This window comes from Streptomyces sp. NPDC058086, from assembly GCF_042885015.1.
Classification (GTDB): Bacteria; Actinomycetota; Actinomycetes; order Streptomycetales; family Streptomycetaceae; genus Streptomyces.
In genome coordinates this window covers 1-114562 of the sequence record NZ_JBHVST010000005.1, presented here as the reverse complement: position 1 = coordinate 114562, position 114562 = coordinate 1, and the positions used below count along the sequence as shown (strand labels likewise).

At 71.8% G+C, this 114562-nt stretch carries 94 protein-coding genes and 1 pseudogene (1 of these 95 cut by a window edge); 49 read left to right on the top strand and 46 right to left on the bottom strand.

Going from position 1 to position 114562, the window contains the following annotated elements:
• The 5 genes from ACFVWD_RS05730 to ACFVWD_RS05710 all read left to right on the top strand — a co-directional run.
• Positions 1-285, top strand: the 3' portion of a protein-coding gene (locus ACFVWD_RS05730) for a carbohydrate ABC transporter permease (RefSeq protein ID WP_389594128.1). It extends 639 nt beyond the left edge of the window; the window shows 285 of its 924 coding nt (coding positions 640-924); the start codon falls outside the window, past its left edge; its stop codon occupies positions 283-285.
• The gene (locus ACFVWD_RS05725; protein ID WP_389594127.1) at positions 282-1187 is read left to right on the top strand and encodes a carbohydrate ABC transporter permease; all 906 of its coding nucleotides are present in this window, start codon (positions 282-284) and stop codon (positions 1185-1187) included. The genes ACFVWD_RS05730 and ACFVWD_RS05725 overlap by 4 nt, the downstream gene beginning before the upstream one ends.
• Positions 1184-2215 carry a LacI family DNA-binding transcriptional regulator gene (locus ACFVWD_RS05720; RefSeq protein ID WP_389594126.1) on the top strand — a complete coding sequence of 344 codons (1032 nt, stop codon included), beginning with the start codon at positions 1184-1186 and terminating at the stop codon, positions 2213-2215. The genes ACFVWD_RS05725 and ACFVWD_RS05720 overlap by 4 nt, the downstream gene beginning before the upstream one ends.
• A 109-nt stretch (positions 2216-2324) precedes the next feature.
• The gene (locus tag ACFVWD_RS05715; RefSeq protein ID WP_168489563.1) at positions 2325-2678 is read left to right on the top strand and encodes a VOC family protein; all 354 of its coding nucleotides are present in this window, start codon (positions 2325-2327) and stop codon (positions 2676-2678) included.
• A 71-nt stretch (positions 2679-2749) separates the two neighbouring features.
• Positions 2750-3145, top strand: coding sequence for a MarR family transcriptional regulator (locus tag ACFVWD_RS05710; protein ID WP_101407467.1), 396 nt, complete (start codon positions 2750-2752; stop codon positions 3143-3145).
• 47 nt (positions 3146-3192) lie between these two features.
• Here the strand turns inward: ACFVWD_RS05710 and pqqB are convergent, their stop codons facing one another.
• From pqqB to ACFVWD_RS05690, 4 genes and pseudogenes are all read right to left on the bottom strand, one after another.
• Positions 3193-4080: a pyrroloquinoline quinone biosynthesis protein PqqB gene (gene pqqB, locus ACFVWD_RS05705; protein ID WP_389594125.1), complete on the bottom strand. Its 888-nt coding sequence runs from the start codon at positions 4078-4080 to the stop codon at positions 3193-3195.
• 63 nt (positions 4081-4143) lie between these two features.
• The gene (locus ACFVWD_RS05700) at positions 4144-5256 is read right to left on the bottom strand and encodes a hypothetical protein (protein ID WP_389594124.1); all 1113 of its coding nucleotides are present in this window, start codon (positions 5254-5256) and stop codon (positions 4144-4146) included.
• Positions 5257-5287: 31 nt separating this feature from the next.
• On the bottom strand, positions 5288-5584 hold the full coding sequence (locus tag ACFVWD_RS05695) for a hypothetical protein (RefSeq protein ID WP_389594240.1): 297 nt from the start codon (positions 5582-5584) through the stop codon (positions 5288-5290).
• 158 nt (positions 5585-5742) lie between these two features.
• Positions 5743-6114: pseudogene (locus tag ACFVWD_RS05690) on the bottom strand (LysR family transcriptional regulator); the annotation flags it as partial.
• Here ACFVWD_RS05690 and ACFVWD_RS05685 point away from each other — a divergent pair.
• Together ACFVWD_RS05685 and ACFVWD_RS05680 are read left to right on the top strand one after the other, a co-directional pair.
• The gene (locus tag ACFVWD_RS05685) at positions 6019-6675 is read left to right on the top strand and encodes an acyl-CoA dehydrogenase family protein (protein WP_389594123.1); all 657 of its coding nucleotides are present in this window, start codon (positions 6019-6021) and stop codon (positions 6673-6675) included. The pseudogene ACFVWD_RS05690 and the gene ACFVWD_RS05685 sit on opposite strands and share 96 nt — an antisense overlap.
• The gene (locus ACFVWD_RS05680; RefSeq protein WP_389594122.1) at positions 6672-7688 is read left to right on the top strand and encodes an FAD-binding oxidoreductase; all 1017 of its coding nucleotides are present in this window, start codon (positions 6672-6674) and stop codon (positions 7686-7688) included. The genes ACFVWD_RS05685 and ACFVWD_RS05680 overlap by 4 nt, the downstream gene beginning before the upstream one ends.
• A 13-nt stretch (positions 7689-7701) precedes the next feature.
• On the opposite strand, the gene ACFVWD_RS05675 is transcribed toward ACFVWD_RS05680, so the two are convergent.
• Positions 7702-8124 (bottom strand): SseB family protein, encoded by a 423-nt coding sequence (locus tag ACFVWD_RS05675; protein ID WP_389594121.1) that lies wholly within the window; start codon positions 8122-8124, stop codon positions 7702-7704.
• 149 nt (positions 8125-8273) lie between these two features.
• Positions 8274-9515: an acyl-CoA dehydrogenase family protein gene (locus ACFVWD_RS05670; RefSeq protein ID WP_389594120.1), complete on the bottom strand. Its 1242-nt coding sequence runs from the start codon at positions 9513-9515 to the stop codon at positions 8274-8276.
• Between the two features lie 266 nt (positions 9516-9781).
• Between ACFVWD_RS05670 and ACFVWD_RS05665 the strand changes: the two genes are divergently transcribed.
• Positions 9782-11044 carry an alpha-L-fucosidase gene (locus ACFVWD_RS05665; protein ID WP_389594119.1) on the top strand — a complete coding sequence of 421 codons (1263 nt, stop codon included), beginning with the start codon at positions 9782-9784 and terminating at the stop codon, positions 11042-11044.
• A 13-nt stretch (positions 11045-11057) separates the two neighbouring features.
• Here ACFVWD_RS05665 and ACFVWD_RS05660 read toward each other — a convergent pair whose 3' ends face one another.
• Positions 11058-13025, bottom strand: coding sequence for an ArnT family glycosyltransferase (locus ACFVWD_RS05660; protein WP_389594118.1), 1968 nt, complete (start codon positions 13023-13025; stop codon positions 11058-11060).
• Between the two features lie 154 nt (positions 13026-13179).
• A complete protein-coding gene (locus tag ACFVWD_RS05655) occupies positions 13180-13431 on the bottom strand; it encodes a DUF2180 family protein (RefSeq protein ID WP_389594117.1) in 252 nt (83 codons plus the stop codon).
• A gap of 119 nt (positions 13432-13550) precedes the next feature.
• Here ACFVWD_RS05655 and ACFVWD_RS05650 point away from each other — a divergent pair, with 119 nt between their 5' ends.
• A complete protein-coding gene (locus ACFVWD_RS05650) occupies positions 13551-14843 on the top strand; it encodes a PP2C family protein-serine/threonine phosphatase (protein WP_389594116.1) in 1293 nt (430 codons plus the stop codon).
• A 27-nt stretch (positions 14844-14870) separates the two neighbouring features.
• On the opposite strand, the gene ACFVWD_RS05645 is transcribed toward ACFVWD_RS05650, so the two are convergent.
• Entirely contained in the window at positions 14871-15344 is a 474-nt protein-coding gene (locus ACFVWD_RS05645) for an NUDIX domain-containing protein (protein WP_389594115.1), read from the bottom strand.
• Positions 15345-15384: 40 nt separating this feature from the next.
• Positions 15385-17013: an apolipoprotein N-acyltransferase gene (gene lnt, locus ACFVWD_RS05640; protein ID WP_389594114.1), complete on the bottom strand. Its 1629-nt coding sequence runs from the start codon at positions 17011-17013 to the stop codon at positions 15385-15387.
• 253 nt (positions 17014-17266) lie between these two features.
• On the opposite strand from lnt, the gene ACFVWD_RS05635 reads away from it, so the two are divergent.
• Positions 17267-18340 (top strand): O-antigen ligase family protein, encoded by a 1074-nt coding sequence (locus ACFVWD_RS05635; RefSeq protein WP_389594113.1) that lies wholly within the window; start codon positions 17267-17269, stop codon positions 18338-18340.
• 12 nt (positions 18341-18352) lie between these two features.
• On the opposite strand, the gene ACFVWD_RS05630 is transcribed toward ACFVWD_RS05635, so the two are convergent.
• Entirely contained in the window at positions 18353-18898 is a 546-nt protein-coding gene (locus ACFVWD_RS05630) for a hypothetical protein (protein WP_168506272.1), read from the bottom strand.
• 139 nt (positions 18899-19037) lie between these two features.
• On the bottom strand, positions 19038-19823 hold the full coding sequence (locus tag ACFVWD_RS05625; RefSeq protein WP_389594112.1) for a glutamate racemase: 786 nt from the start codon (positions 19821-19823) through the stop codon (positions 19038-19040).
• A 58-nt stretch (positions 19824-19881) separates the two neighbouring features.
• Between ACFVWD_RS05625 and ACFVWD_RS05620 the strand changes: the two genes are divergently transcribed.
• Positions 19882-21057 (top strand): glycosyltransferase, encoded by a 1176-nt coding sequence (locus tag ACFVWD_RS05620; RefSeq protein WP_389594111.1) that lies wholly within the window; start codon positions 19882-19884, stop codon positions 21055-21057.
• 46 nt (positions 21058-21103) lie between these two features.
• Here ACFVWD_RS05620 and ACFVWD_RS05615 read toward each other — a convergent pair whose 3' ends face one another.
• On the bottom strand, positions 21104-22513 hold the full coding sequence (locus tag ACFVWD_RS05615) for a TerD family protein (RefSeq protein ID WP_389594110.1): 1410 nt from the start codon (positions 22511-22513) through the stop codon (positions 21104-21106).
• A gap of 315 nt (positions 22514-22828) precedes the next feature.
• Between ACFVWD_RS05615 and ACFVWD_RS05610 the strand changes: the two genes are divergently transcribed.
• The 4 genes from ACFVWD_RS05610 (at position 22829) to ACFVWD_RS05595 (ending at position 27523) form a co-directional block, all read left to right on the top strand.
• Positions 22829-23272: a DUF6643 family protein gene (locus ACFVWD_RS05610; protein WP_389594109.1), complete on the top strand. Its 444-nt coding sequence runs from the start codon at positions 22829-22831 to the stop codon at positions 23270-23272.
• Between the two features lie 68 nt (positions 23273-23340).
• Complete coding sequence (locus tag ACFVWD_RS05605; protein WP_389594108.1) at positions 23341-24165, top strand: MOSC domain-containing protein; 825 nt, start codon at positions 23341-23343, stop codon at positions 24163-24165.
• Between the two features lie 161 nt (positions 24166-24326).
• On the top strand, positions 24327-24932 hold the full coding sequence (locus ACFVWD_RS05600) for a hypothetical protein (protein ID WP_389594107.1): 606 nt from the start codon (positions 24327-24329) through the stop codon (positions 24930-24932).
• A gap of 158 nt (positions 24933-25090) precedes the next feature.
• Complete coding sequence (locus ACFVWD_RS05595; protein ID WP_389594106.1) at positions 25091-27523, top strand: right-handed parallel beta-helix repeat-containing protein; 2433 nt, start codon at positions 25091-25093, stop codon at positions 27521-27523.
• 27 nt (positions 27524-27550) lie between these two features.
• Here ACFVWD_RS05595 and ACFVWD_RS05590 read toward each other — a convergent pair whose 3' ends face one another.
• The gene (locus tag ACFVWD_RS05590; RefSeq protein WP_389594105.1) at positions 27551-29893 is read right to left on the bottom strand and encodes a hypothetical protein; all 2343 of its coding nucleotides are present in this window, start codon (positions 29891-29893) and stop codon (positions 27551-27553) included.
• Between the two features lie 280 nt (positions 29894-30173).
• Here ACFVWD_RS05590 and ACFVWD_RS05585 point away from each other — a divergent pair, with 280 nt between their 5' ends.
• Positions 30174-31004, top strand: a complete 831-nt coding sequence (locus ACFVWD_RS05585) for a DeoR/GlpR family DNA-binding transcription regulator (protein ID WP_101407486.1) — start codon at positions 30174-30176, stop codon at positions 31002-31004.
• Positions 31005-31063: 59 nt separating this feature from the next.
• The gene (locus ACFVWD_RS05580; protein ID WP_389594104.1) at positions 31064-31543 is read left to right on the top strand and encodes an SRPBCC family protein; all 480 of its coding nucleotides are present in this window, start codon (positions 31064-31066) and stop codon (positions 31541-31543) included.
• Between the two features lie 344 nt (positions 31544-31887).
• Here the strand turns inward: ACFVWD_RS05580 and ACFVWD_RS05575 are convergent, their stop codons facing one another.
• A complete protein-coding gene (locus ACFVWD_RS05575) occupies positions 31888-33012 on the bottom strand; it encodes a PLP-dependent cysteine synthase family protein (protein WP_095856234.1) in 1125 nt (374 codons plus the stop codon).
• A gap of 406 nt (positions 33013-33418) precedes the next feature.
• Here ACFVWD_RS05575 and ACFVWD_RS05570 point away from each other — a divergent pair, with 406 nt between their 5' ends.
• Both ACFVWD_RS05570 and ACFVWD_RS05565 read left to right on the top strand, forming a co-directional pair.
• Entirely contained in the window at positions 33419-33742 is a 324-nt protein-coding gene (locus ACFVWD_RS05570; protein ID WP_054228734.1) for a hypothetical protein, read from the top strand.
• Positions 33743-34693: 951 nt separating this feature from the next.
• Positions 34694-35227, top strand: a complete 534-nt coding sequence (locus ACFVWD_RS05565; RefSeq protein ID WP_389594103.1) for an ATP-binding protein — start codon at positions 34694-34696, stop codon at positions 35225-35227.
• A gap of 26 nt (positions 35228-35253) precedes the next feature.
• On the opposite strand, the gene ACFVWD_RS05560 is transcribed toward ACFVWD_RS05565, so the two are convergent.
• The 3 genes from ACFVWD_RS05560 to ACFVWD_RS05550 are packed head-to-tail and all read right to left on the bottom strand — an operon-like array spanning position 35254 to position 38875.
• Positions 35254-37815, bottom strand: a complete 2562-nt coding sequence (locus ACFVWD_RS05560; protein ID WP_389594102.1) for an ABC transporter permease — start codon at positions 37813-37815, stop codon at positions 35254-35256.
• Positions 37812-38570, bottom strand: a complete 759-nt coding sequence (locus ACFVWD_RS05555; RefSeq protein ID WP_389594101.1) for an ABC transporter ATP-binding protein — start codon at positions 38568-38570, stop codon at positions 37812-37814. The genes ACFVWD_RS05560 and ACFVWD_RS05555 overlap by 4 nt, the downstream gene beginning before the upstream one ends.
• On the bottom strand, positions 38567-38875 hold the full coding sequence (locus tag ACFVWD_RS05550) for an SHOCT domain-containing protein (RefSeq protein WP_389594100.1): 309 nt from the start codon (positions 38873-38875) through the stop codon (positions 38567-38569). Before ACFVWD_RS05550 ends, ACFVWD_RS05555 begins: the two co-directional genes overlap by 4 nt.
• Before the next feature lie 187 nt (positions 38876-39062).
• Between ACFVWD_RS05550 and ACFVWD_RS05545 the strand changes: the two genes are divergently transcribed.
• The 3 genes from ACFVWD_RS05545 (at position 39063) to ACFVWD_RS05535 (ending at position 41253) form a co-directional block, all read left to right on the top strand.
• Positions 39063-39650, top strand: a complete 588-nt coding sequence (locus tag ACFVWD_RS05545) for a TetR/AcrR family transcriptional regulator (RefSeq protein ID WP_168489583.1) — start codon at positions 39063-39065, stop codon at positions 39648-39650.
• Between the two features lie 38 nt (positions 39651-39688).
• Positions 39689-40273: a DUF4865 family protein gene (locus ACFVWD_RS05540; RefSeq protein ID WP_389594099.1), complete on the top strand. Its 585-nt coding sequence runs from the start codon at positions 39689-39691 to the stop codon at positions 40271-40273.
• Between the two features lie 62 nt (positions 40274-40335).
• Entirely contained in the window at positions 40336-41253 is a 918-nt protein-coding gene (locus ACFVWD_RS05535) for a phosphotriesterase (RefSeq protein ID WP_389594098.1), read from the top strand.
• Between the two features lie 111 nt (positions 41254-41364).
• Here the strand turns inward: ACFVWD_RS05535 and ACFVWD_RS05530 are convergent, their stop codons facing one another.
• Both ACFVWD_RS05530 and ACFVWD_RS05525 read right to left on the bottom strand, forming a co-directional pair.
• On the bottom strand, positions 41365-42609 hold the full coding sequence (locus tag ACFVWD_RS05530) for an ROK family protein (RefSeq protein ID WP_389594097.1): 1245 nt from the start codon (positions 42607-42609) through the stop codon (positions 41365-41367).
• Positions 42606-43307, bottom strand: coding sequence for an alpha-ketoglutarate-dependent dioxygenase AlkB family protein (locus ACFVWD_RS05525; protein ID WP_389594230.1), 702 nt, complete (start codon positions 43305-43307; stop codon positions 42606-42608). The genes ACFVWD_RS05530 and ACFVWD_RS05525 overlap by 4 nt, the downstream gene beginning before the upstream one ends.
• Positions 43308-43411: 104 nt before the next feature.
• Between ACFVWD_RS05525 and ACFVWD_RS05520 the strand changes: the two genes are divergently transcribed.
• Complete coding sequence (locus tag ACFVWD_RS05520; RefSeq protein WP_389594096.1) at positions 43412-44557, top strand: methyltransferase; 1146 nt, start codon at positions 43412-43414, stop codon at positions 44555-44557.
• Here ACFVWD_RS05520 and ACFVWD_RS05515 read toward each other — a convergent pair.
• A complete protein-coding gene (locus ACFVWD_RS05515) occupies positions 44547-45320 on the bottom strand; it encodes a helix-turn-helix domain-containing protein (RefSeq protein WP_389594095.1) in 774 nt (257 codons plus the stop codon). The genes ACFVWD_RS05520 and ACFVWD_RS05515 overlap by 11 nt on opposite strands.
• Before the next feature lie 71 nt (positions 45321-45391).
• On the opposite strand from ACFVWD_RS05515, the gene ACFVWD_RS05510 reads away from it, so the two are divergent.
• Together ACFVWD_RS05510 and ACFVWD_RS05505 are read left to right on the top strand one after the other, a co-directional pair.
• A complete protein-coding gene (locus tag ACFVWD_RS05510) occupies positions 45392-46225 on the top strand; it encodes a phytanoyl-CoA dioxygenase family protein (RefSeq protein WP_389594094.1) in 834 nt (277 codons plus the stop codon).
• Complete coding sequence (locus tag ACFVWD_RS05505; protein WP_389594093.1) at positions 46222-46503, top strand: hypothetical protein; 282 nt, start codon at positions 46222-46224, stop codon at positions 46501-46503. The genes ACFVWD_RS05510 and ACFVWD_RS05505 overlap by 4 nt, the downstream gene beginning before the upstream one ends.
• A 2-nt stretch (positions 46504-46505) precedes the next feature.
• On the opposite strand, the gene ACFVWD_RS05500 is transcribed toward ACFVWD_RS05505, so the two are convergent.
• Together ACFVWD_RS05500 and ACFVWD_RS05495 are read right to left on the bottom strand one after the other, a co-directional pair.
• A complete protein-coding gene (locus ACFVWD_RS05500; RefSeq protein ID WP_389594092.1) occupies positions 46506-47357 on the bottom strand; it encodes a ketose-bisphosphate aldolase in 852 nt (283 codons plus the stop codon).
• A gap of 32 nt (positions 47358-47389) precedes the next feature.
• Entirely contained in the window at positions 47390-48280 is an 891-nt protein-coding gene (locus tag ACFVWD_RS05495; protein WP_389594091.1) for an SIS domain-containing protein, read from the bottom strand.
• Between the two features lie 155 nt (positions 48281-48435).
• On the opposite strand from ACFVWD_RS05495, the gene ACFVWD_RS05490 reads away from it, so the two are divergent.
• Positions 48436-49215, top strand: a complete 780-nt coding sequence (locus tag ACFVWD_RS05490) for a DeoR/GlpR family DNA-binding transcription regulator (RefSeq protein ID WP_389594090.1) — start codon at positions 48436-48438, stop codon at positions 49213-49215.
• A gap of 32 nt (positions 49216-49247) precedes the next feature.
• Here the strand turns inward: ACFVWD_RS05490 and ACFVWD_RS05485 are convergent, their stop codons facing one another.
• Positions 49248-51338 carry a GH92 family glycosyl hydrolase gene (locus ACFVWD_RS05485; RefSeq protein ID WP_389594089.1) on the bottom strand — a complete coding sequence of 697 codons (2091 nt, stop codon included), beginning with the start codon at positions 51336-51338 and terminating at the stop codon, positions 49248-49250.
• A 300-nt stretch (positions 51339-51638) separates the two neighbouring features.
• On the opposite strand from ACFVWD_RS05485, the gene ACFVWD_RS05480 reads away from it, so the two are divergent.
• The 3 genes from ACFVWD_RS05480 to ACFVWD_RS05470 are packed head-to-tail and all read left to right on the top strand — an operon-like array spanning position 51639 to position 54150.
• Positions 51639-52775: an ABC transporter ATP-binding protein gene (locus tag ACFVWD_RS05480; protein ID WP_389594088.1), complete on the top strand. Its 1137-nt coding sequence runs from the start codon at positions 51639-51641 to the stop codon at positions 52773-52775.
• Positions 52772-53479, top strand: coding sequence for an ABC transporter permease (locus tag ACFVWD_RS05475; protein ID WP_389594087.1), 708 nt, complete (start codon positions 52772-52774; stop codon positions 53477-53479). Before ACFVWD_RS05480 ends, ACFVWD_RS05475 begins: the two co-directional genes overlap by 4 nt.
• Complete coding sequence (locus ACFVWD_RS05470) at positions 53476-54150, top strand: ABC transporter permease (protein WP_075025595.1); 675 nt, start codon at positions 53476-53478, stop codon at positions 54148-54150. The genes ACFVWD_RS05475 and ACFVWD_RS05470 overlap by 4 nt, the downstream gene beginning before the upstream one ends.
• Positions 54151-54229: 79 nt before the next feature.
• Here ACFVWD_RS05470 and ACFVWD_RS05465 read toward each other — a convergent pair whose 3' ends face one another.
• Genes ACFVWD_RS05465 through ACFVWD_RS05450 form a run of 4 tightly spaced genes read right to left on the bottom strand, consistent with a single transcriptional unit; the run spans position 54230 to position 58632 of the window.
• Positions 54230-54841 (bottom strand): ATP/GTP-binding protein, encoded by a 612-nt coding sequence (locus ACFVWD_RS05465; RefSeq protein WP_054228753.1) that lies wholly within the window; start codon positions 54839-54841, stop codon positions 54230-54232.
• Positions 54792-55223 carry a DUF742 domain-containing protein gene (locus tag ACFVWD_RS05460; protein ID WP_060898551.1) on the bottom strand — a complete coding sequence of 144 codons (432 nt, stop codon included), beginning with the start codon at positions 55221-55223 and terminating at the stop codon, positions 54792-54794. Before ACFVWD_RS05460 ends, ACFVWD_RS05465 begins: the two co-directional genes overlap by 50 nt.
• A 59-nt stretch (positions 55224-55282) precedes the next feature.
• Positions 55283-55756, bottom strand: coding sequence for a roadblock/LC7 domain-containing protein (locus ACFVWD_RS05455; protein ID WP_054228754.1), 474 nt, complete (start codon positions 55754-55756; stop codon positions 55283-55285).
• Positions 55757-55758: 2 nt separating this feature from the next.
• The gene (locus ACFVWD_RS05450) at positions 55759-58632 is read right to left on the bottom strand and encodes an ATP-binding protein (protein WP_389594086.1); all 2874 of its coding nucleotides are present in this window, start codon (positions 58630-58632) and stop codon (positions 55759-55761) included.
• Between the two features lie 331 nt (positions 58633-58963).
• Here ACFVWD_RS05450 and ACFVWD_RS05445 point away from each other — a divergent pair, with 331 nt between their 5' ends.
• Positions 58964-59920 carry an ABC transporter substrate-binding protein gene (locus ACFVWD_RS05445; protein ID WP_389594085.1) on the top strand — a complete coding sequence of 319 codons (957 nt, stop codon included), beginning with the start codon at positions 58964-58966 and terminating at the stop codon, positions 59918-59920.
• A 164-nt stretch (positions 59921-60084) separates the two neighbouring features.
• Positions 60085-60729, top strand: a complete 645-nt coding sequence (locus ACFVWD_RS05440; RefSeq protein ID WP_389594084.1) for a TetR/AcrR family transcriptional regulator — start codon at positions 60085-60087, stop codon at positions 60727-60729.
• 37 nt (positions 60730-60766) lie between these two features.
• Here the strand turns inward: ACFVWD_RS05440 and ACFVWD_RS05435 are convergent, their stop codons facing one another.
• The 9 genes from ACFVWD_RS05435 to ACFVWD_RS05395 all read right to left on the bottom strand — a co-directional run bounded on the left by ACFVWD_RS05435 (position 60767) and on the right by ACFVWD_RS05395 (position 85690).
• Positions 60767-61546, bottom strand: coding sequence for an alpha/beta fold hydrolase (locus tag ACFVWD_RS05435; RefSeq protein WP_168506324.1), 780 nt, complete (start codon positions 61544-61546; stop codon positions 60767-60769).
• 64 nt (positions 61547-61610) lie between these two features.
• On the bottom strand, positions 61611-62747 hold the full coding sequence (locus ACFVWD_RS05430; protein ID WP_389594083.1) for an alpha/beta hydrolase: 1137 nt from the start codon (positions 62745-62747) through the stop codon (positions 61611-61613).
• Positions 62744-65224: a thioester reductase domain-containing protein gene (locus ACFVWD_RS05425; RefSeq protein ID WP_389594082.1), complete on the bottom strand. Its 2481-nt coding sequence runs from the start codon at positions 65222-65224 to the stop codon at positions 62744-62746. The genes ACFVWD_RS05430 and ACFVWD_RS05425 overlap by 4 nt, the downstream gene beginning before the upstream one ends.
• 78 nt (positions 65225-65302) lie before the next feature.
• A complete protein-coding gene (locus ACFVWD_RS05420) occupies positions 65303-79273 on the bottom strand; it encodes an SDR family NAD(P)-dependent oxidoreductase (protein ID WP_389594081.1) in 13971 nt (4656 codons plus the stop codon).
• Between the two features lie 193 nt (positions 79274-79466).
• On the bottom strand, positions 79467-81191 hold the full coding sequence (locus tag ACFVWD_RS05415) for a fatty acyl-AMP ligase (protein ID WP_389594080.1): 1725 nt from the start codon (positions 81189-81191) through the stop codon (positions 79467-79469).
• 286 nt (positions 81192-81477) lie between these two features.
• A complete protein-coding gene (locus ACFVWD_RS05410; protein WP_389594079.1) occupies positions 81478-82308 on the bottom strand; it encodes an alpha/beta fold hydrolase in 831 nt (276 codons plus the stop codon).
• Positions 82309-82410: 102 nt separating this feature from the next.
• Positions 82411-83226, bottom strand: coding sequence for an alpha/beta fold hydrolase (locus tag ACFVWD_RS05405; RefSeq protein WP_389594078.1), 816 nt, complete (start codon positions 83224-83226; stop codon positions 82411-82413).
• Between the two features lie 86 nt (positions 83227-83312).
• A complete protein-coding gene (locus ACFVWD_RS05400; protein ID WP_389594077.1) occupies positions 83313-84002 on the bottom strand; it encodes a response regulator in 690 nt (229 codons plus the stop codon).
• Positions 83999-85690, bottom strand: coding sequence for an ATP-binding protein (locus ACFVWD_RS05395; protein ID WP_389594076.1), 1692 nt, complete (start codon positions 85688-85690; stop codon positions 83999-84001). The genes ACFVWD_RS05400 and ACFVWD_RS05395 overlap by 4 nt, the downstream gene beginning before the upstream one ends.
• Before the next feature lie 236 nt (positions 85691-85926).
• Here ACFVWD_RS05395 and ACFVWD_RS05390 point away from each other — a divergent pair, with 236 nt between their 5' ends.
• The 4 genes from ACFVWD_RS05390 (at position 85927) to ACFVWD_RS05375 (ending at position 90000) form a co-directional block, all read left to right on the top strand.
• Entirely contained in the window at positions 85927-86787 is an 861-nt protein-coding gene (locus ACFVWD_RS05390; RefSeq protein ID WP_389594075.1) for an ABC transporter ATP-binding protein, read from the top strand.
• A complete protein-coding gene (locus tag ACFVWD_RS05385) occupies positions 86784-87662 on the top strand; it encodes an ABC transporter permease (protein WP_389594074.1) in 879 nt (292 codons plus the stop codon). Before ACFVWD_RS05390 ends, ACFVWD_RS05385 begins: the two co-directional genes overlap by 4 nt.
• A 59-nt stretch (positions 87663-87721) precedes the next feature.
• Positions 87722-88810, top strand: coding sequence for an ABC transporter substrate-binding protein (locus tag ACFVWD_RS05380; protein ID WP_389594073.1), 1089 nt, complete (start codon positions 87722-87724; stop codon positions 88808-88810).
• Positions 88811-88944: 134 nt separating this feature from the next.
• Positions 88945-90000, top strand: a complete 1056-nt coding sequence (locus ACFVWD_RS05375) for an ABC transporter substrate-binding protein (RefSeq protein ID WP_389594072.1) — start codon at positions 88945-88947, stop codon at positions 89998-90000.
• Positions 90001-90015: 15 nt separating this feature from the next.
• On the opposite strand, the gene ACFVWD_RS05370 is transcribed toward ACFVWD_RS05375, so the two are convergent.
• Together ACFVWD_RS05370 and ACFVWD_RS05365 are read right to left on the bottom strand one after the other, a co-directional pair.
• Complete coding sequence (locus ACFVWD_RS05370) at positions 90016-90807, bottom strand: DUF427 domain-containing protein (protein ID WP_389594071.1); 792 nt, start codon at positions 90805-90807, stop codon at positions 90016-90018.
• A 9-nt stretch (positions 90808-90816) separates the two neighbouring features.
• Positions 90817-91092 (bottom strand): SHOCT domain-containing protein, encoded by a 276-nt coding sequence (locus ACFVWD_RS05365; RefSeq protein ID WP_389594070.1) that lies wholly within the window; start codon positions 91090-91092, stop codon positions 90817-90819.
• 240 nt (positions 91093-91332) lie between these two features.
• Here ACFVWD_RS05365 and ACFVWD_RS05360 point away from each other — a divergent pair, with 240 nt between their 5' ends.
• The 5 genes from ACFVWD_RS05360 to ACFVWD_RS05340 all read left to right on the top strand — a co-directional run bounded on the left by ACFVWD_RS05360 (position 91333) and on the right by ACFVWD_RS05340 (position 95897).
• Positions 91333-91761: a hypothetical protein gene (locus ACFVWD_RS05360; protein ID WP_389594069.1), complete on the top strand. Its 429-nt coding sequence runs from the start codon at positions 91333-91335 to the stop codon at positions 91759-91761.
• A gap of 188 nt (positions 91762-91949) precedes the next feature.
• Positions 91950-92789: an SDR family oxidoreductase gene (locus ACFVWD_RS05355; RefSeq protein WP_389594068.1), complete on the top strand. Its 840-nt coding sequence runs from the start codon at positions 91950-91952 to the stop codon at positions 92787-92789.
• Between the two features lie 110 nt (positions 92790-92899).
• Entirely contained in the window at positions 92900-94288 is a 1389-nt protein-coding gene (locus ACFVWD_RS05350; RefSeq protein WP_389594229.1) for a cytochrome ubiquinol oxidase subunit I, read from the top strand.
• The gene (locus ACFVWD_RS05345) at positions 94285-95334 is read left to right on the top strand and encodes a cytochrome d ubiquinol oxidase subunit II (protein ID WP_389594067.1); all 1050 of its coding nucleotides are present in this window, start codon (positions 94285-94287) and stop codon (positions 95332-95334) included. Before ACFVWD_RS05350 ends, ACFVWD_RS05345 begins: the two co-directional genes overlap by 4 nt.
• Positions 95331-95897, top strand: a complete 567-nt coding sequence (locus ACFVWD_RS05340) for a gluconokinase (protein WP_389594066.1) — start codon at positions 95331-95333, stop codon at positions 95895-95897. The genes ACFVWD_RS05345 and ACFVWD_RS05340 overlap by 4 nt, the downstream gene beginning before the upstream one ends.
• 62 nt (positions 95898-95959) lie before the next feature.
• Here ACFVWD_RS05340 and ACFVWD_RS05335 read toward each other — a convergent pair whose 3' ends face one another.
• Positions 95960-96373, bottom strand: a complete 414-nt coding sequence (locus tag ACFVWD_RS05335; protein WP_389594065.1) for a DUF6325 family protein — start codon at positions 96371-96373, stop codon at positions 95960-95962.
• A 207-nt stretch (positions 96374-96580) separates the two neighbouring features.
• Here ACFVWD_RS05335 and ACFVWD_RS05330 point away from each other — a divergent pair, with 207 nt between their 5' ends.
• Entirely contained in the window at positions 96581-97984 is a 1404-nt protein-coding gene (locus tag ACFVWD_RS05330) for a hypothetical protein (RefSeq protein ID WP_389594064.1), read from the top strand.
• Here the strand turns inward: ACFVWD_RS05330 and ACFVWD_RS05325 are convergent.
• Positions 97968-98930: a DUF389 domain-containing protein gene (locus tag ACFVWD_RS05325; protein ID WP_389594063.1), complete on the bottom strand. Its 963-nt coding sequence runs from the start codon at positions 98928-98930 to the stop codon at positions 97968-97970. The two genes, ACFVWD_RS05330 and ACFVWD_RS05325, sit on opposite strands and share 17 nt — an antisense overlap.
• A 128-nt stretch (positions 98931-99058) precedes the next feature.
• On the opposite strand from ACFVWD_RS05325, the gene ACFVWD_RS05320 reads away from it, so the two are divergent.
• Complete coding sequence (locus ACFVWD_RS05320; protein WP_389594062.1) at positions 99059-99991, top strand: cyclase family protein; 933 nt, start codon at positions 99059-99061, stop codon at positions 99989-99991.
• Positions 99992-100085: 94 nt separating this feature from the next.
• Here ACFVWD_RS05320 and ACFVWD_RS05315 read toward each other — a convergent pair whose 3' ends face one another.
• Positions 100086-100736 (bottom strand): GAP family protein, encoded by a 651-nt coding sequence (locus tag ACFVWD_RS05315; protein WP_389594061.1) that lies wholly within the window; start codon positions 100734-100736, stop codon positions 100086-100088.
• Positions 100737-100974: 238 nt separating this feature from the next.
• Here ACFVWD_RS05315 and ACFVWD_RS05310 point away from each other — a divergent pair, with 238 nt between their 5' ends.
• The 4 genes from ACFVWD_RS05310 (at position 100975) to ACFVWD_RS05295 (ending at position 106814) form a co-directional block, all read left to right on the top strand.
• Complete coding sequence (locus tag ACFVWD_RS05310; protein WP_389594060.1) at positions 100975-101868, top strand: YhjD/YihY/BrkB family envelope integrity protein; 894 nt, start codon at positions 100975-100977, stop codon at positions 101866-101868.
• An 83-nt stretch (positions 101869-101951) separates the two neighbouring features.
• Positions 101952-103544: a GMC oxidoreductase gene (locus tag ACFVWD_RS05305; RefSeq protein WP_389594059.1), complete on the top strand. Its 1593-nt coding sequence runs from the start codon at positions 101952-101954 to the stop codon at positions 103542-103544.
• Positions 103541-104959 carry a DUF2252 domain-containing protein gene (locus ACFVWD_RS05300; RefSeq protein ID WP_389594058.1) on the top strand — a complete coding sequence of 473 codons (1419 nt, stop codon included), beginning with the start codon at positions 103541-103543 and terminating at the stop codon, positions 104957-104959. Before ACFVWD_RS05305 ends, ACFVWD_RS05300 begins: the two co-directional genes overlap by 4 nt.
• 22 nt (positions 104960-104981) lie before the next feature.
• Positions 104982-106814, top strand: coding sequence for a glycoside hydrolase family 15 protein (locus ACFVWD_RS05295; protein ID WP_389594057.1), 1833 nt, complete (start codon positions 104982-104984; stop codon positions 106812-106814).
• On the opposite strand, the gene ACFVWD_RS05290 is transcribed toward ACFVWD_RS05295, so the two are convergent.
• The 3 genes from ACFVWD_RS05290 to ACFVWD_RS05280 form a co-directional block, all read right to left on the bottom strand.
• On the bottom strand, positions 106765-108069 hold the full coding sequence (locus ACFVWD_RS05290) for a chloride channel protein (protein WP_389594228.1): 1305 nt from the start codon (positions 108067-108069) through the stop codon (positions 106765-106767). The genes ACFVWD_RS05295 and ACFVWD_RS05290 overlap by 50 nt on opposite strands.
• Positions 108070-108320: 251 nt before the next feature.
• Positions 108321-109436: a GNAT family N-acetyltransferase gene (locus ACFVWD_RS05285; protein ID WP_389594056.1), complete on the bottom strand. Its 1116-nt coding sequence runs from the start codon at positions 109434-109436 to the stop codon at positions 108321-108323.
• Between the two features lie 261 nt (positions 109437-109697).
• Complete coding sequence (locus ACFVWD_RS05280; RefSeq protein WP_389594055.1) at positions 109698-109913, bottom strand: hypothetical protein; 216 nt, start codon at positions 109911-109913, stop codon at positions 109698-109700.
• A gap of 22 nt (positions 109914-109935) precedes the next feature.
• Between ACFVWD_RS05280 and ACFVWD_RS05275 the strand changes: the two genes are divergently transcribed.
• Both ACFVWD_RS05275 and ACFVWD_RS05270 read left to right on the top strand, forming a co-directional pair.
• Positions 109936-111132, top strand: a complete 1197-nt coding sequence (locus ACFVWD_RS05275) for an MFS transporter (RefSeq protein WP_389594227.1) — start codon at positions 109936-109938, stop codon at positions 111130-111132.
• 370 nt (positions 111133-111502) lie between these two features.
• Positions 111503-112246: a maleylpyruvate isomerase family mycothiol-dependent enzyme gene (locus ACFVWD_RS05270; protein ID WP_389594054.1), complete on the top strand. Its 744-nt coding sequence runs from the start codon at positions 111503-111505 to the stop codon at positions 112244-112246.
• Positions 112247-112366: 120 nt separating this feature from the next.
• On the opposite strand, the gene ACFVWD_RS05265 is transcribed toward ACFVWD_RS05270, so the two are convergent.
• Positions 112367-112777 (bottom strand): MarR family winged helix-turn-helix transcriptional regulator, encoded by a 411-nt coding sequence (locus ACFVWD_RS05265; protein ID WP_389594053.1) that lies wholly within the window; start codon positions 112775-112777, stop codon positions 112367-112369.
• Positions 112778-112862: 85 nt separating this feature from the next.
• On the opposite strand from ACFVWD_RS05265, the gene ACFVWD_RS05260 reads away from it, so the two are divergent.
• Complete coding sequence (locus ACFVWD_RS05260; protein ID WP_389594052.1) at positions 112863-114371, top strand: MFS transporter; 1509 nt, start codon at positions 112863-112865, stop codon at positions 114369-114371.
• The last annotated feature ends 191 nt before the right edge of the window (positions 114372-114562 follow it).

The window sequence follows — 114562 nt, the reverse complement described above, 5'->3', positions numbered from 1 at the left end:
AAGATCAAGATCCCGATGGTGGCGCCCTCACTGGTGCTCACCTTCTTCTTCTCGATCATCGCGACGCTCCAGGTGTTCAGCGAGCCGACCACCCTCAAACCCCTCACCAACTCCGTCTCCACGACCTGGAGTCCGCTCATGAAGGTGTACCAGGACGCCTTCGGCAAGGGCGACATCTACTCGGCCGCCGCGGAGGCGGCGATCATCGCCGTCGTCACCCTCGTCCTGTCCTTCGGCTTCCTGCGGGCCGCGAACTCCCGTAACAAGCAGGAGGAAGCACGATGAGTTCTCTTGCCGTGCGAAAGGCCGCACCGGCCGCGGCTACCACCCCCGGCACCGCCCAGGGCCCGCCGCTGCGCCGCCGTATCGCCTTCGTACCCACCCTGACGCTGCTGCTCGGCGCGCTCTACTGTCTGCTGCCCGTCGCGTGGGTGCTGATCGCGGCGACCAAGTCGGGCCGTGAGCTGTTCTCGACCTTCACGTTCCTGCCGGGCTCCGGCTTCACACAGAACGTCAAGGACCTCAACGCCTACCGCGACGGGATCTACTGGAAGTGGATGGGCAACTCCGCCCTCTACGCGGGTCTCGGCGCCCTCCTGTCGACGGCCGTCTCGGCGCTCAGCGGCTACGCGCTCGCGATCTACCGCTTCCGGGGCCGCGAGACCGTCTTCAGCGTCCTGATGGCGGGCGTGCTCATGCCGCCGGTGATCCTGGCGATCCCGCAGTACCTGCTGCTGGCCAAGGCCGACCTCACGGACTCGTACGCGTCCGTGCTGCTGCCCCTCGTCCTCTCCCCGTACGGCGTCTACCTCGCCCGGATCTACTCCTCCGCGGCCGTGCCCGGTGACGTGGTCGAGGCCGGACGAATGGACGGGGCCAGCGAGTGGCGGATCTTCACCCGGATCGCGCTGCCGATGATGGTGCCCGGACTGGTGACGGTGTTCCTGTTCCAGTTCGTCGCCGTGTGGAACAACTTCCTGCTGCCGTACATCATGCTCAGCGACGACGAGAAGTTCCCGATCACGCTGGGTCTGTTCACGCTGCTCGAACAGGGCGCCAACACCCCGGCGCTGTACACGCTCGTGATCACCGGCGCACTGCTCGCGATCATTCCGCTCATCGCTCTCTTCCTGGTCATCCAGCGATTCTGGAGCCTCGATCTGCTCTCGGGAGCCGTAAAGTCGTGACCATGACCAACGCGGGGGGCAGGCGCAGACCGCCGACGATCCATGACGTCGCGCGCGAGGCCGGCGTGTCCCGGGGCACGGTGTCGCGGGTGCTCAACGGCGGGCACTACGTGAGCCCGGCGGCACAGGAGGCGGTCAACGCCGCCATCCGCAGAACGGGCTATGTCGTGAACCGGCACGCCCGCTCGCTGATCACCGGCCGCTCCGACTCCATCGGCTTCCTGCTCACCGAACCTCAGGAGAGGTTCTTCGAGGACCCGAACTTCAACGTCCTGCTGCGTGGCTGCACCCAGGCGCTGGCCGGGCACGACATTCCCCTCCTGCTGATGCTCGCGGGCACCGAGGACGAGCGGCGGCGCATCACGCGGTACATCACCGCGGGCCACGTCGACGGAGTGCTGCTGGTCTCCAGCCACTCGGGCGACCCGGTCGCCGAGCAGCTGCGTGAGGCGGGCGTGCCGCTGGTCGCCTGCGGCAAGCCCATCGGGCTCGGCTCCAAGGTGAGTTACGTCGCCGCGGACGACCGCGACGGCGCCCGGGACATGGTCAAGCACCTGGTCTCCCTGGGTCGTCGCCGCATCGGCATGGTCACGGGTCCGCTCGACACCCCCGGCGGTGTCGAGCGGCTCGCGGGCTACCGGGAGGTGCTCGCCGAGGCGGGCGTCGAGGCCGACGACCGCCTCGTCGCCTCCGGCGACTACAGCCGGGCCAGCGGTGAGGCGGGCGCCGAGCAGCTCCTCGACCGCGCTCCGGACATGGACGCGGTGTTCGTCGCCTCCGACCTGATGGCCCAGGGTGTGCTGGCCGCGCTGCACAAGGCCGGCCGCCGGGTCCCCGAGGACGTCGCCGTCGGCGGCTTCGACGACTCCCCCGCCGCCACCGCGGTCACCCCCGCCCTCACCACCATCCGCCAGCCCTGGGACCGCATCAGCAACGAGATGGTGCGGGTGCTGCTCGCGCAGATAGGGGGCGACGACCCGGCGGCGGTGATCCTGCCGACGGAACTGGTGCGACGCGACTCGACCTGAGCCGCACCCTCGACTCCGAGGGGGCTGGGACCGGTCAGGATTCGAGAAGCCTCCAGGCACTCCCCCGCCCTACCGTGAAAGCACCGGAACACACCACGGAGGAGTCACCATGACCGCAGGGCTGAAGACCATCATCTATCCCGTCAAGGACCTCGCGCGGGCGAAGGCCCTGTTCGGCGCGTTGCTCGGAACGGAGCCCTATGCGGACACCGCGTACTACGTCGGATTCAAGGACTCCGGGCAGGACGTCGGTCTCGACCCCAACGGTCACGCCAAGGGCATGACCGGACCGGTCCCGTACTGGCACGTCGACGACATCCGGGCGACGCTGGCCGGCCTGCTGGAAGCCGGCGCCGAGACGCTCCAGGACGTCCAGGACGTGGGCGGCGGCAGGCTGATCGCCTCGGTCAAGGACACGGACGGGAACCTCGTCGGGCTCCTCCAGGACGGCTCCGGCGAGTAGCCCCGCCGGGTTGTTGCAACCGCACTAGTTGCACACTCAATAAAACCCCGGACCTCTGTTACCGTGCACATATGGCAGTGAACACGGCGAGCGAGGCCCCGCTCGAGGACCGGTGGCGGGACATCCTGTCGGTGCACGCGCGCACGATGTGCGAGATCGACCGCGCGCTGCACCCGCACGGTCTCGGGGCCAGTGACTTCGAGGTGCTGGACATCCTCGTCTCGAGCGAGCTCGCGCACGAGGGCGAGCACTGCCGGGTGCAGAACATCGCCGATCGCGTCCATCTGAGCCAGAGCGCCCTGTCCCGCCTGATCGGGCGGCTGGAGAAGGACGGCCTGGTGGAACGCACCGTCTGTCTGGAGGACCGGCGCGGCGTGTGGGTCGCGCTCACCCGCAAGGGACGCGACCTGCACACCGAGGTACGCCCCCTGCAACGCGCCGTGCTGACCCGCATGCTGAACGCCTAGGGTCGCCCCTCCACACGACGCCCCGGGTCCTCCAGACCACGAACGCTCTACACCACGAGCTCCGCCCCGTCCGGCAGCACTTCGACCCCCGCCGCGCTCACCCGCGCACGGGCGTCCGAGTCCGGGTCGAGCAGCGGGTTCGTGTTGTTGAGGTGGGTGTAGATCCGCCGGGGGCCGGGATGGTGGGCGAGGGCCGCGAGGCTGCCGCGCGCGCCCGCCACCGGAAGGTGCCCCATCGCGGCCTGCCGCCCGCCCCGCGAGCGCACGGCGGTGCCCATCTCGTCGGCCGCGTAGAACGTGCCGTCGAGCAGTGCGCAGTCCGCCGAGGCGAGCAGGTCGTCCAGCTCCGGGGTCCAGGCGCCCAGACAGGGCGCGTACAGGAGCACTCCGCCGCCCGCCAGGTCCTCGATCCGGTACGCGGTCACCCAGCGGTCGTCCGGGGCGGGGCCGGCGACGTACTTCGGGGCCTTGGGACCGACAGGGTGCGCGGTGACGACCAGACCGCCGGACAGCACGAACCCGCCCTCGGTCAGGCTGTCCGCCCACTGCCAGGGGGCGTAGCGGTCGAGCAGGTCACGCAGTGGGGCCAGGGTGGCGAGGACGGGCGGTGCGGCGTAGACCTTGAGTCCGGCGCCACCGCGCAGCACGGTCAGACCGGCGACGTGGTCGGCCTCCGCGTCGGTCAGGAGCACGCCCCGTACGGGTGTGTCCCGTGGCCCCGGTCCGGGTGCGAGCGCGGGGGTGGTGGTCAGCTGCGTACGGATGTCGGGTGAGGCGTTGAGCAGCCACCAGTCACGGGAGTTGCCGCTCAGGGCGACGGACTCCTGGGTCCGCGCGGGCAGTTTTCCGTCGCGGGCGGCCGCGCAGAGCGCGCACGCGCAGTTCCACTGTGGGAAGCCGCCACCGGCGGCCGTACCCAGCAGGACGACTTTCAAGGGGACCCCCATCCCTCCGCATCGAACCGTACCCGGGGGATCTTCCCCACTTGGCGGCCAGAACTACGCGGCAGCCGGGGGTAGTTCGGGACGATCTTCGCCTGGGCGCCGGTCCGCGGGGCGCGCGGGCGGGATCGGTGTCGAGGCGAAGTCCCGCGGCCCGGTCCACAGCGCCGGGACCGCGTCGCCGCGGCGGCACAACTCGTGGGCGATCGTCTCGTAGTTGACCCGCCAGCCGCGAAAGTGCGGCCACGCCTGTTCGGCCGTCCGCTCGGCGGGGAAACCGGCCGCCTCCACCATCGCGACGGCGGCGTCGAACTCCAGGTAGGTGAGCTGGATCGGGGCGTCGGGCGCGGGGTCGGTGTCGTAAGGGAAACGCAGGGAGCGGGCGATGTCGCGCAGTGCGGTGAATCCCGCGCGCAGCATCAGGCGGGCTTCGGGCGGGGCGCTGCTCGGGGTGAGGGCGAGCTGCATGGCGGCCGCGTCCATGACGGCGACGAGGGCGACGATCCAGCTGCGGTAGGGCCGCGGTGAGCGGAACGCGAGCAGGACGGGGTACGTGGAGTGGCTCTCGCCGATGTCGGAGGCGAGCCGTTCCCAGGAGCGGTACAGCTCGGGCAGCGCGGTCTCGGTGTCGACCAGCCACTGCCGGGCGAGGATCTCCGGTCCCCAGGCGGGTTCGCCCGCGCGCGACTGGAGCAGGGTCACCTCCAGCTCGCGGCGGCTGTAGGCGGCGTACAGGGTGGGCAGGTACGCGATCTGGAGGGCGATCACGACCGGTCCGGTGGCGGCCGCGATGAAGTCCACCACGGACAGGTGCAGTCGGTCGCCGCTGGCGAAACCGAGCGTGAACAGGCTGGAACCCGCCTCCCGGACCGACTGGGTCCAGGTCAGCGAGGAGATGGCGTGCAGCAGCAGTCCGAAGCCGATCAGGACGCCGCCGAGCCAGCTCACGAGCATGCCCATCAGCATGAGCGGGGCGAGCCAGGTCTGCGCGCGGTCGATGGCACGGTAGCCGCCGCCGGGGGCGGCGAGGCGCAGCAGGAAGCGCAAGGAGCGCCACCAGCGGATCACCATCGAGGAGTACAGCCCGCGGGGCACGACGAGGGTGCGCAGGATGCTGGCGAACACCAGCACCAGGAGCAGGCCGCCGGCCACGCCCGAGATCCATTTCATGCGGTCATTCTCACGCCCGGCACGGACGTCTTCAGCGCAACAGATCCCGTACGGCGTCGAAGGCGGCGGTGACGGTCGCCGGATCGGCGCCGGGGCGGGCCAGCGCGCTCATGGGGATGGGGGTGACCGGGGGCAGCCGGTCGTACGGGGCGAGCCCGTCCGGGGTGGGTCCGACGGCGGCGAGCAGGGCCACGCCCTGGCCGGTGCGGGCGATGTCGAGAACGCCCGCCAGATAGCCGGCGTCGCCGACGACGGTGGCCGCGACACCGTGTGCGGCGAGGGTGGCGATGGCCCGGCGGCGGATCGCGCACGGGTCCTCGATGGCCACCAGCGGGACGGGCGCGGGTGCGGCGGGCGGTGCCCAGCCGGGGGCGTCGCGTGCCAGGTGAGCGGTAGCCCGCCGACGGGGGTGCCCTCGGTGGCGGCGGCCTCGGTGACGTACACCGCGACGTCGACGCTGCCGCGCTCCACGGCCTCGACGAGGCGGGCCGATCGGTCGATGCGGAAGCGGACCCGGCAGCCGGGGCGCACCTCCTGGACGGCGGCGGTGAGCCGGGGCAGGAACTGGTCGGCCGCGTGCTCGGTGGAGCCGATGGTGACGGTGTCGCCGTCCACGTCGAGCAGGGCGCGTACGGCCTCGTCGTGGACGGCGAGGATGCGACGGGCCTGTTCCACGAGGAGCCGCCCCTCGGGGGTGAACCGCGTGCCGCGGCCCTCGCGTTCGACGACGGGGCGGCCGAGGGTCTTCTCCAGCCTGCGCACATGCTGGCTGACGGCGGACTGGCTCAGGGCGAGGGAGCGGGCCGCGCGGTGGAAGCCGCCGCAGTCGGCTATCGCGGTCAGGCTGCGCAGGGCCACGAAGAGTCCTTCGAACGGCCGGTGCTCATCAACCACGCGCGCGTGGAGCCCGAGTTGGGCTCCCCCGCGCGGGGCGGCCTCCCGGCGACCCTCGCCCGGCGCACCCCCGGCGGCTGGTCGCTGAGCGGCACCAAGCGCTTCGTGACCGGCGCGGAGGGCCTGGACTGGTTCCTGGTGTGGGCCACCACCGACGAGCCGGAGCCCAGCGTCGGCACCTTCCTCGTCCCGGGCGGCTCCCCCGGCATCGAGATCACAGGCCGGTGGGACCACCTGGGGCTGCGCGCCAGCGGCAGCCACGACGTGACCTTCCGCGAGGTGGCGATCCCATACGAGAACGTCGTGGGACTCGGCCCGCACGGTCCCGCGGCCGAGCAGGACAACCGGGCGGGCGCCTCGCTCCATCTCCCGCTGGCCGCCCTCTACTTGGGCGTGGCACGGGCCGCGCAGGCCTTCTTCCACACCTTCGCCCCGACGCGTGTGCCCGCCAACCTCGGTCATCCGGCGGCCCGCACGGAACGCTTCCGGCGGACGACCAGCTCGCCTTCGTCGAACCCGGCGTGATCACCGCCGAGCTGGACCGGGTCGCGGGCGGGCACGGGCTGCGCTACGCGCCCGACCCGGCCAGCGCGGCCCTGTCCACGATCGGGGGGAACATCGCGACCAACGCGGGCGGGCTGCGCTGCGCGAAGTACGGCGTGACCCGGGACAGCGCGCTGGGCCTGGAGGCGGTGCTCGCGGACGGCACGGTCGTACGCACCGGCCGCCGTACCGTCAAGGGCGTCACCGGCTACGACCTCACGGCCCTGCTCACCGGCTCCGAGGGCACCCTGGCGGTGATCACGTCGGCGACGCTGCGGCTGCGGCCCGTCCCCGTGGCGACGGCCACCCTCGCCGCGTACCTCGCCTCCTTCGAAGCGGCCGCCGAAGCGTCGTACTCCCTCACCAGGGCCGGGGTCGAACCGGCGCTCGCGGAGCTGGTGGACGGGCCGGTGCTGGGCGCCGTCGACCCGGCGCTGCGGGAGCGCGGCGCGGCGCTGCTGCTGGTGCAGTGCGACGGCGCGGGCGTGGCGATCGAGGCGGAGGCCGTCTGTCGGCTGCTCGCCCCGCTGGCCACGACGGTCGAGACGACGGCGGATCCGGCGGAGGCGGAAGCCCTGCTCGCCGCCCGCCGTCTCGCGCTGCCCGCGCTGGAGCACCTCGGCCGTCCGCTGATCGAGGACATCGCGGTGCCCCGCTCCCGGCTGGCGGAGGCGGCGCGGGAGATCCGTGCCGTCTCCGCACGCCATGACGTGCCCGTCTTCACCCTCGCGCACGCGGCGGACGGGAACCTCCACCCCATCATCGTCGTGGACCCGTCGCTGCCCCGCCTCCCCGACGCGGCCTGGGAGGCAGCGGGTGAGATCTTCGCGCTGGCCCTGCGGCTGGGCGGCACGCTGACCGGTGAGCACGGTGTGGGCGTACTCAAGCGGCAGTGGGTGGCGGACGAACTGGGGCCCGCGGCCCACACGTTGCAGCGCCGGCTCAAGGAGGCGTTCGACCCGCGGGGCATCCTCAACCCGGGCAAGTGTCTCTAGGACCGGACGGCGGTCAGGCCCGTGGCCGGACCAACAGGGTGCGCACACCCTCCGAGGTGAGGGTCAGGCCGTTCGGCGAACTCGGGTCGATGGTGAGCGACAGATCACCGGCCGGCCATTGGGAGGCGAGCGCGCCCAGCGGAACCAGGCGGTAGCGGGAGACGAACGGCAGGAGTTCGGCCATCGCCGGCTCCGAGGTGAACACCGGCACCACCTGCTCCCCGCCCGGCTGCTCCAGCACGGGCAGCGCCACGGCGCCGGGGTCGCGCACGTCCTCCTCGCTCGCGTCGTCCGGCACGGGGACCAGTACCTCGCTGCCGGCCAGGGTGTCCAGGGCGAGCGGGTTCTCGGTGTTCTCCGCGAGTGCGTTCAGTGCCTCCTGGGCCGGTGTCGTGGCCGTCGGCAGGTAGTGGTGGTGGTTCGAGGGTGTATCCATTGGCAGATCCCAGGTAGTGACGGACAGGCCGCCCGGGGCGGGACTCGCCCCGGGCGCGGCTCCTGTCGCGCCTACCCACTCGCGGCCGGGGCATTCCCCGCCCCCGCCCGCCGCTGCTCACAAGATCGAGAGACCGAGAGATCAGGCGGTCAGGAGATCAGCGGGATGTCGTCCGACGGCAGGCCGAGGCGGTCTCGGCCGACGCGGCGGGCCAGCGGTTCGGCCATCGTGGGGCCGAGGTGCGACCAGATCGTGGCGGCGTCCCGGAAGTAACGCTGCATCCGCGCGCCGTCGCGGGCGTGCCGGGAGCCCGCCGTGCGGAAGAGGATGCCCTGGAGCGCGTCCCAGGCCAGGCGCCCGGCGGTGACGAAGACGAGCGCGAGCCGGTTGTCGACGGCGGTGGTGAAGGGGGCCCGGCCCGACACGTTGTCGCAGCAGGCCTCCATCCAGTCGTCGGCGGTGGCCCGCAGCGCCGCGTCCGCCGTGCGGATCGCGGCCAGCGCCTCCCCCAGGTGGCGCTGGTAGTCGTGGAGGTCGGCGCGGGTGCGGCCGGGGTCCAGGGCCAGCGGCCGTTCGGCGATGATCCGGGCGTACTCGTCGGCGGCCGCGTACGCGGTACCGATCATGAGGGCGGCCAGCTCGCCGTGGAAGAAGCTCGCCGCGCGCCCCGCGTACATGGGATGGCCGTGCAGCTTCGAGCCGAGGGAGCCGCCCTCGACGGGCAGGTCGAACAGGCTCGCCTCCCGGGTGAAGTGCGCGGGGATGCGCGCCTCGTCGAAACGGATGCTGTGGGAACCGCTGCCGCGCAGGCCGAGGACGCCCTGCCAGTCGTCGAGCAGGGTCCAGGCGGAGCGCGGCGCCACGAACAGTACGAGCGGCCCCGGCGGGTCCTCCGGCTTGTCGGGGGCGCGCAGGGTCTGACCGACGTAGTGGGTGGAGTACGGGGAGCCGGAGGAGTAGGACCAGGTGCCGTCGAGGATCACGTGACCGTCGTCGTCGGGCCGCGCCACCCCGACGGGGGTCGCGGTGGAGGCGGCCCGGAAGTCGCCCTCGTCGCCGAAGAGTTCGTCCTGTGTCTTCTCCTCGAAGACCGAGGCGACCTGGAGGACATGGGCGGCGGTGAGAGACAGGGCCCAGCCGGTGGAGGGGCAGCCGCGCGCGACCTCGGTCACGACGCGGTAGAAGGTCGGCAGGCCGAAGGCGTACCCGCCGTACCTGCGCGGTTGCAGCATCCGGTAGAAACCGGCGCGCAGGAAGTCCTCGTGGCTGTCCTTGGGGTAGATCGTCAGCCGCTCGGTCTCCGGCTGCCGTTCGAGCAGCGCGGGCCGCATCGCCACGGCCCGCTCGATCACTTCGCGTTCGGTGAGTTCCGGTTCGGGAACGGCGATCACGGGGCCTCCTGACGGGTGGGACTGTCCGTACGTGTGGCAATACCATTGATTGAACACGCAGATCCGCCACGGTGTACCACCGGATAACGCCAAGTACGCAGATCCGCCCACCGGTTGAAGCGCTTGCCTGCCCGCCCGGGGGCGCGAAGGCAGCGCCTTTCCCACCCGTCGGCCAGTGCTTCAAGGCGATGGCCAGGGTGAAAACGAACCAGTGATGGTGACCGGAGCCCACGCGCCCAGCGAGCCCCGCCGCCTACCGTGGGCGCATGCCGATGCAACCCTGGTTTCCCGACGCCAAGCTGGGCGTCTTCATCCATTACGGCGTCTACGCCGTGGGCGGAGCGGCCGAGTCCTGGTCGTTCTACACGGGCGAGATGACCCACGAGCAGTACATGAAACAGCTCGAAGGCTTCACCGCGTCGAAGTACGATCCGAACGCGTGGGCCGATCTGTTCGCCCGCATCGGCGCCCGGTACGCGGTCCTCACCACCAAACACCACGACGGCGTCGCCCTCTGGGACACCGACCACCGCAGTCTCGACGTCGTCCGGGACACCCCGGCCGGCCGGGACCTGGTCACGGGTTTCGTCGACGCGCTGCGTGAACGGGGGCTGAAGGTCGGGCTCTACTACTCGCACTCCGACTGGAACCACCCCGACTACCCCAGCATCCGGCACGTGAGGCCAGGTGAACCGCCGAGCCCCTACTCGCACGCCGAGCCCGGCAAGGAGGACCCGGCCGCCTGGGAGCGCTACCTCGCCTACCGCGACGGCCAGGTCGGCGAGCTGATGGACCGCTTCCGCCCCGACCTGCTCTGGTTCGACGGCGAGTGGGAGCGCACGGAGGAACAGTGGCGGATGGACGAGCTCGCCGAGCTGATCCTCGCGGGCAACCCCGACGCCGTCCTCAACGCGCGGATGCTCAGCCACGGCGACTACGCCACTCCTGAGCAGGGCACCCCGCTCCAGGCCCCCGAGGGCCCGTGGGAGCTGTGTCTGACGATCAACGACTCGTGGAGCTACCGGCCGCAGGACCGCGACTTCAAGTCGGTGCGCCAGCTGGTGCGCTACTTCACGGAGACGATCGGCATGGGCGGCAATCTGCTGCTCGGAGCCGGGCCCCGCGAGGACGGGACCATCCCCGAGGAGCAGATCGAGCGCCTGGAGGGGCTCGGCGCCTGGATCGGGCGGCACACGGACGCGGTGTACGGGACGGTCGCCGGGCTGCCCGCCGGGCACCACTACGGTCCCAGTACCCTCTCCGCCGACCGGCGCACGCTGTACCTGATCTGCTTCGACACACCCCGTGACAACGTCTCGCTGCGCGGCCTGCGCAACGAGGTCAGGCGCGTCACGGTCCTGGGCACCGGCACCGTACTGGGCCACCACGTCACCGGCGGCCTCGACGCCGTCCCGGGCGTGACCTGGATCGACGCGCCCGCCGCGGCCGACCTCGACGAGTACGCCACCGTCCTCGCCGTCGAGCTGGAGGGCGAGCTGGACCTCTACCGGGGCACCGGCCGCGACTGACGCCGGGAACGCGTCAAGGGAGTACGGCAGCAGAACCGGGTGAGCAGCGGTAGAGGCGTGACGTCGGGAGCGGTACGCGTGCGCAATGGGCGCTCACCCAGCGGGCGTTGGTCTGGCCGGGGACGGTCACCGCGCCACCGAGGACGACGTAGCGCAGACGGCCGGTGGCGACGAGGTGACGGAACTGGGCTCCGGTGGGCGTGGGCGCGGCCCCGGTGAATCCGCCCATGGGAAGCACCTTGGCGCCCGCATAGAGGATGTACGCGGCGGCGGACCGCCAACTGGTCGTCGCGAACAGGAAGGTGGCTCCGTCCTGGTGGGCCCGGGTGTAGGCCAGCAGCCGCTGCTGGTCCTCGTCGAGTCCGTCGGTGGACTCGGGGGCTTTGCCACCCGCGTTCCGGGCGGCGGGCGGTGCGGAGAAGGTCCGCTGCCCCGCGTTGTGATGGTGCCACGTGGACACCGGCCCGGCGGAGCCCATGCCGGAGTGCCCGTACGCGGGGTCCAGGACCGAGGAGGCCCAGGCCGCGGAGGGCCCCAGCATGGCCGCGACGGCCAGGCCGAGGCCCAGCACGGCGATGCGCCGTCGCGCCCCTTCGGCGCCATCGGTACGGGACAGCGCCAGCAGCGCCAGCGCGCCCGCTGCGAGGATGATCGCGGCCGGGGCCAGCCACGGCAGGAACGTCGGGTACTGTCCCGCGACCACCGCCGACCAGGCCACCGTGGTCACCACGGCGACGGGCAGCGCCCACGTCCGCGCCCCGCTCCCCTTGCGCCAGGCACGCCAGAACTGCACCGTCCCGGCGCCGAAGAGCGCCGCCAGCGGTACGGCCACGACACCCATGTAGTACGTGTGGCCGCCGACCGCTCCGGCGCTGAACACCAGGAAGTACGTGGCCAGCCAAACCGCCCAGAGCAGGAAGCCCGCCCGCAGCGGGTCCGTACGCGGCCTGCCGCGCAGCCACACCAGGCCGCACACCGCGGCGAGCGCGGCCGCCGGGTACAGCCAGCCGACCTGCGAGGCCAGCGACGGGCCGACCATCTTGGCCCACTGCGTGGCGGCGTGTCCGTGCCCGGGCTCCGCGGGGGCGGTGCCCGCCATGGTCTGCGCCGCCACGCTTCCGGTGTCCTTGGCGTCGATGCCGAGGCTGGAGAAGCGGGTGAGGAAGTTGTATCCGACGACCTGGCTGATGGCCGAGTTGTTCGTCGTCCCGTCCACGTACGGACGGTCCTTGGCCGGGGTCAGCGTCACCAGCAGCACCCACGAGGCCGAGACCGCCAGGCACACCGCGCCGGCGGCGGCCAGGTGGGCCAGGCGGCGGCGCAGCACTGCCGGTGCCGAGACCACGTACAGCAGGCCGAGCGCCGGGAGTACCGCCCAGGCCTCCAGCATCTTGGCCTGGAAGCCCAGGCCGACCCATATCCCGGCCGCGAGCAGCGGGCGCAGCCGGGCCTCGCGGGCCGCGCGCAGCGTGGCGTCGGCGGCCAGCAGGACGAGCAGGGTGAACGCGGGGTCCTCGGCCTGCGTGCGGAAGAGCCCCGCGACCGCCGGAGTGAGCGCGAACGCGCCCGCCGCGAGCAGGCCCGCGCTCTCCCCGGCCCAGCGGCGCACCGCGCGGTACAGGACGGCGACGCTGAGCACGCCCTCGATGGCCTGCGGCAGGGTGAGCGCCCACGGATGGAATCCGAAGATCCGCGCGGACAGCGCCTGGGGCCACAGGAAGCCGGGCAGTTTGTCGATCGTGATCGAGTTGCCGGGGTCGAAGGAGCCGAACAGGAAGCCCTTCCAGCTCTCGGACATGCTGCGTGCGGTCTGCGCGTAGAACGCGTGGTAGCCACTGTGCTGGATGTCCCAGGTGAACAGCAGGGCCGCCACCGCGAGGATCGCGAGCAGCGCGGGTCTGGCATGGGCCGGTCCCCCCACCGGGCTGCGGCCGCCCGTCCGCTGGGCCGACGCGAGGATCGCTGCGGTGGTGCTGACCATGGACGTGCCTTCCCGGTGTGCTCGCCGTTCGCTCAGAAAGAGGGCGGAACGGCCCACCGGGATGCCTGGGGGCGGTGACTGTTCAGGTGACGTTCAGGGCGTGGGACGGACGCCGCGGCTCACACCATGGGTCGCGGCCGGTGCGCCGGCGGACTCAGCTCGTCTCCGCCGCGCGGCAGGAGCCGCAGGTGATGTGGCGGGCCGGCTTCTCGTGGGTGGCCCGGCCGGTTCCGGTGATGTCCTGGGTCGGCGGGTGACTTTCGTGCACATGCGTGCGACACAACGCCGCGCCGCAGCGGATGCATACGGCGACCGCGGGACCGGGGGTGCCGAGGCAGTCGTAACAGTTCATGTCCTCAGCTCGTTCTTTGGTGAGCACGGCCCTGTCGGGGGCTCTGCGATCCATCCTCCATCATCCTTCCGAACATTGCCTGGCAAGAGAACCCGGCCACAGGCCATGCGCTCGGGCGGGCCGGAAACGGTCACCGTGTCGCATCGGACGAGGGGGCGGAGTAGACATGGGACATGGGTGACAGTGATGCGCCCGCCGAAAGACGCGGCCGGGCCATCGACATCGACTACGCGGAGGTCTACCAAGCCCTGCCCAGTCCCGTGCTGCTGCTCACGCCCGACATGGTGGTCGCCGACGCCAATCGGACCTTCGCGAGGGTCTCCGGACGGAGCCTCGCGGAGTTGCTCGGTCGGTGCGTCTTCGACGTGTTTCCCGACAACCCCTCCGATCCTTGGGCCAGTGGTCCCCGGGTGCTGCGCGCCTCGCTGGAGCGGGTGCTGGCCACCGGCGGGCCGGACACCATGGCCCTGCAGAAGTACTCCGTGGAGGTGCCCGACCGGCCCGGCGTGTTCGAGGAGCGTTACTGGAGCCCCGTCAACGTCCCTCTCCTCGACGCCGACGGCCGGGTCTCACTCATCGTCCACCGCGTCGAGGAGGTCACCGCGCTGATACTCGCACGGCGGGCGCTCGGCGCCGCACCGGAATTGCCCGAACTGCCCCTCACCGCCGAGGACGCGATGACCGCCGATCTGCTGAACCGCTCCCTGGAACTCCAGGAACTCAACGAGGAGTTGCGCGAGGCCCACGCCCGCGCGCACGAGGTCGCCGTCACGCTGCAGCGCGCCATGCTGCCGAGTACGATGCTGCCGGACCGACCCGGGGTGGCGGTGCGTTACCGGCCCGCGACGAGCTTCCTCAACGTGTGCGGCGACTGGTACGACCTGATCGACCTCGACGCGCGACGGCTGGCCGTGGCGGTCGGTGACGTGGTGGGGCACGGTCTGGAGGCGGCCGGGACCATGGGGCAGCTGCGCAGCGCCCTGAGCGCGGCGATCCGCGCCACCGGGCGGCCCGCCGACGCACTCACCACTCTCGCGGCGCACGCCCAGACGGTCGAGGGCGCGCTCGCGACGACCGCCGTCCAGGCCGTCATCGACCACGCCGCCCTCACCGTCACCTACAGCCGCGCCGGCCACCCGCCGCCTCTGCTGGCCCACGGCGACGGCGCCGTCGAGGTGCTGGACTCGGCCACCGACCCGCCCCTGGGAGCGGGCGACGACTCGCTTCCCCGCTGCGAGGCGACAGTGGGCTACGGTCCCGGCAGCACCCTCGTCCTCTACACCGACGGTCTGATCGAGCGCCGGGGCGAGGACATCTACGCCGGTCTGGACCGCCTCGCCCACAGCGTCGAACACCATCATCTGCTCGGCCCCGAGCCCCTCGCCGACGCCGTGCTCGCCGATCTCGTCCCCGCGCCTCAGCGCGGCCCCGACGACGACACCGCGCTCGTCGTCATCCGGCTGTGAGCCGTCCGCTCCCCGGTCCGGCCGCGCTCAGGTCGTGGGGTCGAACCACGTGGGCGCGTCCGACAGGGCCTGCTTGATCCGGAACATCCCGAACTCGTTCAGCTCGGGCAGGGCGTCGACCGCGAACCAGCCGACGTCCAGCGACTCGTCGTCGTTGACCCTCGCCTCGCCGCCGACGGCCCGGCACCGGAACGTGGTGTCCATGTACTGGCAGGTGTCGCCGTTCTCGTAGGTGACCTGCTCCAGGGCCTGGACCAGCACCACGCGCTCGACGACGCAGTGCACGTTGGTCTCCTCGAAGACCTCCCGCACGGCGCAGGCCGCGGGCTGCTCGCCCGGGTCCGGAATGCCGCCGATGATCGACCACTTCCGGTTGTCGGTGCGCCGGCCCAGGAGCACTCTGCCCTCGTCGTCGAAGACGATGGCGCTGACTCCGGGGAGCCAGAGCAGTTGGTGGCCGGCCGAGGCCCGGATGGTGCGGATGAAGTCAGGGGTAGCCATGGACCGACCCTAACGGCCGGATTCCGTCACCCTGCCGAGGTCAGGCAAGATCGCCCGGAACGGCGCCGTTCCGGCGCCCACGGACCACCGTCGTACCCGCCCAGCCGAGACCGCCCACCGCGACCGCCACCAGCAGCATCTCCGGCAGGATGCCGAGCCGCGTGGCGGGGGTCTCGGAGGAGCGCAGCGGCACCTTCTGGACCAGCGAGTCCGCCACGAACATCCCGGTCCGCTGGGTGATCCTCCCGTCCGGCATGATCACGGCGCTGACGCCGCTGGTCACCGGCACCGTGACGGTCCGGCTGTGCTCGACGGCGCGGACGCGGGACATGGCGAGCTGCTGGTAGGTCATCTCACTGCGGTCGAAGGTCGCGTTGTTGCTCGGCACCGAGATCAGCTGCGCGCCGTCGGTGACAGTGCTGCGCACGGCCCAGTCGAAGGCGGCCTCGTAGCAGGTGACGAGTCCGACCTTGGAGCCGTCCATGGTGAACACGCCCGGCTTGTGGCCCCGGCTGAAGTCCTGGCGGACCATCGAGGTCCAGTTCTTGTTGATCGCGCCGAGCAGGGAACGCAGCGGAAGGTACTCGCCGAAGGGCTGGACCTGTCGCTTGTCGTACGTGTCGAGGGGGCCCTTGACCGGGTCCCACAGGATCTGCTCGTTGTAGAGCTTGCCGTCGCGCTCGACGACGCCGCCGACCGAGATGGGCGCGCCGATGGCCTTTGCGGCGTCGTCGATCACGAGGCGGGCGTCGGCGCTGGTGAAGGGGTCGACGTCGGAGGAGTTCTCCGGCCACAGCACGAAGTCGGGCCGGGCGACCTTGCCCGCCTTGACCTCGGCGGCCAGCCGCTCGGTCTCCCGTGCGTGGTAGTCGAGCACGGCGCGCCGCTGGGAGTTGAAGTCGAGCCCCGCACGCGGCACATTGCCCTGGATGACGGCGACGGTCGCCGTGCCGTTCTCGGCCTTGTCGCTCACCAGCGACCGCGCGGCGAGCGCCCCGCCCACGGGGACGGCCACGCTGAGCAGCGCCGCCGCGGCGGCCCCTCGGCGTACGGCACCGGTGCGTCGGCCCTCGACGACCTGGCGCACGACCTCGTACAGCCCGAAGCCGCAGAGCACGACCGCGAAGCCGAGCACCGGAGTGCCGCCCACCGCGGCCAGCGGAAGGAAGATGCCGTCCGCCTGGCCGAAGGCGACCTTGCCCCAGGGGAAGCCGCCGAACGGCGCACGCGCGCGTGCCGCCTCACCCGCGATCCAGACCGCCGCCGCCCACAACGGCCAGCCGGGCAGCCGGGAGACGAGGGTGATGCCCGCGCCGACGAACGCCACGTACACCGCCTCTACGGCGACGAGTGCCAGCCAAGGGCCGGGGCCGACCTCGACACCGGTCCACACGAGCAGCGGCAGCAGGAAGCCGAGGCCGAACAGATAGCCGAGCCCGAGGCCCGCCTTCCAGGAGCGACCGCGCAGAAGCCAACCGAGGACCGCGAAAGCCGGCAGGGCCAGCCAGGAGACGGTGCGCGGCGGGAAACTGACGTAGAGCAGCACTCCGCAGAGCGCGGCGGCGGCGGCCGGAGCGTATCGCCGAGCCAGTCTGGCCCCGCGCGATGCGGGCGCGGCCTGGGGTTCGAGCTGATCCGGCTCGTCTACGGAAGTTGCGGTGGCGGTCACTCGGGGAGTGTACGGCGCGTGACCTGGGCGCCGACAGCACGGTCCGCACCATGAACCTCCCGGCGCCCGGGGGTGGTCCGTCCGCTCCACAGACCGTCGCATGCCCGCCTGATGCACCGTTCCTGCGCAACTCATCCACAAACCGGCGCAACAGCCGTTACGGTGTGCCCGAGCCTCTGACGTGCGGCCGGATGCGGCCGTGGCGGTCGGGGTCCGGCACGGGTCGGGGGGCGACGGGGTGGGGTCCACGGGGATGAGGTCCACGGCCGGTTCGGCGGCCGAAGGCGAGAGACGAAACGTTTCGGACGCCACGGGAGTGATCGTGCTCGGGGCCTGCGCGGCGTGGGCACTGTTCACGGCGACCGCGCACGACGGGCGGCCCGAGGGCGTGCTCCTGGCCGTGCTCGCCGTGGCCGCGGGGTACGCCTCGGGCCGGATCCTCGGCGCTCTCCTGCCGGTCGCGGCGCCGGGTGCCGGGGCCCTCACCGGACTGGGCCTCGCGCTGACCACCGCGCACACCACCCCGGGCCCGCAGCTCACGGCGCCGCTCGGGCACGGCGGCGCCACGGCCGCGCTGCTCGCCCTGTCCACCGGTGCGGCGTGCTGCGCGGCCTGGGCGGCACGCAGGCCGGCACAGCGGCTCGCCCTGCGTCTGCTCGCCGTCGGGATCGTGGTGAACGCGGCGATGCTCGGCTCGACCACGGGATGCGGCGCCGGCGCCGGAGTACTGCTGTGCTCGCTCGCCGCCGACCGCGTGCGCCGCCGCGCCCTCGGACTCGGGGGGCTCGCTCTCACCGCGGCGCTGGTGGCGGGCGCGACCTGGGCGATCGCGGAGAACGCGCTTCCGGAGGGTCTGACGGCCTCCCTGGAGGGGCAGCTCACCGAGCACCGGATCCTGCTCTGGCGCGACGCGCTCCACCTGGCCGGACACCATCCCGCCCTGGGTGTGGGGCCCGGGCGGTACGGGGAACTCAGCCCGACGGTCACGCAGTCGCTGCTGCCCGACGGCAAGCCCCACTCGGCACCGTGGCAGCAGGCGGCCGAGCAGGGTCTGGTCGGCGTCGCGCTGCTCGCCGCGGTCTTCTGCTGGGTCCTTTATTCACTGTGGCGTTCGCCGCGGTCCACGACGATCGCGCTGACGGCGGGCGCGGCCCTCACGGCGCTGGCCGTGATCGCCTCGCTGGGCAACGCGCTGAGCTTCACCACGGTGACGGCGGGTGCGGGGCTGCTCGCGGGGCTCGCTTCGGCACAGCCCCTGGTCGACGAGGACCTGGAGAGCGTCCTGAACGCGGGAGACCAACCCCTGAGGAACCGGCTGGAGCCGTGAACCGCGCGACGGTCAGATGACCGCGCCGGGCGTGGCCGGCCGCAGCCGGTCCCGGATGATCCGGACCATCGCCTCCGCGTTGTCCACCGTGATGGTGAACGTGTGTCCGTCGCCGAGCCGGAGCACCACGCCCTCGCCGCGCCGGACGATGACCGCGGTGCCCTTGTCGGGACGCCAGCGGTAGCCCCAGCCGCCCCACTGCCGCGGGGTGACCCGGGGGGCGAAGTCGGCGCCGACGACGCTCGAGAGCGGAATACGTCGGCGGGGCAGACCGATGTGGCCGCAGCGCACCTCGAGGCAGTCCTTGTCGACCTTCACGGCGACGTGCACGAAGGCGAGCGTGCCGAACATGATGAGCAGTCCCGCCGCGATGCACCCGACGACGGACATGGCGAGCGCCGCGACACCCGACGTCCACGTCGAGTCGACGGCCAGTTCGACGCCCAGCGCGATGCAGGCGGCCCCGCCTATGGCGGGCAGCCACTGGACGCGATTGGTCGCACGCCCGGTCCAGACATCAGGGTGCGAGAAGTTTTCGCCGCGGGAATGGTCCCTCATGTTTACGAGACTACTCAGGTTCCGCACCGCGGGCACCGGGTCGCGGAGGGTCACTGCTCCGGGTGGGCGCGCGGCGCACGCAGGGCGCTCGGGCGGTGACGGACGGTCGCCGTTCGGAGGCCTCCGCCCGGCGACAGGCTCAGTGGGCGGGGCTGACCGCCTGCAGAAGGCGGCCTTCCTCGTACGCCAGCGCGGTCGCCGACAGACCGCCCTCGCTGCCGTTGAGGAGCACGGTGAGGGAGCCCTCGGCAGGGGCCGCCGGGTCCGGGAGCTCGCCGATCCTGCGCAGTGCCTGCGCGGCGACCGCCCCGGCGGAGCCATGCAGCACGAGCGGCGGGAGGCCGGGCTGCTGCACGGCCGTACGGATGCGCTCGGCGACCAGCTCGTAATGGGTGCAGCCCAGGACGACGGCCCTTACATCGCCGGGGGTGCGCTCTGCCGCCGAGGCGATCGCGGCGTCGATGCCCTCCTGGTCACCGTGCTCCACGGCGTCGGCGAGCCCGGGGCAGGCCACTTCGGTCACGGACACCCCGTCCGCGAACTCGCCGATGAGTCCGCGCTGATAGGGGCTGCCGGTGGTGGCGGGCGTGGCCCAGATCGCGACGGGTCCCCCACCGGCCGCGGCCGGCTTGATCGCCGGGACCGTGCCGATGACGGGCACCTGCGGCTCCAGCCGGGCGCGCAGCGCCGGCAGGGCTCGTACGGAGGCGGTGTTGCAGGCGACGATCAGGGCGTCGGGACGGTGCCGCGCGGCGGCCTCGGCGACGGCGAGGGCGCGGGCGGTCACGTCCTCGGGCGTACGTGGTCCCCAGGGCATGCTGCTGGGGTCCGAGGAGAGCACGAGATCGGCGTCGGGCCGCAGTCGACGTACCGCGGCGGCAGCAGCGAGCAGTCCGATTCCGGAGTCCATGAGCGCGATCTTCACCCGGTCACCATAGACGATCCGCCTCGGCCGACCCCCGGGGTGGGGCAGACTGCGGCGGGTGAGTGCCGTCGTGTGGATCACCGTGGGATCACTGGCCGCCTGGCTGTGGCTGCTGCTCGGCCAGGGCTTCTTCTGGCGTACGGATCTGCGGCTGCCCCCGCGTCGGGAACCGGACGACTGGCCGTCCGTCTGCATCGTCGTACCGGCACGCGACGAGGCCGCCGTGCTGCCCGAGAGCCTGCCCTCGCTTCTCGCCCAGGACTATCCGGGGCGGGCCGAGGTCTTCCTCGTCGACGACGGCAGCTCGGACGGCACCGGGGAGCTGGCCCGCGAGCTGGCCCGTACGCACGGCGGGCTGCCGCTCACCGTCGGCTCGCCCGGGGAACCGCCCGTGGGCTGGACCGGCAAGCTCTGGGCCGTGCGTCACGGCATCGGACTGGCACACGCGCGTGGCCCCGAATACCTGCTGCTGACTGACGCGGACATCGCGCACGCGCCGGACAGCCTGCGGACGCTGGTCGCCGCGGCGCGCACCGGCGGCTTCGACCTGGTCTCGCAGATGGCCCGGCTGCGGGTGGAGAGCGGGTGGGAGCGGCTCGTCGTCCCCGCCTTCGTCTACTTCTTCGCACAGCTGTATCCCTTCCGGTGGATCGCGGTGAAGGGCTCGCGGACGGCGGCCGCGGCGGGCGGCTGCGTACTGCTGCGCGCGGACGCCACGGAGCGGGCGCGGATTCCGGACGCCATCCGGCACGCCGTCATCGACGATGTGGCGCTCGCGAGGGCGGTCAAGGGGAGCGGGGGCCACATCTGGCTGGGGCTGGCCGAGCGGGTCGACAGCGTGCGTCCCTATCCCCGGCTGCACGACCTGTGGCGCATGGTCTCGCGCAGCGCCTACGCCCAGCTGCGGCACAACCCGCTGCTGCTCCTCGGTACGGTCCTCGGCCTCGCCGTGGTGTACCTGGTACCGCCGGTCGCCCTCTTCACAGGTCTCTTCTCCGGGCACACGGTGATCGCGGCGGTCGGAGGGCTCGCGTGGCTGCTGATGACGGCGACGTATCTGCCGATGCTGCGCTACTACCGGCAGCCCCTGTGGCTCGCCGCGTCCCTGCCGGCGACCGCGTTCCTGTACCTCCTCATGACGGTCGATTCAGCGGTGCAGCACTACAGGGGGCGCGGCGCGGCCTGGAAGGGCCGCACCTACGCGCGCCCGGACACCGCGCTCGACGAGCGCTGACCGGTCATTTCCTGCGAGTCATTTCCTCTGGGTCACTTCCTGTGAGTCACTTCCTGCCGGGGGTCCAGTTCATGCCCCATCCGTAGACGCGGTCCACCGTGCGCTGCGGGCTCACGCCGCGCTCGGGGACGAGGTAGCGGGCTTCACGCTGGACGATCAGGTCGCCGCCGTTGTTGGTGATGAGGGCCAGGGCACAGACCGTCGAAGGCACTGTGCACTCGTCGAGCGAGAAGTCGACGGGGGCACCGTTCAGCGGTTGCAGGGTGACCGTGGCGTGCAGGTCGGCGAACGAACGCGCCCCTTCGTAGATGGTCACGAAGATGAGGATGCGCCGGAAACTCTGCTTGTGGTCGAGGTTGACGGTGAGGTTCTCGCCGCTCGCCACGGCACCGGTGCGGTCGTCGCCGTCGAGGTGGATGTACGGCGGCTGGTGCAGCGCCCCGAAGGCGTTGCCGAGTGCCTGGACGACCCCCTTGCGGCCGTCGGACAGCTCGTACAGGGCGCAGAGGTCGAGGTCGAGGTCCCTGTGCGCCGCGACGGCCCGGCCCCGCTTGCTGCCCCACCCCGAGAACTGCTTGCGCACCTGCCAGTTGAGGTTGACACGCATGGCGCCGGACGTGCCGCCCTGCTTGGTCAGCGAGACCGAGGGCGCCTCCTTGGTGAGCGTGACCTTGGAGAGGCGGACCGGGGCCCCGGGCCGGGCGGGCGGCGGATCCATGGTGGGGGGCGACACGGTGACGGGCGGGGCGGTGACGGGCGGGGCGACCGGCGGGGGCATGTTCACCGGCGGCCCGACCGGTGGCGGACCGGCCACACGTGTACCGGGCGCGGGCGGCATGGCGGCGGGGGATGCGGGCCCAGGCGATGCGGGGGCACGGGGTACGGGGGCGATCCGCGCGGTGGCGGGCGGCGGGGGCGGGGGCGTGTGCTGCGGCTCGTCCACCGTGATTCCGTAGTCCTTCGCCAGCCCTTCCAGTCCGCTGCCGTAACCCTGTCCGACCGCGCGGAACTTCCAGGCACCCTGCCGCCGGTAGAACTCGCCGAGCACGAAGGCTGTCTCGACGGTCGCGTCCTTGCTGTCGAAGCGCGCGATCTCCGTGCCCTGCCCCGCGTCGAGCACGCGGATGTACAGACCGGGCACCTGCCCGAAGGTGCCGCCGTCCGCGGAGGCGGCCAGCACCACGGTCTCGATCGCGCCCTCCACGCGCGCGAGGTCGACGAACAGGGTGTCGGTCACCTGACCGCCGTCGCCCCGCTTGCCCTCGTGCCGCACGGCGCCGGAGGGGTGTGCCGGCTGGTTGTAGAACACGAAGTCGCCGTCGGAGCGGACTCTTCCGGAGACCAGCAACAGCGCGGAAGCATCCGCGTCGGGGACCCCGGGCCCCGAACGCCACCCCATTTCGACGCGCAACGCACGCGTCGGCACAGGAACATTCGAACCTTTAGGCATTGTCATGTCCGCCCCCATCACGTGTCACCGCGCCAGGCCGCGCCTCGGGCCGTCCCTCGGGCCTTTTCCCGACCAACCTATTCCCCCAGGGCGGAGAACTCCTGTGAGGTGCCCCGGAAGATCGCACGAGGGGGCTTCGAAGACTGCTGGCCAACCACCGGTAACCCCCTCGGAACTCGGCCTTTACGCGATCTGAACCCGGTTTGGCGCCCTTTTTTGCCGAGTTCGCTCGCATTGGGGATCCCACGTCACTGCCGACACGAAAAACAACCCTCTTATCGGTCTCCCCAACCAGCACATCGTGGGCTTAACTTATGTGCCATGACCTCCCCCCGCTCCACCTATGGCGGCGGTTACTACTCCGCGCCGTCCTTCCCGGACACCCCGATCTACGACTCCCTGGTCGCCGAGCGGGGCACTCCCCAGATCGCCCCGATCCGGGTTCCCGCCGCCTACGACACGGGCAGCAGCTACCTTCCCGCGCTCCCCTCGGCACTTCCCGCCCTGCCCGCCGGACCCTCGCAGCACGCCCCCATGTACGGCGGCTACCCGCAGGCCCAACAGCCCGCACCGCTGCAGCAGGCCCCGGCGCCGTACATCCCGCAGCAGGCCGGCGCCCCGCGCGGCTACCCGGGACCCCAGCAGCAGCCGCAGCGCCCGATGGCGGCCGGCACCGGCTACGAGGCCATGCGCCCCGCGGCTCCCCGCCCCGCCCCGGCTCCGTACCAGGACCCGTACAACAACCAGCAGTACCGCGGGTACTGAGGGGCCGAGGTACGCGGGCACCACGGCATTCGGACCGGAATGTCGGTGCCCGCTGGCACGATGGAGTCATGGGGAATGCGGAGCTGCACTCGATCCATGTCCATCCGGTCAAGGCCTTCCGGGCTCTCTCGCTCCGGGAGGCCGTCGTGGAGCCCTGGGGGCTGGCCGGAGACCGACGCTGGGTACTGATCGACGACGGGGGAAAGGTCGTCACCCAGCGTCAGCAACCACGGCTGGCACTGGCCGCCGCCGAGCTGCTGCCCGGCGGCGGCGTACGTCTGTCCGCGCCCGGCCGTGAGCCACTGACCGTCCTCGTGCCCCGGCCGGTCGGCACGACGTCGCTGGACCTCTTCGGCGACAAGGTGGAGGCGGTCCTCGCCGACGCGGGCGCGCACGCCTGGTGCAGTGACTATCTGGGGACCGAGGTGCGTCTCCTCCACATGGACGATCCCGCCACGCGCAGGCCGGTGGACCCGGACTACGCACGTCCGGGCGAGACCGTCAGCTTCGCCGACGGCTACCCCCTGCTGGTCACCACCCTCGCCTCGCTGGACGCGCTCAACTCTTTGATCGCACAGGGCGACCACGCAGACGAAGGCCCCCTGCCGATGAACCGTTTCCGGCCGAACGTGGTGGTGGCGGGCACGACGGCATGGGCCGAGGACGGCTGGCGGCGGATCGTCATCGGCGAGGTCGGCTTCCGCGTGCCCAAGATGTGCGGCCGCTGCGTCGTGACCACCACCGACCAGGACACCGCCCGGCGCGGCAAGGAGCCGCTGCGCACGCTCGGACGCCACCGTCGCTTCGGCTCCCAGCTCGTCTTCGGACAGAACCTGGTGCCGGAGTCCCCCGGCACGGTGCGGATCGGCGATCCGGTCACGGTCCTCGAATGACCCGCCCGCAGGGAACCCGGGCCCCGGGCACGGTCGTTGAGACTGCGTGAGAAGTTCACGAAAGACCCGTGGGAAGGGTGATTTCGCTCTCTCTTTCCCGGGGCTCTCATATGAACGGCTCCGCCGGGGGTTATCACGGAGGCGAAAGGGGGTGCGGGACGGTGCGAGCTATCGGCGGACTCTGGCGTTGGCGGCACAATCCGCTGCGCCGCACGACCGATCTGGTCGAGGCGTGGCTGGCCCTGCTGGCCGTCCTGCTGATCCTCGCCCTCGCGCCCCTGCTCGGCGCCCTCACCGGAGCGACGGCGCAGGACGCCCTCCAACAGGCCGTCCGGGACCAGCACCTGGCCCGCCACGAGGTGACGGCCACCGTGGTCGGCAAGGCGGACCGAGCCCCGCTGGACCCCGATCCCGAGGCCTCGTCGGCGCAGGATCCGCACAGCCGTGTGCTCGCCGACTGGACCGCTCCGGACGGCACGGCGCATCACGGCAAGGTGATAGCCGCCCTCAAATCACCGCACAAGGGCGAGCACTTCACGCTCTGGACCGACGAGCACGGTGACATGGTCGCCCGCCCGCTGGATTCGGCCACCGCGACGACGCACGCCGTGCTGGCCGGCATCGGCGCGGCCCTCCTCACCGCCGGGCTCCTCGACAGCGGCAGACGTCTGATCGTGTGGCGCATGACCCTTCGCCGGTACGCCCGTTGGGATCAGGCATGGGACAGGGCAGGTCCGGACTGGGGCAGGACGGGCACCGGCAGCTGACCGCCTTACGGCTCCGGTCAACCCACCGTGCCCGCGCACGCTACGGTGGACCGACCGAATCGCTCGGCGCCGTCGTGAGAAGCTGTTCTTGATCGCGACGGGGTTTCAGCACGGCCTCGCAGGACCCGCGTACGACGAGGTGGGGGCACAACAGCGCCATGGCACAGGGCACGGTCCAGGTGACGCACACCGGCACCTCGCGGTGGCGGCGCCGCACAGGAGAGTACGCATCGCTGGCCGCCGCCCTGGAGGCCGCGGCCGACGGGGACGTGCTCACCGTCGCACCCGGCACCTACCGGGAGAATCTCGTGGTCCAGCGCGCGGTGACGCTGCGCGGCCCGGAGGGCTCCCCCGGCTCCGTGCGCATCGCGCCGGTGGACGGTGTGCCGCTGACCGTGCGCGCCTCAGCCGTGGTCCAGGACCTGCACGTGGAGGGCCAGGACTCGGCGGCGCCCGCGCTGCTCGTCGAGGAGGGCACCCCGGAGCTCCTCGACGTGCGGATCGTCACGCGCTCCGCAGCCGGCATCGAGGTGCGCGGCGGCGCCCGTCCGACCGTGCGGCGCTGCACGGTCGACAATCCGGCCGGCATCGGCATCGCCGTACTCGACGGCGGCGGTGGCGTGTTCGAGGAGTGCGAGGTCGTCGCGGCCGGACAGTCCGGCATCGCGGTCCGCGGTGGCGCGCATCCCCGTCTGGAGCGCTGCCGGGTGCACCACGCCTCCGGCGCGGGCCTGTCGGTGACCGGCGAGAACTCCTCGCTGGAGGCGGTCGGCTGCGAGGTGTACGAGGTCAAGGGCTCCGGTGTGCAGATCACCGCGCGCGCCGCGGCCCATCTCACCGACTGCGATGTGCACCGCACGACGTCGGACGGCGTCACCCTGGACACGGACGCCGTACTCACGCTCGCCGACTGCCGCATCCACGACATCCCGGAGAACGCGGTGGACCTGCGTTCCCGCTCGGTCCTCACCCTGACCCGCACCACCGTCCGGCAGTTCGGGCGCAACGGCCTGTCGGTCTGGGACCCGGGCACACGCGTGGACGCCAACCAGTGCGAGATCTTCGACAGCACGGGCGACTACCCCGCGGTGTGGGTCAGCGACGGCGCGACCGCGGTGCTCGAGTCCTGCCGGGTGCACGACGTGCCCGACGCCCTGTTCGTCCTCGACCGCGGTTCACGCGTGGACGTCGTCGACAGCGACCTCTTCCAAGTGCGCAACACCGCCGTCTCGGTGAGCGACGGCGCGACCGCGCAGCTCGACGACTGCCGCATCCGCGACGCGGCGACGGGCGCCTGGTTCCGTGACCACGGAAGCGGCGGCACCCTGTCCGGCTGCACCGTGGACGGCACCCAGACCGGCGTGATCGTCACCAAGGGCGCCGACCCCACCATCGAGCGCTGCACGGTCGACTCCCCCGCGGAGGCCGGTTTCTACGTGTCGGCGGGTGGCCGCGGCAGCTTCCACAACTGCCGGGTGACGGGCAGCGGGGGCTACGGCTTCCATGTCATCGACGGCTGTCGGGCGACGCTGAAGAAGTGCCGTACGGAGCGCTGCGCACGCGGGGGTTACGAGTTCGCCGACGGCGGCAACACACCGGGCGGCGGCCCGATCGTCGAGGACTGCACGAGCGACGAGAGCGCCGGAGTGCGCCCCCCGGCGCACGAGACGGCTGTACAGACGTCCAACCCGTCCACGAGCCTGCTCGGCGCGATCCCGGGCCAGCGCACCACCGAGCAGGAACCGCTCGTCACCGCCTCGGCCGAGCCCACGCAACCGGCCCGTACATCGAAGGTCGTCCTCGGGGAACTCGACGGGCTGGTGGGCCTGGACAGCGTCAAGCGCGAGGTGCGCGCCCTCACCGACATGATCGAGGTGGGCCGCCGCAGACAGCAGGCGGGCCTCAAGGCGGCCTCCGCCCGCCGCCACCTGGTCTTCACCGGCTCCCCCGGCACCGGCAAGACGACGGTCGCCCGGCTGTACGGCGAGATCCTGGCCTCGCTCGGTGTCCTGGAGCAGGGGCACCTGGTCGAGGTGTCCCGCGTCGACCTGGTGGGCGAGCACATCGGCTCCACGGCGATCCGCACCCAGGAGGCGTTCGACCGGGCGCGCGGCGGTGTCCTGTTCATCGACGAGGCGTACGCGCTGTCGCCGGAGGACTCTGGCCGCGACTTCGGCCGTGAGGCCATCGACACGCTCGTGAAGCTGATGGAGGACCACCGGGACGCGGTCGTCGTGATCGTCGCGGGCTACACGGCCGAGATGGAGCGCTTCCTCAGCGTCAATCCCGGTGTGGCGTCCCGCTTCTCACGGACCATCACCTTCAGCGACTACCTCCCCGAGGAACTGCTGCGGATCGTGGAACAGCAGGCCGAGGAGCACGAGTACAGCCTGGCGCCCGGCGCGCCCGAGGCGCTGCTGAAGTACTTCACGGCCATCCCCAAGGGCCCGGCGTTCGGCAACGGCCGCACCGCGCGGCAGACCTTCGAGGCGATGGTCGAGCGGCACGCGGGGCGGGTCGCCCAGCTCGAGGAGCCGAGCACGGACGACCTCACGCTGCTCTACCCGGAGGACCTGCCGGAGCTGCCCTGAGCCTCGCCCCTGGACGGGTGGTCGCCCTCAGGTCGTGGCGTCGCCGTCCGGGCGGGGGCCCGGTACCGCCTCCGGCCGCAGCCGCGCCAGCAGCCGTTCGCGTTCCTCGGCGAAGGCCGGGTCCGCCTGGTAGTCCCCGTGCCCGAGGATCGGCGCGGGCAGCGGATGCTCCTGGGTGCGTCCGTAGGCGAGCGGGTCCCTCAGGGGCGCGCGGTCGACCTGGGGGCCGCAGTCGCCGGGCAGCCGTACGGGGCCGCCGATGGGGTCGGTGAGGCGGTACAGGTTGCGCCAGCAGTCGACCTCCCGGTGCAGGGAGGTGAGGGCGGCCGGGCCGAAGTGGGCCGGGAACCAGCGCCCGTAGAGCCGTTCCAGGGGTGAGCCGTAGGTGAGCAGTGCGACCCGCCTGCGTACGGAGGGTTTCAGCTGCCAGGCCGCGGCGGCGGCCAGCACACTGCCCTGGGAGTGCCCGGAGAGCACCAGACGCCCGCCGGTGGCGCGGGTCCAGGTGACCATGCGCCACGTCAGGTCGGGCACGGCACGCTCGGCGTAGCAGGGCGGCGCGAAGGGGTGGGCGGCGCGCGGCCAGAAGGTGCCGACGTCCCAGAGGATGCCGATGGTGCGGCGGGCCGCCGGGTCCTTGTAGGCGCGCCGCCCCGAGGTGACGAGAAGTACGAAGCCGAGGCCGATCAGCCAGGACCCGAGCGCCTGCGCGGTTTCGGCGGCGCCTCGGACGAAGACGTACGACCCTCGCGCGGCCTCCGCCGGGGCGTCACCGGTGGCCAGGACGCCCACGAGGGCTCCGGCGCCGAGGAGCAGGGTCACGAACGAGATCACGCCGACCATGAGGGGCGCTCGGTCGGTGAGGGCGGCCATCGCGCGTGTGCTCGCGATACGGCCGGTGCGGGTGGCGTCCTTGGCCTCGCCCCGGTAGTCGAGTTCCACCTCGCGCGCCTCGATGCCGCGCAGCCGCCAGGTGCGCAGGGCCAGTCGGCCGCACAGGCCGAGGAGGACGAGGAGCGTTGGCGGGATCACGGACGCCTGCCAGGTCAGCAGGACGGGCGGGCCGGGCAGCGAGCCGCGCGTGCCGTCCAGCCAGTCGGCGACGCGCTGGGCGACTCCGCCGGACATCACGCCGCCCAGGGCGCAGGCCAGCATCGCGACGGCGGGTCCGGCCAGACCACACAGGGCGGTGCGCGGGTCGGGCCGGGTGCGGTACAGAACGCGGGCCACCACGCCGAGCGCGATGACGAGCACCCCTTGGGCGAGGGCGAGGCCTCCGAAGGTCGCGTCGCCCGGCAGCCGCCCCGTCGAGTGCCAGCCGGGCCGTGACCATCCGGCGTACAGCAGGGTCAGGGCGAACAGGACGATCGAGCCCAGCGGCAGCAGACGCACCAGGGTGGCGTCCAGTTCCTGGTCCAGCCGGTGTTCGCTGCGCCCGCGCCGACAGACCACCCACAGCACCACGACGGCGCCCACGACGAGTGATGCGTACAGCAGCAGACCGAGGATCCCGAGCACGGCGGGTCCCCCGGTCTCCCGGTCGAAGCGGGCCGCGGGGCCGCCGACGGCGGCGGCGACGGTGAGGAGTCCCGCCGCGGTGTGCGCGGCGCGCAGCCGGGCCACCAGACGGCGCCCGTACCAGAAGCCGGGCCTGCCGAGCCCGGTGCGGCCGGTCTCCTCGGCGGGCTCGGGCCTGCGAGACACGGGCTGCTGGGACTCGTACGCGCTCCAGGTGCGGTGCGAGAGGTACCAGAGCAGGCAGGTGAGGCCCGCGGGCACCAGGCCCGCCAGGGCGAGGCGGCGGCCGGGCCGGCTCCACCAGCCGTTGTCGGACAGGTCCGGGGAGAGGAAGCCCAGCCAGGAGTGCGCCTCGGCACACGCGCGGGTGCCCGCGCACTGCCAGGCGGTCAGGTCGAGGGCGACCTCGCAGGCCGCGGCGACCAGCAGCACGGTGAGGGTGAGCCCGGCGAGCCGGACGAGCAGGCCGTACAGGCGGACCGTCCGGGTGCGGCCGCGGGTGGCGGGACGCATCCAGTGCGCGAGGTTGACGACCATGAAGGGCAGCAGCAACAGCCACAGGGCCCGGGTGCCGTTGCCGGAGGTGAGGTTGCACCACACATAGGCCTCGGGGACCGGCTTGCCCCGGTAGTCCTCGGGGCGCCGCTCGGCGTCGGCGTCGGCGACGCGCCGGTACACGGCCGCGGTGTCGTCGCCGCTGATCCGGACCGTCCGCGGATCGTCCAGCATCTCCTCGGGCGTGGTGCCGCCGACTCCGTGGACCAGGAGTTCGAGGGCGGTATCGGCCGCTTCGGGCCGCTGTGCGGGGCCGCTGAGCTCTCCCGCCGAGGCGTGTTCCCGTGCACGTTCCACTTTTCTGCACTTCCCCCGTGCGCGCGTCTGGCATGTGTCATGTGCAGGCACAAGGATCTCCGTTCAGGGGTGCGCGCGCACCTGTGGTCACGGAATCTCCCCGATACGTGTGACAGTGACGCGACGGGCGGGACGCGGTGTCCTTGCGGGGAGTGGCGCACGTGTCGGTGGCCCGTGCGAGGATGGGTCGTCCTCCAGGCCTAGGACAAGGAGAATGTCCACGTGGGAGTGGGTTCGGACGGAGTGGCGGGCAGCTTGTGGCGCGAGGATCGGAGCGGACGTGAGTGAGAATCAGAACCTTCTCGCGGAGCAGCGTCGTGCCCTGATTCTCGACGAGGTACGGCGCCGGGGCGGCGTCCGGGTGAACGAGCTGACCCGCAAGCTCGGCGTCTCCGACATGACGGTCCGTCGTGACCTCGACGCGCTCGCCCGCCAGGGCGTGGTGGAGAAGGTGCACGGCGGCGCGGTGCCGCTGGTCGAGGCGAGTACGCACGAGCCGGGTTTCGAAGCCAAGTCGGGTTTGGAGCTGACCGCCAAGGAGGACATCGCGCGGGCCGCCGCCGAGTTGGTCGCGCCGGGCACGGCGATCGCGCTCTCGGGCGGTACGACGACGTACGCGCTGGCCCATCAGCTCCTTGACGTGCCGGACCTGACCGTGGTCACCAACTCGGTGCGGGTCGCCGATGTCTTCCACTCGGCGCAGCGCCTCTCCGGCCAGCGGCAGGGCGCGGCCACGGTCGTGCTGACGGGCGGGGTGCGCACCCCGTCCGACTCGCTGGTCGGCCCCGTGGCCGACCAGGCCATCGCGGCGCTCCACTTCGACGTGCTGTTCCTCGGGGTGCACGGGATATCGGTCGAGGCGGGCCTGTCGACGCCGAACCTGGCGGAGGCCGAGACCAACCGGCGGCTGGTGCAGTCCGCACGGCGGGTCGTCGTGGTCGCCGACCACACCAAGTGGGGCACGGTGGGGCTGAGTTCGTTCGCCGCGCTGGACCAGGTCGACACGCTGGTCACCGACGCCGGGCTGCCGGCCGGGGCGCGGGCGGAGGTCTCCGAGCACCTGCGGCGCCTGGTAGTGGCCGGAGAGCCCGAGGACGGTACAGACATCTGACGGTCCGCCAGCTAAGGTGACGCTGCCCGCGGCTCCGATCCCAGGTGGGGGTTTCGTCCATGGCACGCCGTCTGCGCCCGGTGGAACTCGACTTCGCCGAGACCGCTCCCCTGCGTCTGGTGTTCGCCCGCGAGGTGGCGGCCCCTCCCGAGGTGGTCTTCCGCGCGCTGGCCGAGGACGTGCCCGGCTGGAGCGAGTGGTTCTCGGCGGTGACGCTCGCCCGGCCGACCGGGGACGGCGCCGGGCGGGAGGTCCGGCTCCGGGGCGGTACGCGCTTCCAGGAGACGGTCCTCGCGGCCGAGGCCCCCGAGGTGTACGCGTACCGGGTGGACGTCACGAACGCGCCCGGACCCCGGGCCCTGCTCGAGGAGTGGCGGCTGACTCCGGCCGGGCAGGGCACCCGCGTCCAGTGGACCTTCGCCGCCGACGGCGCGGCCCCGTTCCGGCTGGCCCTGAAGCTGGGCCGGGCGGGTCTTGGCCGCGCGTTCCGCCAGGCGGTGACGGCGCTGGACCGACGGCTGACGTCGACACACGCGTGACGGCTAGGTCCTGTCGTCACATTCCCGTCGTCCGCCCGGAGGGCGGGCCCTGCGGCGTCATGGGGGTCCCCCCTGCTCGAGCGGAGTCGAGAGCTTGGGGGAACGTGCTCTCGGCGTGCCGGGCACAGGCCCTCGTACTGGATGTACTTGGGTCTGTGCCCGGTGCGGCGAGAGGGCGTGCATGGCGTCGCGGGGCAGACGGGAATGTGACGCCAGGGCCTAAGGGCCTGTCGTTTGGATTGGGTCGTTTCAGGCGACGGGGCTTGATCAGTGGCCCAGGCCTGATCCAAACGACAGGCCCTAGGTCCACCCGTGGACGCACCCCGTGAACCGCGTCCCAACGATCAGTCCGGCCAGACGCCCGTCTGGAGCAGCGCCGCGATCGCCGCGGTGTAGGGGGCGATGTCCAGCCCCTGTTCGGCCAGCCACGCGTCCGAGTAGTACTTGTCGAGATAGCGGTCCCCCGGGTCGCAGAGCAGCGTCACCACGCTCCCCTTGCGCCCCTCGGTCACCATCTCGGCGACGATCTTCAGCGCGCTCCACAGCCCGGTGCCGGTCGAGCCGCCCGCCTTGCGGCCGATGGCCTGTTCCAGTGCCCGTACGGCCGCCACGCTCGCGGCGTCCGGCACCTTCATCATCCGGTCGATCGCGCCCGGCACGAAGCTCGGCTCCATACGGGGCCTGCCGATGCCCTCGATACGTGAGCCGCAGTCGCAGGTGACGTCCGGATCGCCGGTGGTCCAGCCCTCGAAGAAACACGAGTTCTCCGGGTCGGCGACGCAGATGCGGGTGTCGGCCTGCATGTAGTGGACGTAGCGCGCGAGGGTCGCCGAGGTGCCGCCGGTGCCAGCCGTGGCGACGATCCACGCGGGCTCCGGGAAACGCTCCAACTCCAGCTGGCGGAAGATGGATTCGGCGATGTTGTTGTTGCCGCGCCAGTCCGTGGCCCGTTCCGCGTAGGTGAACTGGTCCATGTAGTGGCCGCCGGTCTCGACCGCGAGGGCGGCGGACTCCTCGTACATCCTGCGGGAGTCGTCCACGAAGTGGCACTGCCCGCCGTGGAACTCGATCAGACGGCACTTCTCGGCGCTGGTGGTGCGCGGCATGACCGCGATGAAGGGCACGCCGATCAGCTTCGCGAAGTACGCCTCGGAGACCGCGGTCGAGCCGCTGGACGCCTCGATCACCGGTCGGCCCGGCCGGATCCAGCCATTGCAGAGCCCGTACAGGAAGAGTGAGCGGGCAAGGCGGTGCTTGAGGCTGCCGGTGGGGTGGGTCGACTCGTCCTTGAGGTAGAGATCGATACCCCACGCCTCGGGCAGCGGGAAGCGCAGCAGGTGGGTGTCCGCCGAGCGGTTCGCGTCGGCCTGGACCTTGCGGACGGCTTCTTTGAGCCAGGTCCGGTACCGCGCGTCGCTGTGGTCGACGTCGAGGGTTTCGCCGGTCCGGATCTGCTGAGGGGTGCTCACGGCGGGGCTCCTTACGCATCGCGCCGACGCCGGTTCAGATGGTCGGACGCCTCGATCATAAACACCTTGCGCACGCTTCTCACCTGCATAAACACTCCTTTGAGCACCTCAAAGGCACCCCTGGAGCAGGGGTGTCCGAAGCGACGGGGGCGCACCCGGGCGAGTGCTCCCGTCCCCGCCGTCACCTCGTCGTGCGCACTGGTGCTCGCCGCTGCCTGCGGGCAGACTGCACCGCAGGGGACGCGGCCCGCGTCCGACCGCGCCGCGCGGGATGACACCCCGGAGCGGTCGCGCACACCGGAGCTCGACCCGCGCGGGATCCGGGGCAGGGGCGCGGAACGGAGCGACGCGGGACAGAGCGATGCGGGACAGAGCACAGCCGACGCGCACAAGGGGGCGGAGCATCATGGCGGAGCCGGAGTTCACGGCCACGGGCGTGCGGATCGGGAAGAGGCTGCGGTCGCTCACCCGGGCCGGACAGGTTCGGATCAGCGACGGCAGGCTGGAGTTGCTGACGAGTTACGGCAGCGAGATCGACAGTGCGCCGGTGCAGGCGGTGCGGGCGTCGAAGCCGTGGTTCGCGCCCGAGGACCGGGCGTTGGCCGACGTCAACGGCACCCGCTATTCACTCACGCTCGGCGAGCACGACCCCGCGCCGGGCAAGCCCGGGCCGCCCTCGGCGCGCCGGTTCATTGAGGCGGTTCGCAGGGCGGCGGGGCGCAACGGCTGAGTCGGCCGCGCGGCAACCGACACGGGAGCCTTCGGTTCGCCACCGGCAAGGGCCGACACAGGCACCCACGACTCGCGACCGGCGATGCCCTGCGCGCAAGCCTTCGGCACCCGGCCAACGGCCGCCTACAGGGCACCCCCGAGCGCACGACCAGCGACGCTCGCGACCCGCGGCGGTCGGCGCGCGGGACCCGGGCCCGCACCCCCCGGTCGCCTGCCCGAGCAGACCCGGCCCGCAACCGGCGACGGCGGCCGGGCAAGCCTCGGACGTCCCACCGTCGGCGTCCGGCACGAACGCCCGCACCACAGCCGACCACGGCCGTCCGGCAGCCTCTGGGCTCGCAGCCGACGATCCCCGGACCGGGAGCCCCACGCTCGCGACCCCTCGGTCGACGAGAACCGAAGGCACACCCCGAACTCACGTCCGACGAAACCCGACGTGGAACCCGGCGTGGGAGCCACCCGCTCGCACTCGACGGCGGTCGGTGACCAAGCCCTGGCGGGCTTGTGGCCGGGCGCGGTCCGAGGTGGAGACTCCGGGGCGCGTCCCGCCAAGGGCGATACCGAGGGCCTCGGTCGGCCGCGGCCGAGAGGAACCCGATCCCGGATCGGCGCCCTCGACACGGCGACCCCCGCTCGCGGTGGGTGACGGCCGGCGCGTGAGCGATCCGCCCACGGCCCGCGGCGGTGAACGATGAACCCCGGGCCGCCGGACGCCGCCGCTCAGGCAAGACCCCCGCCCCGCGACGGCTCGGGCCGGAGCGGACCGCGCCGCGAGTTGCAGGACCGCACCCCCTGAGTCACGCTGTTCTCACATCATCACTCTGGGTTTACCGGCGATAACGCTACGAACCAGCCCGCCGGTCACCACAGCAGGCGGCCGTTCCACTCAGCCACTCTGCTGGATCCGATCTCCGTCTTCTTCCGGACCTCAATTCGGGGAGTCGCAGCCGTGATCAGCCAGCCAAGCAGGCATTGCACGGTGGAGCTCCAAGCCCTGCCGTCGCGGATCGGCCAGGTCCGCAGAATCCTTTCTGCGCAGTTGCGCTACTGGCATCAGGACCCCTTGATAGACCGGGCCGCGCTCGGAGTGACCGAGCTGCTGACCAACGTCCACCGGCACGCCCAGCCGGACAAGGTGTGCACCGTGGAGATCGAGCTGCTGCTCGACCGGCTCACGGTCTCGGTGCACGACCACGACCCCCGCCTGCCCGAGGTGCAGGACGTGGACCCCACGGCCACCTGCGGACGCGGTCTCGCGATGATCGCCGCGGTGAGCGAGAGCTGGGGCGTGCGTCCGGACGGCGAGTCGGGCAAGGTCGTGTGGTTCACCCTGCCGACGACCTCGCCCGCGGTGGCGGAGCCCGTGCTTCCGCCGTACGAACCGACTCGCGAGACCACGCGCCGACACGCCGTCGACCCGCTCGACCCCCTCGACGAACGCCGGCCCGAACACGCTCCCGCCCGGTCCGCCGTTGCCGGCTGACCGGGCGGTGACCCCCGTCTCGTACGTCATTCGGTGGCGATGGCGCGCAGCACGTCCAGTCGTGCTGCCCGCCGGGCCGGGCGCAGTCCCGCGAGGGCTCCCGCCGCGAGGCCCACGAGCGCCACCACGACGAGCCGCACGGGCGGGATCGCGAAGGCGAAGGCGCTGTCCGACGCGCCGTCGGAGGCCTCGACGAGCACCCAGCCCAGGAAGGCACCGAGGGCGAGCCCGCCCGCCGTTCCGAAGGCGGCGACGAGAACCGACTCCCAGCGGACCATGGCGCGCAGCTGCGCCCGGGTCTGCCCGACCGCCCGCAGCAGACCGAGTTCACGGGTGCGCTCGTGGATCGCGAGGGTGAGCGTGTTGGCGATGCCGAGCAGGGCGATGAGCACCGCGAGTGCGAGCAGCGCGTAGACCAGGGTCAGCATCATGTCGATGCCGCCGGCCGAGGACTGCGCGTACTCGTCGCGGGTCTGCACCTCGGGATTGCCGTACTGCGCGGCGACCTTCTTGACCGCCGCCTTGCCGTCGGCCGCACTGACACCGCTCTTGAAGGTGACGGCGACGAGCGAGTCGGAGTCCTGGGTGCGGTGCGGGGCCCAGGCGGCGCGGGTGATGACGTAGTCGCCGGCGAGTTCGGAGCGGCCGTAGACCGCGCGGACCGTGAAGTTCTCCCGTTTGCCGTCGGTGAAGGTGAGCCGGGCGGTGTCACCGGTCGTGAGGTGCTGTGTGTCGGCCTCTTTCCGGGTGAGCGCGATGCCGTCGGTGCCCAGGTGGTCGAGGGAGCCGCGTACGTCACCGAGATCGAACACCTTGCCGAGTGTGACCGGGTCGGTGACGGTCAGCGCCCGCCCCTTGCCGTCGACTTGGGCGACCCCGCGGCCGAGGCCGACCGCGTACTCGACGGCCGGCTGCCGCGCGATCGCGGGAGCCAGCTTGGGGCTGAGCCCGCTGCCGCCCGCGCCGAAGGACGGAGTGCTGACGGCGACGTCACCCGCGAAGGACCGCGAGACCGTCTGGTCCATGGTGGCCTTCAGCGAGGCGCCGAAGACCGTGAACAGCGAGACGACGGCGACGCCGATCATCAGGGCGCTCGCGGTGGCGGCGGTCCGCTTCGGGTTGCGCAGCGCGTTGCGCCGGGCCAGGCCGCCGGTGACACCGCGCAGCGTGTCGAGGGGGGCGCCGAGGGCTCGTACGGCGGCCGACGACGCCACGGGCCCGAGGACCACGAAGGCGGCGAGGGCGAGAACGGCACCGAGGCCCGCGAGCCACAGCGACTGGCTCACCAGTACGCCGGTCAGGGTGGCGCCCACCGCCAGTACGGCCAGCGCCGCACCCGCGATCGCCCGCCCCCGTGAGGCTCCGGACCGGTCGACGGCCGTCTCGCGCAGGGCGGCCAGCGGCGCGGTGCGTCCGGCTCGTACGGCGGGCAGCAGCGCGGAGCCGAGGCAGACCACGATGCCGACCGCGAGCGGCAGCAGCATGGACAGGCCGCTGATCACCAAGTCGCCCTGGGGGAAGGGAAACCCGATGGCCGGGAACAGCGCCTGCAGCCCGGCAGCGATCCCGATGCCGCCCGCGAGGCCGGCGGCCGACGCGGTCACCGCGACCACGCTCGCCTCGACCAGGGACGAGGCGGTGACCTGGCGGCGGGAGGCGCCCAGGGCGCGCAACAGGGCGTTCTCGCGGGTGCGTTGGGCGACGACGATCGCGAAGGTGTTGTGGATGGAGAAGGTCGCGACCAGCAGTGCGATGCCGGAGAAGACGAGCAGGAAGGTGGTGAAGATGTTCAGGAACTGGCTGGAGATCATGTCGGTGTTCTCCCGCGCCGACTCCTGGCCGGTGATCGCCTCGACTCCCCTGGGCAGGACGGGAGTCAGGTCCGCGACGAGTTCGGCCTGGCCGACCCCGGGGCCGGCCCGCACCCGGATGTTCGCCGCCTCGCCGGGCTTCGCGCTGAGGTACTTCTCGGCGTCGGCCTGCGTCATCCCGGTGAACGTCACCTGCGCCATGCCGTCCTCGCCGCCGAAGGTCGCGAGGCCCACGATCGTCACCTTGACGGGATCGGGGGTGCGCAGGGTGGTCGTGTCGCCGATCTTCAGGCCGCCCTTCTTCGCGGCGCCGCGGTTGACGACGACCTCGCCGGATTTCGACGGGGCGTGGCCCGCGGCGAGTTGGTACGGGTTGAGCTTCGGGTCGGTGATCCAGTTGCCGGCGAGGGTGGGCGGGCCCTGGCCGCCGATGGGCTTGCCGTCGCTGCCAACGAGCTGGCCCGCGCCCTGGATGTCGGGGGCGGCGGCCGCGACGCCGGGAACCCGCTCGACGGTCTTCACCAGGGCGGTGTCGACCGGTTGGCGCACACCCTGGCTCTCACCGGGCGTCGTGATGGCGTCGGCGCTGCGGACGACCGCGTCTGTGCCCTTCGTGGCGTCGCCGAACAACGCGCTGAAGCTCGCCCGCAGCGTGTCGCCCATGACCAGCGTTCCGGCCAGGAAGGCGACACCGAGGAGCACCGCCAGGAACGTACCGGCGAAGCGGCGTTTGTGGGCGCGCAGGGAGGACACGCTCAGGCGCACGGAGGCGTTCACGACCGCGCGCCTTTGCCGTCGAACGCCTTCATCCGGTCGAGGACCTTGTCGGCCGTCGGGGACTCCATCCGGTCCACGAGGCGTCCGTCGGCGAGGAAGACGACCTCGTCGGCGTGGGCGGCCGCCACCGGGTCGTGCGTGACCATGACGACCGTACGGTCCATCCGGTGCACCGCGCGGCCTAGGAGGTTCAGGACCTCCTCGCCGGAGCGGGAGTCGAGGTTGCCGGTGGGTTCGTCGGCGAAGACGACGTCGGGACGGCCGGCGAACGCCCGGGCCACGGCGACGCGTTGCTGCTGTCCACCGGAGAGTTCGGCGGGGCGGTGGTGGAGCCGGTCGCGCAGGCCGACGACGTCGACGAGCGCGTCGATCCACTCGCGGGAGCCCTTCGTCCCTGCGAGGTCCAGGGGCAGCGTGATGTTCTCGGCGACGGTCAGCGTCGGGATCAGGTTGAACGCCTGGAACACGAAGCCGACACGGTCGCGGCGCAGCAGGGTGAGGCGGCGGTCGTCCAGCGTGCCGAGTGGGGTGTCGCCGATGAACGCGGCGCCCGAGGTAAGCGTGTCCAGGCCCGCCGCGCAGTGCATCAGGGTGGACTTGCCGGAGCCCGAGGGGCCCATGATCGCGGTGAAGCGTCCGGCCGGGAACCCGACGCTCACCCCGTCCAGGGCCCTGACGGCGGTGTCGCCGCTGCCGTACACCTTGACGGCGTCGGCGACACCTGCGGCATGACGCGTCGTGGTGGCGGTCGTCATGCCGCTTCTCCCTTGCCCGGGCGGCCGAACTGCTCGTCCAGGACGGAGAGCCGGCGCCAGTACTCGTCCTCGTCGATCTCGCCGGTGGCGAAGCGGCGGCCGAGCAGCGCGATCGGCGAGTCGGCCGTCGGGCGGGAGTCCCGGGGCGGACCGAAGTCGCCCATGGCGCGCCACGGTCCGCGGCGCCCGCGCCCCACGGTGCGGCGCAGGACCGTCACGACGGCGATCACGACGGCCGCCCAGATCAGTGGGAAGAACAGGATCCACGGGCCGGGGCCGCCGTCCCAGTTCGCCAGGGTCTGCATCTCGAGTCATCTCCTAGAGGAGCAGTTGTAGGTGGGAGCTGTTGCGATGCATCGAGACTCGCTCCGGGAGGGGGTCCGAGTCGTCGTACGGCCAGCGGCCGTTCCCGTACCTCCACGGGAGTACGCGGGGCGTCACCGCCTGCTTCCTCGGCCCGCTCCTCCTGTCCTCGACTCTGTACCTACTAGTATGTACAGTGAGTTCATGAGCACTCCGGAGCGGCTGATCGAGTCCACGCGCGAGCTGTTGTGGGAGCGCGGTTACGTGGGCACCAGTCCCAAGGCGATCCAGGAGCACGCGGGCGCCGGACAGGGCAGCATGTACCACCACTTCAAGGGCAAGCCCGATCTCGCCCTCGCCGCGATCCGACGCACCGCCGAGGAACTGCGGGCTACCGCCGAGGACGTACTGAGCACGCCCGGTTCGCCGTACGAGCGCGTCGAGGCGTATCTGCGCCGGGAGCGAGACGTCCTGCGCGGCTGTCCGGTCGGTCGGCTGACGATGGACCCGGACGTGATCGCCAGCGCGGAGCTGCGCGCCCCCGTCGACGAGACGATCGACTGGCTGCGCGAACGACTGGCCCAGATCGTCGAAGAGGGCAAGGAACAGGGGCAGTTCGCGCCATCACTGGACGCCGAGGAGATCGCCGCGACGATCCTCGCGACCATCCAGGGGGGCTATGTGCTCGCGCGCGCCTCCGGCTCCCCGGCCGCCTTCGACACGGCCGTCCGCGGACTGCTCGCCCTGCTCTCCCCCACCCGTCGGGACCTCGGCTGAAGGACTGAAGGACTGAAGGCCCCTCAAGGAGGCATGCGATGCACGCGATGCAGTACGAACTGACGTTCCCCGCCGACTACGACATGGGGATCATCCGCGCCCGGGTCTCCCGCATCGGGCACCTCCTCGACGACTGGGAGGGGCTCGGTTTCAAGACGTATCTGATGCGTGAGCGCGGGGTGCACGGCTCGCCGGTCAACCAGTACGCGCCCTTCTACCTCTGGAACACCGTCGAAGGCATGAACTCCTTCCTGTGGGGCGGTGCCTTCCAGGGGCTCGTCAATGACTTCGGGCGGCCGGTGGTGCAGAACTGGACGGGCCTCGCGTACGAGGAGGGCGGCGCCGCCGGTGTACCGGCCCGGGTCGCGGTGCGGCGACGGCAGCCCGTACCGGAGGGCGCCGACCTGGCCGAGGTGATGGCGGAGGCCGCCGCGGAGGCGGAGCGGCTGGCCTCGCTCGACGGCGCGGTGTGCGCGGCCGCCGCCGTCGACCCGCGCCACTGGGAGCTGGTCCACTTCTCCCTCTGGGACCACGACACGCCCAAGGCACCCGGCGAGGTCTTCCAGGTGCTGCATGTGTCGGCGCCCGGGCGCGACTCGCTGCCCCGGGGCCGGCAGTGGTGAGCCCTGCCCCCACGAGCCTCGGTGGCGCCGTCCCCGCGAGGGTCCGTACGGTCCTCGGGGACGTGCCGCCCGAGCGCCTGGGGGTGTGCGACGCCCATGACCACCTGTTCTTCGGCAGTCCCGCACTCCCCGGCCAGGAACTGCGCGACGCGTCCGCCGCGCGGGCCGAACTGGCCGCGTTCCGCGAGCAGGGCGGCGGGAGCGTGGTGCAGTGGACGCCGTACGGGCTGGGCCGGCGCGCCGCGGACCTGCCGCTGCTCTCCCGTGACACCGGCGTCCATGTGGTCGCCGCTACGGGCCTGCACCAAGCGGTCCACTACACACCGGAGTCACTCTCCGAACTGCGCGGCAGGCTGACCGACGTCTTCGTCTCCGAGCTCACCTCGGGCATCGGCACGTCCGGGGTCCGGGCCGGACTCGTCAAGGTCGCGGGCGGCTTCCACGCGCTCGACGCGCACGCCCGCTGGACGATGACGTCGGCGGCCGAGGCGCACCACGCCACGGGCGCGCCGATCGCCATGCACCTGGAGCTGGGCACGGCCGCGCTCGACGTACTCGACCTGCTGTGCGGCGAGTTGGAGGTGCCGCCGCACCGGGTGATCCTGGGCCACCTCAACCGCTCCCCGGACCTCGTGGTGCAGCGCCAGGCCGCCGAGGCGGGCGTCTACCTCGCCTTCGACGGCCCTTCCCGCGCGAACCACGCCACCGACTGGCGCATGCCCGACGCCGTACGCGCGCTGGCCGACGCCGGTTTCGGCCACCGCCTGCTCCTCGGCGCCGACACGACGACCGCTACGGCGCGCTCGGTCAACGGCGGCCCCGGGATGCCGTATCTGCTGCGCCGGGTGCGCCCACGGCTCGCACTGGCTCTGGGTGCGGAACTCGTGGAGCGCGTCTTCACGGAGAACCCCGCCCGTGCGCTCGCCGTGGAGTGGCGCGGTACACCACCCCGTCCACCCCGGCTGCCGGACGCCGCCTAGGCCATGTGGCGCCTGAGCACACCAAGGACGTGAGAGGGCCGCCACCGCCTCGACGGCCTCGTATCAGGTCCGGCCTCAAGTCCGGCCTCAAGTCCGGCCTCAGGTGCGACCTCAGGTGCGAGCCAGTGCCGCCGGTGGGTCGTCCAGGACCGGCTGCCAGGCCAACTCCGCCGCACCTACCAGGGTGTTGTGATCCAGGGTGCAGGCGAGGATCGGTACGCCGCCGCTCTGGCCCCACAGGCTGCGGTCGGCGACGACGGCGCGCAGGCGGTCGGGGTCGGCGTCGAGGAGGGTGCGGTGCAGGCCGCCGAGGATGATCCGGTCGGGGTTGAGGATGTTGACCAGTCCGGCGAGGCCGAGGCCGAGCCGGTCGATCAGCGCCTCGGTGGCCGTACGGACGGAGGGGTCCTGGTGGTACCGGGTGCGGATCAGGTCGTTGGCCTGCTGGAGCAGGGACACCTCGGGGCCGGGGTCGCGGCCCGCCGCCGTGAGGAACGCCAGAGGGTCCGCCTCGACGTCGAGGCAGCCACGACTGCCGCAGTAGCAGGGGCGGCCCTCGGGGTTGACGGTGAGGTGGCCGACTTCGAGAGCCAGACCCGAGCTGCCCGTGTGCAGCCTCCCGTCGAGTACGAGCGCGCCGCCGACGCCCCGGTGCCCGGTGGCCACGCACAGCAGGTCGCGGGCGCCGCGCCCGGCGCCGTGGCGATGCTCGGCGAGGGCGGCGAGGTTGATGTCGTTCGCGGCGAACGCCGGGCCCTCTATGCCCGCCGCGCGCACCCGTTCGGCGAAGATCCGGCGGACAGGGGCGCCCGCGGGCCAGGCGAGATGGAGGGGGTTGAGGGCGAGCCCGTCCGGCTCGGCGACGGCGGACGGTACGGCGAGCCCGGCGCCCACGCAGCGCCGCCCGGTCTCGCGGAGCAGCTCCGCGCCGGTCTCGACGACGGCGCCCAGCACCTTCGCGGGGTCGGCGTCGACGGTCTCGCAGCTGGGCGCGGTGGCGACGATCCGGCCGCCGAGCCCGACCAGTGCGGCGCGGAACCCGTCGGCGTGCACCTGTGCGGCCAGCGCGACAGGACCGTCCTCGGCGACCTCCAGGCGGTGCGAGGGCCGTCCCTGCGAACCAGCCGCCGCGCCGGGCCGCGCATCGACCCGGATCAGCCCCAGCGCCTCCAGCTCCGCGGCCACCGCGCCCGCGGTCGCCCGGGTGACGCCCAGCTCGGCGGTGAGTACGGCACGCGTCGGCGCACGTCCGGTGTGCACGAGTTCCAGCGCGGGTCCGAGCGCCCCGCGCCCCCGGTCCAGCCGTGTCCGCGTGTTCCCTTCCCCCGCCGTCCGGGGGCCCGCCTTGCCGTTCATGAGGGCGAGTCTCCCATGATCCGCTCGTACGGTGCCCCGCCCGAAGGCACCTGGAAGCCACTCACCCGTAGCGTCACGTTCAGACGGCCGGTCAGGCCCAGTTCGGGCGGCGCCGTATCGGCGTGCACTCGGGGAACCCCGTGGTAGGCGAGCCGGGAGGCGCCGCCGAACACGAACAGGTCCCCGTTGCGCAGTTCGACATCCGTGTACGGGCGCGAGCGCGACTCGGTGTTCCCGAAGCGGAAGACGCAGGTGTCGCCGAGGCTCAGCGACACCACCGGCGCGTCGGACTTCTCGTCGCTGTCGCGGTGCATGCCCATACGGGCGTCGGCGTCGTAGAAGTTGATCAGTGCGATGTCGTACGGGGCGGTGGCGGCCTCGGGGCCCAGGGTGTCCGCGACCGCGCGGCGGCCGAGCTCGTCCAGCCAGGCGGGGAAGGGCTTCACCGGGGTGCCGTCACCGTCGGCGACCGTGCGCGCGTACCGGTACGGGTACCAGTGCCAGCCCAGGCACACCTGCCGTGAGGTCATCGTGCCGCCGCCGGGTGTGCGCACCGTACGCAGCCCGGCCGGTGGGCGGGCCCACGCACGGCAGGCATCGAGAAGCTCCCGCTGGGCAACCGGGTCCAGCCAGTCCGGCAGATGCACCGCGCCCGGCGCGATCTCCGCCCGGCTCCGGGGGAACAGCTCCTCATCCATGGACATGCCACCATCCTCGCGCACCCCGCCCGTCCCGTGCCCGCGCCTGCTCAAGACCCGGCCCGGACCTGGCTGAGCTGCGGCTCGGCTAGCCTTGACCCACGATGAACGACCGGATGACCGCGCCCTGGGCCGAGTACGCGCTGGCCCGCTTCCCCGAGGACCCCCGCGACCAGCTCCGTGCCTGGGACGCCGCCGACACCTATCTGCTGCGGCACCTCGCGGAGAGCGGAACGCCGCTGTCCGGGTCGGTCGTGGTGGTCGGCGACCGCTGGGGAGCGCTCGCCACGGCGCTGTCGGCGCACCGGCCGACGCAGATCACCGACTCCTTCCTCGCGCAGGAGGCGACCCGGGCGAACCTGGCCCGCAACGGGGTCGAGACGGCCGCGGTACGGCTGCTGACCACCCAGGACCCGCCCCCCGACCGCATCGACGTGCTGCTCATCCGGGTGCCGAGGAGCCTCGCCCTGCTGGAGGACCAGCTGCACCGGCTGGCGCCCGGCGTGCACGAGGGGACCGTCGTCGTGGGCACGGGCATGGTCAAGGAGATCCACACCTCGACGCTGCACCTCTTCGAGCGGATCCTCGGCCCGACCCGGACCTCGCTGGCCGAGAAGAAGGCCCGGCTGATCTTCTGCACCCCGTACCCCGGGATCGCCCGCGCCGCCAACCCCTGGCCGTACAGCTACCGGCTCCCCGACGACATCGGACCGGTTTCCGGCCGTACCGTCGTCAACCACGCCGGCGTGTTCTGCGCCGACCGTCTCGACATCGGCACCCGCTTCCTCCTCCAGCACCTGCCGCGCAGCCGGGGCCCCGAGCGGATCGTGGACCTGGGCTGCGGCAACGGAGTCGTCGGTACGGCGATGGCGCTGGCCAACCCGGAGGCGGAGGTGCTGTTCGTGGACGAGTCGTACCAGGCGGTCGCCTCGGCCGAGGAGACGTACCGGGAGAATACCGACGGCAGGGGCGCGGAGTTCCGCGTGGGCGACGGACTCGCGGACGTCCCCGCGGGGAGCGTGGACCTCGTCCTGAACAATCCGCCGTTCCACTCGCACCAGGCGACGACGGACACCACGGCCTGGCGGATGTTCTCGGGGGCGCGGCGCGCGCTGCGGCCGGGCGGCGAGCTGTGGGTCATCGGGAACCGCCATCTCGGCTACCACCTGAAGCTGCGCCGCCTCTTCGGCAACAGCGAACTCGTCGCGAGCGACGCGAAGTTCGTCGTCCTGAGGGCCGTCAAGAAGTAGCCCCGCGCAGCACGCGGGGCGAGGCGCCGAGTTCGCGGCGGCACGCCTTGTTGAAGGCCTGGAGGTCGGGGATGCCGACGGAGGCGGCGACCGCCGGGATGGAGAGCGTCGAGGCCCGCAGCAGATGGTGGGCGCGCTGAAGTCTGCGGTGGCGGATGTAGGCCACGACCGTGGTGCCCGTCTCGGCGCGGAAGAGCCGGGTGAGGTGGTTGTGGGAGATCCCGGCGGCGCGGGCGATCTCCGGGATGGTGAGCGGCGCCGCCAGCCGGGCCTCGATATGGGCGATGGCCGTGCCGACCGCCGGGTGCGGGCCGCGGCTCGTGGCGGTGGGCGGGGTGAGCCGGGCGATACGCCACAGCGCGGTCCAGATCTCGGCCCGGGTGTGCTCGGGTGCCCCGGGGGCCGCCGCGATCGCGTTCAGCAACAGGCTGGAGAGGATGGGGAATTCGGGTCCCGCGTCCTGCATCACGGGGACGGTGCGGGGCGGTCCGGCGGGGGCGATGCGCAGATGGGCGTAGAGATGTTCGGAGCGGCCCTGGTAGCGGTAGCGGACCGTGGTGCCGGGCGGTACGAGGCTCACGCGGCCGGGGCGGATGGTGTGCGCGGTGCCGTCGACGGTCAGCTCGGCGTCGTACTGGTAGAGGTGCAGTTGCCACAGCTCCGGCAGCCGGAAGACGTCCGTGCGGCTCGCCACGCCGTGCACGCCGACGCCGATGTTGACGACGGCGGGCGGCTCGCCGAGGTGCAGTTCCGTCTCCCGCATGGTGAAAAACTACCAGCAGTGGTGAGCCGCGCCAACGCGCCGCCGGCGACGCCGACCCTACGTTGAGTCGCATGACCAACACGCTGGAGCACACCACGGACACCCCACTCCTGAGTTCGGTCCGGATGGCGCACTTCGTGGCCCACGGCTCGCTGCGGCTGGACGCCGCGGTGCCGCCGCGGATGAACGCCGAGGGCATCGAGGTGCTGCGCGCGGGCGTGCCCGAGGTGCCCTACGGCAGCTCCGTGCCGGCCGCCTACCCGGCGGGTTCCTTCGTCCGTCGGCTGCTGGAACTCCCCGCCGTGGCCGGGGCCCTGCGGAGCCTCGTCGGACCCGGCCCCGCCGTCGACCACCACTACGTCCACATCCGCGAACCGCACGAGGGCCGGGCGCAGCCGCTGCACGGTGACGCGATCATCGATGTGCGCACCGACGCCTTCGACGTGCAGCTGATGTACTACCCGCAGGACGTCACCCTCGGCATGGGCGGCACGCTCAGCGTGCCGGGCAGCCATCTGCGGCGCACCAACGAGTCGGACACCGGGCGCTACCAGAATCTGCGCGGGCAGAGCCGGCTGGTCTGCCCGGCGGGCACCGTGGTGTTTCTGCACCATGGCCTGTGGCACGGCGGGCGGCGCAACGACAGCGACGTGGTCCGCTATATGTTCAAGATCCGCTTCAACCCGACCGTGCGGCAGCGGCGGCTGTGGGACACCTCGGACCTCGGCGACCCGCTGGTCGCCGAGGAACTCTCCACGACGTTCCCCTGGTACGAGCCCGCCACCGGCCGCCTCGAGATCTACCACCGGGTCCTGCTGTGGCGCGCGCTCACCGGGGACGACTCCTTCGATCTGGACCACTGGGTGACCCGGGTCTCCAACCGCCCTCAGGAGGAAGCCATATGAGTGTCCGTCAGCAGGTTCTGGTCCTCTATCTGGCCACCTCCGCCCTGGACGCGGAGGTGGTGGGCTGGTCGGTCTACGACGGCACCGGCCGCACGTCCCCCACGACCGGGGACAGCGACGAGCCGCCGTACGCGTCGGGCGTGGACGCCCTGAAGGACGGCTGGCGGCTGTTCCAGGCGGCGCAACTCATCCCGCCGTATCCCGGGGGCGAGTACGACGTGTCGTTCCTCAAGCACGAGTTCTTCTTCGAGAAGCTGGTCGACGTCGGGGGCCGCTGAGGTCAGGCGCTCAGTACGCGGATCAGGCGCGCCACCGTCCCCGCCATCGCCTCCCGCCCCACGCTGAGGTACTTGCGGGAGTCGACGGCTTCGGGGTGGGCGGCGAGGAACTCCCTGATGGCGCCGGTCATCGCGATGTTCAGGGCGGTGCCGACGTTGACCTTGGCGATGCCGCCCGCGACGGCCGCGGTCAGTTCGTCGTCCGGCACTCCGGAGGAACCGTGCAGGACGAGCGGCACGCCGAGCGCCGCGGCCAGCCGCTTGAGGCGGTCGTGGTCGAGGGCGGCGGTGCGGGTGGTCATCGCGTGCGAGCTGCCGATCGCGACGGCGAGGGCGTCGACGCCGGAGTCGGTCACGAAGGCACGGGCCTCGGCGGGGTCGGTGCGGGCGCCGGGCGCGTGCGCGTCGAGCGCCGGCTCACCGTTCTTGCCACCCACCGCCCCCAACTCGGCTTCGATCCACAGGCCTTGGGCGTGTGCCCAGTCGGCGGCGGCCCGGGTGGCGGCGAGGTTCTCCTCGTACGGCAGCCGGGCCGCGTCGTACATCACCGAGCTGAATCCGGCGACGGCCGCCTGGCGGAGCAGTTCGTCGCTCTCGACGTGGTCGAGATGCAGCGCGACGGGCACCGAGGCACGTTCGGCGGCCGCGACGGCGGCGCGGGCCAGTGGCAGCAGCCGTCCGTAGCGGAACTTCACGGCGTTCTCGCTGACCTGGAGGACGACGGGGGCGGCCACGGACTCGGCGCCCGCGATGACGGCCTCGACATGCTCCAGGGTGATGATGTTGAACGCGGCGACGGCGGTCCGCGCCCCGGCCGCGGCGGTGACCAGGTCACCGGTGGCTGCGAGTGGCACAACTCCTCCTTCTGGCTGCGCGGCCGGCCCGCTCAGCGGGCCGACGGGGCGAGGACGACCGAGCGGGTGAGGTGGCGCGGCCGGTCGGGGTCGAGTCCGCGGGCCGCGGCGACGGCGACCGCGAGCCGCTGGGCGCGGACGAGCTCGGCGAGCGGGTCGAGTTCACCCGCCACCCACCGTCCCCCCGTGGCCCGTACCTGCTCGGCCAGCCCTTCGGGGGCCTCGCCGAGCATCCAGGTGGCCGTGCCGGCGGTGGTGATGCTGATGGGCCCGTGCCGGTACTCCATCGCCGGGTACGCCTCGGTCCAGGACAGGGAGGCCTCCCGCATCTTGAGCCCGGCCTCGTTCGCGAGCCCGACGGCCCAGCCGCGGCCCAGAAAGGTGAACTGCGCGCAGTCGACCAGCCCTTCGGGCAGCGGGGTCGCGAGCGCGGTGCGCGCGTCGGCGACGACGGCGTCGGTGTGCAGTCCGAGGTGGGCGCGGAGCAGGGTGAGCGCGGTGGTCGCGAACCGGGTCTGCACCACGGAGCGTTCGTCCGCGAAGTCGAGTACGACGAGCTCGTCCGCGAGGTCCGTCACGGGGGTCGCGGGGTCGGCGGTGATCGCGGTCGTCCTGGTACGTCCACGCAGTCGCGCGAGGAGTTCGAGCACCTCGGTGGTGGTGCCGGAGCGGGTGAGGGCGACCACATGGTCGTAGGAGCGGCTGCCTGGGAACTCCGAGGCGGCGAAGGCGTCCGTCTCGCCCTGCCCGGACCCTTCGCGCAGCGCGGCGACGGCCTGCGCCATGAAGAAGGAGGTTCCGCAGCCCACGATCGCGACCCGCTCCCCCGCTTCCGGCAGTGCGCCGCCGTGCGCCTTGGCCTGCTCGGCGGCGCGGATCCAGCACTCGGGCTGGCTGTTCAGCTCGTGCTCGACATGGGTCATGCCGTACCCCTCCTACTGACGTCCTTCATGCAAGATAGTGCAAGTTAAGGCTGACTTTCGAGCACAATCAAGCATTTCGAGGTCGGAAATGCCAGGGAATGCGGTACGCCGGGAGTGCGCTAGGGTCGCGAAGGATCGAGGAACGGAGTGTGCGGATGTCGCGCGACGCCCGCTGGAAGGCGCTGCTGGAACTGCTCGTGGAGCGGGGCCGGCTGGAGGTCGAGCAGGCCGCGGCCGAGCTGGAGGTGTCGCCCGCCACGATCCGGCGCGACTTCGACCAGCTCGCCGAGCAGCAGATGCTCGTACGCACCCGGGGTGGCGCGGTCGTCCACGGCGTGTCGTACGAACTGCCGTTGCGCTACAAGACCGCCCGGCACGCCTCGGAGAAACAGCGCATCGCGAAGGCGGTGGCCGATCTCGTCGCGCCCGGCGAGGCGGTGGGCCTGACCGGCGGCACGACCACCACCGAGGTGGCCCGCGCACTGGCGGTACGCCCCGATCTCGCCTCGGGGTCGCCCGCGCTGACCGTCGTGACGAACGCGCTCAACATCGCGAGCGAACTGGCCGTGCGGCCCCAGTTCAAGATCGTGCTGACCGGCGGGGTGGCCCGCCCGCAGTCGTACGAGCTGGTCGGGCCGCTCGCGGACGGTGTGCTCAGCCAGATCACCATGGACGTCGCCGTGCTGGGCGTGGTCGCCTTCGACGTGACGCACGGGGCGGCCGCCCACGACGAGGCCGAGGCGGCGATCAACCGGCTGCTGTGCGAGCGCGCCGAGCGTGTGATCGTCGCCGCCGACTCCAGCAAGCTGGGCCGGCGCGCCTTCGCCCGGATCTGCGCGGCCGAGTCGGTGGACACACTGGTCACCGACTCGGCGGTGGACGAGGAGACCGTGCGGCGGTTCACGGAGGCGGGGGTCGGGGTCGTCGCCGTCTGACAGCCCCGACCCCCGCCGGCTCGACGCCGGTTTCACGAACCCTTTCGGTGCGGCGCGGTGACCATGAGCGTGCGGATGTCGCGGCTGGTGGCGGAGGCGTCGGGCGCGACGAGCACCATCCTGGGGCCGCCCGGGCGGTGCACGACGACACGGGGAAAGGCCGGCTCGGCCAGGGCGAGTTGCCCGGTGCCGGCGGCTTGCGGGTACATGCCGAGGCTCGCCCACACGGCCCAGGAGGACATCGCACCGAGGTCGTCGTTGCCGACGAGGCCGTCGGGGCGGTCGCTGAACAGGGTGGTCAGGGCGCGGCGCACGGTGTCGCGGGCGCGGTCGGGGCGGCCCGCGAAGTCGTACGCCCAAGGGGTGTCGAACGACGGCTCGTTGCCGAGGTAGGCGTAGGGCTGGGTGCCGCCCGCGTTGAGCTGGGTGAAGAAGGTGTCGAGGCGGGCGGTGACGGCGGCCCTCCCGCCCATCAGGGTGAAGAGGCCCGGCAGGTCGTGCGGGACCATCCAGGTGTACTGGGCGGCGTTCCCCTCGACGTACTCCTTCGTCTGCGCGGGGGTGAAAGCCGGCCAGGTGCCGTCGGCCGCGCGCGGCTGGAGGTAGCCGGTGGCAGGATTGAACAGGTTGCGCCAGTTCCCGGAGGCCTTCAGCAGGGTGTCGTAGGCGGAGGTGTCGCCCAGACGGTGGGCGAGCTGGGCCAACGCGTAGTCACAGACGGCGTATTCGAGGGTGGTGGCCGCCGGGCCCCACACTCCCTTGGTGCCGGCGGGGATGTAGCCGAGGGAGTCGTACTGCGCGTGTCCGGGCCGCTGGCGCCCGTTGTCGCGGCCCGCCATGGCAGCGCGCAGCAGGCCGCGGGCGTCGAAGTCGGTGGCGCCGAAGGCGTAGACGGCGGAGGCGATGACGGGCAGCGGGTCGCCGACCATGACGCCGGTGCCGCCGTTGGCGAGGGTCCAGCGGTCGAAGTAGCCTGCCTGGTGGCCCTGGTTGAGGACGGACTGCGCGATGTCGGAGGCTTCGTGCGGGGCCAGCAGGGCGAGCAGCTGGACCTGGGAACGGTAGACGTCCCAGCCGGAGAAGTTCGCGTACTGGACGTGTCCTGCGCGGGTGGTGTGGATGCGGCCGTCCATGCCGGGATAGCGGCCGTCGGCGTCGCTGAAGGCACTGGGGTGCAGGAGCGAGTGGTACAGGGCGGTGTAGAAGACCCGGCGCTGGGTGTCGGTGCCGCCGCCGACACTGATGCGGCCGAGCCAGTCGTTCCACCGGTCGCGGGCGGCCCGCCGGATCCGGTCGTACGGGTTCGTGTGCTGCTCGGCGGCGATGTTCCCCCGGGCGCCGTCGACGCTGACGAAGGAGACGCCGACGCGGACGGTCACCGTGCGTACGTCGGGGCCGAAGGAGACCTGCGCGGCGCCCGGTCTGCCGTCGGGGTGGACGACGTGGGCGAAGGGGTGGTCGAACACGGCGTGGAAGTAGAGCCGGTAGCGGTTGGCGGACTTGCAGAAGCCGCCGCTGTCGGTGAACCCGGACAGGGTGTCGGTGCCGATGTCGACCGTTCCGGTCGCCGCCTTGAACGCCTTGCCCGCGTCGACGCTCAGCGCGGCCGGGCGGTCGTCGGTGGCCGGGTAGGTGAAGCGGGCGATGCCGGAGCGCTGGGTGGCGGTGAGTTCGCTGCCGATGCCGTTGTCGAAGGTGACCCGGTAGCTTCCGGGTGTCGCCAGCTCGTTGGCGTGCGAGAAGGTCGCCTGTCCACTGGTGTCGCCGGCGAGCATCGGCATGAAGGGCACGTTGCCGTAGGCCTTGCAGCCGGCCCCGGAGATGTGGGTGAGGCTGAACCCTCTGATCCGATTGTCCCCGTACGCGTACCCACCGTGCTGGTAGGTCACCGTGTCCGGGCTCCACTGCACCCCGCCGAGCGGCGCCGTCGCGCCGGGGAAGGTGTTTCCGGCACCACCGCCGTGGCCGAAATCGGCTCCTCCGGGCGCGGTACCGACAAACGGGTTCACGTACTGGGCCGGGTCGGCCACCGTGTCGTCCGCGGCGGCGGGTGCGGCTTGGGCGGACGACACGACGAGCATGGCGGCGCCGGCCAGCGCGGCCCGGCGGAAGGGGAATCGCAAGTGGGTCTCTCCGGGCTGTGGCGGGGACAGGCCCTGTCCCCGGGGCGGCAGGGCATGAGGGCGACAGTCTCCCCGGGGATGCCGTCGCTCCAGCGCCGCCACGCCCGGAGATCACCCGCACGGCGGAGCGCCCGCTCTCACCCGACCGGCTCGTGCGACGCGACGGGCTCCACCTGCGCACCCTCCACAACCGGCCACTCTGCGGTGCCCGAACACACACGCCAACTGGCTAGACTACGCACCCTCGTGCATGTGATCCGGTCACGTCCGATCACAGCCGTTCCCGAAGGGTTTCGACGCTTGATAGCCATCGAAGATGTCAGCAAGCGATATGCCGACGGCACGGTGGCCGTCGATCGCCTGTCCCTCCAGATACCGAACCACTCGATCACCGTGCTCGTCGGGCCTTCGGGGTGCGGCAAGACCACCACACTGCGGATGATCAACCGCATGATCGAGCCCAGCAGCGGCACGATCCGCGTCAACGGCGAGGACATCCTCCGCAAGCCGGTCAACGCCCTGCGCCAGTCCATGGGTTACGTCATCCAGAACGCGGGGCTCTTCCAGCACCGCACCATCCTCGACAACATCGCCACGGTGCCGCGGCTGCTCGGCTGGTCCAAGCAGCGCGCCCGCGCCCGCGCGGCGGAACTGATGGAACGGGTGGGCCTGGACCCGGCCATGGCCCGCCGCTACCCCTACCAGCTCTCGGGCGGTCAGCAGCAGCGCGTCGGTGTCGCCCGCGCACTCGCCGCCGACCCGCCGATCCTGCTGATGGACGAGCCGTTCTCCGCCGTCGACCCGGTCGTCCGCCGCGGCCTGCAGGAGGAGTTGCTGCGCATCCAGGGCGAACTGGGCAAGGCCATCGTGTTCGTCACCCACGACATGGACGAGGCCATCACCATCGGCGACCGTGTCGCCGTACTGCGCACCGGTGGCAAGCTCGCCCAGTTCGCCGCCCCCGACGAGCTGTTGTCGGCGCCCGCCGACGCGTTCGTGGAGGAGTTCCTCGGCGGCGACCGGGGCATCCGCGGGCTGTCGTTCCTGTCCACCCGCGACCTCGAACTCGACCGCTCCCAGGTCTTCCCGGTCGGCAGCGACTGGCAGCAGCTCGCCGGGAAGTCGGGCGGCGCGGGGCCGGTCCTGGTCACCGACGCGGACGGAAAGCCGCTCGGCTGGGCTGACCTGACGGTGTGGGCCGGTGACGTCCAGGCACTGGAGCCGTACGGGCAGGCCTTCGAGGTCGGCAAGGACTCGCTGCGGGTCGCGCTGGACCGGGCGGTGCTCTCGCCCACCGGTCAGGCGGTCGCCGTGGACGCGGCGGGACGCGTACTGGGGCTCGCCGGGCAGGAGACGGTCGCCGCGGCGATCCGCGCGGCCAGGCAGCGCCGCGCCGCGGACTCCGAGGGCGTCTCCACGGTGAAGGCCGCGCGATGAACGGCTTCTTCGACATCCCGAGCGACCTCCAGAGCAGCTATCTCGGCCTGATCTCCACGCACATGCAGGAAGCGCTGATCCCGGTGCTCGTGGGTCTCCTGCTGGCGCTGCCGATCGGCCTGCTGTGCGTCCGCGTCAACTGGATCTATCCGCCGGTCCTCTGGATCACCACGGTGCTGTACGCGATCCCGTCGATCGCCTTCTTCGTGGTGCTCATCGACTACACCGGGCTGAGCAAGACCACCGTGATGATCCCGCTGACCCTCTACAGTCTGGTGGTTCTCGTCCCGGCGGTCGTCGACGGCGTCCGCTCGGTCCCCGAGGAGACGAACGCCGCCGCCGCGGCGATGGGCATCGGCTCGCTGCGGCGCTACCTCCAGGTCCAACTGCCCATCGCCGTACCCGCGATCATGGCCGGACTGCGCGTGGCGACCGCGTCCAGCATCAGTCTGGTCAGCGTCGGCTCGCTGATCGGCAACCAGGGGGCGCTCGGCAACCTGCTCACCACCGCGATGCTCTACCACCGCCCTCTCCTCGCCGTGAACTCGGTGGTCACCACCGCCGTTCTCGCGGTGCTGGTCGACGCCGTGCTCGTCCTGCTGCGCCGCGTGCTCACCCCCTGGCAGCCGGCCTCCGGCCGCAAGGCCGCACGCCGTACGTCCACGATCGCGGGCGCCGCCCGCACACCGGAGAGCGTCTCGTGAACGTACTCAACTTCATCCAGTCCTTCTTCTCCGACGGCTCCCACTGGCACGGGTACGACGGAATCCCGCAGCGTGTGTGGGAACACCTCCAGTACACCGCCGGGGCGCTCGCGATCGCCGCGGCCGTCGGCCTGCCCATCGGCCTGGTCACCGGACACACCGGCCGCGGCGGCAACGCGCTGGCCTTCGTGTCGGCGGGTGCCCGGGCGCTGCCCACCTTCGGGCTGCTGGTACTGATGTTCGTCTGGCTCGGCCTCGGCATCGTGCCCGTGATGATCCCGCTCGTGGTACTGGCGGTCCCGCCGATCCTCATCACCACGTACGAGGCGATCCGCACCCTGGATCCCTCCCCCGTCGACGCCGCCCGCGGAATGGGCATGCCGGAGGGGAAGGTCCTGTTCCAGGTCGAGGTGCCGGCGGCGCTGCCGCTGATCCTCAGCGGTCTGCGTTCGGCGGCGATCCAGATCGTGTCCACGGCGACCATCGCGGCCTATGTGAGCCTCGGCGGGGTCGGCCGCTACATCCTGGACGGCCTCTACCAGCGCAACTACGAGAAGGTGGTGGGCGGCGCGGCCCTCACCGCGATCCTCGCGCTGCTCGTGCTGGTGCTGTTCTGGGCCATTGCCCGGGTGGCGGTGTCCCCGGGGGTGCGCAGGCGCCGTACGGCCTGAGGAACAGGGAAGCCGTACGGCCTGAGGAACAGGGAAGAGGGGGGACGAGCCACAAGGCCCGTGCCCCCTCTTCCTTCGTTCACTGCTGCGCGGTCGCCAGGGCGTGTTCGAGGACGACGAGGAGCGCGTCCCGCACGGACCCGCGCTCGCGGGCGTCGAACACGGTGAGCGGCACGTGGTCGCCGACGTCGAGGGCCCACCGGACGTCGTTGAGGTCGTGTTCGACCTTGCCGTCGAAGGCGTTGACGGCCACCGCGAAGGGGATCTCGCGATGCTCGAAGTAGTCGACGGCCGCGTAGCAGTCGTCGAGCCGGCGGGTGTCGACGATGACGAGCCCGCCGAGGGCACCCTCGACCAGGTCGTCCCACATGAACCCGAAGCGCTCCTGCCCGGGGGTGCCGAACAGATAGAGCTTCAGGGTCGGGTCGAGCGTGACACAGCCGAAGTCCATGGCGACGGTGGTCGTCATCTTCTCCGGGGTGTGGGAGAGGTCGTCGATGCCCGCGGCGACCGAGGTGATGGACGCCTCGGTGGTGAGCGGCTCTATTTCGGAGATGGCACCCACGGTGGTGGTCTTGCCCACGCCGAAGCCGCCCGCGATCACCATCTTCACCGGCATCGGCGGCCGGGGACCCTCGGTGTCAGCGCTCACGGATCGCGCCCCGGGAGTCGGGGATAGCTCGGAGACCATCGATAACCCTTCGCAATACGGTGGCGTCGCGGGCGGATTCGGCCTGCGGTGCGTACAAGGCCAGTTGACCGTCGGCGCGCAGATCGTCGGCGAGCACCCTGATCACATTCAAATGCATCCGCAGTTTCGCCGCGATCTCCGCCAGCGACTGCGGCTGGCGGCAGACCGTGATGATGTCGCGGTGCTGGTCGAAGACGAACGCGTCCAGCGTGGCCAGACCGAGATCCGTCGCGACGACCTGCGTCTCGATCGGAATCGTCGGCACCAGACTGTCACCGCCGGCGATCCGCCCCGCGGTCAGCAGGAATGGCCTGACGATCGACGGGGGGTGCTCCGCTCCCCATGCGTCGTCGTCGGCGGCTGATGGCTCGCCGGCCGTCATCTCGTCCTCACCCTTCACCTCGCGGGTCGTCCCGGCCTTCGTGACGCCCCCGCCGACCGTCAACCGGTCGGCGCGATCCCCACGGTGTTCTTGAGCTCCATGACCAGTTGCGGGCTCAGAGCGGCACCGGCGCGGTTGGCGAAGAGGGTCATCTCGTACGCGATGTTCCCGAGCTTCGCCTCCTTGGAGGCGACCACGCCGAGCACGGCGCCCGCGCCGAGCGCGGACACCAGGACGTGCCCTTCCTCGAGGTCGATGATGACCTTGTTGAGCCCGCCGAGGCCGTAGTTGCCGGACGCGCCCATCGCGAGGCTGGTGATCCCGGAGACGATGGCCGCGAGCCGCTCCGAGTCCGCCTTGCCACGCAGCTGGGACACCGCGATCAACAGACCGTCGGAGGAGACCCCGATCACGTCGACGACGCCGGCGGTCTCGGTGGCGAAACGATTGAGCAGCCAATTGAAGTCGGCAGCGGCGGCCTTCACGTCCGTCGCCTGTTCCACGGCCGCGGACTCCGGTCCACCTGTCCACATGGTCACTTGCTCATGCCTTCCGGGAATGAGGGTCTGTTGTTCTCTGTGCTGGAATCGCCAGAGGTGTCGGGACGGCCCCCTGAACGGGCCGACCCGAAGCCGGTACCACGGACCTCTGTCGCGCTCTCGCGCTCGGCCCGCAGGACGGCTTCCTCGAACTCGTCGATCTCGGATCGTGCCGCTTCCGCGTCGGCGGTCTGCCAGGCGGGCGGCCGTGGGTTGGTGATGGTCTGTTTGGGCAGCCGGGTCGAGGCGGTGGTGGCCTGCAGGGTCGCACCGCGCACCCGCCGCCTGAGCGGACTGGGGCCGCCCTCGCCCGGTCGCGCCGGGGCGCTGCCGGGTGCCGACGGTGCCATACCGGAGCCACGCGCGGTGCTCGCGCCGCGGGGCGGCTGGCCGAGCCCGCCGCTCGTGCCGGTGTTCGGGCCACGCGGCGGCTGCCCCGCCGCACTCCCCGGGCCGGTGCTCGCGCCGCGTGACCTCTGCACGAGCCCGCTGTCCATGCCGCTGCCCGCGGCACGCGACGGCCGGCCGTGGCCGCTGTCCATGCCGGTGCCGGTGCCACGCTGGTGACCCGGGCCGCCGACCGCGTCCTGAGGCGTGCCTCGTCGCGCTGTCTCGCGTTCCGCGGGCTGCGCCGCCCCCGGAGTCGTGGTGCCCGGTGTGCCTCCCGGCCTGGGCCGGGAGGTGCCGGTGTAGCCGCCCATGGCGCCGTCGCCCGTCGGTTCCTGACGGCCCGTGTGGCCGTCCGTTCCCCTGCTGCGCGCGGGGATCCTGCGGGGCAGGGACGAGGGGCCGGGTTCCGGGTCGACCGCCGCGGGGCGCGGTTCGGTCCCGCCGGGGCGGCGTGGCGGCGGCAGGATGTGCGGGGCCCTGGCCGCGGCCCCCGTGGGGTCGGCGAGCAGCAGATGGGAGCCGGGCACCGCGACGGTGACGGTGACGCCGCCGCCCGGGGTGCGGGTCAGGACGACCTCGATGCCCCAGCGCCGGGACAGACCGCCGACCACGAAGAGGCCGAGGACCTCGGTCGGGGCCAGGTCGAGCCGTTCGCGGCGGATCAGGCGGGCGTTCTCCTCCTCCAGTCGCTCGGCGCTCATCCCGAGCCCGTGGTCGATGATCTCGATGAGGGCGCCGCCGCCGGAGCCGTGCCGGGGCCGCAGGACGACTTCGACGCTGCTGGACGCCGGGGAGAACGTCACCGCGTTCTCCAGCAGTTCGGCGAGCATCAGCGTGAGGTCGCCGACGATGTCGGGGGCGACGGTGACATCGCCCTCGGCGTGCGGGGTGACCCGCTGGTAGCCCTCGATCTGGCCGAGCGCGGCGCGGACGATGTTGCTGAGCCGCATGGGCCCGGTGTTGAGGCCCGTCTCGCGGATGCCGGCGAGCAGCATCAGGCTGTCGGCGTTGCGCTGGAGGCGTACCGCGATGTGGTCGATGCGGTAGAGCCGGTCCAGTACCTCCGGGTCGGTCTCGCCGCGCTCCACCGAGTCGATCAGCGAGAGCTGACGAGCGGTCAGGTTGCTGACGCGGTGGCCGACGTTGCCGAACATCTCGGCGATGTTGCGGCGGCTGATGACCTGGCGCTCCAGCAAGGCGGTCGCGGTGACCTGCACCTGGTTGAAGGCTTCGGCGAGTTCGCCGAGTTCGTCGCGGACCGGCACGGGTACGGCTTCCAGGCGCGGCGGGCTCGCGTCGTCGGAGTCGTCGTCGGCGACCCGGGCGAGCTCGGTCTCGGCCGCATCGGCCACGTGCTGGGCCGCCTCGGTGAGGCTCCGCACGGTCCGCACCACGGAGCGGCGCACCAGCACGGAGAACAGGATCCAGGCCGCGAAGGCGGCGAGGTTGGCGGCCACCAGCCACAGCACCTGCCACCAGGCGTCGCTGGACGCCTTCTGGGTGTCGGCGGCGATCTGGTGGATGAGCGACTCGGTGATCTTCAGCCGGTTCTCCGCCTGACGCTGATACGTCGGGTCGGCGGCCAGGGCGTCGTCGAGCGCGGCGCGCAGCTGCAAGGCGTTCCCCGCGACCAGACCGCTGGGGTCGACCTGCAGCGCGGCGTAGTGCTGGGCGACGACGCTCTGGTACGGGCTGTGCTCGATCGCGGCGAGTTGGGCACCCTGTTCCTGGCTGGCGAACCGGGTGAAACGCTCGGCCTGGTAGGTGTACTGCTCGTAGTCGCCGACGGCGCCGGTGTATTCGATGAGCGCGTTGGGGTCCCGGGTCCGGGCCGCGAACACGCTGGTCTCGAAGGAGGCGTGGGCGGTGTCGGCGCGCAGCAGCGCGTCCAGCAGATTGCCCGCGGACTCCGAGGACTCGCCGCCCGACTGACCGAGCCCGAGGCCGTTGATGAGGCCCTCGATGACCGATCCGTACGCCGGGTCGATGTTGTCGGCGGGGATCGGGCCCTCTTCGATGGTCTTGCGGAGGCTGTCGAGGCCCTCCAGCTCCTTGAGCGCCTGGGCCTCGGCGTCGGGCAGCCGGTCCCCGTAGGTGGACCGCACGGCCTCCGCCTGGGCGGTGACCTTCTGCTGCGCCTGGAGGAAGGCGGAGGTGCCCGGCGCCTTGTCGCCGGAGCGGGCGGCCTCGTAGCGCAGGGAGACGAGGAGCGCCTGCCGGTGCTCGGTCTGTACGCCGTCGATGAGCTTGGTGACCTGCGAACTGTCCCGTACGAGCTGGGCGGTGGAGGCGGCGGAACGGGCAGAGTCGATCTCGGCGTACACGACATAGGCGATCATCGCCGAAACGACGGCGAGCGGGACAATCACCAGGACGTTGAGTTTCCTGCGGAAAGGCCAACGGTCCAGGAGGGAAGGCGTCCGGCCTATTCGGGGAGCCGTGGTCTGCGGCCCCCGGGCGGCTTTCCTGTGCGCGGGCACCAAACCTCCTTGACTTCATTCCCAATTGGAAGCCCGCAGCCCGGGCTGCGTGGACTGGGTCAAGCCAGCACGCTCGGGCCGAGCAAGTGGAACCAGGTCCCCCGACTCGGCCAACATTAGCGGCTGCCGCAAGAGTACGGCCATGATCAACCAAAAACTGACATGACGATACGTCGGATTCGCGCCCGTTTCGGTCAGGTTGCGCCCACGCGGCGAAGCCGTGTGGTCTCCATCGGTGATCTATTCGTGTCTTGACGGTGCGTTACTGGGCTCGATTGGATCGTCATCACGCCATGCCTTCCGGCCGCCGACCGCCCATGCACAAGTCTGGATGACCAACGTGACCCACGCCAGAAGCACCAGAACGACCGCAACGTACGCTGTATCCCTGCTGGTTGTGGCCACGGCCGCCCTCACGGGCTGCGGCTCCTCCGACAACTCCGACAGCAAGGACCCGCTAAAGGGCGACACCGCCAAGGGCGGCACGGTCGTGGTCGGCTCCAACAACTTCCCCGAGAGCATCCTGCTCGCCGACATCTACGGTGAGGCCCTGAAGGCCAAGGGCATCAAGGTCAGCTACAAGTTGAACATCGGCAGCCGCGAGACCACCTACGGTCTGATCAAGAACGGCACGATCACCGTCCTGCCCGAGTACAACGGCGCGCTGCTGGCCTATCTGAACGCCAAGGCGGCCCCGACCACGGTCGAGGACACCAGCAAGGCCATCACGGCCGCGCTCGATTCCAAGCTGACCCTGCTCGAGCCCTCCAAGGCGGAGGACAAGGACGCGATCGCGGTCAACGAGGCGACCGCCAAGAAGTACAAGCTCACGACCTCGTCGACGATCGCCGACCTCTCCGCCTCGGCCAAGGACGTGGTCATCGGGGGATCGCCGGAGTTCCAGACGCGCAAGCAGGGATTGGTGGGCCTCAAGTCCGAATACGGCCTCGAATTCAAGTCGTTCAAGGCGCTGGACGCGGGTGGGCCGTTGACCGTGGCGGCCCTCAAGGGCAACAACATTCAGGCCGCAGATATTTTCACGACCGACCCCGGAATCACCAAGAACAAGTTCGTGGTCCTTCAAGACCCGAAGAATCTCTTCGGTTTTGAGAACGTGACACCGCTTGCTTACAAGAGCGGTCTCTCCGCCGCCGGAGTTTCCGCGCTCAACGCCGTATCGGCGAAGCTCGACACGGACACCCTCGTCAAGCTCAACGCCCAGGTGCAGAACGACAACAAGGACCCGCTGGACGTGGCCAAGAGCTGGCTGTCGACCGCCGGTCTGTAGTTCTGACGGAGGTGCGCAGGCCGGAGCGGGGGTCCGCCGCTCCGGCCTTTGCCGTGCCGCGGGGTCACCGAGGCACGACGGTTCACCCGTCCGTCGCGAGATCACCGACGCCCGCCGACTGATCTCCTCATCAGTTCTGAAGAGGCCGCGGATACGATGGGCGCATGCCCGATCAAGCCGCCGCCCAGCCCGCCAACCGCTTCGAACGCAGGCGCGCCCAGACCCGCCATGCCCTGATCACCGCCGCCCAGCGGATCCTGGCCGAGCAGGGCACCAGCGAGGTCAGCATCCAGCAGATCGCCGAACACGCCGACGTCGGGTTCGGCACCTTCTACAACCACTTCCAGACGAAGGCGGAGCTCTTCGAGGCGGCGGTCGTCGACGCGCTGGAGGAGTACGGCAAGCTGATCGACTCGATCACCGGCGACCTGGACGACCCCGCCGAGGTGTTCGCGGTGAGCGTCCGGCTGACCTTCCGGCTCGCCGACACCCACCCGGAACTCACCCGCGTCCTGCGCTACGGCGGCCTCCCCTACATCCACGCCGATTTCGGCCTGGGCCCCCGCGCGCTGCGGGACATCGAGAAGGGCAACGCCTCCGGCCGCTTCCAGGTGGACAGTCCCCTCGTCGCCCTCAGCGCCGTCGGCGGCTCCCTCCTCGGGCTGCTCCAGCTGAAGTCGTCCGCCAAGTCCGAGCGGTCGGGCCCCGGCGCCGACGAGGAGATGGCCGAACTCATCCTGCGCATGCTGGGCCTGCCCCCCGAGGAAGCCCACGAGGTCGCCCGACGCCCGCTGCCGGTCGCTCGGTGACGGCAGGGCCTAGCAACCTCGTAGGCTCGCGGGCGCCTCAGGGGCGCTCGGTCAGGAACCGGTCGATGGTCGAGGTGAGTTCCTCGGGCTTCTCCACCGGGAGTTCGTGGCCGGCGTCCAGGATGCGCACCTCCGCGTCCGGGTACGCCTTCGCCATCCGCAGCATCTGGGAGACGGGCAGCTGGATGTCGTAGTAGCCGTGGATCATGAGGGTGGGCACACGGATCTCCCCGACCCGGTCGAGGACGTCGAAGGACCGCATCGCGCCGTAGCAGGTCATGACCACCTCCCGCGGTGTGTCCGCGGAGGTCCGGATGTACTCCTTGATCTCCTCGCGCGGGTAGCCGGGGGCGAAGGCCCGCTGGATGTTGGCGGCGACGAACAGCTTGAACGGCACCCGCGTGGACACCGCCATCAGCAGGCCCCTCCCCCGGCTGTAGGTCATCCGGCTGATCGAGTTCACCAGGACCATGCGCTCGATCCGCTCGGGGTGGCCCAGCGTCAGGGTCTGCGCGATCATCCCGCCCATCGAGTGACCGACGGGGACGAACCGGTCGACCTTCAGGTGATCGAGGACGGCGAGGACGTCCCCGGCCAGCTCCCCGATACTCCGCCGTCCCGACCCGTCGCTCTCGCCGTGGCCGCGCAGATCGACACGTATGACCCGCCGTGTGGCGGAGAAGTGCGCCAGCTGGTGGTCCCAGCGGTGCCGGTTGGCGGTCCAGCCGTGGATGAACACCAGGGGCGCGCCCGCACCGTCGCGGGGGCCCTCGTCGTCGTACGTCAGTCTGGCGCCGTCGACTTCGAGCTGCGGCATGGGTGGCCTCCTGCGGTGCGGTCCGGTTACTGACGGGTACGGTAACCGGCCGCGCGGGCCGCCGTCACCGTCGTTCGCCGAGGAATTCGAGGATGTGTCCGAACACGTCGAGGGCGGCGCCCCGGCCGAGGAACGTGTCCAGGTGGCCGTAGCCGGGAATCTCGGTGTACGCGACGTCCAACTGCGGCTGTCTGCGGGCGAGTACGTCGCGACAGAGCTTCTGGGAGTCGAGCCACAGGCCGTTCTCGCTGCCGGCGAGCAGCAGGACGGGGGTGTCGATACGGGCCGCCGCGTCCAACGCGTTCTGCGGCAGCGCCCGGTAGCGGTGGTCCCCGTCGTGCCAGCGCACCACGGTGCGGGCCAGCTCGATGCGGCGCAGATGCGGCAGGATCCACAGCGGGGCGGGGCCCAGCAGCTCGGCGAGCCGGTGGTGGGTGGCCTCGGACAGGTGCTCGTGCACGAACAGCGAGGCGCCTGTCCCCCACGCCGAGTTGTGCAGGATCTGACAGGTCGGATCCGGGCAGCTCGCCCCGCGGGAGGCGAGGGCGAACAGAGGGGTGTACTTCGACCACAGGCCGGCCTTGCGGATGTCGACCGGTATGTGATCGATGCGGGACCTGAGCAGTTCCCCCGCCAGCGACATGCGCAGCGAGGTGCGGCCCGCGAGCTTCGGCGTCAGGAACACCCCCTGGGACACCACGCCCGCGAGGCCCGGGACCAGCCCGGCCGTCATGCTGAGCGACAGCGTGAGGGAGCCGACGCAGTGGGCGACCACGAACAACGGCCGGTCGCCGATGTGGCGGCGGATGTGGGAGACGGCCGCGGGGATGTCGTACAGGGCGACGTCGTCGTACGTGTACCTCTGGCCGGTCTCGTTGTACGGCAGGCGGCAGCTGCCCCGCCAGTCGAGCAGCCAGGGCTCGTAGCCGTCGTCGAGCAGGACGTCGACCAGGTTGCGGGTCTCGGGCAGCAGGAACATGTCGGCGGACGCCGTGTGCCCGTGCAGGAGCAGCACGACGGGGCGGTCCGTGTCGCCGCTGTCGACGCGGGTCAGGCCGAGGCGTACGCCGTCGTCGGCACGGAAGGGGACCTCCTCGACCCGCGCCGGGTCGAGGCGGTGGTGGAGGGGGCGCAGGGTCGTGGTGCTCCTGACCTTGCGGAGCGTCGGCCTGGTGCGGGAGTCGGTGCTCCGGAGGATCATCGGTGGTGCTCCGAGGGGGTCGGGGTGCGGCGCAGGTCGAGGAGGTCGGCGGCGGCCCGGGCGAACGGGCCGAGCAGACCGCGGCCCATCTCCAGGCCGAACCAGGCGAGCCAGGTCAGCTTGGCGGCCCGCTTCTCCTGGCTGGTCAGGCGCGGGTCGACCTTGATGCCGTCGACCTGGTCGCGCAGATAGGTGTCGGCGGGCACGACGAGCTCGCCCGCCAGGGCCGCCGGTGCGCCCTCGCGGCCGATCTCGACGGTGAGCGCCCGGGTCTGGCGCCATACGTCACGACGGGCCCGGGCGTACTTGTGGCCCTCCAGCCACCAGCGGCCACCCTCCGCGTCACGCAGCGCCAGCCGGTAGCTGAGGAGCCGGTGGCGCATACCGTGCCGCTGGGGGATGCCCTCCTCGGGCCGGATCCAGACGTCGCCGCGCTCGACGACCAGCGGTTCGGGATGCACCGCCGCGCACGTCAACTCGCCGGTGACATCGACCCGGCGCTCCTTCACCAGCTGGTACATGCTCGCGAGGGAGAGGGTGAGCGCCATCGAGCAAGGAGTGTCGGCGGGGGCTCCGACCGGGCCGACACCGCCCTCGGTCGTCTCGGAGAACCACAGGTAGGGCTGGTCGTCCTTGTGCGGCAGCCGGGCCAACCCGTCCTGGGCGAGCCGCTCGAACGTCCTCAGCTGGGCCTGGGCGTCGTAGCGGGCGGCGGGCCGCAACCCGAGCGCCTCGACGAGCGCGGCGGTGCGCTCGGCGGTGGCCGCCGGACCCTTCAGGGTCGCCTCGCACAGTCTGAGCGCGGTGGGGCTCTGCAACACCCTTGTGAGGAAGCCCAGTTCGGGCACCGGTTCGGCTTCCAGCCGGGCCAGGGCATGGGTCCGCCACTCGTCCCAGTCCTGTACGCGTACGTGCATCCCGCCGAGCGCCATGTCCCGTACGACGTCGTCGAGGGTGTTGGATACGCCGGTCAGGTTGTAGTCGTAGCCCCACGCGTCGGGTTCGCAGACTACGCCGACCGCGACCCGGCTCACCCAGTCCACCGGGGCCGCGTTCAGGTGGTTGAAGGCGGGGACCGCGCGGAAGCGGCCGAAGGCCGAGATGAGGCCGCTGCTGAGGTCCTGCGGGTTGTAGGCGCCGGTCCTGGTGTGGCCGCCGATGCCGCCGGGGCGCAGGGCCGTGACGATCAGGCCGTGGTCACGGGCCCGTCGCAGGGCGACCTCCGCCGCCCACTTCGTCTGGTCGTAGCCCGCGACGAGGCGGTCGACGTGGGCGAGCGGGTCGTCCTCGCCCATCGCGGTGATGCCGACCTCGTTGAAGACCGCTATGGAGGAGATGTGGTGCAGCGGCTTCGGCCGGCCGGTCGCCGCGAGCTCGGCGAGGGTCAGCGAGCCGATGACGTTGCTCTGCCGCAGCGACTGGTAGCCGCGCAGGAAGTCCACGGCCGCCGCCACGCCGACGACGCTGTCCAGCTCGTGGGTGAGCATGGTCCACAGTTCGTCGGACAGGCCCAGGTGTGGGCGCCTGATGTCGCCGGGGAGCACGGTCACCCGGCGGCGGACCTCCGACGACCAGGGCAGCTCGTACTTCTTGAGCGCCTCACCGAGCCGCCCGAGGGCCGCCTCCTCGTCGGCGGCGCGGACCAGGCAGTAGACGTGGGCGTCGCTGTGCCGCAGCAGGTCGAGGAGCATATGGCTGCCGAGGAAGCCGGTGGCGCCGGTCAGCAGGATCCGACGGGGCGGCAGCGGCTCGGGGTCGCCGGTCCAGGGCAGCCGGTCGGCGAGCGCCAGGTCGGCCAGGATCTGGTCGAGGTCCTCGGGCCGGGCCGTGGAGTACGGGGCGGGGGTGACGGGCACCGCGGGGACGGTGCGGGGGGCCGGGACGGGGAGGGTGCGAGCCGCCTCGGACGTCCGCGATTGCGAGGTGGTCGGTGCCGAGAGGGTGGCCGTGGTGTGTGCGGTGGACAGCCAGCGGTGGGCGAGGCTGGTCGGGCGGGCGTCGGCGAAGACGTCGTCGAGGGCGATCTCCATGCCCAGCTCGTCCTCCAGTGCCGCGACGAGTTCCACCGCGCCCACCGAGGTGCCCCCGGCGTCGAAGAAGTCGGCGTCGGGCGACAGATGCCCCTCGGGCAGGTGGCGGGCCGCCACGGCGGCGATGGCGGCCGCCAGACCCTCCATGTCCGGGACCACGCCCGGAACCACGCCCGGAACCACGTCCGGGACCACGCCCGGGACCACGTCCGGGACCACGTCCGGAACCACTGCCGGGACCACGCCCGGGACCACGTCCGGGACCACGTCCGGAACCACTGCCGCCGGCGCGGCCACGTCGGTACCGGCCGGTGTGGGCGCCGCGGCCGTCCTCACCTTCGCCAGGAGGGCGTCCACGCCCAGCCCGCCGCCATCACCCCACTCGATCGCCTCGGCCGTCGCCCGCTGTCCGGCGTACGCCGACGCGTCCTCGTTCACATCACGCATGAGAGTCCTTCACCCCGTGGTCTGTCCTTTCGCTCACTGCCAACACTGCCACCGCTTTCACCTGTCGGCGCCGCCGGTTCACCCCCGCCGCCAGGACCGGAAGGCCCGCAGGTGTTCCGGCGTGACCACGGTCTCCAGGCGCTCGTCGTCCTGGTCTCCGCCACCGAGCCCGGCCAGCAGCCGCCGGGCCGGTACGTTGCGCGGGGTGCGCTCCGCCGTCAGCCGGACCTTGCCGCAGCCCAGCTCGTCGGCTCGGTCGGCCAGCCACCGCAACAGCCGTTCCTCGACTCCCCGGCCGAGCGCCCGGCAGCTCATCAGCCAGGCCAGTACGTCGAGTTGGTCGCCGTCCGCACGCAGGGCGAGCAGCCCGATCTGGCCGTAGTCGCCGAACCGGTCCCGGGCCTCGGCCGTCCACACCTCACCGCGCTCCCGCCACCGCCCGAGATCGCCTCCGTCGGCGGACCGGGCCCGCAGGGTGAACTGGTTGGTACGGCGGACGAGTTGCTCGGCCCGTTCGACGTCGGACTCGGACAGGGCCCGGATGTCGACCTCAAGTTCCAACTGGGCGAGGAACTCCTCGAATCCGGCCTGCGCGCGCACGGCGTCCCGGTCCCGCTCCTGTGCGTAGAACCGCGCCCGCAGCGCGTCCTCGGCCGTCGCCGCGACCGGGACGAGCGGCCACAACCTGCCCAGGAATGCGCTCAGTCCGGCCGACGGCGGGCACGTCACCGACAGCACCTCCGGCAGCGCGGACCGCACTCCGGCGATCTCGACCGGGTTGTCGTCGAGGAACAGGAAACTGTCCGTGCCGAGGCCGAGCGCCCGGGCCGCCTCGGCGAGCCGGCCGGACTTCGGGCCCCAGGTCGCGGAGAGCACGCTGAAGTGTTCGGCTTTGAGCAGGCTGTCCGGGCGGTCCAGTACGGCCCGTACCGTGTCCTCGTCGTTGTTGCTGACCAGTGCCAACAGCGCGCCCGCCGCACGCCACTGAAGGAGCCGGCGCGCGAGCAGGGCGCGCGGTCCTGTCAGGTCCACCGCCTCCGGGCCGATCTCCCCGGCCACTCCACCCCACAGCGTCTCGTCGCCGTCCACCGCGATGACCTTGGGCGCGGGGCGCCGTACCGCACGTACGACATCGGCGAGGCAAAGCGCCACCGCCGCCTGGAACTGCGGGGTGAAGGGGAGGTGGGCGATCCGCTCGGTCCGCTCGTCGAAGCGTTCCGCGACGGCGTGGCGCCGGGTCCAGTCGTCGGGACGGAGCACCGCGATGCCGGGCACCTCGGCCAGTTCGTCGGCGATCTCGCGCTCCCACCGTACGAAGCGGTCCTGCGCGTGGGCGGACGGCAGGAAGCCGACGATCAGCGGCTTGCGGGTCCGTTCGGACAGCGCCCGCAGCGCGGCCGGGAGCGCGGTACGCAACTCGGCGAGCAGCGCGTCGTCCACGGGGCCGAACCGTTCCAGGTCCGCCGCCCGCAGCAGCGCCACGCCCACCGCCGCGGTGGGGTCGGCGAAGACGCCGGAGGGGTCGCGCAGGGCGGCGAGCACCTGGTGGTACGGGGCTTCCGCGACCGTCAGGCCGCCGTCCCGCGTGCCCTCCTCGACCGCGGCCTCGCACAGCGGGGGCAGATTTCCGAGGGCGAAGGTGGCGGCGAGGGCGAGCGACCGGCGCGGGGAGTGACGGGCGTCCTCGGGCGCCGCCTCGGGCACCTCCACCGCCGTGTCCGTCGTCGTACGGACCTCCACGGTCGCCTCGGCCGCCGTACCCGGTGTCGAACGGACCGCCGCCGTCGGATCGTCCGCCGCCTCCGCGAGCAGCCGCAGGAAGTCCTCCCCCAGCTCGACGGAGGTCGCCGCGTCCAGGATGTCGAGGTTGTGGTCGAGCCGGATCCGGCCCGCGTCGGGGGTCATGGTGATCATCAGGTCGAGGTCGGAGTACCCCGTCCCGGCGGGCAGGACCTCGAGGTGGGCGAGGCGGCCCGTCGCAGAGCGTACGTAGTTGAAGTACACCTCCACCAGGGGAGCGTTCGCCCGGTGCAGCCCCTGTCGGGCGAGGGTCGACAGCACGTCGGAGAACATGGCGCCCTTCGCGAGGACGCGGTCGAGGCGGGCGTCGGTGCGGCGCAGCACCCGCTCGATCCGTTCACCCGCCACGGCCTCGGCCGGGAACGGCACCGGCACTCCGAAGAAGCCCACCGCGTCGTAGGCGTCGGCGTGGATGCGGGTGTCGACGGGCACGGCGAGAACGAAACGTTCCCTCTGCCGCATCCTGGCCAGCAGCACGGTCAGCGTGCCGAGGCAGAAGGCGGCGGGCGTGATGGCGAGCCCGCTCGCGGCGGCCGACACCCGTTCCATGAGCCCTTCGGGGATCGTCACGCTCACGCTGCCGGCCCGGTACGAGCGCGTCGCCGGGCGGGGCCGGGCGAGCGTCAGGTCGAGTCGGGCACTGCCCTGGAAGGCCTCGCGCCATGCGGTCGCGCCCTCGCCGGGGGTGTTGTCCGTCTGTTGCGCCTCGATCAGGAGGTCGATGTCCCGGTTGGTGACGGCGTCGCCGAGCGAGGTGCCGGACAGTTCGGCGTCGATTTCCCCCGCCACGAGCAGCAGCGACTGCAGATCGCTCACCGCGTGGTGCGCGCCGAACGCCAGGAACTGGCCCCGGGCACCGGCGTCGAGCAGCTCGAACCGCCACAACGGGGGGTTCGCCAGGTCGAACCGTGGTTCCAGCAGCAGGCGCAGTCGGTCGGCCGCGTCGAGTGCGCCGTCTGCGGGCACGTCCGTCCAGCGCAGCACCGGCCGTGCGACCTCCCGGTCCACCCGTAGCAGCCGCGCCTGTGCGCCACCAGCACCGGCCACAGCACCGGCACCGGCACCGGCACCGGCACCGGTCACGATCGCGGTGCGCAGTGCGGCGTGCCGTCCGGCGAGGCGGGTGAGGATGTCTGTGAGCGCCTCGCGGGTGGTGGGCGTGGTGAGCCGGAGGGCCAGGCCGACGGCGTGGGCCGCGTCCGGCATGCCCGGCCGGGCGCTGCGCAGCAGTCGTACGACATCGCGGGTCGCAGGCCGCAGTTCGCTCTCGGGCACCTCGACGGCGACCTCGGGCCGCCGCGCCTCGGACCGCCGTTCCCCGGCCTGCGCGACCGTGTCCCGTTCGGGCAGCGCCTCGCCGAGCGCCCGGGCCAGCCCGCGGATGTCGGAGGCGGAGAACACGGTGGCGGCGGGGAGTTCGGTGCCCAGCTCGCGGGCGAAGGCGTTGCGCAGCCGGACGAGCATGAGGGAGTCCAGGCCGAGTTCCTTCAGAGCCGTGGTCGCCGAGACGTCCACCGTGCCTTCGGAGACCTGGCCGACCCGGGCCCGTACATACGCTTCGAGGCGGTCCGCGCGGTCCCGTTCCGTCGTCGCCGTGAACACCCGCGCGACGAGGTCGTCCGCGTCGTCACCGCCGGTCGGTACGGTGATCAGGTCGCCGAGGATCGGGCGGGCGCGGGCCGCGTCCGGGTCGAGCGCGAGGGTCTCCCAGTCCAGGGCGAGGGGGGCGAGTTGGCGGCGGGAGGTGGCCAGCACCCGTTCGAGGAGTTCGCCACCGTCCTGCGGGGAGAACGCGAGCAGACCGGACCTGCTGGTCCCGGCGGCCCGGGTGCCGGACTCGGCGACCATTCCCACGCCCGCCCAGGCGCCCCAGTCCAGGCTCAGCGCCCGGCGGTCGGCGCGGGAGAGGTGGTGCGCCCAGGCGTCGAGGAAGGCGTTCGCCGCCGCGTACGGGCTCTGCCCCGCGGAGCCGAGGAGACCGGCCGCCGAGGCGAACAGGACGAGGCTCTCGGCCTCCGGGATCAGTTCGGTGAGCAGCGTGGTGCCGAGGACCTTGGGGGCGAGCACGCGCAGGACGCGCTCGTCGGTCAGGTTCGCCACCGTCGCGTCGTCGAGGACACCGGCCGCGTGGACGACTCCGGCGATCGGCCCCGCTTCCCGTCGTACGGCGTCCAGGGCTGCCGTCAGTTCCTCGCGGTCGGCCACGTCGGCGCGGGCGAGGTGCACGGTGGCCCCGTGTTCTTCCAGAGCCCTGATCCAGCTCGCGGTGTGCGCGTCGGGCTCGCTCCGGCTCATCAGGGCCAGTCGGCGGGCGCCGCGGCGGACCAGTCGTTCGGCGACGACTCGGCCGAGGCCGCCCAGACCGCCGGTGATCAGGTACACCCCGTCGGGGGTGACCTCACCGTTGCCGCCGTCGTCGGGGCGGGTGCGGGCCAGGCGCGGGACCAGTCGGCCCGACTCCCGCAGCGCGACGAGCCGTTCGTCGTCCGCGTACCGCAGTTGTGTCCACAGGGCGTCGACACCGTCGGTGGGCGGCAGGTCGATCAGGGTGGCCGACAGCTCCGGGTACTCCTGCGCCACCGCGAGGCCGAAGCCCCAGGCGAGGGCCTGTTGAGGGTGTGTCACCCGCCTGCTGTCACCGGCGGCCTGGCTGCCCCGTGCGACGACGAACAGGCGGGGGGTCCGGCCCCGCGGCCGGTCCGCCAGCGCCCGTACCAGGTGCAGTGTGCTCAGGCAGCACAGCCGGGCCGCCTCCTGCGCCGTACCGGCATCCGTGATCGCCGGGGCGTCGAGCGCGGACAGCTGGACCACCCGCTCGGGCGGCCCGTCGGGGAAGGCCTCGTCCAGGAGGCGGGCCAGGTGCCGCGGATCTGCGGGGTCGAGTACGTAACGACCGGGTCCCTCGACGCCGAACGACTCACCCCTGCGGGCGATCACCCGCGGCACGGTCGAGCCGAGCCGCTCGCCCAGTTCGGCCGCGACGCCCGTGTCGTCCGCCAGGATCAGCCAACTGCCCTCGGCGGGCTGCTGCTGTGCGGCCGGGCGCGGCTGCCATTGGGTCTCGAAGAGCGCGCCGTCCAGCGGAGACAGTGCGGCCAGCTCGAATTCCCTTGCTTCCAGTACCAGTTGCTCTCTCTCGTCCCACAGCCGCAGGTCCACGGTCGCGGTGTCGCCGTCCACGGAACGCAGTCGGCAGGTCGCCCACACGGGCGCCGTGCGCAGTCCGGTGAACCTCAGCCGCCCGACGGCCGCGGGCACGAACGCCCGGCCCTGGGGCGCGCCGCCCGGCAGGGCGGCCGTGTGGAAGGCCGCGTCGAGGACGGCGGGATGCAGCAGATGACCGGCGGCGGGCGTCCGGGCCAGACGGCCGAGGGCGGCCACGTCCGTACGGCGGCCCTCCTCCAGCCCCCGGAAGGCGGGGCCGTAGTCGATGCCCAGGGCCGCGAGCCCGGCGTAGACGGCCGACAGATCGACCTGTTCGTCACACCGTTCGCGCACGGTGTCGAGCCGCTCGTCGTCATCGGCGGCGGTTTCCACGGTGAGCGCGAGGCGTCCGCTGACGTGCCGCTTCCACGGCACGCCGTGGCCACCGGCGGGTGTCGAGGCGATGGTGAAGTCCCGGAAGCCGTCCTCGGCGGGCCGCAGGACCAGTTGCAGCCGTACGGGCCGGTCCACGTCCAGCGACAGCGGCTGTACGAACCTGACGTCGGCCAGCCGTACTTCGCCTCCGCCCCGCAGCGCGGACGCGGCCTCCAGGGCCATGTCGAGGAAGGCGGCGCCGGGCAGCCAGACTTCGCCGGTGACCCGGTGGTCGGTGAGATAGGCGAAGCGGCTGTCGTCGAGGTCGATGTCGGCCTGGAAGAGGTGCCGGTCGGGTTCGTCGCTGGCCTCCAGGTGGGTGCCGAGCAGCGGTGATCCGCCGGCCGAGGCGGTGGCCGGGGCGGGCGCGAGCCAGTGGCGTTCGCGGGCGAAGGCGTAGGTCGGCAGGTCGGTCCGGTGGCCCTCCGGGAACAGCGCCGGCCAGTCGGGCGTGTGCCCGGCCGTGTACAACTCTCCCAGCCCGCGCAGCAGTACGTCGTGTGCGTCGCTCCGCCGGCGCAGCGAGCCGACGCCGACCGCGTCGACCCCGGCCTCCGCCGCCACCGCCTCGATGGACGAGGTGAGCGAGGGGTGCGGGCTCAGCTCGACGAAGTAGCGGTAGCCGTCGTCCAGCATCCGTCGGATCGTGTCCGCGAAGCGGACCGGCTCCCTGAGGTTGGCGTACCAGTAGTCGGCGTCCAGCCGGTCGCCGGGGACGGGTTCGGCCAGCACCGCCGAGTACAGCGGGGTCGGCGTCAAGGCGCCCCTGACGCCGGAGAAACGGTCGAGCAGCTCCGCACGGATCGGGTCCATCAAGGGGGTGTGCGAGGCGAACGGTGTCGACAGCGGGCGCGCGGTGATGCCCTGCTCGTCGAGGCGGTGGCGCAGCTCGGCCAGCGCGTCGGCCTCACCGGAGACGGCCGTGGACCGCGCGCTGTTGACCGCCGCGACGAACAGCCGGCCCGCGAACGGCGCGAGCAGTTCCGCCACCCGCGCCGGCGGCAGTTCCAGGGACAGCATGCCGCCCTTGCCCGCCAGCGGTACGACCGCCTGCCCGCGCCCGGTCACCACGGTCACGGCCTCGTCCAGGGTGAGGGCGCCCGCGCTGTACGCGGCGGCGATCTCGCCCAGACTGTGCCCGACGACGGCGTCCGGGCGGACACCGAGCGCGCGCCAGGCGGCGGCCAGTGAGGCGTTGACCGCGAACAGCACCGGTTGCAGGAACTCGGTGCGGCCGAGCGGGGCGAACTCCTCCGGCGCCCGCAGCGCGTTGAGCACCGACCAGCCGACCTGCCGGCGAACGGCCTCATCGATGCGGGCCAGTTCCTCGCGGAACGTCTCCGACCCTGCCATCAACTCGACACCCATGCCCGGCCATTGACCGCCGTGCCCGGCGAAGACGAAGGCCACCTTGCCCGTCCCGTCGTCGCGGGGCGCGGCCAGGGGCGCCCGCCCGCTCGACAACGCGTCGAGCCGTAGCAGCAGTTCGTCCCGGTCACCCGCGACGAGGGCCGCGCGCCGTTCGAAGTGGCTGCGGTGCCGGGCCAGGGTGTGGGCGACATCGAGGAGAGCGATGTCCTCGCCGGCCTCCTTGGTCAGGTGGCTCGCCAGTCGCGCGGCCTGCCCCCGCAGGGCGGCATCGCTGCGCCCCGACAGCACGAACAGCCGCTTCCCCGGCGGTACTTCGCCCTCGCGATCCGCCTTCTCGACCGGAGGGGCCTCCTCCACGATCACATGCGCGTTGGTCCCGCTGATCCCGAAGGCGCTCACTCCGGCCCGTCGTGTCCGGCCGGGCGACGACGGCCAGGCCGCCGTGTCCCGCACCAGCCCCAGCCCGCTGTTCTCCCAGTCGACGTGCCTGCTGGGCGTGTCGGCGTGCAGGGTGCGCGGCAGGGTCCGGTGGCGCAGCGACTGCACCACCTTGACGAGCCCGATCACACCCGAAGCAGCCTGCGCGTGACCGATGTTGGACTTGAGCGAGCCCAGGTACAGGGGGCGGTCCTGCGGCCGTGAGTCGCCGAAGACCTCCGCCAGGGCGTTCGCCTCGATCGGGTCGCCCAGCGTGGTGCCCGTGCCGTGCGCCTCCACGTAGTCGATGTCGGCGGGCTCCAGCCCGGACAGCTCCAGTGCCCGCCGGATCACCTGTTCCTGCGCCGGGCCGTTCGGCGCGGACAGCCCCTGGCTGCGGCCGTCCTGGTTGACGGCCGTGCCGCGCAGCACGGCCAGCACCTCGTCACCGTCGCGCCGGGCGTCGCTCAGTCGCTTCAGTACGACCATGCCGGCGCCCTCGGCCCAGATGGCGCCGTCGGCGTCGTCGGAGAAGGAGCGGCAGCGGCCGGTCGGGGACAGGCCCCGCAGTCGGCTGAACTCCACGAAGGTTCCCGGGGTCACCATCACCGTCACGCCACCGGCGAGCGCGAGGTCGCACTCCCCGGACCGCAACGCCTGCGCCGCCAGGTGCAGTGCCACCAGCGACGAGGAGCACGCCGTGTCCACCGTCAGCGCGGGGCCGCCCAGTCCCAGCGTGTAGGCGAGCCGCCCCGAGGCCACGCTCAGCGCCGAGCCCGTACCGACGTATCCGTCCAGCTGGTCGAGGCGGGACCCCGCCAGGTAGTCGCTGCCGAACATGCCGACGTACACACCGGTGGTGCTGCCCGCGAGTTCGGCGGGCACGATTCCGGCGCGCTCCAGCGCCTCCCACGCCGTCTCCATCAGCAGCCGTTGCTGCGGGTCCATCGCGGCCGCTTCCTTCGGGGTGATCCCGAAGAAGCCCGCGTCGAAGGACTCCAGATCGTCGTGGTTCAGGAAGCCGCCCTCACGGGCGTAGGACTTGCCGAGGGCGTCCGGGTCGGGGTCGTACAGCGCCGCCGCGTCCCAGCGTTCGGCCGGGAAGGGGCCCACCGCGTCGCGCCCCTCCGCGACCAGGCTCCACAGGCCTTCCGGATCGCTCACACCGCCGGGCAGCCGGCAGGCCATGGCGACCAGGGCCACCGGTTCGTCGGAGGCCGGGGCCGTGGCGCGCGTGGGCCGCGTGGCGGCAGTGGTGCGGTCGCCCGCCGCGAGGGCGGTGGACAGCAGGTGCGCGGCGAGCCGGGCCGCGGTGGGGTGGTCGAACAGCAGGGTGGCCGGGAGCCTGGCGCCGATCCGGGCGCCGATGCGGTTGCGGAGTTCGACCGCCGTCACCGAGTCCATGCCGAGTTCGCGCAGCGGCTGGTCGGGGCGGACGGACTCCGTGGAGCGCAGGCCGAGGGCGCGGGAGACCTCCTCGCGGACCAGGGCCAGGACGCGTTCGGCGCGTACGGCCTCGGGCAGCCGGGCCAGGCGGTCGGCGAGACTCTCGCCGCCGCTTCGGCCGGTGCGGGGCGCGGGCAGCAGCGAACGCCACACCGCCGCCGTACCGCCGCCCGTGGTGGCCGCGGTCTCGCGCAGGCGCGGCAGGTCCAGGGCCCAGGCGACCAGGTGCGGGGCGCCCTGTCGCAGGGCGAGTTCGACGAGTTCGCGGCCCTGGTCGGGGGTGAGGGCGCGATGGCCGAGACGGGCCATCCGGTCCAGGTCGGCGTGTGCGGCGGCGAGACCCTCGCCCGCCCAGGCGCCGAAGGAGAGGGAGACGCCGGGCAGGCCCAGGGCCCGCCGGTGGTGGGCGAGTTGGTCGAGGAAGACGTTGGCCGCCGCGTAGTTGCCCTGGCCCGCGTTGCCGACGACTCCGGCGGCCGAGGAGACCAGCAGGAACAGGTCGAGTCGCGTGTCGGCGGTGAGCCGGTGCAGGTGGGCGGCGCCGTCGACCTTGGGGCGCAGGACCTGTGCAAGCCGTTCGGGCGTCAGCTCGGCGACCACCCCGTCGGCCAGGACTCCGGCGCAGTGCACGACACCGCGCAGCGGCGACTCCTCCCCGATACGCCCGAGCAGCTCGGCCACGGCCGCCGCGTCCGCGATGTCGCAGGCCGCGACCTCGGCCTCGGCGCCGAGCGCGGTCAGTTCGGCGGTGACGTCGGCGGCGCGCGGATCGTCGGAGCCCTGACGAGACGTCAGGAGTATTCGCGGAACGCCGTGTTCGGCGAGGAGCCGGGCGATGTGCCGTCCGACGGCACCGAGACCGCCGGTGATCAGCACCGTGCCGTCGGTGGGTACGAGGGTGGGGCGGCCGACCAGGTCGAGGACGACCGGGGTGCCGGTCGCGTTCCGGTTGCGGGCGCGGACGAGTCGCGGTGCGAGCGGAGCGCCCGCGCGGAAGGCGAGTTCGGGCTCCTCGGCGTGGGTGGCGGCGGTCAGGAGCGCATCGGCCGGGTCGGAGTCCTCGAGGTCGAGGAGGGTCAGGCCGAGGTCCGGGTGTTCGGCGCGGGCGCTGCGGGCGAGCCCCCACAGCACGGACTGGGCGAGGCCGGGCACGGTGTCCTCGTCGACGGCCCCGACCGCACCGCGCGTCACCCACACGGTCCGGGCAGGTGCCTCGTCCTGCGGGAGGGCTATCAGGGCACGCAGTTCGACCAGGGCCGCGACCGCCAATTCTTGTGCCGCGGTGGCCGGTTCGGCGTCCGTCGCCGTGCGCGGCCAGAACCGTACGAGCACGTCGGCGCCGCCCGTCCCGCTCACGTCTGCGTCGCCCGTCCCGCTCCGGACGCGGATCCCCGCCGCCGCGAGGCCGCGCAGGGCCCCGGCGACCTCCGGGTCCGAGGGGTCGCCGACGACGGCCCACTCGGCGCCCGGCGCCTCGGCGGGCTGTTCGGGTACGGCCGTCCAGACCACCTCGTACAGGTGCCGGGCGTTGTCCGAGGCGCCGTTCAGGTCCGCCGGGGCCGCGGCCCGCAGTCGTACGCCCTCCAGACGACCGGCCGGGAGACCGTCGGCGTCCCACAGCGTGATGTCCAGGGTGAGGTCCGTGTCGGAGCCGCCCGTGCATCGTACGGCCGCGGTGAGGTCCCTCGCGCCACCGGGCGGCAGGACGCACCGGCCCACCGCGACCGGGAGCAGCACCCGGCCGTCGGACGCATCGATCCCGGCGGCCACGTGCAGCGCGGCGTCCAGCAGGGCGGGATGGAGGGGGTACGGCTCGGCCGCGTCGCGGGCCGTGGGCGGCAGCGAGAGCCGGGCGAGCAGTTCACCGTCGCCGGTCGCGACCGCCGACCGTACGCCCTGGAAGGCCGGACCGTAGCCGAGGCCCAGCTCGGCGAGCCGCTCGTACGTCCCCGGGGTCCAGGCCGGTTCGGCCGCCTCCGGCCACACCGGGGGCCGATCCGCCGTCTGCGCGACAGCCGCGGACGCGGACGCGGTGGCGTGCAGGGTCCAGCCCGTGGCCTCTTCGGCGCGCGGGCGGCTGTGCACGGTGATCTCCGGTACGGGACCGGCGGTGACCACCTCGACGGACACCTCGACCGTGCCGGAGCCGGGGAGGGTGAGAGGGCTGAGGAGGAGCAGGTCGGTGAGGTCGGCCGGGTCGTCCGGGCGGGCCACGGCGAGCGCGGCGCGGCACAGTTCCATCAGGGTGGTGCCGGAGACGACGGTCCGGCCGAACACGGTGTGGTCGGGCAGCCAGTCGGCGGTGTCCTTGGACCACTCGCCCCGGAAGGTCCAGCGGGTCTCGTCCGGCGACTGGAGCTGGATGCCGAGCAGGAGGTGCGCGGCGCGGTCGAAGAAACCGGGGGCACCGGTGGTGGACTCGGGCTCGATCCAGTGGCGCCGCGGGTCCCAGGCGTATGTCGGCAGGTCGGCGGGGGCGTTGTCGTGAACCAGTCGGCGCCAGTCGATCCGCCGCCCGTGGACGTGGAGTTCGGCGGCGGACCGGTCCAGGCAGGCGGGTCCGTCCTCGTCGCGGCGCAGCGAGCCGACGGCGACCAGGTTCTCGTGGCCGGAGTCCTCGGCGATGGTGTGCAGGGCGGTGACGAGGGAGGGGTGGGGGCCGAGTTCGACGAACCAGCGGTAGCCGTCGGCCGCCATGCGCTCCACGGTGGGTGCGAAGCGGACGGGTTCACGCAGATTGGAGTACCAGTAGTCGGCTTCCAGTTCCTCGGTGACCGGCTCGCCGGTGACGGTGGAGTACCAGGCGACGGAGGTCGGGCAGGTGGTGACGCCGTCGAGTTCGTCGAGGACCGTCGCGCGGAGCGGCTCGACCCGGGGGCTGTGGGAGGCGTAGTCGACGTCGAGGCGGCGGGCGAAGACCTGTTCGCGGTCGAAGTCGGCGAGCAGGGCCTCCAGCGGCTCGACGTCACCGGCGATCACCGTCGAGCGGCCGCTGTTCACGGCGGCGACCGAGACCCGTCCGTCAAGGTCGGCGAGGCGATGCTCGACCTCGGTGTGCGGGAGGGCGACGACGGCCATGGTGCCGGTGCCCGACAGCCCGGTCAGGGCCTGGCTGCGCAGGGCGACCACCGCGGCGGCGTCGCTCAGGCTGAGCGCGCCGGCGACGCAGGCCGCGGCGACCTCGCCCTGGCTGTGCCCGATCACGGCGTCCGGCCGTACGCCCCGGGCCCGCCACACCGCGGCCAGGGACACCATCACGGCGAACAGGACCGGCTGCACGACGTCCACGCGGTCCAGGGGCGGGGCGCCCGCGGCACCGCGCAGTACGGCGGACACCGACCAGGTGGTGAAAGGGCGCAGGGCGGCGTCGCAGCGGTCGAGTTCGTCCGCGAACACCGGGTCGCGGTCGAGCAGATCGCGGGCCATGCCGGTCCACTGGGAACCCTGGCCGGGGAAGACGAAAGCCAACTTGCCGGTGGGAATGGCCTGTTGGGGTCCGACGACCGTCTCGCTACCGCTGTCGGTACCGATGGCGGTAGCGCCGTCGGTGGCGCTGCCGGTTCGGCCCTCCGCGAGGGCGCGCAGGGCGGTCAGCAGGTCGTCGCGGTCGGCCGCCCGCACGACGGCCCGGTGCTCGAAGTGCGTGCGGTGGTGGGCCAGCGTCGCGGCCGCGCCGGGCAGCGACGGCCGCGGATGTTCGTCGAGCGCTTCGAGGAGGCGGGCGGCCTGGCCCCGGAGGGCGGGGAGGGTACGGGCGGAGAGCGGGAAGAGGGCCGCGCCGGGGAACTCCGCCGGGGGTGTCCCGGTGGCCGGACGCACCAGGTCCCGCGGCGCCTCCTCCAGCACCACATGCGCGTTCGTACCGCTGATCCCGAACGCGCTCACCCCGGCCCGCCGCACCCGGTCGCCGCCCCGCGGCCATGCCCGGGCTCCGCTGTGCACCCGCAGGCCGCCGCCCGCCCAGTCGACGTGCTCGGTCGGGGTGTCGGCGTGCAGCGAGGCGGGGAGCAGTTCGCGGCCGAGGGCCAGGACCGTCTTGATGACGCCGCCGATGCCCGCCGCGGCCTGGGTGTGACCGATGTGGGACTTGAGGGAGCCGACGCCGAGCGGCCGGTCGGCCGGGCGCCCCGGCCCGAAGACGGCGGCGAGCGCCCGGCCCTCGATGGGGTCGCCGAGCCGGGTGCCCGTACCGTGCGCCTCGACGTAGTCCAGGTCGTCCGGGCGGAGTCCGGCCGCGTCGAGGGCGGCGCGCACCACCCGTTCCTGCGCCGGGCCGCTCGGGGCGCTCAGGCCCTGGCTGCGGCCGTCCTGGTTGATGGCCGACCCCTTGACGACGGCCAGGACCCGGTCGCCGTCGCGGCGCGCGTCCGCGAGCCGCTTGAGCAGCACCAGACCGCAGCCCTCGGCCCACACCACGCCGTCCGCGTCGGTCGAGAACGGGCTGCACCGCCCGGTCGGCGACAGCCCGCGCAGTCGGCTGAACTCGACGTGTCCGCGCGGGGTGACAAGGAGCGTCGCGCCGCCCGCCAGCGCGAGGTCGCACTCGCCGCTCGCCAGCGCCCGCGCGGCCAGGTGCAGCGCGACGAGGGAGGAGGAGCAGGCGGTGTCGACGGTGACCGCCGGGCCCTGGAGGCCGAGGGTGTAGGCGATGCGTCCGGAGGCCACGCTGGACGCGGAGCCGGTGCCCACGTGCCCGTCGAGCCGGCCGAGCGCGGCCGAGGCCAGGTAGCCGCTGTCGTACAGCCCGATGTAGACGCCCGTGGAGCTGCCGTTCAGCGTGTCCGGGACGATCCCGGCGCGCTCGATCGTCTCCCAGGCGGTCGCGAGCAACAGCCGCTGCTGGGGGTCCATGGCTGCGGCCTCGCGCGGTGAGATCCCGAAGAAGGGCGCGTCGAAACGGTCGATGCCGGAGAGGAAGCCTCCGCGCAGGGTGTACGCCTTGCCGGGGGCCTCCGGGTCGGGGTCGTAGAGCCCCCGGGTGTCCCAACGGCCCGCGGGCACCTCGGTGATGGCGTCCTCGCCCGAGGCGAGCAGCCGCCACAGCGCCTCGGGGTCGTCGGCGCCGCCGGGGTAGCGGCAGCCCATGGAGATGACGGCGATGTCCTCGTCGCCGCGTACGGGCGCGGCCGCCGGCACCGGCGCCGCCGCGCCGACGGGCCCTTCGCCGAGGACCGCCGCGGCGAGCGCCGCGATGGTGGGGTGGTCGAAGACGAGGGACGGCTCCACGGGGCGGCCGGTCCGGCCGGAGAGCTCCGCGGCCAGGGTCACCAACTGGCGTGATCCCAGGCCGAATTCGGCGATCGGCCGCTCGGGATCGACAGCCGACGGGGCGAGCCCGGCCGCCTCGGCGACGGCCGACGCCAGCCAGGCCCGCACGTCCTCGGAGGTCGTGACGGACATCTCGGGGAACTGCTTCGGGGACTCGCTCGCAGGCATCGGGGAAAGGTGTCCTCGTGAACTCGGGTTCAGACGGATTCCGTACGACAGGTACGGCGACCGGTGGGCGGCGACCGGTGGGCGGCGGAGGCACCGGCGCGCGACTGAGGAACCCCTGGTGTACGGCCGGTACGACCGGGGTGCCCCGTCGGCTCGGGTGTCCGCGCCGACGGGGGGGGTGACCTCGTCTACCTCATCTCGCGGCGGGCGCGCCGACCACCGCGAGGGCATCGGCGAGGTACGCCGCCCGGGAGGCGTGGCGCTGGATCTTCCCGCTGGACGTCTTGGGGATGGTGCCGGGGTGGACCAGCACGACGTCACGCACCGCGAGGCCGTGGGCCTCGCCGATCGCGCTGCGGATCACCTCGGTGATCCGCGCGGAGTCGGCCGCCGCGTCCGGGGCCGTCTCGGCGACGATGACGGGCTGTTCGCCCTCGGCACCGCCGTCCACGGAGAACGCGGCGGTGCAGCCCGGCCGGAGCGCGCCGTGGGACATCTCGGCGGACAGCTCCAGGTCCTGCGGGTAGTGGTTGCGTCCGTCGATGACCATCAGGTCCTTGAGGCGGCCGGTGACGAACAGTTCGCCCTCGCGCAGGAATCCGAGGTCGCCGGTCCGCAGGAAACGGTCCGGACGGTCGTTCAGCGTGGCCCGGAAGGTCTCGCGGGTGGCGAGGGTGTTGCGCCAGTAGCCCTTGGCGACGCTCGCGCCGCTCACCCAGATCTCGCCGACCTCCCCTTCGGGCAGCTCCTCCCGCCGCTCGGGGTCGGCGATCACCACCGTCGTACCGGGGATCGGCCGCCCGGAGCCGACGGCGGCCGCGTCGGCCGCGCCCGCATTCGGACTTGCCCCGGGGGCCGCGGCGAGGGTGGGCGGGGTGTCGGCCGAGCCGCCGGTGACGATGAGCGTGGCTTCGGCGAGGCCGTAGCACGGGTACAGGGCTTCATGCCGGAAGCCGGCCGGGGCGAAGGTCTCGGTGAAGCGCCGCAGGGTGGCGGCCCGTACCGGTTCGGCGCCGTTGAAGGCGACCTTCCACCGGGCGAGGTCGAGTCCGTCGAGGAGTTCGGGGGTGGCGTGCTTGAGGCACAGCTCGTAGGCGAAGTTGGGGCCGCCGCTGGTGTGCGGGCGGTAGCGGCTGAGGGCGGTCAGCCAGCGCGCGGGCCGCTGGAGGAAGTGCAGGGGCGAGAAGAGCGTGGCGGTGGCGCCGAGGTGGACGGTGTTCAGGACCGGGCCGATGAGGCCCATGTCGTGGTACACGGGCAGCCAGCTGACGAACAGTTCGTGGTCGTACTCCGCGAGCGTGTCCGGGGTGTGGCCCATCCGCTCGGTGATGGCCCGCTGGTTGTCCAGCAGGTTCCCGTGCGTCACCATCACGCCGCGCGGGGCGGAGGTGGAGCCGGAGGTGTACTGGAGGAAGGCGACCGAGTCGTCGGTGAGGCCGGGTTCGCGCCAGGAGTCGGCCGCCTCGTCGGGTATGTCCTCGGTGGCGACGCAGGTGATCGCGTCCAGTTCGGGCAGGTGCTCCCCCTGGGCGGCCAGGGTGGCGAGCACCTCACGGCCGCCCAGGATCACCTTGGCGTCCGCGTCGGCGATCAGGCGCTTCATGCGGGTCAGGGCACGTTGGTTCTGCGACCGCCCCTGCGGGGGAACGCCCGGCACGGCGACGACCCCGGCCGAAAGACAGCCCAGGTAGCCGGAGATGAACTCCAGGCCGGGCGGGTACAGCAGCAGTGCGCGGGATCCGGCCAGACCGCGTTCCTGCAGCCAGGCGGCGACGGCTCGGGACCGACGGGCCAGACGTCCGTACGAGATGTCCTGGATCTCTCCGTCGCAGTCGCCCGTGACGAGGTAGCGGTATGCCGTCCGCTCCGGCTGTTGCGAGGCATGCGTGGTCAGTAAGTCGACCAGGGAACGAGCCATATGAGGAGTCTCACCTGTTCGAATGAGTGAGCGAGAAAACTGGAGTTCGAAGGCCGCGGGGTGCGTATGCGCAGGCGCCGTGGCCGCCCGGCCCCCTTGCCGGACAGTCCGTCTCGACCAACCCGCCCGAGGAGCAGCGGCGATGCATACGCCGGCCCCTCGTGACCCTCGTTCGGCTTGCTACCAACGAGTAACACGATAGCAAGTCTTGTCGGCCAGGTGGATGTAACCGCGGGTATTCAATAAGTAACTGGCCAATCTGGCCAATCGGCCGTCCTGCACGCCTTCATGACGGGCCGGGAGTCGCGGGGTGTTCGAGGTGCGTGACGAAGGCGGCGAGGTCGGTGACCACACGGTCGGGCTGCTCCCAGTGGACGTCGCGCCCGGCGCCCTCGTAGGCGATCAGGCGTGAACCGTGGATGGCGTCCAGGATGGTCTGCTGGTCGCCGCGGGGCAGCAGGTCGTCCTGGTCACCCCAGATGACGAGGGTGGGCACCAGAATGCCGGCGAGGGTCGCGCGCAGATCGGTGTCGAGCAGTCCGCGCAGGGTCTCCTGCCAGACGTACGCGGGGACCTTGAGGTTTTCGTCGATCATCGTCTCGACGAGGCCCCTGGCGACGGGCCGGTCCACCGCGCCGGAGAGGAACTCCTCGACGAACTCGCGGGGTACGGGGTCGGAGAGTCCCTCGACGGCCTCCCGCATCCCGGTCACCGCCGGCTTGTCCTCCAGCGTGCCGGGTACGCCGATCAGCACCAGCCCCGAGATCCGGTCGGGGTGGCTGCCCGCGACCATCCGGGCGGCCACGCCGCCGCTCGAGGACGCGACGAGCACGGCGCGGTCGATGTCGACGGCGTCCAGGAAGGCGACGAGGTCGGCGGCGTAGTCCTCGGGCGTGTAGCCCTCGGGAGGGCGGTCGGCGTCGCCATGGCCGCGCTGGGTGGGCGCGTAACCGCGCAGGGCGGCCGGAAGGCGCCTGAGGAGGGGCTCGAAGGCCCACCAGGAGTCACCGAGTCCGTGCACGAAGACGACCGGTGTGCCGCCGGGGTAGCCGGCCTCGGCGTAGGGCAGCGTGAGTCCTGCCCGCACCTGGGCGGACTTCAGGGAGATCACGGTCACGACACCCTGCCTCCTTCGCCCCGCCGCCCGGTCGGGGAACCAGGAGCGGAGAGCGAGCGGCGATCACTTCCGACAGTACCGACGAGCGGCGGGGCCCGCGCCTCAGAACGCCCGGAGGAAGCGGGTGAGGGCGGCGGCGTACCGCCGCGGATGGGTGACGTGGGGAATGTGTCCCGCCCCTTCGACGGTCTGCCGCCGCGCCCGCGGCAGGGCCGCGGCCAGCCGGTCGAGGATCGTCGTCAACCACACCGGGCTCTGGGTACCTCCGCTGAGCAGTACCGGTGCGGCGCACCGGGCGAGGGCGTCGGTATCGATCTCCGCCCAGTCGGGGTCGGACTGTTCGTCCAGCCAGGTGGGCGCGTTGTGCACGAATGTCTCGCGCACGGCGGCGGGCAGCCGGTCCCAGGTGCCGGGTCCCATGGCGACCTCCTCCACGAACTGCCGTGCGCCCTGCCGGTGCTCGCCCTTGCGGAGATGGGCGAGTACGGCGTCCATCGAGGCTTGCGTCGGGCGCAGTTGTCCCAGTGCGTCCGGGTCGTCAGCCACGATCGCGACGAGCGGGGGCTCGTGGACCGTGACGCTGCGGAACAACTCCGGTCGGCGCGCCGCAAGCCCGAGTGCGATCGACCCTCCGAAGGAACTGCCCGCCACGTGCGCGGGCGCGGGTCCGAGCCGCTCGATCAGGGCCTCGAGGTCGTCCTCGTCCTGTCGGCGGGTGCCCTGGCCCGGCCCCGCTTCGCTCTTCCCATGACCACGGCGGTCATAGGTGACCACCCGCAACGACGCACGGAGGTCGGCCTCGATCGCGGGCTGCCACGAGGTGTGGTCGCTCCACGAACCGTGGACGAGGACGAGCGGGTCGCCCTCTCCGACGACCTGGTGGTAGAGGTCCAGGTCGCCTGTACGCAGCAGGGGCATGCGTCACTCCTGTGGGTGGAGGGCGGGGCGGGAGCGGCCCGCCGTGAGCATGCCTTCAGTGTGCTCCGCAGGCACCGGTCGCGATGTCAGGACACGGTGCGGTAGCGGTGCTCGGGGCGGCCGGTCGCGCCGTAGCGGAGCTCCAGTCGGACCATGCCCTCCCGGACGAGGTAGGACAGGTAGCGCTGGGCCGTGGCGCGGGAGACGCCGGTGAGTTCCGCCGCCTCGGCCGCCGACATGTCCCGGCGGGCCGTGCGGACCGCCTCGTGGAGCAGGGCGAGGGTCGGCGCGGAGTGGCCCTTGGCCGGTACCGCGGGCAGGGCGGAGGGGCGGACGACGCTGAACAGGGCGTCCACGTCGGCCTGGTCGGTCTCCGCCTCCGGGCCCAGGACGTTCACCCGGTGCTGGAGTGCGCGGTAGGCGGCGAGGCGCTCGGCCAGGGCGTCGGCGCCGAAGGGCTTGACGAGGTATCCGACGGCTCCGAGCTTCATCGCGGTCCGTACGGAGGTGATGTCCCGGTCGGCCGTGATCACGATGGCGTCGGGGCGGGCGCCACCCGCGTCGCCGGTCAGCTGTCGCAGCACGTCGAGGCCGCTGCCGTCGGGCAGGAAGATGTCGAGGAGCAGCAGTTCCGGGTGGAGCGTGTGGACGGCGTCCAGCGCCTCGGCCACGTTCGCCACCTGGCCGACGACCTCGAAGCCCTCGACGCGGGCCACGTATGTGCAGTGGAGTCCGTTCACCCGGAAGTCGTCGTCCACCACCAGGGTCCGTATCACCAGCGCTCCCCTCCATCGGCCGCGGCCAGGGCGCCCGCCGGTACCAGCGGGGCCGTCGTGAACAGTGCGCCCTGCGGCGCGGGCGCGACGTCCGGCAGGGGCAGCGTCACGGTGAAGACCGCCCCGGGCCCCTCGCTGACCGTGATGGTGCCGCCGTGCCGCTGGACCAGCCGGTGGACCAGGGCCAGTCCGAGGCCGCGCCGGGCGGTGCCACGGTCCGGCCGGGTCGACCAGCCGTCCTCGAAGATGGACTCGGCCGCGCCCGGCGGGATGCCGGGTCCGGTGTCGGCCACCCGCACCAGTACCTCCGTGGTGGCCTCGACGACCGTGAGCCGTACCTCCCGGCCGCCCGCCGGGGCCGGTCCGCCGACCGCGGCGTCGAGGGCGTTCTCCAGCAGGTTGCCGACGATGGTCAGCAGCCGGTGCAGATGCGGCGGCTGCTCGCCGAGCGCGGAGTCCTCGCCCAGCACGATCCGTACGCCGCGCTCGGCGGCGACCGTCGTCTTGGCCACGATCAGACCCACCATCAGGGCGTTGCCGATGTGCTCGCGCACCGACTCGGTCAGCTCCTGGTCGGCTCCGGCCAGCTCGACGGCGTACTCGTACGCGGACTCGTACTCCCCCACGTCCAGCAGCCCGGCCAGGGTGTGCATCCGGTTGGTGAACTCGTGCTGCTGGGCCCGCAGCGCGTCCGTCAGCCCGCGCACCGAGTCCAGCTCCCTGAGCAGTCCGACCAGTTCGGTGCGGTCGCGCACGGTGACCACCGCTCCCAGCGCGCGGCCGTGCAGCGTCACCGGCATCCGGTTGACGGCCAGGCAGTGGTCGTCGGTGAGGACCGTGATGTCGGTCCCGGTGAGGCTGCCGTCCAGTGCCCGGCGCAGCCGCCCCTCGGGCAGGAGTGCGTCCAGCCGGCTGCCCAGTGCCGTGCCCAGACCGAGCAGATGGCGGGCCTCGTCGTTGATGACGGTGACCCGGCCCTCGGGGTCGAAGGCGACCACGCCCTCGCGGATGCCGTGCAGCATCGCCTCCCGGTCCTGCAGCAGGCCGGCGATCTCCTCCAGTTCCAGCCCGAACGTCGTCCGCTTCAGGCGTCTGGCCAGCAGGAACGCGGCCATCGAGCCGAGGGCGGTGGCGATCGTGGCATACAGACCGAAGGTGGGCAGCTCCCGCCACAGCTCGCCCACTACGTTGTGTTCCGGGATGCCGACCGACACCTCGCCGACCAGCGTGCCCGTGGGCCCCTTCAGCGGAGCCTTGCCGTTGGCGGACCGCCCGGTCGCGCCCTGGTCGGAGCCGACGTGGGAGCGGCCGTCGAGCACCGCGATCGGCTCGGCGATCGGCTCGCCGATCAGTGCCGGGGTGGGGTGCGAGTGACGGATGCCGTGCAGGTCGATCACGACCACGTACGACGCCCGCGAGGCGATCCGAATCCGCTCGGCCACGGTCTGCACGATGTCGCCGCCACCCCCGTACTCCATGGCCTGCTGGATCTGCGGCTCGGCGGCGGTGGTCAGGGCGATGGCCAGCGCACGCTGCTCGTAGGAGCGGTCGATCTCGGCCCGCTGAGCGAACGCGAACAGTACGAAACCGATGGCTCCGGAGAGGGCCAGGATGGCCAGCTGGTTGGCCAGAATCCGCGCGGAGAGCCTCCCCTTCCCGGCGCGGCCGATCCGGATTCGGATGGGCATCACAGGTGCCTTCGCCCTTGTCTTGCTGCCGGGCCCGGCCCCTTCGCCGTAACCCGTGGTGGCGTGATTGTGCCCCACCAGGGAAATTCTGCCCACCCCTGCCCCACTGAGCAGAACGCGCAGAACCCCGGTTAACACAACTAACGCGAGATACGTCTGAAACAGCGACGTAATACGGGGCGGCCTCTAGCGTCTGCCTTCCTCGACCCCGAGGTTAGGGAAGGAGACGGCCTCAGATGGCTTCGCGAAACGATGCCGCGTTGAGCACGGTCGCCGACAAAAGCGGCCAGGACAGCGCGCGAGTCGAGATTTCAGGGCTCACCAAACGATTTCTGACTCCCGCGGGTGAGGTGTTCACGGCGCTGCAGGACGTTTCGTTCACCGTGGAGCCTGGCCAGTTCTGCGCGGTGGTGGGCCCGACGGGCTGCGGCAAGTCGACGACCCTGAGCATGGTCTCCGGGCTCGACCGGCCCAGCGAGGGCTCGGTCAAGGTCGGCGGCCGTGAGGTGGACGGCGTCACCGACGGCGTCAGCTTCATGTTCCAGACCGACGCGCTGCTGCCCTGGAAGACGGTTCTCGGGAATGTGCTGATGGGCCCGGTCTTCCGCGGCATCCCCAAGCAGAAGGCCCAGGTCTCGGCGCGCGACTGGCTGCGCCGGGTGGGCCTGTCCGGGTTCGAGGACCGCTACCCGCACCAGCTCTCCGGCGGTATGCGCAAGCGCGTGGCGATGGCCGCGGCGCTGATCAACGAACCGAAGATCCTGATCATGGACGAGCCGTTCGGCGCCCTGGACGTGCAGACCAAGGCGATCATGTCGACCGAGCTGCTGGGCCTGTGGGAGCAGATCCGTCCGTCGGTCATCTTCATCACCCACGACCTCGACGAGGCCGTGGCGCTCGCCGACCGGGTCGTCGTCATGACGTCCAGCCCCGGATCGGTCAAGGCGGTCTTCGACATCGACCTGCCCCGCCCGCGCGGCGCGGTCCAGGAGATCCGCTTCCAGCCCCGCTTCATCGAACTCCAGCACCAGATCTGGGAAACGCTGCGCGAGGAGGTGGAGCGCGCCTACGCACGCACCGCAGGAGGTACGGCATGAGCACGACATCCGCAGTTTCCGCCCCGCTGGTCAAGGACGGCACACCGCCCTCGGCCGCGGCCACCGCGAAGCGGGCCGCCCGGCGGCGCACCGCGCTGGTGTGGGCGGGCCGCATCGGCCTCGCGGCCTTCGTCCTCGGCGGCTGGCAGGCGTTCACCACCTGGGGGATCGTCGACCCGTTCTTCTTCGGGCAGCCGTCCGGCATCGCCAAGCGGCTGGTCGACCTCTTCCAGCACGGCACCGAGTTCGGATCCTTCTACGCGAACATCTGGACAACGATCCAGGAGGCGCTCGCCGGCTTCGCCCTCGGCGCCGTCACCGGAGTGGTCTTCGGTGTCGCGCTGGGCCAGAGCCGCTTCCTCGCGGACGTGCTCGGCCCCTACATCAAGATGGTGAACGCGATCCCGCGGATCGTCCTCGGCTCGATCTTCATCGTCGCGTTCGGCATCGGAGTGCTGCCGAAGATCCTGCTCGCCGCGGTGCTGGTGTTCTTCATCGTCTTCTTCAACGCCTTCCAGGGCGTCCGTGAGGTCGACCGCAACATCCTCGCCAACGCCAAGGTGCTCGGCGCCTCGCAGCTGCAGATCATCCGGCACGTCATCGTGCCGTCCGCGCTCACCTGGATCATCGCCAGCCTGCACAGCGCCTTCGGCTTCGCCATCGTCGGCGCGCTCGTCGGCGAGGTGCTCGGCGCGCAAAGCGGGCTCGGCCTGGTCATCAAGACCGCGCAGAACAACTTCGACCCCAACGGCGTGTTCGCGACGATGCTCGTCATCTCGGTCATCGTGCTCGGCGCCGAGTGGCTGATCGGCAAGCTCGAGCACCGGCTGCTGTCCTGGCGCCCGCCGGCCCCGTCCGAGGCGAACTCCCTCTGACGCCCCCGCACTTCCCCCCACTTCATCTCAGAACCCTCAGCAAAGGAATGTGGTCAGCCATGTCCAGACGACCCGTCGCCGTCGCCGCGTCCGTCCTCACCGTTCTCGCCCTCGGCGCCGTCAGCGCCTGTTCCGGCAACTCGTCCGCCGCGAGCGGCGGTTCGGGCTCCACGCCGACCGTCAAGCTCATGGCCGGCGGCCTCGACAAGCAGATCTACCTGCCGTACCAGCTCGCCCAGCAGCTCGGCTTCTACAAGAAGTACGGCGTCAACGTCGAACTGAGCACCGAGCAGGACGGCGGCGTCGGCGCCGAGGACGCCATGGCCTCTGGGCAAGTGGACATGTCGGGCGCCTGGTACAACCACACGATCGACTTCCAGGTGAAGGGCAAGGCGGTCGAGGACGTCGTCCAGCTCTCCGGTGCGCCGGGCGAGCGGGAGATGTGCACCACGAAGAGCGGCGTCAAGTCTGCCGCCGACTTCAAGGGCAAGACGCTCGGCGTCACCGACCTGGGCTCGGGCACCGACACCCTCACCCAGTTCCTCGCCGCGCAGAAGGGCCTCAAGACCAAGGACCTCAGCCGGATCGCGGTCGGCGCGGGCTCCACCGCCGTCGCCGCGCTGCAGAACGGCAAGGCCGCCTGCGTCATGACGACACAGCCGACGGTCGCCGCGATCCAGAAGAAGGGCGTCGGCTCCTCCGCGATCGACCTGGCCACCACGGCGGGCGCCAAGGCCGCGATGGGCGGCGCCTGGCCGGCCGCGAGTGTCATCGCCCGTACCGACTGGGTGAACTCGCACAAGGATGCGGTGCAGAGGGTGGTCAACGCGCTCGTCGCCACCATGCACTGGATCAACACCCACAGCGCGACCGACATCGCGAACAAGCTTCCGCAGTCGTACGTGCAGAACCAGCTGGTCACCAAGGCCGACTACATTTCGGCCCTGACCCAGGACAAGGGCCAGTTCCTCCCGGACGGCATCATGCCGGCCGGCGGCCCGAAGACCGTCCTGGCGACCGAGGAACTGGTCGGCCATGCGACCTCGAAGGTGAACCTCGCCACGACGTTCACCAACGACTTCGCCATCAAGGCCAACAAGACCGAGGGCTTCAAGACCACCACGACCCCGGCGGGTCCGAACGGCTGAGCCTTCGCCGATCACGGGGCCGCCCAGGTGCCTGCCACCTGGGCGGCCCCGGGCCGTGAGCACGAGCCTCGGGCGGGTACCTTCTGCGCCACGCCCGCATGTCCCCGCCCACCCGCTCGCAAAGGAGACCAGCGATGAAGCCGGTCACCACGTCCTTGCTCGCCAGGGGCGCCTGCGTCGCCCTCGCGCTGGCCGTGCCCGCCTGCAGTGGAGGGGGCGGGTCCAGCGCCGCGGTCGCGTCAGGGAACGGCGACGGCACTCCGGTGGTGCGGATCATGGTCGGGGGCCTCGACAAGCAGATCTATCTGCCGGTGACGCTCGCCCGGGAGCTGGGCTACTACCAGGCGCAGGGCCTGGATGTGCGGTTCTACGACGAGCCGGACGGGGTCGAGGCCGAGACCGCCATGGTCTCCGGCCAGGTGGACGCGGTGGTCGGGTTCTACGACCACACCGTCGACCTGCGGTCCAAGGGCAGGTCCACCGAGTCCGTCGTGCAACTGCTCCGTGCCCCCGGCGAGGTCGAGATGGTCCGCACCGACGAGACGGGCAGCGTCACGAGCCCGGCGGACTTCGGCGGCAAGCACCTGGGCGTGACCGGCCTCGGCGCCTCCACCAACTTCCTCACCCAGTACCTGGAGGAGAAGAACGGCGTCAAGGCGGGCAGCGCCACGTCGGTCGCCGTCGGCGCGGGCTCCGCCTTCGTGGCGGCGATGCAGAACAAGGAGATCGACGCCGGTATGACCACCGAGCCGACCGTCTCGCTGCTGGAGCGGAAGAAGCTGGCCGAGCCGCTGATCGACATGCGCACGGCGGCGGGCGCGAAGGCTGTGCTCGGCGGCACCTACCCGGCCTCCTGTCTCTACCTCACCACCGGGTACGTCCAGAAGAACCCGGAGGTGGTGCAGAAGCTGGTCAACGTCTACGTCGAGACGCTCAAGTGGATCCAGGCCCACTCCGCCGCCGAGATCGCCGACAGGATGCCGGCCGACTACTACGCGGGCGTCGGCAAGGCCGTTTACGCCAAGGCGCTCCAGAACGAGAAGAGCATGTACTCCCCCGACGGTCTGATGCCCGCCGACGGTCCCGAGACCGTCTACAAGGTCCTCTCCGCCTTCGACCCGACGGTCAAGGGTCACCCCGTCGACCTGTCCAAGACCTACACCGACGACTTCGTCAACAAGGCCGAGTAGCGGCCCGCGCCGCCGTCACGTCGCCGGTCGCGCCGAGAGTGTCGAGGTGAACGGGGTGTCGGGGCGCTCCAGGCGTTCCCCGTCCACGGTGATGTCGACCGCTTCGTTGTAGAAGGCGAGGAGGCCTTTGACGGCGCCCACCGCGGGCAGTGGCTCCGGGTAGCTCCACACGAGGTTCGCCGGGATGTTGCCGCCGCACCGCCACGACCAGTACCTGGCGGTGCCCTTGTAGGGGCACCCCGTGCTGAGGTCGCTGGGGACGAACAGGTCGAGGCGGACGTCCTCACGCGGGATGTAGTACCGCGTCGGCAGGCCGGTCTCGAAGAGCAGCACCGGACGGCGGGTGTCGGCGACCGCCGTGCCGTCGATCTCGACCCGGACGTGACGGCTGCTCGGGAGGGCGTCCACCCGCTTGTGCGGATCGCGGGGGTGGATGAAGATCTCCTCGTCCTCCTCGTACCAGTGGTCGAGTCCCCGGCCGCTGCGTCGGAACCACTCGAAGGCGATGTGGCCGGCCAGGTCTTCGGCGGGGAACGTCCAGGCCGCGTTCTCCAGCAGTTCGCCGTCGACCTCGAGGTCGTAGAAGACCCGCGATCCGCCGTGTGTGCCGGTCCGCGGGTTCTTCGCCGGGCGGAGCAGGTCCTCGCGGACCTCCTCACGCGGGAACGCATACAGGGGAACGGGCACTTCGGGCTCCCATACGAGGACGGGGTGCCGGCTGTCGACGACCGTCACCTCGCCCTTGCGGCCGCGCACCCAGCGCTCACTGGGCTCCCACAGCAGGCCTTCCGGAGTGGTGAGGTTCATGGACCCTCACTACCCAAGGATCCTGCGCTTCTGCTCCTCGAATTCGGCCTCGGTCAGGACACCCTGGGCCTTGAGTTCCCCGAGTTGCTTGAGCTGATCGATCCTGCTGCTCATGTCGTCGGCCGACGGGGCGGGCGGCGCGGCGGGCGCGGGCTGCGGCGGGGCCTCCTGGTAATCCTGCTGAGCCCATCGCCCCTGCTGACGGCGTGACACACGGTTCGACACGGCGGTCGCGGTACCGGCCACCACGGCTGTGCGGGCGACCCCGCGAAGGAGACCTGGCACGGCTGTTTCCTTTCTGGAAAAGCGGCCTGCGAATAAACACGCTTCCTTGACCGACGGGCAATTCTCGGCGCGTCGGACACCTCCATTGGAGCACCGCACGGATTCCCCCGCACATCGGCATCGGCGCCGCCTCCCGGGAATTCCGCCGTTCTGCCGGTCGGTGACTCTCATGGCAAGCTGAAATGTGGACCACCGACCGGTCACAGGTCAGTGGTGAGGTCTACGTGGGAGGAGCTCGATATGACCACGACTGGGATGCACCAGCGACACGAGACCGGGAGCGGCGGACCGTGGGCGTCCAGCTGGACCGCCTTCGCCGCAGTCATGATGATCTTCGGCGGAGTGATGGCGATATTCGAGGGAATCTCCGCCATCGCCGAGGACGACGTCTTCGTCCTCACCCGCAACTACGCCTACAACTTCAATCTGACGAGTTGGGGCTGGATCCACCTCTCCCTCGGCGTCCTGGTCGTCCTCGCCGGCGCCGCCCTGTTCACCGGAGCGATGTGGGCACGCGTGGTCGGAATCGCCCTGGCAGGCCTGTCGATGATCGCCAACTTCATGTGGCTGCCGTACTACCCCGTCTGGGCCATCGTGCTGATCGCCGTGGACGCCTTCGTCATCTGGGCGCTGTGCGTCGGAATCAGCCGGCAGCCCCGCACCGAGTAGCCGAGCACGCCGTCCGGGGCGACCCCGCCGGCGCATTGGGCCGTTCAGCCCGGGTCGGCCCCCCGACCGGCTGACAGCGGACGTGCCGACGAGCCGTCCCGACTCACCGGTGTTTTCGTTGTGGTGCGGATTCCTCCGAAAAGCGGATTCCTCCGATGATCCGAGTCGGCACCCACAGGGAGACACGAGTGGAAACCAGCGGCAGTGACGGTCGCCAACCCCTTGCCTTCCCTCTCCTCAAGGGGCAGAAGGCGCTGGTGACGGGCGCGAATTCCGGGATCGGCAAGGCCACGGCCATCGGCCTCGGCCGGGTGGGCGCCGACGTGGTGGTGAACTACGTGTCCGGGCGGGACGCCGCGGAAGAGGTCGTGCGCGAGATCGAGGGCTTCGGTGTGCGCGCCTACGCGCACGAGGCGGACGTGTCGCAGGAGGACCAGGTCGTCGGCATGGTGTCCCGCATGGTCGAGGAGTTCGGGACCATCGACGTCATGGTGGCGAACGCCGGGCTCCAGCGCGACGCTCCCGTCACCGAGATGACCATGGCCCAGTGGCAGAAGGTGCTGGACGTCAATCTGACCGGACAGTTCCTGTGCGCCCGCGAAGCGACCAAGGAGTTCCTGCGGCGGGGCGTCGTCCCCGAGGTCTCCCGTTCGGCCGGGAAGATCATCTGCATGAGTTCGGTCCACCAGATCATCCCGTGGGCGGGCCATGTGAACTACGCGTCGTCCAAGGGCGGGGTGCAGATGCTCATGGCGACCCTCGCCCAGGAGCTCGCGCCGCGGGGGATCCGGGTGAACGCAGTCGCTCCGGGCGCGATTCGCACGCCCATCAACCGCGACGCATGGGACACCCCCGAGGCCGAGGCCGACCTCCTCCGGCTCATCCCCTACCGCCGTGTGGGCGACCCGGACGACATCGCGAACGCGGTGGCCGCGCTCGCGTCCGACCTCTTCGACTACGTCGTGGGCACCACGATCTACGTGGACGGCGGAATGACGCTGTTCCCCGGTTTCGCCACCGGCGGCTGAAGCGCAGGGCCCCTCAGCCATCCCGTACGAACCACCGAGGTCATGTGAACAGCGCAATCGGCCACCTTCTCGCGGACGGCCCACCGCAACTCCTCCCCGCCCGGGAGCTGATGGCCTTCACCCTGGCCTCCCACATCCTGCTCGTACCCTTCGGTGTGGCCCTGCCCGCCATCACGCTCCTCATGCACTACCGCGGGCTGCGCAAGGGCGACGCCGTAGCCCTGCTGCTCGCACGGCGCTGGTCGGCGGTCATGGCCCTGCAGTTCGCGATCGGCATCGTGACGGGCACCGTGCTGTCCTTCGAGTTCGGTCTGCTGTGGCCGGGGATGATGGGCCGGTGGGGCGATGTCTTCGGCCTCGGCTTCGGGATCGAGGCCTGGGCGTTCTTCCTCGAGGCGATCCTCATCGCCATCTACCTGTACGGCTGGCGCCGACTCAAGCCGTGGACGCACTTCTGGCTCGGCCTGCCCCTGCCGCTGGCCGCCCTGATGGGGGCGTTCGGCATCGTGGCCGCGAACGCCTGGATGAACACCCCGCGCGGCTTCACTCTCGACGCGTCCGGCAAGCCGGTGAACGTCAATGTGCGGCAGGCGGTCTTCACACCGATGTTCGGCCCCGAGTACTGGCACTTCGTGGTCGGCGTGGTCCTGACCGCCGGATACGTCGTCGCCGGGGTGTACGCGGTCGGTCTGCTGCGCGGCCGCCGGGACCGCTACCACCGGCTCGGCTTCACGGTGCCGTTCACCGTCGCCGCGATCCTCACCCCCGTCCAGTTCGTGCTCGGGGACTCCATCGCCCGCTCCGTCTTCCACAAGCAGCCCGTGAAGTTCGCGGCCACCGAGCTCGTGTGGAAGACCGACACCCACGTACCGGAGTACCTCTTCGGACGTCTGCATGCCGACGGATCGATCTCCGGCGGGATCAAGATCCCCCAACTGGACTCGATCCTTGCCGGATTCAGACCGGCCACCGAGGTGACCGGACTGACATCGGTCCCGGCGAGCGACCGCCCGACGGTGATTCAGGCCACGATCGCCCACTGGGCGTTCGACATCATGGTGACCGTCGGAAGCCTGCTCGTGCTGCTCGCGCTCTGGTACGGCTGGTGCTGGCTGCGGCGTCGTGAACTGCCCCGGTCGCCCTGGTTCTTCCGGTGTGCCGCCCTCGCCGGCGCCGCCTGTCTGCTGACCGTGGAGTGCGGCTGGATCACGACCGAGGTGGGCCGACAGCCCTGGATCGTCTACCAGAACATGCGGGTCTCGGAGGCGGTCACGGGCACCCGCGCCGCCTCCCTGTGGACGATGTTCGGCATCGTCGTGGTGGTCTACGTGCTCGTCCTCGGTTCCTTCCTGACCCTCCTTGTGAAGATGAGCCACCGCTGGCGCCTGGCCGACGAGGGCGCGCCCACGGATGCCGCCGCCGAGGACCTGGAGGGCGACACTCCTTACGGGCCCCGCCCGTTGTCGACCACCGCGAGCGGGGACAGGGGAGACGAATGATCGAGGACGTCGTCGCCTGGGTGCTGCTGGCCGCGGTGGCCGCCTACGCGTGTGCCGGTGGCACGGACTACGGCGCCGGATTCTGGGACCTCGTCGCGGGCGGCGCCGAACGCGGCAGGCGCCCCAGGTGGCTCATCGACCACGCCATGGAACCGGTGTGGGAGACCAACAACGTCTGGCTGATCTTCGTCCTGGTCATCATGTGGACCGGGTTCCCGGTCCTGTTCCAGACGATCTTCTCCGCCATGTGGCTCCCGCTGGCACTCGCGGCCGTGGGACTCGTCCTGCGCGGTGCCGGCTTCGCCCTGCGCAAGCCCACGCTGCGCCTCGCCCGGCGCAGGGTCTACGGCGCCGCCTTCGCCGTCTCCTCGCTGCTGACCCCCTTCTTCCTCGGCGCGGCGGTCGGGGGGATCGCCACGGGCCGGGTGGCTCCCGGCACGCAGGCGTCCGCCGACGCCTGGTCCAACGGGACCTCCGTGATCGCCGGGCTGCTCACCGTCGCCGCGACCGCCTTCCTCGGGGCGGTGTTCCTGACCGCCGACGCCCGCCGCTTCGACGCCCCCGACCTCATCGGCTACTTCCGACTGCGGGCCTGGTGCAGTCTCGTCGTCCTCGCCGTGCTGGGGATCGTCGGCCTCGCCGTGACCCACGACGACGCGCCGTACGTCCACGACGGGCTGACCGGCGGAACCGGTCTCGTCCTCGTGCTCATCGCCGTCGTCTGCGCGTTGACCACCGCCTGGCTGCTGTACCACGTCGCGACGGGATGGGCGAGGGTCACCGCGATCGGCAGCGTGGCCCTCGTCGTCGTGGCCTGGGGACTGGCCCAGCGGCCCTATCTCATCCCCACCTCACTGACCGTGTCCCAGGCGGCCGGCGCGTCGACGACGCTGCGCTGGCTGATGCTGGTCACGGTCATCGCGGTGGTGCTCGTCGGGCCGCCGCTCGTCCTGCTCTACCGGCTGGACACCCGCGGGGCCCTCCAGCCCCTCACCGAGGGGGACCTGCGGCAGACGGCACCGGGCCGGGAACCCGAGAACCCGTGACCGGGGGCGGCGCCGGACGCGGCGAAGCGGACGGGAAAAGGCCGCCGATCATAGTGGTCCTGGGCGTGACGGGATCCGGGAAGACCACCTTCGGCCAGGCGATCGCCGTGGAGCTCGGCCTGGCGTTCGTCGAGGGCGACGACTTCCACCCCGCGGCGAACATCGCGAAGATGACCGCGGGCCACGCCCTGGACGACGCCGACCGCGCGCCCTGGCTGCGTGCCCTCTCCGACCGCATCCGTCGCTCCGCCGAGGCCCGCGAGGGACTGGTCGTCGCCTGTTCGGCCCTCAAGCGCGCCTATCGTGACGAGTTCCGGGAAGCCGGGGGGCCGGCGTTGCGGTACCTGTACCTCGCCCTGGACCGGGCGACGGCCCGGGTCCGCGTGTCCCGGCGCACCGGCCACTTCATGCCCGCCCGGCTGGTCGACTCGCAGTTCGAGACGCTGGAGCCGCTGGAGCCGGACGAGCCGGGCCTGACCCTGGATGCCACGGCCGCCCTTCCGGCGAACCTCGCCCGGGTGCGGGCCGCCGTCGAACACTGCGCCGAGCGCCCGGGCCCCTGACGGATCAGGCGCCCACAGGTACGGCGGCGATGCCTCCCGAACGCGCGGGCGGCGGCCGTGTGCTACTCCGTCGCGTCCAGCGCCGCCAGCACGGCCGGCACCGGGATGCGCCCGGAGGCCACCATCTGCGCACCACCGCGGCGCAGGGCGGTGGCGAAGGGGGCGGCCCACAAGTTCTCGTAGACCAGGATTCCGGCGGAGTTGCCGGGCTCCAAGGCACTGGCCGCCTCCTCTATGTCGTCCTCGCCCAGCAGGCCGGAGGAGGCGCCCTCGAAGACGGCGAGGTCGAGGGCTCCGTCGCCGGTGAGGTCGGCGATTTCCAGGCCGACCACGGATCCGTCCTCGTCCTTTCTGACAAACATCAGATCGAGGATCCGGATGAGGCCGCGGTCCACCAGGTCGACCAGCAGGGGAAGGCCTTCGCCGGTCATGCGGTTGCCGGGAAACTCGACGACGATGTAATCGATAGGGCCCATTTCAGCGAATTCATCACTCACGGCGGAATCGCTCACGGCTTCACCCCTGGGTGGTCTTGGAATTCCCCCTGCCCCCGAATGCCTGCGCATCCACGGGCCCCGGATCCCATTGCAGCATCGGACGGAAGGCACCGCACCTCGGTGCGGCGTTCACCCGCCGGGCCGGTCCGGGTCGCGGGATCGGATCCGTACCCCTCTGCTGTAATCATGACGAGCAGCCCGCCTCCACCGAACCCGGACGAGAAGCCCCCAGAACCGTCCGGCGAGCAGCGGCTCTCGGCGCGGGAGCGCAACGAGCTGGACGAGCTGCGGCACCGGGTGAGCGCTCTGGAGAGCGGTGGACCGGCGGGGGCCGCGCGGCACCACTGGCTCCGCTCGACGGGTTCGGTCCTGCTGATTCTCCTCGCCTCGCTGCTGTCGCTGCTGGCCGTCGTCGCGGTCTGGGCGAACAGCATCGTCCGGGACACGGACCGCTATGTCGCCACCGTGGGACCGCTGGCGAGCGATCCTGATGTGCAGAAGGCGGTCACCAACCGGGTCACCACCGCGGTCCTGGCGCAGATCGACGTGGACGCGCTGGTCAAGGATCTGGAGCAGGCGGCGGCGGAGAAGGGTGCCCCACCGAGGGTCGCCACGCTCCTCGGCGACCTGGGCGGCCCGATCACCAGCGGTCTGAAGAGTCTGGTCGGCGACACCGTGCAGCGGGTGGTCTCCAGCAAGGCCTTCGAGACCGTCTGGGTGGACGCGAACCGCCGGGCCCACAGCGCGCTGGACAAAGCCCTCACGGGCAACGCCACCGGCGCGGTGTCCGCCAAGAACGGTCAGGTCACCATCGACGTGGCGCCGATCGTGGCCCAGGTCAAGGACCGACTGGTCAGCGCCGGCTTCAAGCCGGCCGCTCGGATTCCGGCCATCCACACGGACTTCGTGGTGTTCGCGTCGAAGGACGTCGGCAAGATCAAGACGTATCTGAGGGTGCTGGACATCATCGGCGGCTGGCTCCCCGTCTTCGCCGTGCTGATCGCCGCCGTGGGCGTGTATCTGGCCGGCAACCGTCGCCGGGCCCTGATCGGGGCCGCGCTCGGGGTGTTCGCCGCCATGGTCGTGCTCGGCATCGTCCTCGCCCTCGCGCGGGCGATCTACCTCGACCATCTGCCCGTCGGGGCGTCCGAGGACGCCGCCGCCACGGTGTTCGACTCGCTGGTCAGGTTCCTGCGCGCCGGTGTACGCGCGGTCGGCGCGCTCGCGCTCGTGACGGCCGCCGGCGCCTTCCTCGTCGGGCCGTCCCGGATCGCCGTCCTCATCCGTACGGGCTGTCGCAGGGGCATCGGCGCCCTGCGTGACGTCGCCGTGTCGGCGGGGCTCCCGCTGGGTCCGGTCGGCCGGTTCGTGCACCGCTTCAAGCGGTGGATCGGCGTCGCGATCCTGGCGGTCGCCGCGATCGTGCTGTTCACCTGGAGCTACCCGACCACGTGGGTCGTGGTGTGGACCGTGGTGATCGTGCTGGTCGCCTTCGCGATCCGCGAGTTCCTGGACACCGGGGCTCCCTCGACCACGGCCGCTTCGACGCCGTCCGCTCCGGCGCCGTCCGCTCCTACGCCGTCCGCCTGACCTCGCGCCGGTGCCGGCGTTCGCCCACCCGCCGCCAGATCGCCCGCTGGCACTTGAGCGTGCCGGTCCCGACCACGATCAGTACGACGATGTTGAGCAGGAGTTGGAGCAGCGACCCCCAGGCCTCGTCCCGGCTGCCGAACGCGCACGAGACCCCGATGTCGGCCCCGGCCGGAATGGTGGTCACCGAGATGAAGACGCCGAGGAGTGCGCTGGTCCGGGCCTCGGCCAGCGAGACGATGCCAACGACGCCGGCCAGCACCGCCACCACGGCCGAGAAGAAGTTGGGGGTGTTGATCAGATTCGAGACGGGCCTGACACCCAGTTCGAAGGCCCTCGGCTGGAGCCCGAAGCCGCGGACGAGCAGCGAGAAGAGGAAGGTCGCGGCAACGGCCAGCACGAAGCCCACCAGCAGGGCCGACAGACCCTGCCGGATTCTCGGCCGGGAGCCGCGGTCGATCGCGAGGGCGACGCTGGTGATGGCCCCGTACTCGGGTCCGACCACCATGGCCGCGACGATGAGGATCTGGGAGTTGGTGATGATGCCCACCGCGCCGATGAGCCCGGCGATGACCAGGAAGAGGTAGAAGCTCGGGGGGTATCTGCCCTCGGCCCGGATCCGCGCCTCCACCTGCGCCCACACCGGTGCGCTCGGCAGGGCCCCGAGTTGCTCGGCCCCGGTCCTCGCGGCGTGTTCCGAGAACACCGTGTCCACCGGATCGAGGACGATGGAGCCATGGCGCTCCAGGCCCAGGTCCCGCAGGCCGCGCAACACCTCGTTCGCGGCCCCGGTCAGGACGTCGCACTCGATGGCGTCACCGTCGGGGTTGCGTACGCTGCCCGTCTGGAGGACCAGGTTCAAGGCGCACGGCTCCTCGCCCAGCAGGGACATGGTGCGTTGCGTGAGATCCGGCGGGCACACCGCGCGGACATGAATCATGTCCATCCCGACCTCCGCGTTCCGGTGCGGTGCGCCGCTTGTGACGTGGACAGGTCGCTCCTTCATTAACGCGGCGGTGCCTGCCCCCGGCAACTCGGCGTGCCGGAATCCGGCTTCTGTCGGAGGCTGGTGACATGCCGATGCCCGACGAGCTGAGCGAGGCCGAGTTCCGGTCGCTCTACCGCCAACTGCGCGGCATGGCCTCCGGCGGCAGCACGCGCCGGGGTGCCCTGGACACGATCACCGCGGAACAGGTGCTGGCGGCCGTCCGCGAGGTGCGCTCGGGACACACGGTGTCGCTCGCCGCCCCCGTGGAGACCCGTGTCGAACCCGACGACGCCGATCCGGCCGAGCACCGGCTCACCGCTCCGGCCGGCGGCGAACCGGTCCCGGAGGGCCTGGACTTCGCGCGGGACCGCTTCGCCATGAACGTGCACGGCGATGTGGACAGTCACCTCGACGCGCTGTGCCATGTCATCTACGACGGCACGCTGTACGGCGGAATACCGGCTGCGGACGCGCTGTCGCCGGAGGGCGCGAGCGTCCTGTCCGTCGAGCTGGCCCGTGACGGCATCGTCGGACGCGGGGTCCTCCTCGACATACCCCGGGTGCACGGCGTCTCCTGGCTCGAACCCGGATCGAATGTGACCGCCGAGGACCTGACCGCCGCCGAGACCCGGCAGGGGCTGCGGGTCGGGCGCGGCGACATCCTGCTCGTACGGGTCGGACACCGCCGGCGCCGCGAGGAGCTGGGCCCCTGGGACGTGGCCACCGCCCGTGCCGGACTCCATCCGACGGCGATGGAGTTCGTGGCCGACCGGGAGGTGGCGGTACTCGGCAGTGACGGCAACAACGACACGGCCCCGAGCGTGGTGCGAGGGGTCGCGTTCCCGGTGCATGTGCTCGCCGTCCACGCCATGGGGCTGCATCTGCTCGACTATCTGCGGTTCGAGGACCTCGCGCCGATCTGCGCGCGGGAAGGCCGCTGGTCGTTCCTGTGCGTGATCGCCCCGCTCCGACTGCCCGCGGCCACCGGCTCGCCCGTCAATCCCCTGGCGATCCTGTGACAGCGGTCGTCCCCCTGGCGATCCTGTGACGGCGGTCGTCCCCCCGGCGGTCCCGTGATGGCGGTCGTCCCACCGGCGGTCCCGTGATGGCCGGTCAGGCTGAGGCGGTCAGCTGGTAGATGCTCTTGCCCACCAGCCACAGCCCCAGCAGCAGGCACACCGTCACGATCGCCTGGTCCTGATGGCCCTCCAGCCACGTCCGCAGCCGCCCGAGCCGTACGCGGGACGAGTCGGGGGCGAAAGTCGCGTAGATCTCCATGGCCAGCAGGCTGGAGCTGGCCAGCAGGCAGTAGCCCATCAGCGCCGCGTACGAGGCGGCGTGGGAGAGGTCCGCGTCCACCACGGTGGCGGCACCGGCGGCCACCAGCCCCCAGGGCTGGAGGAACAGCGCCAGCCCGGCCGCCGTCCACGGGGACATCCGGTCGAGCCGGGACATCATCCCGGGGGACTTGTGCCGCCTGCCCCTCCTGCGGCGGATGCGCTCCCCGTACCAGACGAGACCGACGCCGATGGCCAGTTTGGCGGCCAGGGCGGCCGTGGAGGGCGCCGACTTGGGCGGCGGCGGTTTCCCGCCGGTCATGAGCAGCACCACGGCGATGATCGCGACGAAACTGGCCAGCCAGGTGAGGACGAAGGCCAGCCCGTTCCAGATCCCGCCCCGCGCGGACAGCACCAGCACGAACGCGGTGGCCGAGAACGGGTTCACGGCGATCGCCAGACCGATGAGAACCAGGTCAAGGACCATCGCTGCCCCCGCACGGCCGCGTGAGGCTCGGGGCGGCGCCGGATGCGCGCATGGCCCCATCGTCACCGCTGCCGCCTGCACCCACAATTCAGCGCCGCCGTCCGGAACTCCTCGGGCGGCCTCTCCCCCGTACGGCGCAACGGCGCTCGCGCCGCAGGCGGGCGGCCGCCGGGGACGGCACCCTGGTGGCGTGGTCACGCCTCGGGGCGTGGAGCCCAGTCCCGACCCGGGGAGCGGAATGCGCGCAGGCAGAGGATCCGGCTCGCCCAACGACGGCAGGACGGGCCGCCTGCGCGGGCGGGCGGCGGAGCTGGGGGCGCGGCTACAGCGGCTGCGCGGCACCACCGAGGAGCGCTTCCCGGTGGTCACCCGCCTCACCTCGCACCTGATCGCGGTGAACCTGCTCGACTCCGCGACCCGGCTGGCGGCCCAGGTCTTCCTGACCGCCGTTCCGCTGCTCTTCGTGGTCGCCTCCTTCGCCCCGCAGGCAGTGCGCAGCGAGTTCGTCTCCTCCCTGCACGACGTCTTCGGTATCAACGGCTCCTCCGAACAGGAGCTGAAGAAGCTCTTCCAGGCCAATCCCGCGGACCTTCAGCAGAGCGTCGGGGTGGTCGGCTCACTGATGGTGCTGCTCTCCGCCACCGCGTGCAGCCGGGCGATGCAGCGCCTGTGCCAACGCGCCTGGCGGCTGCCGAGCGCGAGCCCGCGGATCGCCGCCTGGAGATGGCTCGTGTGGATCGCGGTCTGGCTGTTCATCCTCGCCCTGCAGGGACCGCTGCGCACCGGATTCGGCGCGGGAGCGTGGCTGGGCCTGCCGCTCCTGCTGGTCGCCCAGGTGGGCGTCTGGTGGTGGACCCAGCACCTGCTGCTCGCCGCGCGCGTCCCCTGGCTGCCCCTGCTGCCCGGTTCGCTCCTGACCGGGGTGGCCCTGACCGCGCTGACGGTGGTCGCCAAGCTGTACGTGCCCAGCGCGCTCAACCGCAGCCTGGACCGCTACGGGTCGCTGGGTGCGGTCTTCACGGTGTTGTCATGGTTGATCGGGCTCTGTGTCGTCATCGCCGCCGGGATCACCGCCGGCGCGGTCATCGCCCGGGAACCCGCGGTGTCCCGGCGCCTCGGCTCACCCGAATAGTCCAACTCGCCGGAAATATCCCCCAAGGATACCTTGGGACCTGGGGCAGATGCCCACGGCGGGCAGTGGGGACGGTGGCCTGCATGACCGACGCACAGCACTACGAGGTCATCGTTGTCGGCACCGGTGCGGGCGGCGGCACGATCGCCCACCGCCTGGCGGCCACGGGGAAACGGATCCTCCTTCTCGAACGCGGGGACTATCTTCCTCGTGAACGCGACAACTGGGATTCCACCGCCGTCTTCGTCAAAGGGAAATACCGCGCGCCGGAATTCTGGTTCGACAAACACGGAAACCAGTTCCCGCCCGAGGTCAATTACTACGTGGGCGGCAACACCAAGTTCTACGGCGCCGCGCTCTTCCGTCTGCGCCCCGAGGACTTCGGCGAGCTCCGCCACCACGACGGCATCTCCCCCGCCTGGCCACTGAGCTACGAGGAACTGGAGCCGTACTACACCCAGGCCGAACATCTCTACCTCGTGCACGGCCGGCACGGCGAGGATCCGACCGAGGGTCCCACCAGCGCCCAGTACGCGTATCCGCCGGTGCAGCACGAGCCGCGCATCCAGCAGCTCAGCCACGATCTGGAGAAGCAGGGGCTGCACCCCTTCCACCTCCCGATCGGGGTGAACCTCACCCAGGACGACCGGGGCCGGGCCACACACACCAGCGCCTGCATCCGCTGTGACCGTGTCGACGGTTTCCCCTGCCTGGTCGGCGCGAAGTCCGACGCACAGGTCATCTGTGTCGACCCCGCCCTGGAGCACGACAACGTCGAGCTGATCACCCACGCGGACGTGCGGCGCCTGGAAACGGACACGACCGGCCGCAGCGTCACCTCGGTCGTCGCGACGGTCGGGGACGGAGGCGGCGAAGGCTCGACCGTGGAGTTCAGCGCGGACATCGTGGTCGTCGCCTGCGGCGCCGTCAACTCCGCCGTCCTGCTGCTGCGTTCGGCGAACGACCGGCATCCTCGGGGGCTGGCCAACAGCTCGGACGTCGTGGGCCGGCACTACATGCGGCACAACAACCTCGCCCTGATGGCCGTGTCCAAGGAACCGAACGACACCAGGTTCCAGAAGACCCTGGCCCTGCACGACTGGTACCTGGGATCCGACGACTGGGAGTATCCCCTCGGCGGCATCCAGATGCTCGGCAAGTCCGACTCCGAACAGATCCACGGCGAGGCGCCCCGCTGGGCCGGGGCCGTCTCTCCCGACATGCCCTTCGAGGTACTGGCCCACCACGCGGTCGACTTCTGGCTGTGCGGAGAGGACCTGCCCACCCCCGACAACCGCGTCACGCTGGACCGGGACGGCGGCATCCACCTGGCCCTGGACGAGAAGAACAACATCGCCGGACTGAACCACCTGCGGCACAAACTGCAGGGCATGCTCAGCCACTTGGGCATGCACGAACACCATCTCCTGTCGCGGAGCATCTACCTGCACAAGGGCATGCCCATCGGCGCCACGGCGCATCAGGCGGGCACCGTCCGCTTCGGCCGCGACCCCGCCGACTCCGCCCTCGACGTCGACTGCAAGGCCCACGACCTCGACAACCTGTACGTCGTCGACACGAGCTTCTTCCCGAGCATCGGAGCGGTCAATCCGTCGCTGACGGCCATCGCCAACGCCCTGCGTGTCGGTGATCGCATCGCGGACCGACTGCGATGACCTCGCACCACCCGGCCGACGGCGTCGTCCCGCACCGCACGCCCCGCGAGCGGGCCGAGACCGGCAGGGCCGCCCGGGCCGCCGTACCCCGTTCCAGCCACGCCGAGTTCGCACCCGCTCAGAAGCGGCCCGACCCCGTGGACGTCATCGAGGCGCAGTCCGCGACCCGGTTGCCCGAGCTCGTACCGATCCGCTACGGGAGGATGACCGAGTCACCGTTCCGCTTCTATCGGGGGGCCGCAGCCATCATGGCCGGGGATCTCGCCGACACTCCCCGCAGCGGGATCACCACGCAGGTGTGCGGCGACGCGCACCTGCTGAACTTCCGGCTGCTGGCCTCGCCCGAACGCCGCATGATGTTCGACATCAATGACTTCGACGAGACACTGCCCGGCCCGTGGGAGTGGGACGTCAAGCGGCTGTGCACGAGTCTCGTCATCGTCGGCCGGGCGAACGGCTTCAGCGCCAAGGAGCGGGCCGGCGTCGTGCGGTCGACGGTGCGGTCGTACCGCGAATGGCAGCGGCGCTTCGCCGAGCTGGGCAATCTCCCCGTCTGGTACGCCCGGTTCGACGAGGACTGGGTGCGGTCCCATGTCTTCCCGGAGGTGAACGCGCGGGCCCGCGAGCGCTGGTCGCGGTCGGTGTCGAAGGCACGCACCCGCGACAGCCTCCAGGCCTTCGACAAGCTCACCCACGTCGTCGACGGGAGGGTCCGCATCGCTGCGGATCCCCCGCTGGTCACACCGCTCCAGGACCTGCTTCCGGACGTCGAACGCAATGCGTTGGAGGAGCGGATCCGCCGGATGATCGAACGGTACGGCCAGAGCCTCCAGTCGGACCGGCGGTTGCTGCTGGAGCAGTACCGGCTGGTCGACATGGCCCGCAAGGTGGTCGGGGTCGGCAGCGTGGGCACCCGCTGCTGGATCGTTCTGCTGCTCGGCCGCGACGACCAGGATCCGCTGCTCCTGCAGGCCAAGGAGGCCGACGAGTCGGTACTCGCGCCGTTCGCCGGGACGAGGAGCTGCCCGACGCAGGGCGAGCGCGTGGTCTACGGTCAGCGGCTCATGCAGGCCACCAACGACATCTTCCTCGGCTGGGCTCGGGCTGACGGCATCGACGGCGGCCGACGGGACTTCTATGTAAGGCAGTTGCGTGACTGGAAGGGCATCGCCGAGCCCGAGTCGATGGTGCCGGACGGGATGCGGGCCTTCGGTGAACTGTGCGGTGCCACGCTGGCCCGCGCGCACGCGAGGTCGGGGGACCGGATCGCCATCGCCGCCTACCTGGGCGGCGGTGAGGTCTTCGACCGGGCGCTGGTGACGTTCGCCGAGCGCTATGCCGACCAGAACGAGCAGGACCACCGGGCACTCGTCGACGCCGTCCGTTCCGGGCGGGTCAAGGCTGAAACCGCCTGACACGCCTGACAAGGAGAGCAGCATGGATCGCTATCCGCCCATCGCCGACCACGGGCTCGTCGGGGACCTTCAGACCACGGCTCTGGTCTCGTCCCAGGGAGTGATCGACTGGTTCGCGGCACCGCGCTTCGACTCACCGAGCATCTTCGCCGCGCTGCTCGACCACGACGGCGGCGGCTACTTCCTCCTCGCGCCCGAACACCCCGAAGGCACCTGGAGACAGCTCTACTACCCGGACACCGCCATCGTGGTGACCCGCTTCATGTCGCCCGACGGAGTCGGCGAGATCGTCGACCACATGCCGGTCCAGCCGGGCCCGACGGCGACCGACCGGCACAGCCTGGTGCGGGTCGTCCGCTCGGTGCGCGGCACCGTGCGCTTCACACTCGAATGCCGGCCGCGGTTCGACTACGCGCGGGCCGCCCACGAACTCGACCTGACGCACGACAAACCGATGCAGGAGACGGCGACGTTCCGGGCTCCCGGGACGACCGCCTACCTCCAGGGCAGCATCCCGCTCGAACGGGACGGGCAGGACGTCCGAGGCGCCATCACCCTCAACGCCGGGGAGACGGCGGCCGTGGTGTTCACCGTCTGCGCGCCGGACGGGGAGGCGCCACCGCCCCCCACCGTCGAAGGGATCACCGAAGATCTCTGGGAGAACGTTGACTTCTGGCAGAAGTGGGTGCGCACCTCGCGCTACCACGGCCGCTGGACGGACATGGTGCACCGCTCCGCGATCACCCTCAAGCTCCTCACCTACGCCCCCACGGGCGCCCCTGTCGCCGCCGCCACCATGGGACTGCCCGAGCAGGTCGGCGGCGAGCGCAACTGGGACTACCGGTACACCTGGGTGCGGGACGGCTCCCTCTCGGTGCGGGCCCTGCTCGACCTCGGCTTCGTGGAGGAGGCCACCCGCTTCACCCGCTGGCTGGGCGACCGTCTGGCCGCCCGCGAGGGCCCCGACGACGAACCCCTCCAGATCATGTACCGGGTCGACGGCGACCCGCATCTGACGGAGGAGATCCTGGAGCACTTCGAGGGCTACCGCGGCTCCTACCCGGTCCGGGCCGGCAACGCCGCCTCCGACCAACTGCAGCTCGACATCTACGGCGAGGCCCTCTACGCCCTGGCCGAGGGCCGCGAGGTCGGCGAACAGACGGGCTACCACGGCTGGAAGGGGCTCGCCGCCACCCTCGACTGGCTCGCCGACTCCTGGGACCGGCCCGACGAGGGCATCTGGGAGACCCGGGGCGGGCGCAAGGACTTCACCTACAGCCGGGTGATGTGCTGGGCCGCGTTCGACCGCGGCCTGAAGCTGGCACACGAGTTCAGCAGGCCGGCCGACACCGTGCGCTGGACCCGGGCCCGGGACGCGATCCTCGAACAGGTCATGGAGCGCGGCTGGAACGACAAGGAGCAGGCCCTCGTCCAGTACTACGGCGGCGACGTCCTGGACGCCTCCCTGCTGCTCGTCCCCCGGGTCGGATTCCTGGCCCCCCGGAGCCCCGGCTGGCTCAACACCCTCGACGCCATGGACCGCGTACTCGTCTCCGACAGCCTGGTCTACCGCTACGACCCCGGGGCCTCGCCCGACGGACTGCGCGGCTCCGAAGGGACGTTCAGTCTGTGCACCTTCCTGTACGTCGACGCCCTCGCCCGCGCGGGACGCCTCCCCCAGGCCCGCTATGCCTTCGAGAAGATGCAGACGTACGCGAACCACGTCGGGCTGTTCGCCGAGGAGATCGGCCCCAGCGGGGAGCAACTCGGCAACTTCCCGCAGGCCTTCACCCATCTCTCGCTGATCATGGCCGCGACGACGCTGGACGAGGCGCTCGACGCGCTCCATCGCTGAACGCCGGGACTCCCGGCCCCTGCGGCAGCAGTTCGGTGGTCACGAAGGACACCACCGCGGCGAGCACGATCACCGGCACCGTTCCCGAGTTGCCCACCATCAGCACGACGAGCACCACACAGCTGACCGGCAGCCGGAGCGCGGCGGCGGACGAGGCCGCCATGCCCGCCGCCACGCCCGGCACGACGCCGAGCCCAGGCAGCGGCGCGAGCAGGGCGCCCATCGCGCCGCCCAGGAACAGCGCGGGAAAGACCGGGCCGCCGCGCAGGCTTCCCAGGCAGAGCGCGTACGCGACGCCCTTGAACACCAGGACCGCCACCAGGCTGCCGACCGACCAGGCGTGCGGGTCGGTGGCGAGCTGCCCCAGGATGGACTGGCCCGACAGGGCGACGTCGGACGGCGAACGGCCGGTCAGGACCGCGTAGAGCGCCGCGCAGACGGCCGCGCCGAGTGCGCAGAGCACCGTGTTGCGCAACGGGCGCGCGACCACGAGGCGCGCCGCGATCCGTCCGCCCGCGATGATCCAGTGGATGGCCGCCCCGATGACGACCGCCATGAGCACCGACCACACCACGTCCCCGGCGTCGAGGACGGAGGGCGCGGGCAGCCCGATCTCCAGGCTCCCGGTCTTCAGTCCGGTCCAGTCTCCGAAGCCGGTGAACACGATGGCGCCGATTCCGCCGGCCAGCAGGACGGGGAGCATCACCGCGAACAACTGCGGCCCGCCCACTCCGGACACCTCCATCAGGAGCACGGCCGCCACCACCGGACTTCCGAAGATCACGGAGATGGCCGACGCGGCGCCCGCGGCACCGAACAACGCCGTGTTCGCCTCGGTCGCGGGAACGCGTACGAGATCCCGGAACATCAGCGCCAGACCGCCGCCCAGGGCGATCAGGGGCGCCTCTGGCCCGAGCACGGCTCCCAGCGGCAAGCCGGCCAGGGCGGCGAGGACCACGCCGGGAACGGCGGCCTTCGACGCACCTCCGGCCTGCAGGCCCCCCGCCGGGATGTGCCCGCCCCTGCCGGGGAACCGCAGGACGACCAGGGCGACGACCGCACCCGACACCAGAGCCAGGGGCAACGGCCACCACCACGACGGATTCGACCACCCGAGACGGTGCGGCCAGTCCACCCAGATCAGGTGTTCCAGCTCGTGCAGCAGGACGAGGAACCAGAACGCGACCAGCGACACCGGGATCCCGATCAGGCAGCAGAACAGCAACGTCCGCCGGTACGCGGGCTGCCGCAGCATGTCCCTCAACTGGTCGGCCTCCCGGGGCCGGTCTCCCGGGGCAGGCTCCGCCTGTGCGGGCTTCGGCTCGGTGATGGGTCTTCTCCTGGGTCCGCTCGGAGCGGTGGCGCCGGTCGGAGCGCGAGACTACCCACCACGCCGTCCACGCCACTCCGAGCCACGCGACACCACCCGGAAACCCTCCGGGTGGACGCGCCCACCGATGCCACCGATGCCGCACGGCCACCCGGACCGTCGGTGGAGAAGGCGGCTCAGCGAGCGCGGGGGCCCGCCGCACCGGAGTCCGGCCGGCCCGAGGTGCGCAGCGTGCCGACCGTCTTCAGCAGCCGGTCGGCCGGATCGCGCAGCCTGGGATGGGCCAGGACCGTGTTGCGCAGGCCCCGCACCGGCCTGCGCCAGAGCCGGTGCGCCGTGGCCATCGGGTGGGGGCGGGTGGCGAACCCTTCGCCCACGCGCAGCTCCCGGGTCTTGAGCCAGTCCTTCCACTCCTTGTCGCCACGGCCCAGGTCCATGAGCCGCACGCCCTCCCGCCCGGCGGCCTCGGCCATTCGGAGGTGCATGATCAACCCTGGCGAGTAGTAGCGGAGTTCGGGATCGTACGCGGTGAACCAGGCCGCGAACAGCGTGCGTGAGGTCGGTCCGAAGTGTGCGGCCACCGGCCGGTCGCCGGCGTACACCACGGACAGCACTCCGTTGAAGTGCTCCTCGCGGACCCGGAAGAGATGGTCCACCAGGTCCACGATCCAGGGCCGCGCGAACCGGTCCATCCGTCCCGTCCTGCGGTACTGGGCGGACTTCCAGCGCATGAGGGTGCGCAGCACCCGCGGGTCGCGCTCGTCGTAGACGAACCGCATCTCGCCCAGGTCGCGTCCCAGGCGGCGTTCCTTCTTCAGCGTCGTCTTGGCCAGTCCCGGGTAGGCGCCGCGCAGCCACTCGGCGTAGGTGCCCTCGCCGACCTTCAGGTCTATCGCCGGTGAGGCGAACGTCCCGGTGACATGTCTGCCGAAGGGTTTCTGCTCCTCGACGAGGTGGTCGAACTCGAAGACGGACAGCCCGCAGGCCCGCAGCAGTTCCTGCGTGTCCCAAGTGACCCCGGGGCGGTGCACCAGGGCCTGGCAGTCGGAGAGACCGAGACCGATGGCCCGGCCGACGCCCAGGGAGTTTCGCTCGTACGGGAAGAAGCCGACGGGCTCCCCTCTCTCGTGGAGGACGGCCACGTGCGCCCCGCCTCGGTACCTTTCGATCCCCGCCGCGAACTCCGGGGCCAGGAACGGGTTGGCGTAGTCGGGCGACTCGTCCATCACCCGGTGCCAGGCCAGGAGGAGCGAACTGCTCAGCTCCTCCGGTCTGTGGATCGTGATCTCCACCTCAGATCAACCGCCCTTCCGCGGGCTCCGCGAGGGACGTACCGTTCGCAGCGCGGACCCCTAAGGCGTGAGGATCGTTGTTCATCGATCGCACGGCCGACCGCCCCCCATTCCCCCATGACGCGTCTCGAACTGTTCCGCGAGGCTCAAACGTCGCGAATCAGTACGCAAGCTGTCAAGGGTGTCTGTCGTAACGGAAGAGTGGGAATTGGCTTGCCCGGTCCCCACCAGGCCGTCCGGTGCCCGGGGCCCCATCCCGGATCAGAGGCCGATCCACTCGTCGTTCACCCGGCGTATGAGGCGCCGCAGGGGGCGGAAGCCGTCGTGGGAGAGGCCCGGTGGCATACCGCCCGCCCGGCCGAGCGACACCACGCGCCGCACCCCGGCGCAGGCCTCGTCGCCCCAGCGGAACACCGTGATCCCGCCGCGATCACCGGCGCGGCGCGGCAGGCACCTTGCCCCACCCCCGCCCGCCACCTACGCTGACTTTGTGCCGCTAATGAACAAAGCCCGGTCGCACAGTGCCGTGCGGGGCCCCGACGATCTCACTCGCCTGCGTATCGCCATCACCGCCTTCTTCGCCCTCGACGGCTTCGTCTTCGCGGGCTGGGTCGTCCGCATCCCGGCCATCAAGGAGCAGACCGGCGCCTCGGCGAGCACCCTGGGGCTCGCGTTGCTCGGCGTCTCCGCCGGAGCGGTGATCACGATGACGCTCACCGGCCGGCTGTGCCGTCGCTTCGGCAGCCATCCGGTGACCGTTGTCTGCGGCATCCTGCTGGCGCTGAGCGTGGCCCTGCCCCCGCTGACGCACTCGGTGGTCGCGCTGGGGCTGGTACTGCTGGTGTTCGGAGCGGCGTACGGCGGTATCAACGTCGCCATGAACAGTGCCGCCGTCGATCTGGTGGCCGCGCTGCGGCGGCCGGTCATGCCGAGTTTCCACGCGGCGTTCAGCCTGGGCGGCATGATCGGCGCGGGGCTCGGCGCACTGGTGGCGGGTTCCCTGTCCCCCACCCGGCACCTGCTCGCGCTCACCGTGATCGGCCTGCTGGTGACCGCCCTCGCCGGACGCACCCTGCTGAGCCACGAGCCTCCGGCGCCCCCGGAGCGCGGACAGTCGCACCAGGAGCGCTCCCCCCGTCGCCTCGACGCGCGCACCCGCCGGATGGTGTTCGTCTTCGGTCTGATCGCCCTGTGCACCGCGTACGGCGAGGGTGCCCTGGCCGACTGGGGAGCCCTCCACCTGGAACAGGATCTGCGGGCCCACCCGGGCGTCGCGGCCGCCGGCTACTCCTGCTTCGCGCTCGCCATGACCATCGGCCGGGCCGGCGGTACGACGCTGCTGGAACGGCTGGGCCGCACACGGACGCTGGTGGGCGGCGGCGCCACTGCCGCCACCGGCATGCTGCTCGGCGCGCTCGCCCCCTCCATGTGGGCGGCCCTCCTCGGCTTCGCGATCACAGGGCTCGGACTCGCCAACATCTTTCCCGTCGCCGTCGAACGCGCGGGCTCCCTCGCCGGCCCCGGCGGTGTCGCCATCGCCTCGACGCTCGGTTACGGCGGCATGCTCCTGGGACCGCCCGCGATCGGGTTCATGGCCGACTGGTTCTCGCTGCCCATCGCCCTCACCAGCGTGACGGTACTGGCGGCGCTGGCCGCGCTCATCGGGTTCGGGACGCGCCGGGCGGCCGTGAGCTGACGACTCGTCGCCCCTGGGCCCTGACGGATGTCCCCGCGGACCGGGCGGGCGTGCCCCACCTCACAGCGGGCGACGGGATCGGGCGGGAACAACCCAGGGGGATCGGCCGTTGACCAGTACGTGGCTGCGGAGGGGACAGTGTCCCCGGGTCTCACCTACAGCCCATGGGGACGATCGTCCGGCTGAAGCCCCATGGAGCGTTCCGCCGCGAGGCGACCGCCCTCCGTCGGCCACCACACGCGGCCCCGGCTGGTCTCCCCCGTCCAGCCGGGGCCTCTCATTTCCCGCCGCCGGCGGGACGACGGGCCACGATGTGACGCGATACGCGTCCGCGGCCCCCGGAGCCCACTCCGTCCGGCACACTCGCCGCATGGAGATTCCGGAGTTCGTGGAGACCCTGGACCAGGAGGGCCGGTCGCTCGCCGCGGCGGCCGAGCAGGCGGGGCCCGACGCCAAGGTGGCGACCTGCCCGGGGTGGCAGGTGCGGGATCTGGTGCGGCACACGGGCATGGTGCACCGGTGGGCGACGGCGTTCGTCGCCGAGGGGTACGCCGCGTATCACCCGGCCGGCGGTCTGCCCGAACTGGACGCCGCCGAACTGCTGGCCTGGTTCAGGGACGGCCACCGCCGCCTGGTCGACACGCTCGCGGCCGCTCCGCCCGACCTGGCCTGCTGGAGCTTTCTGCCCGCGCCCTCGCCGCTCGCCTTCTGGGCACGGCGGCAGGCGCACGAGACGACCGTGCACCGGGTCGACGCGCAATCGGCGCTCGGCGAGACGCCGGGCACGGTGACGCGGGGCTTCGCGGTGGACGGGATCGACGAGTTGCTGCGCGGCTTCCACGGACGCCCCAGGAGCGAGGTGCGCACCCCGACACCCCGCGTGCTGCGGGTGCGCGCCACCGACGTGGACGCGGTGTGGACCGTACGGCTGTCACCCGAGCCGCCGGTGAGCGAGTGGGGCGCGGGGGCCGGCGGGGACGTCGACTGCGAGATGGCGGGGCCCGCGGCAGGGCTCTATCTGGCGCTGTGGAACCGGCTGCCGTTCCCGGACATGACCGGTGACGCCTCGCTCGCCGCGCTGTGGCGGGAGAAGTCCGGCATCACCTGGGGCTGAGGCATCCGGGACCGACCGGGTCGGGCCGCGTTCGGTGGCGTTCCGCGGCCTGCGTTCCGCGGTCTGCGGTCTGCGGCCTGCGTTCCGCGGCCTGCGGCCTGCGGTCTGCGGTCTGCGATGTCAGTCGCCGGTGGCCGTCCCGCCCGCCAGCATCCGCGTCAGCACCGCCCGCTGCACCGGCAGCACCTCGGCATGGAGCGTTCGCCCCTTCGGAGTGAGGCACACACGCACCCCCCGCCGGTCCTCCGGGCACATGCCGCGCGTCACGAGACCTTCCTTCTCCAGGCGGGCGATCAGCCGGGACAGTGCGCTCTGGCTCAGATGGACGCGGTCGGAGATCTCCTGGACGCGGTAGGAGCAGTCACCGTCGGACGCGGTGCCCCCGGCCAGCACGTCCAGCACCTCGAAGTCGCTTGCCCCCAGGCCGTGTCGGTGCAGCTCGCGGTCGAGCTCGCACAGGGTGCGCGCATGCACCGCGAGGATGTCACGCCACTGGTCCACGAGCACCTGCTCGGCCTTCTTCGCCGCCATGGTCGCACCGTAGCAAAGAATCGAGTTTGTTGCATCGGAATTAAATGCATTTGCATTCGATGCATGTGCATGTACCGTCTCCCGCATGACCTCTCCGCTCACCACCCCCACCACCGAGGGACGCTGGACCCCGCGGCTGTGGGGCACCCTGCTGGTGCTCTGCGCCGCGATGTTCCTGGACGCGCTCGACGTGTCGATGGTCGGCGTCGCCCTGCCGTCCATCGGCTCCGAACTGGACCTCTCCACCTCGACGCTGCAATGGATCGTCAGCGGCTACATCCTGGGCTACGGAGGACTGCTTCTCCTCGGCGGCCGCACCGCCGACCTGCTGGGCCGCCGCCAGGTCTTCCTGGTGGCCCTGGGCGTCTTCGCGCTCGCCTCACTGCTCGGCGGGCTCGTCGACTCGGGCCCGCTGCTGATCGCCAGCCGCTTCATCAAGGGCCTGAGCGCGGCGTTCACCGCCCCGGCGGGCCTGTCGATCATCACCACGACCTTCGCCGAGGGCCCCCTGCGCAACCGCGCCCTGTCGATCTACACCACCTGCGCGGCCACCGGCTTCTCGATGGGCCTCGTGCTGTCCGGACTGCTCACCGAGGCAAGTTGGCGCCTGACCATGCTGCTGCCGGCGCCCATCGCGCTGCTCGCCCTGCTCGTCGGCCTGAAGCTCCTGCCGCGCAGCGAACGCGAGAAGGACCACAACGGCTACGACATCCCCGGCGCCGTCCTCGGCACGGCGTCGATGCTGCTGCTGGTGTTCACCGTCGTCCAGGCCCCCGAGGTCGGCTGGGCCTCGACCCGTACCCTCCTGTCCTTCCTCGCCGTGGCCGTCCTGCTCACCGTCTTCGTCCGCGTCGAGCGGCGCTCGGCGGGGCCGCTGATCCGGCTCGGCGTGCTCCGCTCCGGCAGTCAGATCCGCGCCCAGCTCGGCGCGATGGCGTTCTTCGGCTCGTACGTCGGATTCCAGTTCCTGGTGACGCTGTACATGCAGTCGCTGCTCGGCTGGTCGGCCCTCCACACCGCGCTCGCCTTCCTGCCCGCCGGGGCGCTGGTCGCGCTCTCCTCCACGAAGGTCGGCGCCGTCGTCGACCGCTTCGGAACCCCGCGGCTCATCGCGGTCGGCTTCGTGCTGATGGTCGTCGGCTACGCGCTGTTCCTGCGCATCAGCCTCGACCCGGTGTACGCGGCCGTGATCCTGCCGACCATGCTGCTGATCGGCGCGGCCTGCGCGCTGATCTTCCCCTCGCTCAACATCCAGGCCACCAACGGTGTCGACGACCACGAGCAGGGCATGGTCTCGGGTCTGCTCAACACCTCCGTCCAGGTGGGCGGCGCCCTGTTCCTGGCCGTGGTGACAGCCGTCGTGACCGCGAACTCCTCGGCGGGTTCCTCGCCGCAGGCCGTCCTCGACAGCTACCGGCCCGGTCTGATCGTGGTGACGGGGATCGCCGTGGCGGGGCTGCTGATCACGCTGCCGGGGCTGCGGACCCGGCGCCCGCGGCAGACCGTCGTGGTCGCGCAGTCCGCGGGGAAGGACTCCATGCGGGAGGACTCCGTACGGGACGACGCCGAGGAGCGGGTGGCGATCGGCGACTGATCCGGTTCGCCGGTGACCTCAACTCACCGCGTCGACACGCTACTTCGACCCGACACCTCGACCCGGGGCGGGCGCGGCGGCCCCGCCCCGCCCCCCCGGGCCGCCACCCGGGCCCCCAAGCCCCACGGGGGGGGCCCGCACGGGGCCCGGGGGACCCAGGAGGGGGGGGAGATGGGGTGGGCGCACAACGC

Bases quoted from the DNA above. Each gene is read 5' to 3' on its own strand.
- ACFVWD_RS05725 (WP_389594127.1), top strand. From the start codon at position 282: ATGAGTTCTCTTGCCGTGCGAAAGGCCGCACCGGCCGCGGCTACCACC.
- ACFVWD_RS05715 (WP_168489563.1), top strand. From the start codon at position 2,325: ATGACCGCAGGGCTGAAGACCATCATCTATCCCGTCAAGGACCTCGCG.
- ACFVWD_RS05710 (WP_101407467.1), top strand. From the start codon at position 2,750: ATGGCAGTGAACACGGCGAGCGAGGCCCCGCTCGAGGACCGGTGGCGG.
- ACFVWD_RS05700 (WP_389594124.1), bottom strand. From the start codon at position 5,256: ATGAAATGGATCTCGGGCGTGGCCGGCGGCCTGCTCCTGGTGCTGGTG.
- ACFVWD_RS05685 (WP_389594123.1), top strand. From the start codon at position 6,019: ATGCTGGCTGACGGCGGACTGGCTCAGGGCGAGGGAGCGGGCCGCGCG.
- ACFVWD_RS05675 (WP_389594121.1), bottom strand. From the start codon at position 8,124: ATGGATACACCCTCGAACCACCACCACTACCTGCCGACGGCCACGACA.
- ACFVWD_RS05665 (WP_389594119.1), top strand. From the start codon at position 9,782: ATGCCGATGCAACCCTGGTTTCCCGACGCCAAGCTGGGCGTCTTCATC.
- ACFVWD_RS05660 (WP_389594118.1), bottom strand. From the start codon at position 13,025: ATGGTCAGCACCACCGCAGCGATCCTCGCGTCGGCCCAGCGGACGGGC.
- ACFVWD_RS05655 (WP_389594117.1), bottom strand. From the start codon at position 13,431: ATGGATCGCAGAGCCCCCGACAGGGCCGTGCTCACCAAAGAACGAGCT.
- ACFVWD_RS05650 (WP_389594116.1), top strand. From the start codon at position 13,551: ATGGGTGACAGTGATGCGCCCGCCGAAAGACGCGGCCGGGCCATCGAC.
- ACFVWD_RS05645 (WP_389594115.1), bottom strand. From the start codon at position 15,344: ATGGCTACCCCTGACTTCATCCGCACCATCCGGGCCTCGGCCGGCCAC.
- ACFVWD_RS05635 (WP_389594113.1), top strand. From the start codon at position 17,267: ATGAGGTCCACGGCCGGTTCGGCGGCCGAAGGCGAGAGACGAAACGTT.
- ACFVWD_RS05630 (WP_168506272.1), bottom strand. From the start codon at position 18,898: ATGAGGGACCATTCCCGCGGCGAAAACTTCTCGCACCCTGATGTCTGG.
- ACFVWD_RS05615 (WP_389594110.1), bottom strand. From the start codon at position 22,513: ATGACAATGCCTAAAGGTTCGAATGTTCCTGTGCCGACGCGTGCGTTG.
- ACFVWD_RS05610 (WP_389594109.1), top strand. From the start codon at position 22,829: ATGACCTCCCCCCGCTCCACCTATGGCGGCGGTTACTACTCCGCGCCG.
- ACFVWD_RS05605 (WP_389594108.1), top strand. From the start codon at position 23,341: ATGGGGAATGCGGAGCTGCACTCGATCCATGTCCATCCGGTCAAGGCC.
- ACFVWD_RS05595 (WP_389594106.1), top strand. From the start codon at position 25,091: ATGGCACAGGGCACGGTCCAGGTGACGCACACCGGCACCTCGCGGTGG.
- ACFVWD_RS05580 (WP_389594104.1), top strand. From the start codon at position 31,064: ATGGCACGCCGTCTGCGCCCGGTGGAACTCGACTTCGCCGAGACCGCT.
- ACFVWD_RS05570 (WP_054228734.1), top strand. From the start codon at position 33,419: ATGGCGGAGCCGGAGTTCACGGCCACGGGCGTGCGGATCGGGAAGAGG.
- ACFVWD_RS05555 (WP_389594101.1), bottom strand. From the start codon at position 38,570: ATGACGACCGCCACCACGACGCGTCATGCCGCAGGTGTCGCCGACGCC.
- ACFVWD_RS05550 (WP_389594100.1), bottom strand. From the start codon at position 38,875: ATGCAGACCCTGGCGAACTGGGACGGCGGCCCCGGCCCGTGGATCCTG.
- ACFVWD_RS05545 (WP_168489583.1), top strand. From the start codon at position 39,063: ATGTACAGTGAGTTCATGAGCACTCCGGAGCGGCTGATCGAGTCCACG.
- ACFVWD_RS05540 (WP_389594099.1), top strand. From the start codon at position 39,689: ATGCACGCGATGCAGTACGAACTGACGTTCCCCGCCGACTACGACATG.
- ACFVWD_RS05530 (WP_389594097.1), bottom strand. From the start codon at position 42,609: ATGAACGGCAAGGCGGGCCCCCGGACGGCGGGGGAAGGGAACACGCGG.
- ACFVWD_RS05525 (WP_389594230.1), bottom strand. From the start codon at position 43,307: ATGGATGAGGAGCTGTTCCCCCGGAGCCGGGCGGAGATCGCGCCGGGC.
- ACFVWD_RS05520 (WP_389594096.1), top strand. From the start codon at position 43,412: ATGAACGACCGGATGACCGCGCCCTGGGCCGAGTACGCGCTGGCCCGC.
- ACFVWD_RS05515 (WP_389594095.1), bottom strand. From the start codon at position 45,320: ATGCGGGAGACGGAACTGCACCTCGGCGAGCCGCCCGCCGTCGTCAAC.
- ACFVWD_RS05510 (WP_389594094.1), top strand. From the start codon at position 45,392: ATGACCAACACGCTGGAGCACACCACGGACACCCCACTCCTGAGTTCG.
- ACFVWD_RS05505 (WP_389594093.1), top strand. From the start codon at position 46,222: ATGAGTGTCCGTCAGCAGGTTCTGGTCCTCTATCTGGCCACCTCCGCC.
- ACFVWD_RS05495 (WP_389594091.1), bottom strand. From the start codon at position 48,280: ATGACCCATGTCGAGCACGAGCTGAACAGCCAGCCCGAGTGCTGGATC.
- ACFVWD_RS05490 (WP_389594090.1), top strand. From the start codon at position 48,436: ATGTCGCGCGACGCCCGCTGGAAGGCGCTGCTGGAACTGCTCGTGGAG.
- ACFVWD_RS05475 (WP_389594087.1), top strand. From the start codon at position 52,772: ATGAACGGCTTCTTCGACATCCCGAGCGACCTCCAGAGCAGCTATCTC.
- ACFVWD_RS05465 (WP_054228753.1), bottom strand. From the start codon at position 54,841: ATGGTCTCCGAGCTATCCCCGACTCCCGGGGCGCGATCCGTGAGCGCT.
- ACFVWD_RS05460 (WP_060898551.1), bottom strand. From the start codon at position 55,223: ATGACGGCCGGCGAGCCATCAGCCGCCGACGACGACGCATGGGGAGCG.
- ACFVWD_RS05455 (WP_054228754.1), bottom strand. From the start codon at position 55,756: ATGTGGACAGGTGGACCGGAGTCCGCGGCCGTGGAACAGGCGACGGAC.
- ACFVWD_RS05445 (WP_389594085.1), top strand. From the start codon at position 58,964: ATGACCAACGTGACCCACGCCAGAAGCACCAGAACGACCGCAACGTAC.
- ACFVWD_RS05440 (WP_389594084.1), top strand. From the start codon at position 60,085: ATGCCCGATCAAGCCGCCGCCCAGCCCGCCAACCGCTTCGAACGCAGG.
- ACFVWD_RS05435 (WP_168506324.1), bottom strand. From the start codon at position 61,546: ATGCCGCAGCTCGAAGTCGACGGCGCCAGACTGACGTACGACGACGAG.
- ACFVWD_RS05430 (WP_389594083.1), bottom strand. From the start codon at position 62,747: ATGATCCTCCGGAGCACCGACTCCCGCACCAGGCCGACGCTCCGCAAG.
- ACFVWD_RS05425 (WP_389594082.1), bottom strand. From the start codon at position 65,224: ATGCGTGATGTGAACGAGGACGCGTCGGCGTACGCCGGACAGCGGGCG.
- ACFVWD_RS05420 (WP_389594081.1), bottom strand. From the start codon at position 79,273: ATGCCTGCGAGCGAGTCCCCGAAGCAGTTCCCCGAGATGTCCGTCACG.
- ACFVWD_RS05415 (WP_389594080.1), bottom strand. From the start codon at position 81,191: ATGGCTCGTTCCCTGGTCGACTTACTGACCACGCATGCCTCGCAACAG.
- ACFVWD_RS05405 (WP_389594078.1), bottom strand. From the start codon at position 83,226: ATGCCCCTGCTGCGTACAGGCGACCTGGACCTCTACCACCAGGTCGTC.
- ACFVWD_RS05395 (WP_389594076.1), bottom strand. From the start codon at position 85,690: ATGCCCATCCGAATCCGGATCGGCCGCGCCGGGAAGGGGAGGCTCTCC.
- ACFVWD_RS05390 (WP_389594075.1), top strand. From the start codon at position 85,927: ATGGCTTCGCGAAACGATGCCGCGTTGAGCACGGTCGCCGACAAAAGC.
- ACFVWD_RS05385 (WP_389594074.1), top strand. From the start codon at position 86,784: ATGAGCACGACATCCGCAGTTTCCGCCCCGCTGGTCAAGGACGGCACA.
- ACFVWD_RS05380 (WP_389594073.1), top strand. From the start codon at position 87,722: ATGTCCAGACGACCCGTCGCCGTCGCCGCGTCCGTCCTCACCGTTCTC.
- ACFVWD_RS05375 (WP_389594072.1), top strand. From the start codon at position 88,945: ATGAAGCCGGTCACCACGTCCTTGCTCGCCAGGGGCGCCTGCGTCGCC.
- ACFVWD_RS05370 (WP_389594071.1), bottom strand. From the start codon at position 90,807: ATGAACCTCACCACTCCGGAAGGCCTGCTGTGGGAGCCCAGTGAGCGC.
- ACFVWD_RS05360 (WP_389594069.1), top strand. From the start codon at position 91,333: ATGACCACGACTGGGATGCACCAGCGACACGAGACCGGGAGCGGCGGA.
- ACFVWD_RS05350 (WP_389594229.1), top strand. From the start codon at position 92,900: ATGGCCTTCACCCTGGCCTCCCACATCCTGCTCGTACCCTTCGGTGTG.
- ACFVWD_RS05345 (WP_389594067.1), top strand. From the start codon at position 94,285: ATGATCGAGGACGTCGTCGCCTGGGTGCTGCTGGCCGCGGTGGCCGCC.
- ACFVWD_RS05335 (WP_389594065.1), bottom strand. From the start codon at position 96,373: ATGGGCCCTATCGATTACATCGTCGTCGAGTTTCCCGGCAACCGCATG.
- ACFVWD_RS05330 (WP_389594064.1), top strand. From the start codon at position 96,581: ATGACGAGCAGCCCGCCTCCACCGAACCCGGACGAGAAGCCCCCAGAA.
- ACFVWD_RS05325 (WP_389594063.1), bottom strand. From the start codon at position 98,930: ATGGACATGATTCATGTCCGCGCGGTGTGCCCGCCGGATCTCACGCAA.
- ACFVWD_RS05320 (WP_389594062.1), top strand. From the start codon at position 99,059: ATGCCGATGCCCGACGAGCTGAGCGAGGCCGAGTTCCGGTCGCTCTAC.
- ACFVWD_RS05315 (WP_389594061.1), bottom strand. From the start codon at position 100,736: ATGGTCCTTGACCTGGTTCTCATCGGTCTGGCGATCGCCGTGAACCCG.
- ACFVWD_RS05310 (WP_389594060.1), top strand. From the start codon at position 100,975: ATGCGCGCAGGCAGAGGATCCGGCTCGCCCAACGACGGCAGGACGGGC.
- ACFVWD_RS05305 (WP_389594059.1), top strand. From the start codon at position 101,952: ATGACCGACGCACAGCACTACGAGGTCATCGTTGTCGGCACCGGTGCG.
- ACFVWD_RS05300 (WP_389594058.1), top strand. From the start codon at position 103,541: ATGACCTCGCACCACCCGGCCGACGGCGTCGTCCCGCACCGCACGCCC.
- ACFVWD_RS05295 (WP_389594057.1), top strand. From the start codon at position 104,982: ATGGATCGCTATCCGCCCATCGCCGACCACGGGCTCGTCGGGGACCTT.
- ACFVWD_RS05290 (WP_389594228.1), bottom strand. From the start codon at position 108,069: ATGCTGCGGCAGCCCGCGTACCGGCGGACGTTGCTGTTCTGCTGCCTG.
- ACFVWD_RS05275 (WP_389594227.1), top strand. From the start codon at position 109,936: ATGAACAAAGCCCGGTCGCACAGTGCCGTGCGGGGCCCCGACGATCTC.
- ACFVWD_RS05270 (WP_389594054.1), top strand. From the start codon at position 111,503: ATGGAGATTCCGGAGTTCGTGGAGACCCTGGACCAGGAGGGCCGGTCG.
- ACFVWD_RS05265 (WP_389594053.1), bottom strand. From the start codon at position 112,777: ATGGCGGCGAAGAAGGCCGAGCAGGTGCTCGTGGACCAGTGGCGTGAC.
- ACFVWD_RS05260 (WP_389594052.1), top strand. From the start codon at position 112,863: ATGACCTCTCCGCTCACCACCCCCACCACCGAGGGACGCTGGACCCCG.